Here is a 115343-nt window from a genome sequence, read left to right as displayed (position 1 = left end):
TCCTAAAATTTTTGACCCTTTTTTCACAACCAAACCCGTTGGTCAGGGAACCGGCCTCGGTCTTCATGTGGCCCATACCCTTGTGCAGAGCCATGGCGGTCACATCAGCGTTGCCACAGCATCCGGAAAGGGAAGCACCTTCACCATTCATCTGCCCCTGAAAGAACATTGATCAACATTCAGAGGCCATCCAGAACCCTGAATCAATCCGCACAGGAACCCTCATGACCTCAGATGAAAAATTACGGTATACCCATCATATACTTCTCGTAGATGATGAGCCTTCCATTCTCAAGGCACTGAGCCGTACCCTGCGCAAACTCCCCTGCACCCTGCACACGGCAACGGGCGGAGAAGAAGGACTCAAGGTTCTCGGGACAAGCAAAAATGCCTTTTCCCTCATTGTTTCAGACCAGCGTATGCCTGGAATGGACGGGGCTTCTTTTCTGGAAAAAAGCAGACAGATTTTTCCCTACGCCTCCCGCATTCTGCTTACGGGATATTCCGACATGGAGGCCCTTACCCGTGCCATTAATCTGGGGGGCATCCACCGCTTCATCTCCAAACCCTGGGAAGACGAAACACTGCTTCTCTGCCTCACGGAGACCTTGCAGCAATATGAACTTATTCTGGAAAACAAGCGCCTTCAGGTCCTTCTTTCCCGCCAGAACCAGGAACTTGAGGCAAAAATAAAAGAAAGAACCCAGGAAGTGGAAACCCGGAACCAGAACCTTGCCCGCACCAACCAGATGCTGGAGGATAGTTTTTTCAGCACGGTCCGCCTGCTGGCCTCCCTTGTGGACATGAGTGCACCGGATCTGGCCGGACATGGCCGCAGGGTCAGCGAAATGGCCGCCGCCATCGCAAGCAATATGGAGCTTGAAGCAGAAGAAATTCTTCATATTGAAGTGGCAGGGCTTCTGCACGACATTGGAAAAATCGGCGCCACACCCTCCGTACTCAAAGGCAATACCCAGGCCATGACCCGGGAAGATTTTGTACGCTACAGAAAGCATCCCGAAGAAGGGCAAAGCCTACTGCAGCTCATTCCCAGGCTGGATCACGCAGGTCTTCTCATTCGCTGTCATCATGAAGAATACGATGGACAGGGATTCCCCGATGGCCTTGCGGAGCACGAAATCCCCATAGGTGCACGCATCCTCTCCGTGGCAGACTCCTATGACCGCCACCTCCATGTTCCCGAGCTGTCTGCGGAAGCAATACGGCAGCTGGCCAGACAGGAAGACACCACTCTTGACCACATGAACAGGGAAACCCTCAAGCGTCAGGCGGCCGCGGCCAAAGTCAAACAAGGTGCCTTTTCCCGATATGATCCCGATGTGGTGAAAGCCCTTCTGGACGTTCTCAAGGGCCAGGGGATTTCTTCCAGGCGCGAAAAACTTCTGACACTGGAAAAGCTGGAATCGGGCATGCAGCTGGCCAAGCCGCTCCATACGGTTCGCGGTCGTTTCCTGCTTCCCTATAACACCATCATCAGCGCGGAAATTCTTCAACGCCTCAAACAGGTGCACAGAAATGAGGCTATACAGGAACCCATACAGATTCTCAACCGCTGAGGCACCATGAACCCTCCCGATAGCTACCTGACAGAGCTGATGGAGGCAGCAGAAAAACTGCCTTCACTGCCCGGCGTGGTACTGACTGTCAATTCCATGCTGCAGGATCCGGACACCCATACCCAGGATCTCAGTCGTATGATTGCAAAAGATATCGCCCTGGTCACACGTATCCTGAAACTGGTCAATTCCGCCTTCTTCGGACTCCGCTCCAGAGTCGGCAGTATCCCCGATGCCGTTTCCCTGCTGGGCTTTGATACCCTGCACCGCATTACCCTTGCCCTTTCCATCGTTGACATGCTGAAGCCTTCCCGCAAAAATCAGGGAGAATGGCTCTGGCAGCACTCTATTCGCACCGCCGTTTTTTCCGAGTACCTTGCAAACAAAACAAAAATTTGTAACGGCGACAATGCCTTTGTGGCAGGACTTCTGCACGACATGGGTCTCATCGTGCTGGCCCGCTGCATGCCCGGTCTTTTCCTGCGGCTGGAAAGGGAAGCAAAGAATCTGGACAAGCCGTTTTACATTATGGAGTCTTCTGTTATTCCGGGATTTTCCCATGCTTCCCTGGGTGCTGCCATGGCCAGAAAATGGCAGCTGCCGCCCGCACTCGCCGAAGCGATTTTCTATCATCACCGTTTCCCATCGGAAAAACCAGTCTCTGACATGACAATCATCGTCCACACGGCCAATGCTCTGGATACCCATAGCCAACGCATGCGCAATGAGTTTCCGGATGCCATCCTCCACCCCGCAGCCCTTACAAAATTCCGGCATATTCTGAAAGATCCGGACCAATGGTTTCCCGAGATCCATCAGAGGAGTATGGAAGCCTGCAAGCTTTTTCTGGGAGACAATCATGAGCCATGATGCCTGCATCCTTTGCGTAGATGATGAAATCGGAATTCTTCACTCCCTCAAGCGCCTGCTTCGCAAAGAAATCTACCGGGTTCTTACCGCATCCAGCGGGCAGGAAGCACTGACCATTCTTGAATCCGAACACGTTCACGTGATCATCAGCGATGAACGGATGCCCGATATGACAGGGACGGAGCTTTTTTCCGTAATTCTCAAAAAATGGCCGGACATCATCCGTATTATCCTCACAGGGTATGCCGATGTGGATACCATTAGCGACGCCATCAATAAGGGCCATATCTACAAATTTATTTTAAAGCCATGGAATGACCAGAATCTGCGTCTGGAAATCCGGCAGGCGCTGGATCAGTACGCTCTGACTCGGACCAACCGCAAATTGCAACAGACCATTCTGGAACAAAATCAAATTTTAAAAAACAGTAACGCCAATCTGGAAAGGGCTGTGAGGGAACGGACCCGTGAACTGAAACTTCAAAACCACGCACTCGAACTCTCGCGAACGGTTCTGGAAGCCCTCCCTCTTCCTGTCCTGGGTATCAGCAGTGAGGGAGTCGTTGCCGTAGCCAACGAAAACGCCATGGCTTTTTTCTCCGACGAACCGGAGTTTGCACCCGGCGCAGAGGCAAAACGCTTCCTTTCACCCCAAATTATTCAGGCCATTGCCCTTGCCATTCAGGAAAACGCCCCCCGGGTAATCCGCCCTTCACCGGAAAAACCCGCCATCAGCGTTACCCCCCTCAGGGGCCGATTTCTGGGAGCGGGTGCCGTTCTTCTGTTCACTCCGCCCATAAAGAACCTGTAAAGGAGCTTTTCATGCGCATTCTTATTGTTGAAGATGATCCCGTAAGCCGTATGGTTATGCAGAAAAACCTCAGCCGGTTCGGCCCCTGCGATTTCGCCGAAAACGGAAGACAGGCTCTGGAGGCCTTTGAGGAAGCCCTCTGCCAGAACCGACCCTATGATCTCATTACCCTGGATATCATGATGCCGGAACTGGATGGTCAGAGTGTTCTTGCAGAAATCCGGAAAATCGAAAACAGCAATGGTATTCTGGGCCTGTCAGGGGTCAAAATCATTATGACAACAGCCTTGAATGACAAAGAAAACATCATGAAAGCATTCCGATCCCAATGTGAAGGATACCTCACTAAACCCATACAGAGAGAAAAATTATTCCAGCTTATTGACGAATTCGGTCTTAGCTGAAATGCAAAGGCCCCTCTGCCGACCACACAGGGGCCTTCTTTCACAGATTGATTACCGTATCGGCAACGGCAAGCCCCGTAACAATATCCAGCATGTTCGTGCTGCTGCCAACGGCCCTTCTGTCTGTCACACCGTAATGTTCCATACAGGTACCACAAACAAGAATCTCGACCCCCCGACTCTCCAGCTGCCGCAGCGGATCCAGAGAAGGAGCCCCCTCCAGTGCCAGATGAACTCCCTCATTGAGACAGACAATACGCCAGAGGCTGTCTCCCATTTCATCAAGGGTAAGGATAAAATTGGTCATCAGACCTCTGCCCAGCACCCCATCCCCTCGCCCAATCCGGTCATTGGCCAGCACCACAAGTATTTTTCGAAGCCCCTCTCCTTCTTTCGGGACCAAGACTGTCCCCTTCTCTTTTTCCGGCCCTTCACCTCCAGAAGCACACACCGCAAACCCCCCTCCACGACTCTCCACCAAACAGGCCCGGCCCGAATTTTCCAGAAAACGCTTCACATTTTCCGCCGCAGCCCGATTATCGACCAGAACACAAAAATTTTCTGACGGATTTTCTTCCGCCAGAAAATTCCGGGTCATCAGTACGGGCTGCGGGCAGGCCCTTCCCCGGCAATCCAGTTCTCCCATGTCTTTTCCTCCTCATCGAACAATTCTCTTACTGCCATCATGAAAACTTCTTTTGCCAAAGACATCCTTTTGATACAAAATAGCAAATATTTACGGTAGAATTCACTTTATGTCACCTGCAGACACCCTTTTTCTGCATGTTCTGTCACCCAGATCAATTCAGGAGAAATGTCATGAAACCCGTTTTATTATTTTTCATGATTTGTGGTTTCCTTCTCAACCTCAACGCCTGTGGCGGCAGACAGGTGCCGCCGGATCCCCTCTGGGATGCACCCGCACACAGGGCCGCCCGCCTGGGGAATGAAGCCTATCATAAAGGCTGCTACATCCGGGCACAAAACCATTATCAGGCCGCCCTTGAAGGCTATGCAACCGCTGATAATGCAGAAGGAACCATCCTTGCCCTTAATAATATTGGGAATACCTACCGCATGCTTCAGAACCGTGAAGATGCCTTTGCCTGCTACGAAGAAGCCCTTTACCGTGCCCAACGGATCAACCACCCTGACCTTACGCAGCTGACTTCGGCCAACCTCATCTCTCTGCTCCTCGACGAAAACCGGGGTACGGAAGCACGCAGTGCCCTGAACCGCCTTGACAACAGAGCCGACATTCCCGGTATCAGCCGATCGGAAGCGCGGCTGCTGGATCTTGAAGGAAAAACCTTTGAGGCCATATCCTTTCTTGAAAACACAATTTCCCAAACAGAAGATGAGGAAAGGGCAGGTCTTTATTTTACCCTTGGCAATATCCTGATGCATCATGAAAAGACGGAAAAAGCACAAAAAGCTTTTACACAGGCCCTGAAACTCGATAAAAGTGCAGGGCGTTTCAGTGCCACGGCTTCCGATCTTATGGCACTGGCCCACTGCGACAACCTTCTTGGTAATCATGAGACAGCCTATGATTTTGCCAGGCGGGCCATGGAAATATGGGCCCTGATCGGTGCGGACCATGAGATCAACAACCAGAAACCCTTTTTCATGGAACTTGCCGAAAAAAGTGGTGCCGATACCCGGGTCCCCCTTTATTTTATCGACACATGGATACGGGGAAGGGCCGTTGCAGGTCCCTGTGACTGAAGCTGGACATATGCCTCCAACAAGAGGCACATGACTTTTCAGGGCTTTCTACCTGCATCACCATTGCTTTTGGTATGCGCATCCCCTGCCTGCTGATATCACCCACAACCCAGAACGACCGGAAAACTACCTTCATGAATGTTCAGGAACCCGCTTGCAAACTGCCGGAAAGTGACCATCTCACCATTCTCAGACATCAGGATAAAACCATCTATCTTTTGGGAACAGCCCATGTTTCCCGAAACAGTGCAGAAGAAACGGAAAACCTCATCCGGAGCTGCAGGCCGGATACCGTTTCCATTGAGCTGTGCGCTTCACGTCACGAATCCCTCACCTCCCGTGACCGCTGGGAAAACATGGATATTCTGCAGGTTATCCGTGAAAAAAAAGCCTTTCTTCTGCTTTCCAACCTCATGCTGGCCGCATTTCAGAAACGCATAGCCGACCGCATGGAAATCCGACCGGGTGAAGAGATGCAGCGGGCCATGGAAACCGCCGCAGAAACCGGAGCGGCCCTCCATCTGGCGGACAGAGAAGTCCGCATCACCCTCGCCCGGATCTGGGGTAAAATGGGCTTTATGGCTAAAGCCAAGCTTCTTTATCAATTACTCATATCAGGGCTGGAAGCCGATTCCATTCAGGAAGAAGAGATTGAAAGACTGAAGAATCAGGATGCCATGGCCTCCCTCATGAAAGAGCTGGCCGGCACCCATCCCGTTCTTCAGGATGTTCTGATAGATGAGAGAGACCGGTATCTTGCCGAAAAAATACGCACCGCTCCCGGAAATACTATTGTGGCCATTGTGGGAGCCGGTCATGTTCCGGGTATCATCCGGTACTGGGAAACGCCTGTGAATCTGGCTTCTCTGGAAACTACACCACCTCCGGCAAAAACCGGAAAAATTCTGAAATGGCTTCTCCCTGCCCTTATCCTGCTTCTCTTTGCAGCGGGCTTCTTTTTGGGTGGCAAAGATACGGGTATGGACATGATCACATTCTGGTTCATTGCCAACGGTGTCTTTGCCGGGATCGGAGCGGCCGCATCCCTCGCTCACCCCCTTACCATCCTGACAGCCATTGCCGCAGCGCCCCTCACATCCCTCAATCCCATGGTAGCGGCAGGGTGGGTCGCCGGACTTACGGAAGTTTTCCTGCGGAAACCCAGAGTGGGAGACATGCAGTCCCTAAGCCGTGACATCACCAGCATGAAAGGCTTCTGGAAAAACAAAGCCACAAGAATTCTTCTTGTGGTTGTTTTTACCAACCTGGGCAGTGCCGTGGGAACCTTTGTCGCCCTTCCCCTCATGCTCCGGGTTCTGGGTTAAGAGCAGACAACAACCCTGCGTATTTTTCCATCCCGGCCAGGGCGGCCTTCAAGGACAAGCCGCCCTTCCGCATACAGCTGGATACAGGCAGGATAAAGTGACCACTCCTGCTCCAATCCTTTCCGCCTCACCTCTTCCAGGCTGTCTTCAGGAAAGATGGAAAAAGCCGCCTGCCCCACAATGGGGCCGGAGTCTTCCCCGTAATCCACAAAATGAACGGTGCATCCACCTATCCTGCAACCATGCCGCCAGGTATCACCGTATCCATCCGGTCCGGGAAAGGACGGCAGGAGAGCCGGATGAATATTCATGATACGGGGAAACTGTTCTTCCCTCTGTATGCCATCAATAAAATAGGGTGAAAGGGTGCGCATGAATCCTGCCAGCACCAGCAGATCGATATCATAGGGCAGAAGTGCATCCAGCAGCAGACGCTCGGCCGCGGCCCTTCGGGTAAAAAAAGTCCGGACTTTTTCCATATCATGGCCCTTTGGAAAAAGACTCTGCTTCTTCAACACAGCCTCCACATCAAAATCACGGGGAACAGGAAACAGGGAAGCCGCGTCCGGATGTTCCAGTATCCCTTTGTAATCCACAACAAAATGATCCACGCCCATGGATGCAGCACGCTCCAGGCCCCCGGCCTCCATGCGGTCGGACCCGACAACACAAATCTCCGCCTGCAACCAACCCTCTTTACAGGCATCCATGATGGCCTGAGCATTGCTGCCCCCGCCGGACAGCAGGATAGCTACCGCCAGTTTCTTTTTCATCCTTCACCTTTCCACAATAGCCTCAGGAAGCTGATGACAAATACGAACACTACTGGTATATGCTTCCATTATAATGATATTTCAGATCCATCTCCGGCAAGGAGACAGAGTTTACCTCCCACAGAGCCCAAACCAGACAGAAAACCCAAAACGGCTCAGACTATTCTCCAGCAACCGGGCAGACCCAACGGTTTCCCACATGCAATCAATACGAATTCTGAGAACCTATACCCTGCAAAGCCACCGGATTCAAGGCGGTTTTCAGTAAAATACCGAAGGGGCAGCCCATGGAAACCTTTGTGGCCAGACAACCCATTTTCAATCAGAAAAAGCAGATTGTAGCCTTTGAACTGCTTTTCCGTAATGGAATGAACAACGCCATGCCAGAGATGGACGGTGATATCGCCTCTACACAGCTGCTGGCCAACAGTTTTCTTGATATCGGCATGGACACCCTCACAGAAGGGAAAAAAGCCTTTATCAACTTCACGGAAAATCTCCTGCTGCAGAAAATCCCCCTCATGCTGCCCAGCCAGAGCACGGTTATTGAAGTTCTTGAAACGGTAAAACCATCGGAACAGATCATCAGCGCCTGTCGGGAAATGGCGGATAAGGGCTACGTTCTTGCTCTGGACGACTTTGTTCATGCTCCGGAATGGGCAGATATGATGCAGCTTGCCCGCATCATCAAACTTGACTTTCCAACAAGCTCCGAAGATAAAATCCGTGAAATCATGGCGGTAAAAACCGCAAAACCCATTCTTTTTCTAGCTGAAAAAGTAGAAACCCATGAAGAATTCAGCAAAGCCCTTGCCATGGGCTTTTCCCTTTTTCAGGGATATTTTTTCTGCAGGCCGGAAATCATCCGTGGCAGAAAAATTGAGGGACAAACCCTCAACCTTCTTCAGATCAGCGCAGAAGCCGCTAACCCCGATATGGATTTTGACCGTATGGAAGCATTGATCCACAGAGATGTGGGCATTGCCTATACCCTGCTGCGATATATCAATTCTGCTTTTTTTAAGCGCATCCGTGAAATAACATCCATACGGCAGGCGCTTGTGCTGCTGGGTACCGATGAAATCCGCCGATTCATAACCATTATCACCTTTACCAAGGTAAGCACCGGCAAGCCGGAGGCTCTCCTCAAGGCCTCCTGCATCCGTGGAAAATTCTGTGAACGAATGGGAGCAGCAACCCAACAGCCGGGGCTGGCCAACAGCCTTTTTACCCTTGGCATGTTCTCCCTTCTTGATGCCATTCTCGATGAATCCATGGAAACCATCATCGCCCAGTTATCCCTTTCACGAGACATTGCCAGAGCCCTTCTTTACCGGGAAGGACCGCTGGCTCCCTTTCTGAATCTGGCCATAGCCTATGAGAAAGGCGACTGGGCCATGGTGCCTGCAGCCCTCTCCGATGTGAGTTTGCCGGAAACCCAAGTGCCGGGCATGTATCTGGAAGCCTGCGAATGGAGCAGAAACCTGCCAGGCCTCTGACAGCCATGCGCCCTGCCTTCTGCCGGGTTGCCATTTTTTTATGTAACCGAGAGGAATGAATTCCGCTCTTTGAAACCAGAAGGCCGCCTCCAGACGGAAGCAGCCACCAGGCACATTGACAAGGCCCGAGCTGACCCCTATAGTACGCATGAATGGATAAACGGCCCTGACTCTGGTCTCCGGCACACCCCTTTAACCTTACTCTAATCAGGAAAGGATACATCCCCATGGCGGAAGGTGTTCTTGAAATTGGCGATGCGGATTTTGAAAAAGAAGTGATTCAATCGGACAAACCTGTCCTCATCGATTTCTGGGCTCCCTGGTGTGGTCCATGCAGAGCCATGACACCCATCATTGAAGATCTTGCCAAAAAATTCGAAGGCAAAGCCAAAATTGCCAAATGTAATGTGGATGACAACCCCATTACTCCCGGAAAATTTGGTGTGAAAGCCATTCCTACACTGATTTTCTTCAAAGACGGCAATATGGTTGAGCAGGTCACAGGCATGATGGCCAAGCCTAAAATTGAAGAGCTTCTGAATCAGATGATCGGATAAACAATCCATGGATGCAACCCCATACGATCTCATCATCATCGGCGGTGGTCCTGCAGGACTGACAGCCGGTATTTACGCATGCAGGGCACGTATGAAAACCCTGCTCATTGAAAAAATGATGCCCGGTGGTCAAATCATGATCACGGACTGGGTAGAAAACTACCCCGGTTTCCCGGAGGGTATTGCCGGTGCGGAACTGGCAGAGCGCTTCTCCCGCCAGGCGGAGGCCTTTGGCCTTGAAACCGCCTATGAAGAGGTGGTGAGCATCCGTCCTGCAGGTGACATGAAAGAGGTGGTGCTGACCGACAAAAGCCTTTACGCAAAAACCCTGATCATCGCCACAGGAGCCTTTGCCAGAAAGCTTGGAATCCCCGGAGAAGATGCTTTTTATGGCAGAGGGGTCTCCTTCTGCGCCACATGTGACGCCCCCTTCTTCCGGGACAAAACCGTTGTGGCCATCGGAGGCGGTGACACCGCCGTGCAGGAATCTCTCTATCTTACCCGTTTTGTAGACAGAGTTTTTCTGGTTCACAGAAGAGACCAGCTCCGTGCCACACGGATTCTTCAGGAAAGAGCCCTTTCCAACCCGAAAATCACCATGGTCTGGGATTCAGTACCGGAAGCCATCCTTGGCGGGGAACAGGGTCTGGCCGCTGTAAAAGTACGAAATGTCAAAACCAACGAGACAAAGGATCTGGCTGCGGATGGATGTTTTATCTGGATTGGCATCACACCCCATACCGCGTTTATCAAAGACACGCTGGCTCTGGATGAACACGGCTTCATCATCGTGAATGAACGAATGGAAACATCTGTTCCAGGAGTCTTTGCATGCGGAGATGCCCGTAACACTCCGCTCAGACAGGTAGCCACCGCCGTAGGTGATGCGGCCATAGCTGCCGTAGCTGCGGAACACTACCTCACCATGTAGCAACCGGAAAACCAGCCGCCCTGTTTGCCAGGGCGGCCTTTGTACGTTTCCGGGCAGAACGGGATAGTCCTCCTGCCCGGTAATCCTGTTGCAACAGGCACCCCACAACGTTTTTTTTCAGGGACCCATGAAATCAAAAGCCCTTTCCATCCTTTTTCTTATTGCACTCTGTTCCCTCATGACAGGATGCGGTCTTCTGGGTAAACAACCCGAAAAAACTGCTCCGGAACTTCTCAGCGAAGGCAGGGAAGCCTTTACAAATGAGAAATACCGGAAATCCCTTGAAAGCTTTCAACGCCTGCGGGACTGGTATCCTTTCAGCGAGCACGCCACAGAAGCCACCCTGCGGATTGCAGACTCCCATTTTGCCCTGAAAGAGTATGCCGAAGCCGCCGTGGTTTACACAGAATTTGAGCGTCTGCACCCCACCCATCCGGAAACACCCAGAGCGGTGTTTCAGCTGGGTATGTGTCACTTTGAACGCATAGACTCCGTTGACAGGGATCAGACAGCGGCCCGGAATGCCCTTTACGTTTTCCTCCGGCTTCAGGAGGATTACCACGGCTCTGCCTATGCGGAACAGGCTGCAGACAAAACCGCGGCATGCCGTGAAAGTCTTGCGGGAGCGGAACTGTATGTAGCGAACTATTATTTCAGGACCAAAGCCTTTGTATCGGCCAAAAACCGGGTTGAAACCCTTTTGAGGGCCTATCCCGATACGCCTCAGGCTGAAGAAGCAGAAATTCTGCTCAAAAGGATCAACCGCCTCATTGAAGACAGTGATAAGGAATAGGCCAACAGGAATTCTTTGTCATACATCTTTACTTCCATCTTTCTTTAGTGTATTGGGTTATGGTTTTGGTAGGGTATCTGGAGTTATCGTAGGGTTACGTTCAGAACCGCACTCAGCAAACTTTTCAAGCACCCCGCCATGGACGCCCCCTTTGAGAGGCCGCAGGGTGTTTGCATTTTTCATCAGCAGGGAGAATTCATCATGTCCAGAGAATGTGCTATTTGTGGCAAAAAACCCATGGTCGGCAACAACATCAGCCATGCCCACAATGTCAACAAACGTCGTTTCAACCCCAACCTTCAGAGTGTGCGCGCCGTACAGAATGGTTCCCTCAAACGCATTAAGGTCTGCACACAGTGCATCAAATCAGGTCGTGTAGCCAAAAAGGGGTAAAAATCTGACTTGCCGGATTAACAATCTTATAAAAATCAAGGGGCCTGGGAAACAACCCGGAGCCCCTTTTTATCTCAACACGGCCCCCTAAGAACGCCGCTGTACCTTACCTGTGCATGACAGTGGCGTTCTCTTCAAGGGGCATAAAAACACCAGAAGACAGCCCCTCCTGCCGGTTACATGTCCAGCCTTCGCACATCCACCACATCCCTGGTCTGGCGTAAAGCGGAAAGGACCTTATCCAAAAGCTCTCTTCCCGTAACCCCCACCGTAAAGAATGTGGAAACCTCCATATCTTCTCCGGTCTCCGTATGGGCGTTGAGAATATTGGCACCAGTCCTCGTAATGGCCGAAGCCATATCCGCCAGCAGCCCAAGCCTGTCATGGGAATGAATCTGTATTTTTACCGGGTAATATTCTGAATTATCCCCCGCCCAGTCCACGTCCACATATCGGTCCGGATTGAGTCTGTTTACACTGGGACAGTTTTTATGATGGACACTGACCCCCTGCCCCTGGGTAATGTAACCAATAATCGCATCTCCGGGTACAGGCTGGCAGCACTTTCCAAAGCGTATCAATATATCGTCCAACCCCTTGACCACAACCCCTTCACCTCTCGGCTTACGGCGATTTCTGCCGCTGATCAGCTTTTGAATAAAAGAGGGCCCCTTACTCTCTGGTTCCGTTGACGGCGCATACCTGCGCAGCACCTGAAGGGGTGTTACCTTGCCATACCCTACATTGGCGAGAAGATCTTCCACTGTTTTAAAATTAAAAAACTGTGCAACTTCCAGCATGGCGTCCGTATTGACCAAAGAACTGAAGTTCAGCTTGCGCTTACGAAATGTTTTTTCACAAAGCTCACGACCCAAAGAAAGGGAGCGTTCCTTTTCCTGACTTTTCACCCACAGCCGGATACGGTTTTTGGCACGCACCGTCTTGACAAAATTCAACCAGTCCTTGCTGGGAGTATGGTCTTTGGCAGTAATGATCTCCACAATGTCGCCGTTACGCATTTCATGGCTGAGCGGCACCATGCGGCCATTGATCTTGGCACCGGCGCACTGCTCCCCAACTTCCGTATGGATCATATAGGCAAAATCCACAGGAGTCGCTCCCTTGGGGAGGTTTTTCACCTCGCCACGGGGGGTGAACACATACACCTCATCGGGAAAGAGATCAATTCGGACATTCTCCATAAATTCATGGGGGTCCCGGTAATCTTCCTGATTCTCCACGAGATTCTGGATCCACGCAAAAGCCCTGGCAATATTAGGATCTGCACTTTTTCCCTCTTTGTAGCTCCAGTGGGCGGCAATGCCGCTTTTAGCAACCCTGTCCATGTCCCAGGTGCGGATCTGTACCTCAATCCGCTCACCATAGGGACCAATTACTGTGGTATGCAGGCTCTGATACATATTGGGCTTGGGCATACCGATATAATCTTTAAACTTTTTAGGCAGTGGACGCCAAAGAGAATGAATAACGCCCAGCGCCTCATAACACTGGGGAACGGTTTTCAGGATGATTCTGAATGCCGTCAGGTCATAAATCTCAGAGAGACTCAGCTTCTGCTGCACCATCTTCTGGTAAATACTGGGGATCTGTTTATACCGGCCCGTTACGTCCGCAGGAAGCCCCGATTCATCCATCCGGGTCTGGATCAGGCTCTGCACCTCCCTGACATAATTTTCCCTTTCCTCACGGTCCTTGGCAATGCCTGCCTCGATCTCCGCATAGGCTTCGGGCTTCAGATGGCGGAACGCCAGGTCATCTAATTCATTTTTTAGCTGATACATCCCCAGACGGGCTGCAATGGGTGAATAAATATCCCAGGTTTCCTGGGATATTTTCATAACCTTTTCTTTTTTCTTATGGAAATACAGGGTACGCATATTATGCAGGCGGTCAGCCAGCTTAATCAGGATCACGCGGATATCATCCGCCATGGCAAGAATCATCTTCCGGATACTTTCCGCCTGCCTGTGTTCGGATGTCTGAAAAGGAAGCTTGCTGATTTTGGTAACACCCGCCACAATATGCCCCACCTCCGCACCGAACATCTGACGGATTTCTTCTTCGGTGGCATGGGTATCTTCCACAACATCGTGGAGAAGACCCGCCGCCACACTGATCGTATCCAGCCTCAAGTCTGCAAGGATACCCGTTACCTCCAGAGGATGGGTCAGGTAGGGTTCTCCCGAAAGACGAACCTGCCCGTCATGAACCCGGGCGGAATAAATATACGCCCTTTCCACAAGGTCAATATCCGCCTCAGGATCATATTCGAGAATCCTGTCAATGATATCATTAATGCGAATCATGGAGCCCCGCCTCTTTCTGTACCCTGTCCTGCCGCCCTGTAAAAGGGGGCACATGCGTTCTTCCGACCTGACCCCATTTTAATAGGCCTTGGCAAAAACCACCCGCCGCAGGCTCCGTTCTCCACAAAAAATACATTTTCCATCCTCTTCCATAGCGTTCAGAGGAACACAACGGATAGTCACGGAAAGATCCTGTTTGATTCCGGCTTCACAATCCGCACGGCCACACCAGTGTGCCATGGCAAAGCCGCCATGAATTTCCGGTTTGTCCGTGCTCTTCGATGTAAACCAGTCATAAAAAGACTCTTTATCATCCAGCAAAACCGTATGAGCATTCCGGAAAGCCAGCGCACGCTCATACAGATTGCTCTGAATGGCATCCAGAGTGTCCCTTATCACCTGTCCAAGGTTCTCCCGTTTCACGGAAAAACGCTCTCCCGTATCCCTTCGAAACAGAAACACCCCATCTTCCGCCATGTCCCTTGGCCCCATTTCCAGACGGATAGGGACACCTTTTTTGATCCATTCCCAGTTACGGCCCGCCATATCCCGGCTATCAATTTCCACGGAAAGGGGCCTGTTGCCATAACTCTCCCTGCGCAGACGATCCCCCGTTTCACGGGTATAGGCCAAAATGGCATCAGGATCCGCATCTTTGGGGAAAACTGGCAGCAGTACCACATGGGCCGGTGCCACCTTCGGAGGCATGATGACACCATCATCATCACCATGGGTCATGATCATACCACCGATCATGCGGGTAGAAGCTCCCCACGAGGTGGTCCATGCGTGGGTATCCGCACCGTCCGCACCCTGAAAACGAATATCCGAGGCCTTGGCAAAATTCTGCCCGAGAAAATGAGATGTTCCAGCCTGCAGGGCTTTTCTGTCCTGCATCATGGCCTCGATGCAGAATGTTTCCACAGCACCGGGGAAACGCTCCGAAGGAGTCTTCACTCCCCGGATCACAGGCATCGCCAGCCAGTTTTCCACAAAGTCTGCATAGATATCCAACATGATACGAGTCCGCTCCAGAGCCTCCGCTTCGCTGGCATGGGCCGTATGCCCCTCCTGCCAGAGAAATTCACTGGTGCGCAGAAAAGTCCGGGTACGCATCTCCCAGCGAACCACATTGGCCCATTGATTAATCAGAAGAGGGAGATCCCTGTAACTGGTCACCCATTTGGAAAAAGCATCACCAATGATGGTTTCCGATGTCGGACGAACAATCAGCGGTTCATTCAGGCGGCCGGCTGGTACCAGCCGGCCATCAGGACCGGCCTCCAGGCGATGATGGGTAACAACCGCACATTCTTTGGCAAAGCCTTCCACATGCTCCGCTTCCTTTTCAAGGAAACTCAAGGGAATAAACAGGGGGAAATAGGCATTTTTTACTCCGGTTTCTTTGAACATGGCATCCAGCACCGCCACCATACGCTCCCAGAGGGCATAACCCCATGGTTTGATGACCATACACCCCCTCACAGGAGAATTTTCCGCCATATCCGAAGCTTTGACCACCTGCTGGTACCATTCGGGATAATCTTCCATGCGTGTCGGCGTAATGGCCGTCTTCTTATTCTTCCCCATATTTCATCCTATTTTTCCGGTTGTACACCATTCTTCTTCAAGGATTGCCACCTCGGCCATCAGAACATCCACAAGTTCATCTTCTCGACACTTACGGACAACCTCGCCTTTTCGAAAGAGAATCCCCTTACCCATACCTCCTGCTATACCCACATCCGCTTCACGGGCTTCACCGGGACCATTCACAACACATCCCATAATAGCCACCCGAATTGGTGCTGTCACGCTGAGCAGACGTTTTTCCACCGCATCCAGAATGGAAAAAAGATCAATGCGGGTCCGGCCGCATGTGGGACAGGAAACAATATCCGGTCCCCGCTGGCGCAGTCCAAGACTCTTCAGAATCTCATACCCTACGCGAACCTCTTCCACAGGATCCCGGGTCAATGAAACCCGCAGTGTATCACCGATTCCTTCTGCCAGCAGCATGCCAATGCCAAGGGAACTTTTCACAACCCCCGGGAAAAGCCCACCCGCCTCCGTAACTCCCACATGCAGTGGATAGTCACAGCGATTCGACAAAAGCCGGTATGCGGCCACGGTCCTCGGCACATCCGAAGCCTTCAGGGAAATTTTGATATCCCCGAACCCAAGCTTCTCAAGGATGGCCACGTGCCCCAGAGCACTTTCCACCATAGCTTCCGGAGTAGCGCCCCCGTAACGGGCCATCAAATCCTTCTCAAGGGATCCACCGTTCACTCCGATACGTATGGGTAAACCCCGGTCCCTTGCTACGGCCACCACTTCACGGACATGAACCTCCGCCCCTATATTGCCCGGATTAATACGAAGCCCGTCACATCCGGAAGCTGCTGCCGCAAGGGCAAGGCGATAATCAAAATGAATATCCGCCACCAGAGGCAGGGTAGTCTGCCTCCTGATCTTTTCAATGGCTCCTGCCGCCTCCATCCCCGGAACCGCCACCCGCACAATCTCGCATCCCGCTGCTGCAAGGGCTGCAATCTGTGCCACCGTGGCTGCCACATCTTCCGTCAAAGTATTGGTCATGGACTGAACGGTAACCGGTGCTCCCCCTCCCACGGCAAGATCTGCGATATACAGACGGCGTGTCTGTCTGCGTTTCATGGGAATCCCCGGCACTCTGCATTCTTCTTTCTTTTCCAAAAAAAAGCTCCCTGAGGCCTTGTGTTTTTCACGTGCCCTGAAGACGGGCGCAAAAAAAGTCTTTGCATCACAGCGATTTCTGGTAATAACAGAGGCATCAGTGAAGTGCAAGAACCCTGCGGGCCTTGACAGCTGTCAGCATTGCCCTGTGGCCCCTTTCCGTATAAAATCGGAGAAGAAAAGGCTCTTTTCCGGACAGGCTGACTTTTTTCCGGGATTGGGTCCCGGCCCCCCTGATCAAAAGGGCTTTGAGCAAGGATCCATTCAATCCTGCAAGCTGCGGGTGGAACCGAGAAAGGAGACCAGTGCATCTGTTTTTGTTTACCACCCGCTGTATCATCGAATTCACCATCATCTGCTGTCTCTGCCTCGGTGTACGCCTGGCCATCCACCTTGCCGATCTGCCGAAAGACCCCGAGCTTCCCTTTCCCCTTATTCTGGAAAGAGGCGAACTCCCCATTGTAACGCGCAATGCACTGCACACATACTATTTCTATAATGAAGAACCCATGGGCTTTGAGTATGAGCTGGTCAAGACCCTCGCTGACAAGCTGGAGCTCACCCTCACGGTTACCATTGTAGAAGATCTGGCAAGCATGGAAGCCTACCTTGCTGAGGGCAAAGCTGCCATTGCCATTCCCGGATCACCTGCTGCCGAAAAAGCCCTGTCACGGGCAACGAACCCCTATATGCATATGGAATATACCATTATTGTACACCGCAGCAATCTCAGCATAAGGTCTCTGGCAGATATGGCGGGTATGAAAGTACATATCCCTGCGGGGTCCGATGCCCGCCACCTGTTGTGGGATCTTCAGGAAGACGGTTTCCCCATAGAAATTATCGAGCAAAATGAATGCGGGGAAGAACTTTTCCACAAGGTGGCCCTGAGAGAAATCGATATAACCATCATACCGGGACACATGGCCCGCCGCTACCAGCGCTATTACCCCCAGGCCGTACCCGCATTCTCTCTGGGAAAACCAGCCCCTTTCGCATGGCTTGTCCATCCCCAGGCCCACAAACTGCGGTACACCATCAATCTTTTTTTTGATCAGATACAAAAAGATGGCACCTTCGAAACCCTCTACGCTCACCACTATGGGGATCTGGACCTCTTTGACTACGTGGATCTCATGCGTTTTCACCGCAGACTGGAAAGCCGTCTTCCTCGCTATCAGGAGCTGTTCGAAACCTATGCGGAAAAGTACGGGTTCGACTGGCGCCTTATTGTTGCCCAGGCCTATCAGGAATCCCACCTTAATCCATGGGCCCGCAGCCATGCCGATGCCAGAGGCCTCATGCAGCTCATGGCACGGACAGCCCGCAGTCTCGGTGTCACCAACATCCACGATCCTGCCCAGAATATTGAAGCCGGCATCCGCTACCTGAAAAAACTGCACGATCTTTTCAGCCAGGCAGAAGAACCCCATCGAACCTACATTGCCCTCGGTGCCTACAACGTGGGCCAGGGCCATATGTTCGACGCCCGGAATCTTGCCAGGCAGTTCAATCTGGACCCGAACCGCTGGTACAACATGGAAAAAACCCTGCCCCTGCTGGAACAGAAAAAATACTACAAAGATGCAACCTATGGTTACAGCCGGGGGTCCGAGCCGGTCAAATATCTGCGTAAAATCCTTCTGTACTATGATATTCTCCGACACAAAAGCCTGCTGGAATCCCGGAATCTGCCTCCCGAATAAAAAAAGGACAGAGGAATTCCCCCGTCCTTTTTACTCGGCATTTTCTTTTATCTTTCAGACACCACCAGCAAAAGGATTGAACCGTTTTTCACTGCCTATGGTAGTATCCGGTCCATGTCCACAATACACGCGCACCGCATCGCCAAGGGGAAACAAGCGCTCACGTATACTCGCAATCAGGGTGTTGTAGCTACCGCCCGGCAAGTCCGTCCGGCCAATGGAACCGGCAAAAAGGGTGTCGCCCACAAAAACAAAACCATCACCGGCAAAGGAAAGCCCACCGGGTGAATGACCAGGGGTATGGATGACCTTCAGAACCTCTTCTCCGAACCGGATTTCCTCACCGCCTCTCAATGGAAGATCACAGGGAGGGGAGTTCTCCGCCCGCAGGCCAAAACTCATGGCCATGGAAGCCAGCTGACCCAGCATGGGAGCATCATCGGGGTGAATGCAGATCTCTGCACCCGTAACCTCTTTCAGCCTGCGGTTGGCCGCCACATGGTCAAAATGCCCATGTGTATTCAGAATATATTTCACCGTCAGTTTTTCTTCGGCCAAGGCCATGAGAATACGATCCCCTTCATCGCCGGGATCAATGACCACTGCCTCACGGGTTTTTTCACAGCCAGCAATAAAACAGTTGGCCATAATGGGTCCTACAGCCAGGGATCTGATAATCATACATTGCCTCCCTTTCATGTACATCAGCACGATGTCTGCTTCTTTGCCCAGCTGCCAAGCGGCCAACAGCCTGTACAAAGGATCACTTTATCACTCTCATTTCAGCGGTTCCCTTGCCGGAGCTGCAATGGACTGTACAGCAGCAGAAGCCATGGAGTAACAAAGCACGCGGGAAAAACGGCTACCGGGCAAACTCAGGAACCAGAGGGCAGAAGTTTCCCATGGGCTTTGAAAGGCTCCTGCCTCTTACCGCAGTGGAACGAATCATCATCCCTTGCCCGCCATGGGGAGTTTCTCCGCTAGGGTTCGGCAATCCGCAACGGATCTTCTCCCCCCTTGCTTTCTCTGTCCTTGCGAATACTGTCGAGAATCCCGTTAACAAAGGCTCCCGAATCACGGGTACCGAACTTTTTGGCCAGATCTATGGCCTCATTAATGGATACCTTATCCGGGATATCATCCATGTACAGCATCTCAAAGACTGCCATGCGCAGTACATTACGGTCCACCCGACCCATGCGGGGTATCCGCCAGTTACTGGAAAACTGTTCTATGGTCCGGTCCAGTACTTCTCTGTGTTCCAGAACCCCCTCCACAAGGGCCTCGAAGAGAAGGATTCTTTCGTCTTCAGGAATCAGTACACGGCAGAACATATTTTTCACCTGCTCTGAAAATTCTCCCCGAAGATCCATTGAGAACAGCAGCTGCAAGGCCTGTTCCCTCGCCCTACGCCGGTATCCCATCAGGCTTTATCCACCACATCCATAAGGTTTGCCATCTCAAGAGCCGTCACAGCCGCATCAAAACCCTTGTTGCCCGCTTTGGTTCCGGCCCGTTCAATGGCCTGCTCTATGGTGTCCGTTGTCAGCACGCCAAAAATAACAGGAACCCCCGTTTCCAGCATTACCTGAGCAATACCCTTGGCGGCTTCCCCGGCAACATAGTCAAAATGGGGAGTGGCACCACGAATAACAGCCCCCAGACAAATCACCGCATCGTATCGTCCCTTTGCCGCAACCTTCTTGGCCATGAGCGGCATCTCATAAGCTCCGGGAACCTTTACGATGTCAATGGCATCATCCGAAGCGCCATGACGAACCAGCGCATCCAAAGCACCGCCCACAAGACGCTCCGTGATAAAATCGTTGAACCTTGTGCACACAATGGCAAAACGTTTGCCATCGGCCCTTAAAGGGGCCTCCAGAATTCTTGGCATTTTTTTCTCCTCATAGAAAATTCAAAACCTTACGCTTCTTTATCCTCAAGAGTAAGCAGATGACCCATTTTCAGTTTCTTACACTCAAGGTAGCAGCGATTCACATCATTGGATTCAATCTCTATGGGTACCTGCTCCACAATGCGGAGGCCGTATCCTTCAAGACCCACCATTTTTTTGGGATTATTGGTGATCAGTTTCATCTCCCTGATTCCAAGATCCGCAAGAATCTGGGCACCGATTCCATAGTCCCGCATATCCGGCTTGAAACCCAGCCTGACATTGGCCTCCACCGTGTCCAACCCCTCATCCTGAAGATTGTAGGCCTTCAGCTTGTTGACAAGACCAATGCCCCGGCCTTCCTGCCGGATATACAGCAGCACACCGCAACCTTCTTCTTCCATCATCATCATGGCTTTACGCAGCTGATCTCCGCAGTCACAACGCAGGGAACCAAAAATATCTCCTGTGAGACATTCCGAATGAACCCGAACCAACACCGGTCGGGAAGGATCTATGTCTCCTTTAACAAAGGCAATATGCTGAAAATCATCGATGGCATTTTCATACACAACCGTACGGAATTCTCCTGCAAAGGAGGTAGGAATTCTGGCCTCCACCTGACGCTTAACAAAACTCTCCGTTCGCAGACGATAGGCAATGAGATCTGCCACCGTGCAGATGTTAATTCCATGCTCCTCACTAAAACGCTCCAGAGAAGGCATGCGGGCCATGGTTCCATCATCATCCATAATTTCACAGATGACACCCGCAGGTTTCAGACCTGCAAGGCGGGCAAGGTCAACGGAACCCTCGGTTTGCCCGGAACGAACAATTACACCGCCGTCTTTGGCACGCAAAGGAAAAATGTGACCAGGCCTGACAAGGTCCCTGGGTTTTGCCCCCTCTTTCACGGCGGCAAGAATCGTTGTTGCCCGATCAGCAGCAGAAATACCTGTGGTCACACCTTCTCTGGCTTCAATGGACACCGTAAAACCCGTTCCGAAGGGAGAGGTGTTGTTACCGACCATCATGGGAAGATCCAGAGCATCACATTTTTCTCCCGTCAAGGAAAGACAAATGAGCCCTCTTCCGTATTTAGCCATAAAATTGATGACTTCCGGCGTCACCTTCTCTGCAGCTATGGTGAGATCTCCTTCATTTTCCCTGTCTTCGTCATCGGCAAGGATAACCATTTTTCCGGCCCTGATATCTGCTATGGCCTCTTCAATACTTATCTTCGGCATGTAAAAATCTTTGCCTCCCCTTTTGATGCTTGCTGTAAGCCCTTGTAATAATTCCGGGTACCCATTCTACAGAAACCCGTTTTTAGCCAGAAATGAAAGGTCTATCCCGGAAGATACCGGCTTTTCTTTCTCCGCCCTTCCGGGCATAAGGAGGAAACGTTCGATATATTTACCAACAATATCTGTTTCTATATTGACACTTTCACCCGTCTCCCTCGTTCCAACGCTTGAAAGTCCTGCCGTATGAGGAATAATGGAAACAGTGAAACGATCCCGCTCACAAGTGTTTACCGTAAGACTGGTTCCATCCACAGCCACGGATCCCTTGGGAATCAGATAGCGGGCCAGAAAAGGGTCGACACCGATAGTAATGATCATGGCATTGCTGCGGGTTTCCCTGGAAAGAATCCGGCCTTCTCCATCCACATGCCCCGTCACAATATGACCATCCAGACGGGAGGCCAGGGTCAGGGCTCTTTCCAGATTCACACGCTCCCCCACCCGCGCGATCTTGAAACGTGAGCGAGCTACGGTTTCCGGAGCCACATCCACAGTAAAGCGTCTGCCCGCAAGAGAAACGGCTGTCAGGCAGGCTCCGTTGACGGCAATACTGTCGCCAATACGGGTGCCCGCAAGGTCAAAATCCGCCTCAACGGTCATACGTCGACCCTCTCCGGCTGCCGTAAGTTCCCGGATAGTACCCAACCCTTCAATGATTCCCGTAAACATGCCTGCTCCTCACAATAACAACTGCCGCCTACCCACAAAGCACCAAAATTCTTGAATACCCAAAATACTGGCAGGACACCATCTGCAGAAAAATCAATCTGTCTTTTGAATAAACCCGTCCCGTTTTTCCAGACTTCATGCCAAAGAAGGAACCAGGGGATATCCTTCCACACGGATATCACCGCCACAGGGGAAAACCGCCATATCAGCAAGGAACATGCACTGGTCCATACGCTCAGGGCCAGGCCCGTCCATCACAGGGATACCATCCCCTCCAAGAATTTTGGGAGCATAGAAGAAGACAGCCTTATCCACAATACCGCTTTTCAACGCCGATGCCGCAACACGACCGCCACCTTCAATAAGAAGACTCTGAATCCCCTGTTCCGCTAAAAGGGGCATCATAGCTTTAAAGTTAAGCCTGCCATCCTTATCCGAAGGAGTCTCCAGAACCCGGACCCCCATTTCAAGAAAGGGCTGCTTCCGGGATGCGGGGAGCCCTTCCGCACAAAGTAAAAAAGTAGCCGAGTCACTTTTCTGACACAACACCCGTGCTTTTGTATCCACATCCAGCTTCGATGCCAGTACAATGCGAACGGGGTCTCTACCGCTCCCTTCGGGAAGTCGGCAGGTCAGGCTGGGATCATCGGCCCGTACCGTAGCACTGCCCACAAGAATGGCATCCAGCCGCTGCCTAAGATGCCTGTGGCACCATTCCCTGGACTCTGCACCCGTTACCCACTTGGAGTCACCGCTTCGGGTAGCCACGCGGCCGTCAAGGGTCATGGCACACTTCAGGACCACCCATGGCAAACCCGTTTCCATTTTTTTGATAAAAGGAGCATTCAGCTTTCTGGCCTGATCCTCACAGATCCCCGTATCCACAATCACACCGGCTGAACGCAGGCGGTCCATGCCTCCGGCGGCTTTGGGGTTGGGATCTTTCATGGCAATCACCACACGCCCGACCTCAGCGTCCAGAATAGCCTGGGTGCAGGGTGGCGTCTTCCCAAAATGGTTGCAGGGCTCAAGGGTCACATAAATGGTTGCCCCTGCGGCAGCCGATCCGGCTTGCCGGAGGGCATGCACCTCAGCATGGGGCCCCCCATAAGCCGCATGCCAGCCTTCTCCCACAATGCGACCATCCCGGACAACCACGGCACCGACCAAAGGATTGGGAGAGGTACGCCCGCTTCCTTTCAACGCCAGATCCAGTGCCTTTTCCATGAAAAAAACATCCTTCATCATGCGTCTTTTTCCCGGACAAGAAGAGATTTCAGTTCTTCCACAAAATCATTGACATCCTTGAATTCCCGGTAAACAGAAGCAAAACGAACATAGGCAATGGCATCCAGATCATGGAGCCTGTGCATGACCCTCTCCCCCAGAATACGGGAAAAAACTTCCTTTTCTCCCGACTCTCGCAGATCACGTTCCAGCTCGTCAATAAAGCTTTCTATGGTGTGCATGCTCACATTCCGCTTTTCGCATGCCCGCAAAATACCACTCCGGAGCTTTTCCTTGCTGAATTTCTCCCTGCGACCGTCCTTTTTGACTATCATCATGGGGATTTCTTCTACCTGCTCATATGTGGTGAAACGACGGGTACAACTCAGGCACTCCCGCCGCCTGCGGATCATCGCACCGTCCTTACTCAAACGGGAATCAATAACCTTGTTATCCCCTTCCCCACAAAACGGACACTTCATAATGCCTCCCTGAATAAGGAATTCCGGCTCTCTCCGATTCTCTCCAGAGGAATCCCCGCTTCTGCCAGCATTTCCTCGCTTAAGGGATCCGCGTATCCTTCAAGGTAATAAATTTTTTCTATGCCGGCGTTAATCAGCATTCGCGCGCAGATGGAACAGGGCCGGGTGGTGCAGTACAAGGTAGCCCCCAGAATGGACACTCCGTGTCTTGCCGCCTGGATAATGGCGTTCTGTTCGGCATGGATTCCCCTGCAAAGCTCATGACGCTCTCCCGATGGTACCTGTCTCTGTTCCCGGAGACACCCTGTTTCACCACAGTGTCGTACACCGCTGGGAGCCCCGTTGTACCCTGTAGATAAAACACGTTTATCCTTTACAATGATTGCCCCCACAGCTCTGCGCAGACAGGTTGACCTTCGGGCCACCAGAGTGGTGATGTCCATAAAATACTCATCCCATGAAGGCCGGTCTTCTGTCATCACACCACCCCATATGAAATTTCAGCTGCCGCCACAGTATACCCGCCCCCTCGGAGCACATACCTGCCAATCCGGGACATACACCCTATGCCCCGGATCATACCAATCAATACTGAAACAAAGGAAAACGGGCCGTAAGGGTAGCCACTTCTTTACGGACAGCCTCCGCTTTTACGGCATCCGACGGATTTTTCACACACGCCGCTATCCATGAAGCAATCGTCTTCATTTCATTGACACCCATACCACGCGTGGTAAGGGCAGCTGTTCCAATCCGGATACCTGACGTGACAAAGGGACTCCGGGTTTCAAAAGGAATGGTATTTTTGTTAACCGTTATACCAGCCTGGCCCAGTACAGCCTCTGCCTCTTTGCCCGTTATTCCTGTGTTGGTCAAATCCACCAGCATCAGATGGTTATCCGTTCCTCCGGACACCAGATTCAACCCTTCATCCATCAATGCACCGGCCATGGCAACTGCATTTTCCACCACACGACCCTGATAAGCCGTAAAATCATCGGCAAGAGCCTCTTTGAAAGCCACGGCCTTGGCTGCTATCACATGCATCAGAGGCCCACCCTGAATACCGGGAAAAATCTGTTTGTTGAAAACGGCTGCCTTATCATCTCGCGCAAGGATCAATCCCCCACGAGGTCCCCGCAGGGTTTTATGAGTGGTACTCGTGACAACAGTAGCATGGGGAATGGGAGAAGGATGGAGGCCTGCAGCCACAAGACCGGCAATATGAGCCATATCCACCATCAGAAAAGCATCCACGGATGCGGCAATGGTGGCAAAACGCTCGAAATCCAGAATGCGTGGATAGGCACTGGCCCCGGCAACAATCATGCGGGGGCGAACTTCTTCTGCCTGCTTTTGCAGAGCATCATAGTCAATTCGCCCCGTTTCTCTGGCAACACCGTAATGGCTGAAATCATAAAGTCTGCCGGAAAAGTTCACAGGGGATCCGTGGGTGAGGTGTCCACCGTGGGAAAGGTCCATGCCCAGAATTCTATCTCCGGGTTCCAGAAGACCAAAATAGCAGGCCATATTTGCCTGGGATCCGGAATGGGGCTGCACGTTCGCGTACACAGCACCAAAGAGCTCCCTTGCCCTTGCAAGGGCAAGGTTTTCCGCCTCATCCACAAACTCGCAGCCACCGTAATACCGTTTGGCAGGATAGCCTTCGGCATACTTGTTGGTCATGATGCTGCCCTGAGCCGCCATAACCGCAGGGCTCACAATATTTTCAGAAGCAATCAGCTCCAGACTGCCCTGCTGACGGGCCAGCTCCCTGTCCATGGAATCAGCTATATCCGGATCCACCGCACGAATGATGTCCATATTCTTACCCATCTCCATCACTTAAAGGGATCACAGAATCCCTGGTTAAAATGATCCAGCCGCACCTGATGACGCCCCCCCTCAAAGGGTGTTTCCAGCCATGCGCTCACAATGGCACGGGCCAGCACATCACCCAGGACCCGTCCCCCCAAAACGAGAATATTGGCATCATTATGACGGCGGCTCATGCCTGCAGAAAAAAGATCATTGCAGAGCGCTGCCCGCACGCCGGGAAAACGGTTGGCCACCATGCTCATACCAATGCCCGTTCCGCAGAGAAGAATACCCCGTTCTGCACGCCCTTCAGAAATTGCCCGCGCCACCCGGATGCCATACTCGGTGTAATCCACGGAATCCCTACCATGGGTTCCCATATCTTCGACAGCCATTCCCCGGGAGCGCAGATGCTCTGCCACAACGGTCTTCAGGTCCACGGCAGCATGGTCACTGGCCAGCAAAATAACATTTTTATCTGTCATGAGATATCTCTTTCACGGCCAGACTCCACTGCCATCAACAGGGAGGCATTGGTTCCACCAAAGCCGAAGGCATTGGTCAGAGCCATCTTTACATCCTGACTCCTGGCCTGATTCGGGATATAATCAAGGTCGCATTCCGGATCCGGATGATTAAGGTTCCGCGTTGGAGGCAGAATACCATGATAAAGGGCCAGGGCACTCACACCCGCTGCAAACCCTCCGGCAGCTCCAAGGAGATGCCCTGTCATGCTTTTCAGAGCCGTTATGCAAAGCTTTTGCGCATGGCCTCCGAACACCTGCTTCACAGCTCTTGTCTCACAAACATCATTCAAAGGGGTGCCGGTGCCGTGGGCGTTCACCCACCCCACCTGATCAGGGCAAACGCCGCCATCCAGCAGGGCCGCCTGCATGCAGGCGGCCATTCCCTGTCCTTCGGGTTCCGGAGCCGTGATATGATAAGCATCGCATCCCGCACCATACCCATCTATGCAGGCATAAATCCGAGCCCCTCGCTCCCGGGCTTTCTCCAGATTCTCCAGCACAAGGAAACAGGCTCCTTCTCCCACCACAAACCCGTCCCTGTCTCTGTCAAAGGGGCGACTGGCACTCTCCGGGCTGTCATTGCGGGTGGAAAGCGCCTTCATAGCAGCAAACCCAGCCAGACAAAGTGGGCTGACAACAGCCTCGCTGCCACCGGCCAACATGACATCCGCATAGCCATCCCGGATTCGGCGGAAAGCCTCGCCCACAGCGTGGGCTCCGGCAGCACAGGCTGTCGCAAAGGTGAGATTCGGCCCCCTGAGCCCCATATGCATGGCCACCATGCCACCAGCCATATTGCCAATGAAGTGGGGAATCAGAAAAGGACTCACCCTGCCCGGGCCTCTGGACACAAGGGTACGGAAATTTTCTTCCATCACCTCAAGCCCGCCAATGCCACAGCCCGCATAGACCCCTGTACGGGCATCCCCGGTCCAGCCTTCGGGCATCCGCGCATCCTCCACGGCCATCTGTGCCGCAGCGACACCATATGCCATGAACAAAGGCGTACGCCTGGCTTCCTTCCGGGGGAGAAAGTCCTCTGCCCGAAACCCTTTGACTTCACCGGCAATGGTTACGCTCTGGCCTTCCGTATCAAATCGTGTAATCGGGCCAATACCGGAGCGCCCCTGGGTCAAGCCCTGCCAGGTTTCACCGGCACTGAGACCCAGAGGAGAAACCATGCCGATTCCCGTAACAGCTACCCTGCGAGGAGTACGGAGGCTTCCTGCTACCATCACAGAGCTTCCAGAAACTCAATCACGTCTTTGACGGTACGGAGTTTTTCCGCCTGCTCATCGGAAATATCCACATCAAAGACATCTTCCATACTCATCATCAGTTCCACAAGATCCAGTGAATCGGCTCCCAGGTCTTCCACCAGTGAGGCCCCTGGCACCACCTCATCAATATCCACATCCAGTTTTTCAGCAATGACTTTGCGAACCTTATCTTCAACGGACATGATATTTCCTTTCTTGGAATCAAAAAGGGGCAGGAAAACAGAGCCCCACTGAAGCTTCAGTAAAAAGCAAAAGGGGTCAAGCATCCCCCATTATGGGGAAAAACACTCCGGACCCCCTCCTTTCCCTGTCTTTCACCCGGGCATCCACCCCTGGGGATCAGACCTCCATATCTGCCAGAACCGTACGTCCTTTATAGGTACCGCAGCTTCTGCAGGCAGCATGGGATTGTTTTGCTTCGCCGCACTCAGGGCAGGCGGACACATTGACACCAGCCGTTTTCTTGTGTGTCCGGCCCTTGTCTCTTCTTGACTTGGATACTTTTCTCTTTGGTACAGCCATATCAATCTCCTGAAATAATTTATATTTTTCTAAACGCAGCCTGCACAACCCACAAAACCGCGACATGATAGCCGTTTTCCTATGAGAATTCAACGGATGCTGTCAAGTTTTTTCCCTTCCCCCCCTTGTCCGAAGAGGACAGCTTATGATAATCCTCTTTTTTTATGCGTCTCACGGCGCATACAGGCAACTCCAGTCGCAACCGAAAAACCGAGGTTTACAGTGACAGACACCATTATAACACGCTTTCCGCCAAGCCCTACGGGCTATCTGCATGTGGGAGGGGCCCGTACCGCCCTGTTCAACTGGCTTTACGCCCGGAAAACCGGGGGTAAATTCATCCTGCGCATTGAGGATACGGATACCCTCCGGTCAACCCAGGAATCCGTCGATGCCATCTTCCAGGGCCTTGAGTGGCTGGGTATCGACTGGGATGAAGGTCCATACTATCAGACCCGACGCTTTGATATCTACCAAAAATTTCTCGACCGTCTTGTTGCGGAAGAAAAAGCCTATTACTGCACCTGCTCCCCTGAAACAGTGGAAGCCATGAGAGAAAAGGCCAGAGCCGAGGGCCGCAATCCCATGTACGACGGTTCCTGCCGTCATAAAAACCGGCAGCCTCAGCCAGGAGCCGTCGTCCGCCTGCTGACTCCGGATACGGGCAGCACTCGCATCGACGATGTGGTGAAAGGCCCCATATCCATACCCAACACAGAAATAGATGATTTTATCATCTGCCGCAGCGACGGTGTGTATACCTATAACTTTGCCGTTGTCATTGATGACCTTACCATGAACATCACCCACGTGATCCGGGGTGACGATCACATCAGCAACACCCCCAAACAGATTCTCATTTACGAAGCCCTTGGAGCCAACATCCCAAAATTCGGGCATGTTCCCATGGTTCTTGGACCCGACCGGACCCGACTTTCCAAACGACATGGTGCCATGGGGGTCATGGAATACAAAAAAATGGGCTTTCTTCCCGAAGCCCTGCTGAACTATCTCGTACGCCTTGGCTGGTCCAGCGGAGATCAGGAGTTTTTCACCATAGAAGACATGAAACACCTCTTTACCCTTGAAGCCATCGGCCGATCTCCCGGTGTATTTGATATGGACAAGCTTACGGCCCTTAATGGAGAACACATACAAAAAAGTACACCCGAGAAACTGTTGCCCCCCCTTCTGGAGCAGATGACGGATCTTGCCATACCCCACGATCCAGACGATACCCGGCTTCCTGCCATTATCTCCCTGCTCCAGCCTAGAAGCAAGACCCTCCTTGAGATGGCCCAGCAGGCAGAACCTTTTTTTGTGGCACCCTCCACTTATTGCGAGGTGGCCATCAAAAAGAACTTCAAGACCGGCAGCCTGGAGGTTCTGAAAAAAATAGAAGAAAAACTCACAGAGAGCGAAGAGGAGTCGGAAACCGCCATGGAGGCCCTGCTTCACAGCGTCTGCGAAGAAATGAATCTCAAACTCGGCAAAGTGGGAGGCCCCCTGCGGGTAGCCCTTACCGGCAAAGGACAGAGCCCCGGCATGGGTGAAACTCTGGCCCTGCTTGGAAAAGAACGCAGTCTGCCCAGAATCAGGGCTGCCATTGCCTTTTTAGAAACTTTCTAGAAAAAAGTTCTGGCGCACCTAATTCTTTTTTCATTTTTTTCTTGACACCACCCCTCTTTTCTTCTAGTTTAACACCCGTTTGCAGAGGGGTCGTCTAATGGTAAGACTACGGACTCTGACTCCGTCTATCGGGGTTCGAATCCCTGCCCTTCTGCCACTTAAAAATTAAGGGCTTACAGCATAATGCTGTGAGCCCTTTTTTTATTGCTTTTAATTTATCCCAGTTCCCCAGCTGACTCAGAGGGAAAATATGAGAATACTTTTTGCCCCTCCGTGCTGCCACCGAATCATTATTCAGTACTCCCAAAAAGATTTCTGCTTTGTTTACAACCCTATCCCCCCTTCCCATTGCCTCCACCCCATAAAAAAGGCTTTTCCCTCAGGCCGTTAACCCTGCCAATCTGCTGATAAAAATGAAACAGAAACTGAAAGCCATAGATCCCCACCCCCGCATTGTAAATCAGGCCCGCCTGAAAACAGATCTGCCCTAGGATTCTTTGGACTGAAATAATAACCCATTAGCACAGAATCTCTCTGAACAATGGCCGTAACGTGGGCTGCTTTTTTCCACTTTCACTGAAAAGGCCAGACAAGGGAATCTGCCAAGGAGAAACACCATGCGTTTACAGTCCTACTTGAAATCGCGCAACCCCACAGGGATGTACTGGAAGGTACATTTCAGCAGTCCGAGTTTGCCGCAGATTTATCTTTGGTGGCTTCCGGTAAAGCGCCTGAAGAATACCAGAACCCTGAAAAGTTTTTCTCCCGAGCCTTCATCACAGAAGGGATGAGGCTTCTCCTCCTTTCTGTGGCAAAACGGCTTTCCGGCATGGGAGGCGATCCTGTCATCCAGATTCAGACCTCCTTTGGCGGCGGTAAAACCCACACCCTCATTGCCGTGTTTCATCTGGCCAAAAGCCTTGTACCCACAGACAGGCTTAAAGGGATTCCGCTCATTCTGGATGAGGCGGGAATCCTCACCCTTCCAAAGGCTAAAATTGCCGTGATCGACGGTATCAAATTTTCCCCAAGCAAGCCCCGCACCTACGAAGGGCAAAAGGTAGCCACCCTCTGGGGAGAGCTGGCCTGGCAGCTTTTAGGAAAAGAAGGCTATGCCATGGTTGCAGAAAGTGACGCAGAAGGCACGTCTCCGGGCAAGGAAAGCCTGACAAAGCTCTTTGAGGCCGCAGCCCCCTGCGTGGTTCTTCTCGATGAGCTGGCGGCCTTCATGCGCCAGATGGAGCTGGACAAGCACTATGCCGCAGGCACCTTCGACAGCAACCTAAGCTTCATTCAGGCCCTGACCGAAGCCATGAAAGCCGTTCCCAACGCCATCCTCCTGGCCTCCCTGCCGGAATCCGACCTTGAAATTGGCGGCAGCATGGGACAAAGGGCACTGAACTCCCTTGAAAAATACTTTGCAAGGGTTGAATCCGTATGGAAACCCGTGGCAGCCGAGGAAGCCTTTGAAATCGTAAGGCGCAGGCTCTTTGAAGACGCAGGGTCCGAGGAAAAAGTGAGGGAGGTGTGCAGGCACTTCTTTGATTTTTACCATGAGTATTCAGATAAATTCCCCCAGGAAACCCAGTCCGGCGAATACATGGAACGCCTCTGCCGCTCCTACCCCATCCATCCGGAGATTTTTGACCGCCTCTATGAAGACTGGTCCACCTTAGAAAAATTCCAGCGCACCCGTGGGGTTCTTCCGTTCATGGCCATTGTGATCCACCATCTATGGGTACAGGGAAACAGCGATGCCATGATCCTGCCCGGCTCCATTCCCCTGGAGATCAGCGCCGTGCGCACCAAGAGCATCCACTACCTGCCCCAGGGCTGGGAGCCCGTCATTGAAAAGGAGGTGGATGGCCCAAAATCCACACCCGCAGAGCTGGACAGCCGCAACACCCTTTTTGGCAGTGTACAGGCAGCCCGTAGAACGGCCCGAACCCTCTTTCTGGGCAGTGCCCTTCCGGCCGGGAACAGATGCTGAGGGGCCTTGAAAGCAACCGCATTCTTCTGGGGGCAGCCCAGCCCGGACAAAGCCCCGGCATTTTTGAGGATGTGCTGCAAAGGCTCAGGGACAGGCTACATTATCTCTATGGTGATAAAAACCGTTTCTGGCTGGACACAAGGCCCAATCTCCGCCGGGAAATGGAAAGCCGCATCAAAAACATTTCCGAAAACGAAGTCCTGCAACCCCTTCTGCCAAAAAGGCTGTCTTCCCTCTTTGGCCGCAGGCATCTTTTTTCCGGCATCCATGTGTTCACAGCCTCCGGTGATGTTCCCGATGATTACGGTGACGGCCCCCGCCTTGTGGTGCTGCCCACCTCTGCGGGATACAGCAGCAGCGCAAACAGTCCCGCCCGTGATGCCGCCGAGACCATTCTTCGCAAACGGGGAGATCAGCCAAGACAAAAGCAAAATCGCCTGATTTTTCTTGCACCGGATGCGGATACCCAGCTCCGGGTACGGGATGGGGGAAAAACCTACCTTGCCTGGGATTCCATCGTAAAAGACATTGAAGAGGGCAACCTGAATCAGGACATCGCCCACCTCAATCAGGCAAAAAGGAACCGGGACACCGCCGATAAAACCCTCAGTCTCATGATCCGGGAATGCTGGAAATGGCTGATGGCCCCCATGGAAGACTTCATCAAGGGAAAACCCGTCCTTACCTGGGAAGCCGTTTCCCTGCCCTCTTCCGGTCAGTCTCTGACCGAAGCCATTGAGTCCAGACTGAAAGAAGAAGAATGGCTGATTTCCGCATGGGCTCCCATTCATCTGAAAAACATGCTGGAAAAATGGTATTTCAAGGATGATGTCGAGGCCATAAGTGCCAAAAAAATCTTTCAGGACACCTGCCATTATCTGTACCTTCCCCGCCTGCTCAATGAGGGCGTTCTGCGATCCTGCATTGCCAAAGGCCTTGAAAGCGAAGATTATTTTGGCTTTGCCGCAGCAAAGGATGACAAGCGCTATGTGGGTTTCCGCTTCGGTAGAAGTCTTTCCATTGATATGCTGGACGATGCCTGCCTTCTCATTCAAAAAGATGCTGCCATCAGAATCCTTGAAGAAATGAGGGAACAGGAAAGAAAAGCATCTGAGGCCAATACCTCCCAACCGGAAACCACAGGCAGGGGAATGGAAGAAATCCCTTCCGGTATCCGTGAAAACAGCCCTGCCAGACCCTCAGATGAGGCCAGGACATCTACTCCTTCAAGATCAGAGGCAGGCCCGGCTTCCCTGAAAACCAGTTTCTTCGGAACCGTTTCCTTAGACCCCGTTCGGGCCAAGATGGATTTCAATGTTCTGATGGATGAGGTGGTGCAGCAGTTCACGGCAAGGCTTGGCGTGGATGTGGAAATCTCCGTTGAAATTCACGCTAAAAACAAGGATGGCTTTGACGAGAACATACAGCGCAGCATTCGGGAAAACTGCTCTGTTCTCAAATTTGATGCCGCAGAGTTTGATGAAAGCTGATTTTCATATTACCACTGATTTCCCATAGAATCCGTTACCCTGGCACATTGCGCATGCTTACGGATCAATCAGAACTAATCCATACATGATTCTGCACAGATACCGGAAAAACCGCCTGACCCATGGCCCTCCAGCCATTTTCGCCTCAGGACTTGCCCACTCCGGATATAAAAAACCCCTGAAAACAAACGGGGGTTACAACCTTACCCCGAACAAACGGGCCACCTGCCCAAAACACCGCATACCGTTTTCAATACAAAATAATGCCGTGCTCCTGATACGCCAGGCACGGCATCATCTGACCGGATGATAATTTTTACGACCGGGTCCGAAGAATCAATGGAGCTGTTTCAACATGCTGGTGAATTTCATCCTCAGCTCCTCATCGGCCCCGACCTGCTGAACGATGGCATTGTAACTCTGGGCATCCAGACCGGCTTCTTTCACCGCACTCAGCATTTTCTCATTCGCCTCCATTTGAAGACTCTGCCTTTCTCCAGCAGTCTCCACGCCCTGTAAGGCCTCCTGAAACCCCTGATTAATCTGGACTATTTCCACGTACGCTTCTGCCGCCTTCTTCAGATCCCCCCCGCTGACTTCCATTCCCTGATTCTGCATGGCCGGTTGCTGATAGGCATTCTGCGCCATAACCGGTAAACCCATTACTGTCAGAATCAACAATACTGGCGTAATGCATAAAACTGACCATCTGCTGAACATACCGTCCTCCTGTTAGGTTTTTTTCCTTTTCTTGTCTGCCAAGAAACAATCCATTTCCCAGAAGCAGGTTTCTGGACCAAACCTGCAACACTCTGCAAAGAATAAAATAGTTTCTCCCCTGCAGACCGAAGACTTTCGTTTGCACAGAACATACCAGTCATTGCCAAGCCATCATTTCAAAAAACATATAAGTATAAAACATAAACATATTCAACACATACCATTCCAACTGACAGCCCGGCACCACCCCTCTCCCTTGTAGCAAAATGACACATGTGCTAATTTTGTGAGCAGAGGAGGAACCATGAAACCCAGTCTTTTATCCAGACCTCCGGGTCTCCGTACGACCCTGCTGCTTTATATCCTGATTCCCCTGACCCTTGCTCTGGTCACCTTCGGTACCTTTGCCCTGACATCCATCGAAGGCAAAGTTGAGCAACAAATGAAAAAAGACCTGGAGCTTGTGGCACGGGCCATTCAGCTCCCCTTAAGCTATGCCCTGCAAAGGGACAGCATACCCCGTATGCAGCAGGCACTGGAGTCAGCCCTTGCCATCGGAAGAATTTACAGTGCCTATGTTTATGACCAGCAGGGTAAGGAGATCCTCCGGCTGGGCCTTGCGGATCCTGAACCCAAAACGGATCGCCTCTCTGAGCTGGCCGCAGACGGGGAAAATCTTGGCGAATACGGTCGCATTGCAGGCCACCATGTTTACTCTTATTTTGTCCCTCTCACGGATCAAGGCGGGCATATTCTCGGCCTCCTCCATCTTACCCGCAGGGGTAGTGAGTTCAATCAGCACACCCAGTCCATCCGACTGCGTGGCATCCTGTTTCTCGGGACACTGCTGGCAGTCCTATCCACCCTTGTGCTGTTCGGGCACCACAGAGCCCTGGGCAGGCACCTTGCAAGACTGACGGCCAGCATGGCAACCATTGCAGAGGGTAAACGCAGCCATCGTTTCCAGGAAACCGGCCCTATGGAAATCCTCCGCCTCGGCATCCATTTCAACCACATGCTCAACAGCATACAGAGTGCTGAAAAAGCCCTGCGCGAACAACAGGAAAAACAGGAGGAGCTGGAAAAAAAACTCCGCCACTCTGAAAAACTGGCTGCCCTTGGAAGGCTGGCGGCAGGCACAGCCCACGAACTGGGTTCACCGCTGAGTGTCATCAACGGCAAAGCCCAGCGAGCACTGCGGGACAAAAATATTTCCGGCACACAGAGACAAGCCCTTGCATCCATACGTGAACAGGTAAGCCGTATGGATGCCATCATACGACAACTTCTCAATTTCAGCCGACGCAATCCTCTGCGCTGCTCTCCTGCCGATCCAGCCCGCCTGGCAGCCACCGCTGCCGCTGCCCTGTCGGAAGAAGCCAGTTGCCGCCGCAGCGATGTCCTCCTTACTGGCCCCACAAACTCCCGACCTCTCCGGATGGATACCATGCGCGTGCAGCAGGCACTGATCAATCTTCTGCGCAACGCCATTCAGTGTGCGCCCTGCGGAAAGGTTCATTTTTCATGGCAGTATACAAGTAGCGGTATTCTTTTTTCCGTATGCGATGAAGGCCCCGGCATTGCCCCTGAAATTCAGTCAAAAATTTTTGAACCTTTTTTTACCACGAAACCGGTCGGTCAGGGCACAGGCCTCGGCCTGTCCGTGGTACACACCGTTGCCGAAGAGCATGGAGGCTTCGTGGAAATCGCGGCAAACAGAAAAAAAGGAAGCTGCTTTCACCTGTTTATCCCGGAGCAGAAGGCAGAAGGCGAAGGGAAACCATGACAGAAAAACACCATGCACAAATACTGATTATCGAGGACGACAAAGCACTGGGATCCCTGCTGACAGAAGAAATCCGGGATGCCGGTTTTCGAGCAGACCATGCCGTCAGTGCAGAAAAAGGGCTGACTATCATGCAAGCCAACTGGCCGGACCTTGTCATTTGCGACCTCAGCCTTCCCGGCATGGATGGCATGAGCTTTCTTACAACGGTTTTGGCCCTGCAACACCAGCCGCCACCTTGCTTTCTCATGATCACAGCCTTTGGCACCATAACGAAAGCGGTAGAGGCCCTGAAAATAGGAGCTGAGGATTTTTTAACCAAACCCCTGGATCTGGAACACTTCACCCTCACGGTCCGGCGTATTTTGGAAAGAAAAAATATCAGAGATACCCTGTGCCGGATGCGGGGCTTTCTTTCTTCCGAAGGATTCCATGGCATGCACGGCCAAAGTACGGCCATGCACCTTCTTTTCGATCAGATACGACAGGTGGCCAAGGCGCATGGACCGGTTCTCATTCTGGGAGAAAGCGGTTCCGGGAAAGAGCTTGTGGCAAAGGCCATTCACAAAGAAAGCAACCGGGCCAAAGGGCCTTTTCTTCCCGTCAACTGTGCTGGTATTCCAGAACACCTTATGGAAAGTGAATTCTTCGGTCATGCGGCCGGAGCCTTTACGGGTGCCAGCCAAAACCGCCATGGCCTTTTTGCCGAAGCCAGCGGCGGCTCCCTTCTTCTGGACGAAATATCCGAAATGCCCCTTTTTCTGCAGGCCAAACTCCTGCGCATTCTTCAGGATGGCAAAGTTCGAAAGGTTGGGGAAAACAGAGAAAGTCAGATGGATGTCCGCATTCTTGCAGCAACCCATCAGGACATGGAAAAGAGTGTCCAGCAGGAACATTTCAGGGAAGACCTTTTTTTCAGGCTGGAAACCTTCACCCTAAGGGTTCCTCCCTTACGAGAACGGGGAGAAGACATCGAGCTTCTTGCAGCCCGCTTCATGGATCAATTCGCTCTGTCCATGGATAAAACAATCAAAGGATTCTCGGCATCCACTCTGGATATGATTGCCCACTACCCCTTTCCCGGCAATGTGCGGGAACTTCGCAACGCCATGGAAAGGGCAGTAACCTTTGCAAGGGGTCATCACATCTTCCCGGAACATCTGCCTTCGCGCATACGGAACTATCTCCGCTCCCCCACTCCGCCACAGAACGCAAACTCTCCCTTTCTCCCCACCGACAGACTGATCTCCCTTGCAGATCTGGAAAACCGATACATCCAGCATGTCTTGAAAGAGACCGGCGGCAACAAACGGAGTGCGGCCACCATTCTGGGCATCGGCCGACGGACTCTCTACCGAAAACTCGGAGAAAAAGGATCTTCCTGAACAGACATGTTCCGGGATATACCTCAGAACAGGTCTGTTTCCGTAAAAGTTTCCGCGTTTTTCCCACGTGTACCTACCATTTTTTCATTCCGTACTTATAGTTTCTTGAGCTATAAAGAAACCGGACTACCAACCTGCCCAGACAAAGGGTGGACAACCATAGGAGAGCATCACGCATGTGGGATTACACAGATAAGGTTCGGGAACACTTTCTGAACCCCAAAAATGTCGGCGAAGTGGAAAACCCGGACGGCATAGGCGAAGTAGGCTCCATTGCCTGCGGAGACGCACTGAAACTTACTTTTCGCCTTGGTAAAGACAAGAAAATTGCAGAAGCAAGATTCAAGACCTTCGGCTGCGCAAGTGCCATAGCCTCTTCCTCCGTTCTTACGGAAATGATCATCGGAAAAACTCTGGAAGAAGTCGAAAAAATAAGCAACGATGACATTGCCATGGCACTGGGCGGTCTTCCCAAAGAAAAAATTCACTGTTCTGTTATGGGTCAGGAGGCACTGGAAAAAGCCATCGCCTATTACAAGGGTGAGCCCGAAAAAATCCTCGAAGGTGAAATTATCTGCCACTGTTTTAACGTTACGGATGTGGATATTCGTCGTGCGGTGCAGGAAAAAGGCCTGACATCTCTGGAAGATGTTACCGGCTATCTCAAAGCCGGCGGAGGCTGTGGCAACTGCCATGAAGAAATTCTTCAGATCATTCAGAAAAGTCAGGGAATGACCATACTGGAACCCAAAAAACCCGCTGCTGGCATGACCAACCTTCAAAAAATAAGAAAAATTGAAGAAACCCTTGAAAGCGAAATCAAACCGGCGCTCATACGGGACGGTGGCAATATTGAGCTTGTGGATGTGGACGGTAATCGTGTACTGGTACGTCTTCAGGGAGCCTGCGCCACCTGCTCCAGAAGCCGCATCACCCTGAAAGATCATGTTGAAGCCCGACTGCGGACCCTGGTTGCCCATGATCTTGTGGTGGAGGAGGCCTGATATGACCCCTGTATATCTTGACAACAACGCCACAACCAAAGTGGCCACGGAAGTAATGGAAGCCATGCTTCCCTACTTTACCGAACTCTATGGCAATCCTTCCTCCATGCATACCTTTGGTGGTCAGGTAGCCGCCTCCGTTCAGACAGCCCGTCAGGAGGTTGCCAGCCTTCTGGGAGCAGCCAGCACCGATGAAATTCTTTTCACCAGCTGTGGCACGGAATCGGACGCAACGGCTGTTCATGCCGCACTACGGGCCTTTCCGGATAAAAAACATCTCATCACTTCCACGGTAGAGCACCCTGCCATCAAGGCCCTGTTCGAAAAACTGGGAAAAGAAGGCTACCGGATTACCACCATTCCCGTTGACTCCCAGGGCAGACTCAACATGGAGCTTCTGACCCAAAGCCTTGATGAAGAAACGGCCATTGTGAGCATTATGTGGGCCAACAATGAAACGGGAACGCTCTTTCCCGTGGAAAAAATAGGCAGACTCTGCAGGGAAAAAGGGATTCTTTTCCACACAGATGCTGTTCAGGCTGTGGGCAAAATACCTATGGACCTCAAAAACATGCCCATCGACATGCTTTCGCTTTCAGGCCATAAGCTTCATGCACCCAAAGGGGTTGGTGCTCTTTTCATCAGAAAAGGTACGCCGTTTTCACCCTATATAGTGGGGGGCCATCAGGAACACGGGCGAAGGGCCGGAACAGAAAACGTGGCTTCCATCATTGGCCTTGGACGGGCCTGCAGGCTGGCGGAAGAAAAAATGGGAGAAGAAAACACACGGGTCAGGGCCATGCGTGACCGCCTTGAAAAAGAACTTCTCCGTCATATCCCCAAATGCTTCATTAATGGGGATCCCGATGCACGCCTCCCCAATACCTGCTCCATCAGCTTTGAGTATATTGAAGGTGAGGCCATTCTTCTGATGATGAACCAGCATGGCATCTGCGCCTCATCCGGATCGGCCTGCACTTCCGGCTCTCTGGAACCCTCCCATGTACTCAGAGCCATGGGCGTTCCCCACACGGCAGCCCATGGTACCATCCGTTTCAGCTTAAGCATTTACAATACAGAAGCCGAGATTGACACTGTCATTGAGCAGCTGCCCCCCATTGTTGCCCGTCTGCGGGAAATGTCGCCTTTCTGGTCTGAGGCCTGAACCAGAAAAAAACCATGGCCCGAATTCACCCTCTGGTGGGTTCGGGCTTTATGATATCCCTGTCCATATCTTCCATAAAACGGCGCAGGCGGACTCTGTCCGGCGGTACCATATATAAAAAAGCGCACCCCAGCCCCAGCATCTCCAGTCCTTCCAGAGCGGTTACCCATTTCACTTCCATAACGGCAGGCGCCGTCAATACGAGCATCTCCTTACCCTCCAGAGCTTTCAGCTGAAACCGGTCTCCTTTTTTAAAGGAAGTCCCGGGAACTGCTTTCAGGCTCAGAGCAAGGCCCCCCTCACTGACATTCAGTACCCGCGCAGAAAAAACCTGCTCTTTATGGATGAGAATTTCTCCTGCAACTGCGTCGTTTACAGAAAAATATACCCGTGGCCACTTCCGGTTCTCGTGTATCATGGATGCCGTCCTTATGCCTTCATTGCTTGATAAAAGTCTCTCGAAAAGTGTATAAATACATTCAATCCGATGGAGTCAGGGATCTATCTCTCATCATCTGTTTCTCAAACTTTTTAAAAATGGGGCAATGCCAACAATGATCACCAACAATATCGTCTGTATGAAATGGGGCGACAAGTACGATGCCACCTATGTGAACATCTTAGCAGCTATGGTAAAAAGAAACATTACAATTCCTTACCGGTTCATCTGTTTCACTGACAATGCCCATGGAATTGATGAGCATATTGATGTTTTTCCCATACCGGATTTTCCTGAACCAGCCCCTGAATATAAAAAATGTGAAGCCTGGAGAAAGCTCCTTCTTTTCCAAAACCCCCTCCATGACATTGAAGGTACCATTCTTTTCCTGGATCTTGACGTTGTCATACTCGATACCATTGACTGTTTTTTCACCTTTTCCAATAAAATGGCCATCATAGAAAACTGGTCACAGCCCAACCGCCTGATCGGCCAGGCGTCTGCCTTCTGTTTTCAAATGGGCCAGTATGAACATCTGCTGCAGACCTATCTGAAAAACCCGGATAAAACAGCCGCCACATACCGGACGGAACAGGTTTATATAACCCGGGCTCTGGGAAAGACCGGCTTTGATTTTTTCCCAAAGGAGTGGTGTAAAAGTTTCAAGTTCCACTGCATGCCGGGTGGAATCCTCAACAGCTTCATGGCGCCAACAGCAATACCCGAAGGGGCTAAAATCATAGTATTCCACGGCAATCCCAATCCTCCGGAAGCCATTCAGGGCATATGGGGAAAAAAGGTTCCGTGGTTTAAAAAGTTTTACAAAACCGTCAAACCTACCCCATGGCTTGCCGAACACTGGCGGATCTAGAAACTCACAGCCACATTCAGGCTGTCCGGCCGCACGGGCTTCAACGGCCCTGCGGCCTTCCTCTTTGCTGACCCCAGCAGAACAGCCCTCCTAATTAACTGGCCATACGGTAAAAAAAAGCGCCGTACTCACCAAATTCTGCTATAAGCGGCAAGGTTTTGTGCTGCTCCATCCAATCAGACAATGTCACAAGGCCTTTCTACCGGTACAAAACGAGTGCAGCCAAAGGTAACGAATCCTATCACCAGAAACAGCAAAGCAGGCACCATGCAGAATCCGTTGATCACACTCAATGAAGCTCTTCGTATAGGCAAGGGGGGAACGCGTATCTGCTACCTCCATCCAGACAATCCGGATATTATCATTAAGGTGGAAAAAGAAGGCACTCCTTCCCATTTCACACCCAATGACTGGGAATACCGCCATTATACGGATATCGTCCGTTTACATGGAAGGGTACCCGGCATTATCCCCATTCTCGGAACGGTTGATACGCAGTTCGGTAAAGGACTGATGGCGAAAGCCATACGGGATACGGACGGAGCCCTTTCTCCCACACTGTCCCATGCTGCCCTGCATCCGGACAGATGGGAGCCATCTGCCATATTCAGTGCTGTAAAGGACCTGACGGACCGCATCATTACCCTGGACATCCGCCTCTTTGATTTTAATCTAGACAATATTCTCCTGCAGACAACAGAAAAGAATCAACTTCAAGCAATTATCATCGACCTCAAAGGCCACTATGCGAACTGTGAATGGATTCCCGTATCCAGCTGGTTTGATTTTTTGGGCCGGAGGAAACGAAACAGGAGAGTGCGGCGGCTCATGGAAAGCCTGTCCTCTGTTTTCAACGACAAGACCGCTATGCCGGAGTAAGCGGACCAGACAGGCAATAGCAGGGCGGATACGTATTCAGGGAGGCAGTTGATTAGAATAACAATCCTTCTATAAGCCCGCCAGCCAGTTTTTTCCTACCATTTCGGGGTACGGAGTACGGGCCTGAAACGGCTGCAAGGCAGACCGCACCCCAACAGAAGCTACTTCAGGCAGTGCCGGATCAGAGCAGAGGCCACGATAGCAGCTGTTTCCGTTCGAAGAATACGGGGACCGAGGGTAACAGGCAGGGCACCGGCTCCCCGCAAAGCCCGGACTTCCTCCCGGTCCAGCCCCCCTTCTGGTCCCACAATAAGCACAACATCTCCCTGCCTGTAAGCAGACAGACCATCCATGAAAGAAAACTCTTTTTCACGCTCATCCAGTACAAGGCAGAGCCCCGCTTTTTCTGCCAGCAGCAGCACAGAAGCCCAGTCCGCCACCGGATAAAGAGCCGGAACATCCGCTCTGCGACACTGCCGTGATGCCCTTCGTACAAGATGGGGCCACCGGTGGGATTTTTTCTGACTTGCATCCCGCATGGCAAGAGTAGCAGAGCGCCTTGAAACAAAGGGGTGGATACCGTTAATCCCCAGCTCTACGGCCTTTTCCATCACCAGCTCAAAGCGTTCCTTTTCCGGAAGAGCCTGACAGAGATGAACGGAAACTTCCGCCGGGATTCTGCCCATATTTTCAAAACAAAGAACGCCATGGATAGCGCCCCTCTCCCCCAGTAAGCGACCCCGAAACAAGGTACCGTCCGGTGCGGTAACAGTCATCACCTCTCCCGGCCTTGCCTGCCAGATTTCCAGAGCCCGGAAGGCACCGGGTGTCAGCTCCACTGCCTCCCCGGTTTTTTCAGGATTTCTTGCAAGCTCAATGCGAGAATCCATGGGTGAGTGCACAAATTGTTCTTGTTCCAATCGTCCTCCATGGCAGAACCGGCCAACAAAGTCAAAGCGGCTTCCCAACCCCCTGCCAGCGCCGCGGACAGGATTTCCGCCCTCTCTCGGTGCTACAAAAAGCGATCCCTGTCCAGCACAAAGGCTTCCATTCTGGGGTCCTCCATATCCACAGGCACACCGGTCAGTGCCATGACTCTGTTTTCAATCTCCCTTGCGTCCACTGGTGCCACAATAACGGTATCCGCAGGCTCGTCGTGCATGGCAGAATGCCCCGATGGCAGATAGATCGCTCCAGTGGCAAAGTCAACGGCAAAGGCCACAAGCCCAGGAATGATAAAAAAAATCAGGCAGGCGGCATCCATAACAGCCACAGCAGGATCAATCTGCCTGCCGGCCGGATCCACCTGAAGTGCCTGATGCCTTCTTTCCGGATAAAGAAGAGTTCCACAGCCCACCGCCATGGGGATCATGCAAAAAAACAGAACCGCCCATGCTGTCATTTTTTGTAAAAATTTCATTTTACCTCCTGAATCCACAAAAAAACGGTCTTCTTCTGATACGAAACAAAGGCCTTTTCTTACCAAAAGACCTACCCATCCCCTCCAGAAAGTACAAGTTTTTACTCCTCGCAATCATTATTTACCACAAGATACTTGACACACCACAATCAAACAACCATATGTTGTGTTGGCAATACCTGCCTATCAGGCTACAACCCTTTGGCTGTGAGGTTTTATTATGATTTTCGGTGGTTTTCAGAAAAACTCCATGATCGATTTCCCAGGGAAAATAGCTGCCCTTGTTTTTACACAAGGATGCAACTTTCACTGTCCCTATTGTCATAACCCGGCACTCATTGCCATGAAAGGAAAACAAAACATCAGTGAGGAAGAAGTTCTGCTCTTTCTCAAAAAAAGAAAAGGGCTTATTGAAGGTCTTGCCATCACCGGCGGAGAACCGACCCTTCAGAAAAATCTTCCAGACTTCTGTGAAAAAGTAAAGGCTATGGGCTTCCCGATCAAACTGGACACCAACGGCTCCCGGCCCGAAGTTCTGCGGGGACTGTTGACGGCAGGCCTGCTGGACTGCATTGCCATGGACATCAAAACCCTGCCTTCAGAGTACGCCCCTCTTTTGTCCGACCACTCCATGGAGCATGCCCTTGAAACCAGCATCCGCCTGATCATTGAAAGCGGCATTGATCACGAATTCCGGACTACCTGTGTTTTTCCTTTTATCAGTGAAGAAAAGGCGAAAAGCCTGGTGCCCCTTATCCGGGGAGCGCGCCGCTTTGCCCTGCAGTCATTTTCTGATACCAGCCTATACAATCCTGATTTTTTTAACAAAAAAGGCCGAGGCCTTGACGACCATGAAATAAACAGGATCAAAACAGTGCTTTCTCCCCATACGGAAAGCTTCATCATCCGGTAGGCTATTGACATGCAGCCCCCCTTCTGAGTAGTGTTTCTCAAACTTCAACCACCGTTTACAAACCAAATCATAACCACACATCATGATACACTGGTATCACATAAACACCCATACGGAGTCAGAGCTCATACAGCATCCCTATATAGCAAACCCTGATGGAGGAAAAAGAGAATGGAAATTCAGGAAGTTGTTGCTGTCAGCGCCTGCCGTACCGCCATTGCCAGATTCATGGGCGGGCTCACGGATGTTTCTGCACGGGACCTGGCCATTACAGCCGGTCGCCAGGCCATTGAGCGGGCCGGTATGCCTGCGGACAGCATGGATGAAATCTGCATGGGCCAGGTTTTTCCCGGCATGCAGGGCTCCCTTCCTGCCCGGCAGGTTGCCATGCGCATCGGGCTTTCCCATGAAAGCAGTGCCGTATCCGTCAATCAGAACTGTGCCTCGGGTATGCGGGCGCTGGAAATTGCCGCCCATAACATTATGCTGGGTAAAACCCGCTCCGCTCTGATTGTGGGCACGGAAAGCATGACCCATGCCCCCTACATGCTACCGAAGGGGCGCATGGGGTATCGCATGGGACCGGGTCAGATTGAAGACCAGATGCTTCATGATGGCCTTGTGGATGAAATGGTTCCCGGCCACATGGGCCTCACGGCGGAAAATATTGCCGAACAATACGGCATCAGCCGCAAGGAATGCGATGAACTGGCCCTGATGAGTCACATGCGTGCCAAGGCAGCCATCGAAAAGGGCATTTTCAAAGAAGAAGTGATTCCTGTGGAAATCCTTTCCCGCAAAAAAAACCGTATCTTTGATACGGATGAACACCCCATCCTGGATGCCAGCCTTGAGTCCATGGCCCAGCTGCGCCCTGCTTTTAAAAAGGACGGTGTTGTCACGGCCGCCAATGCCTCCGGTCTCAACGACGGTGCTGCTGCCATGGTGCTGATGTCGAAAAAAGCAGCCATGGATATGGGAGTAAAACCTCTTATGAAACTGGTCAATGTCTGTGACATGGGCGTGGACCCCAAAATCATGGGTCTTGGTCCTGCTGTCTGCATCCCCAAATGCCTGAACCAGGCGGGGCTTTCTTTTGATGCCATCGACTACTGGGAAATCAACGAAGCCTTCGCCGCCCAGTGGCTCGGGGTCGGCCGCATGCTGGAAGGTAACTTCGGCATGAAACTGGATATGGATAAGGTCAATGCCAACGGTTCCGGCATTGCTCTGGGCCATCCCGTGGGCTGCACAGGCCTGCGCATTATTGTTTCTCTCTATTATGAAATGAAGCGCCGCGGTGTTTCATTGGGAGGAGCCTCTCTGTGCGTGGGTGGCGGACCTGCCGTAAGCTCCCTGTGGACCCTTGATGTCTGATCCAAGGGCTTTTTTATGATACCCGCAGAATTCAAAATCCCGGTGATCACGTTCACCGGGATTTTGCAACCAATCTCCTGCCATTCTTTTCCGGACCTGCTTGACAGTCTCGCCCCAAGGCCATAAGGAAGGAAGACGACTCTGGGAGGGGACGACAGAAATGGATGAACATCTTGTATGGGCTGAAATCAGCCTGGAAGCCATCGCCCACAATATTAGAACCTTACGGAAAGCCACATCGCCACAGGCATCCCTTATGGCTGTGGTCAAAGCAGACGGTTACGGCCATGGTGCGGCACAGGTGGCCCGTACAGCCCTGGCCTGTGGGGCCGCCAGTCTGGGAGTGGCCCGCATGGAAGAAGGTATAGCTCTCCGTACCGCTGGTTTTGCCGCTCCCATCCTTGTTTTCGGCCCATGTCTTTCCTCCCATATCAAAGACATGATCCGCTACCGGCTGACCCCTTCTGTTTACAGTACGGATGATGCGCTGCGGATTTCCGAAACAGCCATGACCACAGGCAAAGTTCTTCCTGTGCATATCAAAATGGATACGGGGATGGGGAGGCTCGGTTTTACGGGCCAGTCCCTTTCCGCCCCCGCCGCCACCCTGAGGAAGCTGGCGGCCCTTCCCGGACTGCGCATTCAGGGCATCTACACCCATCTTGCCACCGCCGACCAGCCGGATAAAGGCTTTGCCCTGACCCAGCTGCGCCTGTTCTCAAACCTGCTCCATCAGCTTGAAACCGAAGGTCTGCGCCCCCCCATTGCCCATGCCGCCAACAGTGCGGCCCTTATCTCTTTACCCGAAAGTCATTATGACATGGTCAGACCGGGTATTGCCATGTATGGGATCCAGCCTGCAAGCTCCATGGATAAAGAAGTCTTTCCCCTGAAGCCTGCCTTAAGTCTGAAAACAAAAATTGTTCAGATGAAAACCGTTCCCGCAGGCTTTTCCATCAGCTACGGCCGGACATGGACGGCCCGGAAGCCATCATCCATTGCCACCATTGCCTGCGGTTACGGAGACGGGTTTCCAAGGTTGCTTTCCAATACGGCGGAGGTGCTGGTGGCAGGCCACAGAGCCCCCTTACGGGGCCGAATCTGCATGGACCTTAGCATGATTGATGTAAGCGGCATCCCCCATGTTCGCCCGGGAGATACGGTCACCCTTATCGGCAGGGACGGCAGGGAGGAAATTCTGGCTGAAAACCTTGCCGATACCATGGGAACCATTGCCTACGAAATCGTTACGGGACTGATGCCCCGGGTACCCCGTGTCATTTTATAAACACGCGCCATAAAGCACGGTTTCCCACCAAATCAGACAGGAAGGCCATGAATCAGGAAGCGGAAACTGCCGCACTGCAACGTGAAAACCGGAGACTTCGCAGGCGCATTCAAAAACTCGAAGAACGCTACCGGATGACTCTGGGCAGCATATCCGAAATTTATTTTGAGACAGACACCAAAGGCCGACTCACCTTTTTCAATGCCAGCCTCTGTGCCATTACCGGTTTTTCCAAAAGTACTCTGCAAGGAAAAATAGCAAGGGATCTCTGCCCGAGGGAATCGGCACGCAAGCTGGAAGCCATGTTCCGCACGATACTGGAAATCGGAGAAAACAGGGAGCTCCTCCATATCGATATTCTTCATAAACAGGGACATAGCATTCCCCTGGAAATATCCCTTTCCGCCATAAGGGCACAGGGCAACCTGGATGGATTCCGGGGCATTGCCAGGGACATCCGCTCAAAACGGGCAATGGAAAAAGAAAAGGCCATGTTTCAGGAACAGCTGCAGCACGCACAGAAGCTGGAAGCCATCGGCACCCTTGCCGCAGGCCTTGCCCACGACTTCAACAACCTCCTCATGGGCATTCAGGGCAATGTATCACTGCTCCTCCTCCATACAGAACCCGAAAGTCCTTCATGGCAACGTCTCATGAAAATAGAAACACAGGTCCAGTACGGAGCGGATCTGACCCGAAAACTGCTGGGCTTTTCACGGGACCATGATTACAGCCCCGGTCCCTGTGACATCAACGCGCTGGTAGAAGATACCTGCCTTCTTTTCTCCCGGAGCCGTAAAAATCTGGAGGTACGGCAGACCCTTGCCCCCGGCCTTCCCCCGGTTATGGCAGACAGGGCCCAGATCAGTCAGGCCCTTCTCTATATCCTCATCAATGCCGCCACCCACGCAATGCCGGAAGGAGGCCGCCTTTTTGTGGAAACAGAAGCTATTTTTCTTGAAAGCAGCTTTGTACAGCCCTACAGGCTCTTTCCGGGAGATTACGTCCGGATCCTCATCAGGGACACGGGCAAAGGAATGGACGGCCCTACCCGCAAACGAATTTTCGAGCCTTTTTTCACCACCCTTGAAAAAGGCCAGGGAACAGGACTGGGGCTGACTTCCGCCTTTAGCATCATTAAAAATCATCAGGGCATTCTTAGCGTTGAAAGCCTTCCGGGACAGGGCTGCACCTTTCTGATCCATCTTCCCTCCATACGCCAGAACCGCAGGCAGCCGGGGCAACCCAACCACAGACTGACCGTCCTCCTCGTTGATGATGAAGCTGTCATTCGGGAAGTGGCCTCTGAACTCCTCCAGGAACTCGGACACACCTCCCTTACGGCTTCCGGCGGAAGGGAAGGTCTTGCCCTTTTTGACCAGCATGCCGATATCATTGACCTCGTGATTCTGGATATGGTGATGCCGGGTATGCATGGCAGTGAAGTGCTCTCTGCCCTGAGGACACGGGCACCGGGGCTGCCGGTTCTCATCTCCAGCGGCTATGAGCCAATAACCGCCGAAAACCCTGCCCACACCCGCCACTGTACCGGCTTTATTCAGAAACCCTTTACCCTGAAAAGTCTTGAGAAAACCCTTGCCATGCTCTGCAGCAACACAGGCACAGCTTGACACTCTCCGCCCCTTTCTCTATATTCTTCAGCAACTTTTGCGGTGTCTCTGAAACCTTTCCCCTGCAGCCCTGCCCGGCCTGCCATAGGCAAAGCCGGGCCAGAGAACCCCGATCCCTTTTCCCCTTACTTGCGGAAAGCGACCCAATCAGCTATGGACCAGTCGGTATCCTTAAAAGGCGTAGGAGATGGTCTTCGACTGCATATCGGCCTTCCCATGCCCAGAAACCAGCTGCTGTCTGAAATCAGGCCTCTCTTTGACCGTATCCGCCAGCTGGCTTCCGGTGCCCGTATAACGGTAGATGCCGCCGGTGAAGATCCGGAACTACTGCCTTTTCTCAAAGAATTTCTCACCCGTGAATATGAAGTGGCCGATGTGGTTCCCCTGAAAAACAATATTCTGCGGCAGAAGGAAATCCGGAAAAGACAGCGGGACATGGACAGGTCCTGGGAGAACCGGAAAAGCGATGTCCTCATGATGTGCGGCCGTGTCCGTTCCGGTCAGAAGATTCAGGCAAAGGGGCACCTTGTACTCATGGGTGATGTCAATCCGGGTGGAGAGGTCATCGCGGGAGGCGACATTCTTGTTCTGGGAAGCCTCAGCGGCATAGCCATGGCCGGGCACCCGGACAATCAGGAGGCTATCATCACAGCCCTGGATTTTCGCCCTACCCTGATCCGCATCGGAGCCGAAGTCAGCACCGGCCCCTTTGACACCACTGGCCGCAACGCTTTTTATGCACATCTGCAGGAAAATGAAATTCTTGTGACGGATTACCTGGGTAATCCGCCCTTTGGCCGTCTGCCATGGCCCGAAGCCCGGTAAGCGAAAAGGCCCGGGCAGTACTGAGCTCAGCCAACCATGCTCAGCGGTCTGGCATACAGCCGTCATCAACACCGCCATGACAACCACAAGAGGTGAATTTTGGAAGGAAAAATCATTGTCATCACATCCGGCAAAGGGGGAGTGGGCAAAACCACCGCTACCGCTGCTCTGGGTGCTGCCATTGCTCTGGAAGGCAAACGCGTGGCCGTGGTGGACATGGACATCGGCCTGCGAAACCTGGACGTGGTCATGGGACTTGAGAACCGTATCGTTTTCAATGTTGTGGATCTTGCCAAAGGACGCTGCAAAGTCAAACAGGCGTCCATTAAAGACCGGAGGATAGAAAACCTTTTTCTCATTCCTGCCTCACAGAGCGATAACAAGAACACCCTGAGTACCGATGATATGATCCGGCTGTGCAAAAAACTGCGCGAGGAATTTGACATCGTTCTGATTGACTGCCCGGCAGGCATTGAACAGGGCTTTGAAAACTCCGTCATCGGTGCGGACGAAGCCGTTGTCGTATGTACTCCCGAGGTTTCTGCCGTCCGCGATGCCGACCGCATCATCGGCCTGCTCTATGCGCGCTCCATAACGCCCAAGCTGGTTGTCAACCGCATTGTTCCAAGGCTTGTTGCCTCCGGTGACATGCTCAGCCACAAAGATGTGGTGGATGTTCTTTCCATTGAGCTGATCGGTCTTGTCTGCATGGACGATTTTGTCATCACCTCCACCAATACAGGCACACCCATTGTGCTGGACAGAGAATCACGGGCCGGACAGGCTTTCCGCCGTATTGCCATGCGGCTCCTCGGAAACACAGAAATACCCATCGTGGATCCCCTTGAAGACAGCAAGGGGTTCTGGAACCGTATCAGTTCCAAGATCGGTTTGCGCAAAGCCTGAATACCATGGAGCCCAAGGGATACCTACCCGTCAGAAAGGGGTTATTGATATGCTGAACAACTTTTTTTCCAAAATATTCGGGGAAAAAGAGCCACCTCCGGGGGAAGTTGCCAAAAAACGGCTTCAATTTGCCTTGGTCTATGACAAGCTGGAAGTTTCCGATGAAATGCTGCAGAACCTGCAGAACGATATTGTGGATGTCCTGTCCAAATACTTTGAAATAGACAGAGCATCCCTGCGCCTGGACATTACCCGGCAGGATGATCTTTCCGCACTGGTTCTGAACACACCCATTATTGCAGCCAAAAAACGCAGACCCGGAAAAAACAGGGACTCGGGATAATTTTCCAGCTCTATTCCCTGCCATATTTTTCCAGAATGGCAACATACAGCCTGGCGGCAATACCCATGCCGATATCAATAAATTCCGGACCGAACCGTCGGCCGATTTCACTACGGAAGGTTTCCCGTATACGGGCAATGCCCGCAATACCTTCCGGATAGCGTTGCACAAAAACAGAAAGAGGAACTCTGCCGGCCTCCAGCATGGCCCAGACCGTGTGGGTAAAATTATCCGGCCCCCACCGGAATTTATCGGCGTCATACAGGCAGGCCGCCAGAAGATCCGCTTCCGGGTTCAGGCTTTCGGCATATATTCGGAAAGCCTCATGCCTTCGGATCGCCTCACACACTGCCTGAACATCCCGGCGCGGCACCCCTTCTTCCTCAAGGAGTCTGCCCGCAGCAAAAGCCCCTTTTTCCGCATGGTCCTTTTCCTTCCGGCAGATATCATGCAGGAGTCCGCCATAATGGGCCAGGCGCACCATACGTTCCTGAGCAGCCCCACTTCCCAGACCCAGCTTTTTACCCTCCATCAGTATGAGAGCTCCTGCTTCCACAGCGACCTTGCGGCTATGCCCCATGCCATGACCCCAGTCTTCTGCCAGAAGCATACATACGGCATCATGAATTCTTACCACCCGTGGATCGTTTGCAAAAAAATCCATCGAGCGTTCCAGCACATCCCCGCATTCCCGGTAAAAGGAAGGCTCAGGAGATGTCCGGACGATGCCCCGGGCCATTTCCCGAATCTTTTGATATACTCCCCGCATGGGACCTCCAATCCATGGTTTCCATCCTGCATATCATGTTCCGCATCAGGCCCTCAAGAAGATTGCTCATGGAGGAGACCTGAAAAACTGAAAGCTGATTTTTCCCTTGACGCAGGCAGGGGAATCAGACTATGACCTAAGTATTGAGCATATGCTCATATCAGGAGAACGTATGGTTCGGCCCAAAAAAAATCGTATTGTCACAGCTCAGCCGGAAGTCAGCTATTTTAAACCCAGGGGTATTCCTCTGCGGGATCTGGATGAGGTGGTTCTGACCGTAGATGAGCGGGAAGCCCTCCGCCTGGCGGATCTGGAAGATCTGAGCCACGCAGAGGCAGGAGAACGCATGGCTGTCTCCCGCGCTACCTTCGGCCGAATTCTTCAGAAAGCCCGAAAAATCACGGCGGATGCCCTGGTCAACGGCAAGGCAATCCGTGTTGAGGGAGGGACCTACACCCTGAAACAGGTCCGGCATTTCCTCTGCCTTGCCTGCCAGAGAGCCTTTGAGCATCCTCAGGAAGAAGGCAGGCCTACCCACTGTCCCCGCTGCACCCATTCGGAGATCGAACACTCCGAATGAAATTGGCCCGGTGCGGGACAGGCCATTTTGTCAGGAAGAAGAGTCATGATACTTGCCATAGCCAGCGGTAAGGGCGGAACCGGTAAAACCACCCTTGCCGTAAACCTTGCTGCTTCCGCGCCCTGTCCCGTAACTCTACTGGACTGCGACGTGGAAGAACCCAATGCACACCTCTTCACCAGGCCTGAAAATGTCCTGCGCACACCGAAAGGGGTTTTCGTACCGCGCATCGATACAGACCGCTGCACGCTCTGCGGAAAATGCGAGTCTGTCTGCCGGTTTTCCGCACTGGTCATCATCGGCCGGAAGCTCATGACCTACCCGGAAATGTGCCACGCCTGCCGCGGGTGTCTGCGCATCTGCCCTGAAAATGCCATCGCCGAAGGAGAACGCATCCTGGGAGATGTACTCTCCGGTAACTTTGGCCCCCACAGGCTCATCTGGGGAGAAATGCGGGTGGGTGAAGCCATGAGCCCTCCCCTCATCGAAGCTGTGCGCCATATGGCACCTTCGGGCATGCCCGTTATTCTCGATGCGCCTCCGGGCACATCCTGCCCCATGATTGCTGCCATCAGGGACTGTGACTTTGTCCTCCTTGTCACCGAGCCCACCCCCTTCGGGCTCCATGATCTTGCCCTCGCAGCAGAAACCGCCAGACATCTCGGCATTCCCTGCGCCATCGTGGTGAACAGGGCAGAGGAAGGCAACACTCTCATTCAGGACTACGCCCGCAGAGAAAACCTTGCCATCTTCATGGAAATCCCCTTCCGCCGGTCCTATGCCGAGGCCTATGCCAGGGGAGACATACTCATAGACCGGGATCCTGAGCTCAAAAAAGCCTTTGTCCGCCTCTGGGAAACCATACAGAGACAAACCGGTATCGAAAAAAAAAGGGCCTCCGCATGAAAGAACTCATTATTCTCAGTGGAAAGGGAGGAACGGGGAAAACCAGTGTCACCGCCGCTTTTGCTCACCTCGCTCCTTCCCGTATTCTCGTGGATGCGGATGTGGATGCGGCCAATCTGCATCTGGTGGTTCCCCACAGACAATGGAGTTCAGAAACTTTCTCCGGAGGTATTCTTCCGGAAATCGTACCAGATCAGTGTACAGGCTGCGGTACCTGCGCTGCCATCTGTGCCTTTGGTGCCATCCGTGAAGGGTTCCCACCCGTAATAGATCCCATACACTGTGAAGGTTGCGGTATCTGCCATGATTTCTGCCCTTCCGGAGCCATCCGCCTGATACCCCGCATATCAGGCACCTGGTATATTTCAAGAAGTGCAGGAGGATCCATGCTCCATGCAAGGCTGGGTATCGCCGAAGAGAACTCCGGCAAGCTGGTTTCCCTGCTACGTAAAAAAGCAGGAGAACTGGCGGAAAAGGAAAAACGTCCCCTTATTCTGGTGGATGGCCCCCCCGGCATCGGCTGCCCGGTAATCGCCTCTTTAACCGGGGCCAGCCTTGTACTCATGGTCACAGAACCCACCCTGTCCGGCCGCCACGACATGCTGCGCCTTGCGGACCTGTGCTGGAAAATGCGGATCCCTGTCTGCCTGACCCTGAACAAATGGGACCTCAACCCCGATGTGGCCGATGCCATGACAGAAGAAGCCGAAAAACGAGGAATTTCTGTGCTATCCCCCATACCCTTTGATTCTGCCATGGCAAAAGCCCTGGCAGAAGGCAAAAACACCTCCACCGGACCTGCAGGCCAAGCCCTTACCCTGCTATGGCAGGAGGTTTCCGCCCTTCTGGACAAAACCGAACAATCATACGGGCATAACATAGTATCTATGAAATCTCTGAAACAGGAGACAGCATCATGAAAGTACTGGTTTCTTCACAAGGTCCGACACTGGACTCTCCCTTGGATCTCCGTTTTGGCAGGGCTGCCTGCTTTCTTCTTGTAGATACCCTGTCCCTGGATTTTTCCGTGGTGGAAAACTCCCAGAATCTGAATCTACCTCAGGGAGCCGGGATTCAGGCTGGCAAAATCGCCGTATCCACAGGGGCCGATGCCGTTATCACAGGCAACTGCGGACCCAAGGCCTTTGATGTATTAAAAACAGCGGGTCTGGAAGTGGTGGTCAATGCTTCCGGCAGGGTGATCGATGCCGTACAGAACTATAAAAACGGACAGCTTTCATCCACCGCAGCCCCCAACGTGGAAGGACACTGGGCATAAACTGCAACAGACCCAAAAACACTATAATGATGGCATTCAATGCCCCTTACCCCACCCTATGCAAGGAGTCGATTATGAAGGTTGCCATTCCCGTTGCCGAAGGAAAACTTGCGGTTCATTTCGGCCACGTTCAGGAATTTGCCCTGGTCTATGTAAATGACGGAAAAATTGAAAAAACCGAAAGCCATACTCCCCCTCCCCACGAACCCGGAGTATTGCCCCGTTGGGTGGAATCCCTTGGTGCAGACCTTGTGATCGCCGGAGGTATGGGCCATAAAGCCCAGCAGCTTTTTGCGGAAAAAGGTATCCGTGTCCTTACGGGTGCTCCCTCTGAAACACCGGAAACACTGGTTCTCAATTATCTGGAAAATACCCTCCAGACAGGCGTCAACCTCTGCGACCACTAAATCTCACCGGGAAGGGCGGCAGAAAACCATCAATGCCGCCCTTTTATAATAAACTCCTCTCGCTACCATGATCCACAGGAGCGGCCATGACCCGTATTACCCTTCTTGCCGAAAATACCACAGCAACCGGTGCGGCCCTTATGGGCGAACACGGACTTTCCTTTCTTATGGAAACACCGGAAACCTCCATCCTCTTTGACACGGGCCAGGGCATGGTTCTTGGTGCCAATGCCCGTACCCTGGGCAAAGACCTTTCCAGAGTGGAGACCATTGTCCTCAGCCATGGCCATTATGATCATACGGGCGGGCTTGTTTTTTTTGAGGCCGGAGAAAAGAACAAACGTCTGGTAGCTCATCCGGCAGCCTTTGCACCCAAATGGGCAGGACGGGGTCCCGGCCAGCTGATTCCCATCGGCTGTCCGTTTACGGAGGAAGAAATCCGAAACCGGGGCTTTCTGATCGAAACGTCAACCATATCCCTTCCTCTCTCGACGGGTATCCGCACCACTGGGGAAATCCCCATGGTGACAGACTGGGAAAGGGTTGAGTCTTACTTCTTTGCCGGTGAACCGGCTCAGCCCGACAGCATGCCCGACGACATGGGCCTTATTCTGGAAAGTGCCATGGGAACGGTGCTGATTCTGGGTTGCACCCACAGGGGAATCATCAACACCCTTACCCACGTGGCAGGCATCACCGGAAGCCGTCATTTTCATGCCATCCTCGGTGGTCTGCATCTGGGCCAGGCCGATGAAAAACGATTGAATCAGGTAAGTTCGGGGCTAAAAGACTTTTCTTTTGACCATATGATGATCGGTCACTGCACAGGCATCCATGCCTACGGACACCTCCGGCGGGTTTTCGGAGAAAGGGTTACCTCCCTTTCCGTTGGAAGCTCCTGGACCTTTCCCGGAAACTGAAAACAGACAAAAAGGCTTCAGTCTCCGGCATCTCCCTCCATTTTCTCTTTCAGGTAACGGAAAAGAGCCCTTCTGGCACCTCTGGGGCTGCCTTCTTTTTTTTCCCTCGTTGCCTGATCCACAAGAAAGAGAAAGTGATGACGATCCAGTTCCGGCCGTTCCGCAAAGCTGTGAGCCAGGTCCTCATCTCCTGCGGCCAGACGGTCCCTTACGGATTCCAGATACTGAATCCGGGAGCGCTCACGGCGCTGAACGGCCTCTCCGTCTTCAAGAAAACGGCTAATTTTCTCAACATGTTCCGGGTCTTCATGGCGCATCAGAGCACCAATTCTCTTTTCCTGACGTTTCCGGGCTCCATGGCTCCGTATTCCCGTATAGTCTTCAAAAGACCTGCGCAGCTCGGGGGAAAGAGGTACGGCTTTCCAGGCATCCTCCCCCATGCCGGCGAGTCGGATACCCAACGATTCAAGGACCCGTACTTCCTGCTTCTTTTGTGATCGACTTTTGGGAAGTTCGCTCTCATCTTCCCACTCCGCATTCCAGTCTTCCATACAAACTCCTTACAGGCTGAAGCTTCGGGAATTTTTCACTCCCAGAGCTTCGTAAATACGCAGGGTGGCAAGGGATCGGTTCAGTGTATAAAAATGAATACCCCGGACACCATGATCAATCAGATCCCGCACCTGCTCCGTGGCCCAGTGGACCCCCACATTTTCCACCCTATCATCGGAACCGGCCCGATAAACAGCCTTGAGGAGGGCCGCCGGTATGCGGGCTCCCGCAGCCAGTTCCGCCATGCGCTCCATCCCCCTGCGGGTAGTCACAGGCATAATGCCCGCAAGGATGGGAACACGGATACCGGCCAGTTCACAGCGCTCCTGAAAATCATAAAAATCCCTGTTGTCAAAAAAAAGCTGGGTTACAATATAATCAGCGCCCGCATCCACTTTGGCCTTGAGATAATCAATTTCCTGAAGCCGGTTAGGCGTGGCGGGATGTCCTTCGGGGAACCCTGCCACACCGATGCACATACCCGGAAAATGTTTTTTGATATAGGCTACAAGATCGGCAGCAAATAAAAAACCATCGGGATGGGGAACAAAGGATTCGCCCGCAGGAGGATCTCCCCTCAGGGCCAGAATGTTATGAACCCCCAGAGCATCATAGGTACTCAGAATCTCGTGGATCTCATCCCTGGAAGCCCCCACACAGGTGAGGTGGGAAACCGCCGTCAGCGGTGTTTCCCTGTGGATACGGCCGAGAAGCTGATGGGTTCTGTCCCGGGTGGAGCCACCGGCACCATAGGTGACACTCACATAGGCGGGATCAAGGGGCATCAGGTCGGCAATGGTATCAAAAAGAGTCTCCCAGCCCTTTTCCGTTGCCGGCGGAAAAAACTCAAAACTGAAGGTCATGGGATTTTCAGCAAAAATATCTCGCAGCAGCATATATGCATCTCCTCTTTGACAGAAAAGCGTGTCCTGTGCCATAGATGACCCAGAAACGGCAGGATACCCTTTCCCGGTATTTTACCCAACCCGAACAAACAAGCCTCCTCTTCTTCCTTTCGGAAGCTGAGCGCGGCATCCCATACAAGGGCAGACATCCATGACAGATATCGGCGATATTGTACTCATCTATTTTGAAGACCAGCCCACAAGCTATGCCCGTGTCGACAACATCGAAGCGGATGTGAAACGGGACTGGTATCAGCTTACCATGACCCTGCTCCAGCCCCCCTCTCCTCCGGAAAGCATCACATGGATCTTACGGGATACTTACATCAACGGAGATGAATTTACCATGCAGGGAAAACGCATCCGTCTGGAAAAACTGGAACCCTCTCCAGGCATTCTGGAAAGACAGAAAGAAAGGCTACATTCCGGGGAAAAAAATCCAGCGGAAAAACCTTCTCCAGGGCAGGTAATCTCCTTTTCCGACTTCAAAAAGCACTGAACAATCTGAATCCGCCGAAAGAAGACACCATGACCCGCCGCCGTATTCTGTCCGTATCCCGACGAACGGATATCCCGGCCTTTCACCTTGACTGGTTCCATGAAGGGCTTGCAAAGGGATACTGTGAACCCGTTAACCCCGTATCCCAAAAAACTTTCCGGGTGCCCACCGACCCGGATGCGGTGGCAGCCTTTGTTTTCTGGTCCAAAAACTACGGCCCTTTTCTCCAGAAACAGACCGCAAAAATCCTGAAAGAAAGGGGACAGAAATTTCACCTTCAGTTCACCATCAACAGCCCGATACCCCAGCTGGAACCCAGCCTCCCTCCCCTTGCCGCAAGGCTGGAACAGATGGCTGAACTTGCCCGGTGCTTTGGTCCGGAGAGGATTTCATGGAGATGGGATCCCATCTGCCACTGGATAGATATCCTGGGAAAAAGGCATCACAACCTCAACGATTTCATGACCATTGCCTCGGCCGCTGCCGAAGCCGGCATCACTTCCTGCACCACGGGCTTTCTGGATCTGTATGCCAAAGTAAACCAAAAGGGACAGCGCAGGGGAATAACCTTTTTTGACCCCGGCCAAAGCCGTAAAAAAGCTATTCTTGAACGAATGGCGGTAAGGCTGCGGTCCATGGGCATGAATCTTCTTCTCTGCTGTGAACCGGACATGCTGGCTCTCTGCAACGGGGATAATATTTTCCCCGCTCAGTGCGTAGTCCAGGCAGCGGATTTCCCGTCCCTGAACCTTCCCAAAGACAAAGGCCAGAGAGCTGCATGCAACTGCCGTCTTTCCACGGATATTGGCAGCTACCGCACCCAGCCCTGCAGCCATGGATGTCTCTACTGCTATGCCCAATGACCCACAGACTCAAGCGGAATTTTGTACCATGACAGAGGAAAACCCTTCTCCGGAAAACAAGCCCATCGGATTCAAACCCTTCACAATCGGAAATATCCAGATGGGCCAGCCCACTGTTCTTGCCCCCCTTGCGGGTGTTACGGATCTCCCCTTCCGCCGCATGGTGAAAGGGTTCGGCTGTGGCCTGGTCTGCTCGGAAATGGTCAGTGCCAATGGACTTGTCTACGGATCGGAAAAAACCCGACAGCTCATGGCATCCCATAGCGACGAAAGTCCCCTCTGCATTCAGATTTTCGGATCCGATCCGGCCATCATGGCCGAAGCGGCAGCCATGGCTCAGGATGCAGGTGCCCATATTCTGGACATCAATTTCGGCTGTTCCGTACGTAAGGTACTCAAGTCCGGTTCCGGATCGGCTCTCATGCAGGAACCAGAAAAAGCAGCCGCCATTCTTTCCAGGGTCCGCAGGGTACTGTCCATCCCCCTTACCATCAAAATGCGTTCCGGATGGACCGCCGATGCAAAAGATGCCCTCACCCTTGCCCGTATTGCCGAAGACTGCGGCGTGAACGCCCTTACCCTCCACCCCAGAACAGCCAGACAGGGATTCGGCGGGAGGGCAGACTGGTCCAGAATCAAAGAACTGAAACGCCTTGTGACCCTTCCAGTCATCGGCAACGGCGATATCCTTACCCCCGAAGATGCCCTTTTCATGCTGGTATCAACGGGCTGTGATGCTGTCATGATCGGCAGAGCCGCCCTGCACAGTCCCCATATTTTCCGGGACATTCATGCCATTTTAAGCGAACAGACTCCCGGGGGCAGAAACCCTGCCGAACACCTTGCCGCCATGGGCCACTATATTGAAGACACCCTCACTTTTTACGGAGAGGAAACGGGCTGCCGTATCCTCCGCAGCCGCCTGGGCTGGCTGGTCAAAGGGCTACCGGGGTCAACAAGGTTCCGCTCCCGGACCTCGTCCCTTTCCAGCCGCGAGGAAGCCCTTGCGCTGCTAGCCGACCTTCACAAACCCATCATCATGACAGAGCCTGATTCAGCCCCGGAAAAGCCATAAAACAGCCGGTACCAGCACAGCCAGAATCACCAGAACGCCCGGGGTTGTCATGTAGGCCCTGTAAAAGGGCTCTCCTGCCGTCTTGACCCGCTTCACTTCCGCCAGAAACCAATGCCCCAGCAGCATGGCCGATCCCAGTGCCGCCCCCATCTTAATAATTTCTAAAACCCATTCCACAGTCATTTCCTTTTTCAAGCTGACCCTGTACGCTTCTCCTTGTCCCCGCATTGCCTTCTGCCTCTTACCGGAACTCGTTCTTTCTGTCAAAAGCTTCCCTTCTTTCACCACGCCGTTCTGCCCTTCATTTCTCCCCTCGGTCCCATACCGGCTCCCCTTTATGTCCTTTCCACTACAGGTTCTACGTCATGACCGGCGTTCACATTTTTTACCGCCCTGCCAAGGCCTTATTTTGCAAAGGTTCACACAAAAAAATCATTTTCTCTGTTGACAAAGGTGTATGGAGAAATATAGAGAGACTTCATACAATGAACACTGATTCAGGATTCAAACTCAAGATCGAACACTGGTTTCACAATCAAACCATGTGAGAAACAGCATACTGACACAGGAATGGGGATCCGGTCAGTGCGGGCAGAAAGACAGATCCATGGCCCACAAGCAGTTTTCGCACAGGTATTCCAAACATTCGGGAAAAGGGTGGGAGAATCATCATGAAAAAATTGATTGGCATGTGTGCGGGTATCTTATTTCTCGGTTCTTCAGTCCAGGCGGCCCTTGTGCAGCCCTTTGGTATCGGGGCAAGAAATGCGGCGCTGGGAGAAGCGGTTTCAGCCTATACAACAGATGCCTTTGCTGTGTATTACAATCCTGCTGGGCTCAGCAATATCAAGACGCCTACACTTTCCGCAGGCATGGCTGTCTATGATGCGGAAGTCTACTACAAAGACTTCAAGATCACTGACAGCAACGGCAACGATATTACACCACAAGACATTCAAAACAGACGATGGAAAGGGGACAAAGACCCCCTGCTCAATCCCCACATGGGTTTTGCCATGCCCATCAATGAAAAATTCAGTTTTGGTGTAGCCGCCTATGCACCCTACGGTTTTCATCTGGACACACCCAAAGATCCTGCCCAAAAGCCCATGGCAATGAATTTCTGCGAGTCCTATTATACACGAGTCGTTGTGACCCCTGCCGTCTCATACAAGGTAAATGATCGTTTATCCCTTGGCTTTGGTGTAAGCATGGGCCGCTCTGAGTCCGGAGCCAGTCAGGCTACGCCATACGATCCGCTCATAGCCGCTGCAGCTAAAAAAGCAGGGAACTATAATCTCATCCAGATAGATTATAATAACCCGTATATTACAGAAATTGAAATGGATGACTCCATCAACTGGTCCTGGAATGCGGGTATTCAGTATCAGCCCACGGACAGACTCAGCCTCGGCCTTACCTATCGATCCCGTACTCCGGGGAACTTTTCCGGGACATGGAGCCAGAATGGTGAAAGAATCGGGCGGGTTTCCATGGACTTTGATCATCCGGAAGCCGTACAGGCAGGTGTCCGCTATGCCCTTACGGAACGCTTTGCCATGTCCTTTGACATGGTCTGGGCAAACTGGAGTATCAGTGATTATCAGACAGAAATCATGACTCTGGATACAATCCCGGAAAACACCTCCACCACCATAGACAATATAGCTCTTGCTCTTGCCCAAGGGAATCAGGCTCAAGCAGCGGTCATTGCCGGTAGTATTAAGGCTGGCCTCCTTCAGTCAAACGAAAAGAATTTGAGGCGCGACTGGAAAAATCAGATCCAGTACAAACTCGGCATGGAATATGTCTTCAATGATCGCTTTACCTTCCTCGCCGGTTATGTTTATGACCCCACCCCCGTTCCCGCCGACACCTTTGACAATATGTGGCCGGACAACGACCGGCACATAATGACCATAGGTACATCCGCCAAAGTAACCCAAAACTGGACCATCGATTTTGCCTTCCAGCACATCCGTACCTTTGACTGGGGCTACAGGGACGACATTAACGGCACATCAGAAAACCTCAATCAGACAGCCGAATATCTGCTGAGGCAAGAAGGCGCCCAGATGCATGTCAAAAACCAGGGGTACCTCTGGGGCTATAACCTCACAGCCAACTACAGATTCTGATCTTTCCCTCTGCCAGACAGGATCGCAGGAAGGAATATTTTTCTCCCTGCGATCCTGCCGCTCTCCTGACACGGCAGGTGCAGCCCTCCAAACCCGGCCGCCTCCTCCGGCGCCCTTCTTCACCACCCCCAGGCACAGCGGGTTCCGTAACCGCACCCTGCATACAAAAAAATCAGCCATACCCATTCGTTGCTATCCCTACGAAACCCTGCTTTTTATTTCGCATCCCGCTTCTCCCACCCATGATGGCGGAGGCACCGTGAGCCCAGGCCATCATGATAAAAAAAAATCCGTCTCAACAATACAAAACACTCAAACCCATACCCCTACCACACTCTGCCCGAAAATTCTCCCGCCCCGGCTCACCCAGCCATCAGAGATAAGCCCTCTGTCCTGCAAAACAAGAGATTGCACACAACAACGCCGCCTGCGCCCTCCATTCAGTTCCTCAGCCGCATCCCATATTCTCTTACCAGAATGTTTTTCTCTGTTGACAAATGCGTGCGGAGGGATATAGAGAAACTTCATACAATGAACGATGATTCAGTACTTGAACTTTTCATTCACTATAGTTTTCATAACCAAACAGTGCAAAGAACAGCCGCTTGGAACAGGAATGGGGCTCCTGACCGTGCGTGAGCAGAAAAAAACGCATAGTGCACAAGCATTTTTTGCACAAGTATTATGAACATCAGGGAAAAGGTGGGAGAGCCAACATGAAAAAACTGATGATGATGTGTGCAGGTCTTATTTTTCTGGGCAGTACCGCACAGGCTGCCCTTGTGCAGCCCTTTGGCATTGGTGCACGGAACGCAGCCCTCGGGGAAGCCGTCTCGGCCCACGCAACGGATGCCTTTGCCGTGTACTATAATCCTGCAGGGCTCAGTAATATTGACGCCCCCGTGCTCACAACCGGTCTTACGGTTTATGATGCGGAAGTGTACTATAAAAATTTTGCAATCATAGATTCACAGGGAAAGGACCGGACCCAGGACCTTGGCATCCAGAACACCCGGTGGAAGACGGACATGGATCCCCTCCTGAACCCCCACATGGGCTTTGCCATGCCCGTCAATGATAAAATCAGCTTTGGCATTGCTGCCTATGCACCCTATGGATTTCACATTGATACGGACAAGGATCCCTTCCAAAAACCCATGGGCTTCAATGCCTGGGAGTCCATGTATACCCGCATAGCCGTTACCCCCGCCTTTTCCTATAAAATCAACGACCGGCTTTCCTTTGGTCTGGGTCTCAGTCTGGGCCGGTCCTCCTGCAAGGCAGGGAAAACCAGTTACGAGGACCCCTTTCAGTCTGCCGTCATCAAACAGCTGAAGGCAGGTTTCACAGAGCAAGGATACAACGATGCGCAGGTTACGGCCCTGCTGAAAGATGTCAGTGCTGCCAGAAGTTCTTCGGGTGGGCCTTTCATTACCACAGAACTGGATATGGAAGACTCCTTCAACTGGTCATGGAATGCAGGAATTCAGTACCAGCCCACAGACAGGCTGAGCCTCGGACTTACCTACCGATCCAGAGCCAACGGAGATTTTAAGGGAGATTTTATCCACAACGGGCAGAAGGTGGGCAGCGTAAGCATGCCCTATGACCATCCGGATCAGGTTCAGGTGGGGCTCCGCTATGCCCTTACGGAGCGGCTGGCCATGTCCTTTGATATGGTATGGGCCAACTGGAGCATCAATGCCTTCCAGCATGAATATATCACCTCAAGCGTACTGCCCGACGGCGTTGTGGCCATCATCGATCAAACGGCAACCAACATGGCCAATGCGGCACTGCAGAATAATCAGATTACACAAGATCAGTATGCGGCATTTCAGGCGCAGCAAAAGGCCGGCCTCATCCATAAGGTGGGTCAGAGCACCCTCGGTCAGACCAGAGACATGGGTTACAACCGCGACTGGTCCAACGAAATTCAGTACAAGCTGGGTGTGGAATACGTATACAATGACCGTTTCACCTTCCTTGCCGGCTATGTCTATGACCCCACACCCGTTCCGGCCCATACCTTTGACAATGGCTGGCCGGACACGGACCGGCACCTCATGAATCTGGGTGCTTCCGTCAAGGTCAATGCCAACTGGACTGTGGATGTGGCCTTCCAGCACATCCGGACCTTTGACTGGGGGTACCGGGATGATGTCCGGGGAACCTCAGAAAACCTGAACAAAACCATAGGCGGACTAATCCCTGTGCTGGATGGTCCGGATGCGGAAAACGGCACGGTTCATGTGGATAATCAGGGCTACCTGTGGGCCTATTCCCTTACGGCCAACTACCGGTTCTGACACACTGCCACACAGACAATCTTCGTAAAAGCCTTCCGGCTTACTACCCGGAAGGCTTTTTTGTTTACAAGAGCAAAAAAAAAGTGCGCACATTCCGACCGCCCCCTTCAACCCTGCCCACCCCGCCCTTCCTGCCCATACACTTGCCAGCGCCAGCCTTCCCAGACAGGACTTTCTTCCTGACCCGGCCCATGGACTTCTTCATTTCCTTTCTCCTCCCGAATGGCGGAACAAGGCATAATAGGTGACGGGCACCACAAGCAAAGTAAAAAGGGTGGAGGCAAAAAGCCCGAAGATCAGAGCCCAGGCCAGACCGGAAAAAACCGGATCCAGTGTAATGGGAGAAGCGCCGATGGCCGTGGTCAAAGCCGTCAGTACAATGGGACGCAGACGGATGGCTCCACTCTGCAGAATAGCTTCGGAAAGCACCATTCCCTTTGCCACAGCCTCCTGAATGAACTCCACCAGCACAAGGGAGTTGCGTATCACAATACCTCCCAGAGCAATCATGCCGATCATGGAGGTAGCCGTAAAAAAGACGGGGTTAACATAGGGGCCCACGGAAGGAGCTGCCACAAGATTCAGCAGCCAGAAACCCGGCAGAATACCCAACAGGGTAAGGGGAATGGCCATCATAATCAGAAGGGGCAAACCAAAACTTCCCGACTGTATCACCAGAAGAAGATAAATTCCCAGCATGGCTCCGGCAAAGGCAAGCCCCATGTCCCGAAAAACCCTCTGTGTAATCTTCCACTCCCCCTCCCCTGCCCACTGCACACGGATACCCTCTGCGGGGGGATTCTCCCGCATGCGGGACATCAGATCAATCACCCCTTCGGCAGGAGATTTTCCCGCCATCTCACCCAGTACATAGACCACCCGTTCCATATTTTTATGATGAATGGTTCCTTCTTCCAGCACCCTTTTCACGCTGACAAGTTCGGACAGGGGAACCATGACACCTGCGGGTGTTGCCATGGGGATGGACCCAAGGCCTGCCATGGAACTGCGAACTTCTCTGGGAACCGTCACCCGCACAGGCAGGGGGGAGCGCTCCCCTTCCCGGTGAAGGGTGGCGGGTATGCTGCCGCCAACGGCCGTTTCCAACGTTGTCAGCAGGGCATGAACCGAAATACCGTGCAGGGCCGCTTTTTCTCTGTCCACCTCCAGCACCATACGCTCATGGGGGGATTCGGCCATGATATCCACATCCGTGACAAAGGGCTCTGCCAGCATGATATCCCGCACGTGGTCGGCGGCCCTGAGAAGATCGTCATAGGTCATATCCTCTCTTCCGTAAACTTCTGCAACCAGAGTGGCCAGCACCGGCGGACCCGGCGGCACCTCGACCAGCTGCATGCTGGCACCATGGCGGCAGGCAAGGGACTCCAGATCCGGACGCAGCCGGAGTACAAGGCCATGGCTCTGAGCATTCCGCTGACTCTTATGCACCAGATTAACCCGGATATCGGCAAGATGCGGCCCCTGCCTCAGGTAATATTTCCGCACCATTCCGTTAAAATCCATGGGAGAAGCCGTACCCGTAAAACTGATAATTTCCCGGACTTCGGGAACCGAACGCAGAAAATACTCGAATTCCCGCACCACAGCATCCGTGGCTTCCAGGGTGGTTCCCTCGGGCATATCCAGTACAATCTGAAATTCCGCTTTGTTATCAAAGGGAAGAAGCTTCAATGGAACCTGCCGCAGCAAAACCAGTGAAAGGCAGCCTCCAAACAGCAGCAGAATACCTCCCAGCAAGGCATAGCGATGCTGGCGGGAATGGAGGAAAGGGGTCATGATCTTCCGATACAATCGCTCAATGACAGGATGCACGCCAGTGGCTCCCCTTTGCCCTGTCCCACCATCCTTGCCTCCAATTCTTTTCAGCAGCAGCCATGAAAGCCATGGAACAATGGTAAGGGCCCAGAGGGTAGAAAAAATAACCGTAAGGGGAACGTTCACCGCCATGGGAGCCATGTAAGGCCCCATCATGCCCGTGATAAAAAAAAGGGGCACAAAACACAGAATAATGGCCACCGTGGACATCAGAACCGGGGACAGTACCTCCCTTACTCCCATCAGAGTGGCATCCTTCGGGTCCAGCTCACCTTTACGGATGTTTCGCTGAATATTGTCCACATTGGTAATGGGATCATCCACCACAAGACCAAGGGAAAGAATAAGGGCAAAAAGGGTAACCCGGTTAATGGTATAACCGGCAAGATAATTCACAAAAAGAGCCAGAGAAAAACTCAGGGGAACGGCCACTGCCACCACAAGGGCTTCCCGCCATCCAAGGGTCAGAGCGAGAAGCAGCACAACGGAAACAACAGCAAAAGCCAGAGAAAGCAGAAGATCGGATACTTTTTCTCGGGCGGTCTCTCCGTAATTTCGGGTGACAGACAGGGCAACTCCATGGGGCAACATTTCTTTCTGGAGTTTTTCCATGCGAGCCACCACCGCATCCGCCACCGTAACGGCATTGGTACCCCGTTTTTTGGCCACCCCCAGGGTAACGGCGGCACGGGGCAATCCTTCATCGGGAACTTCTCTTTGGTAACCAGGACCAAAACTCAGGCGGGAAAAACAACGGGCGTCTTCCGGCATCTCCTCAATCAGGGCGATATCCTTGAGGTAAACGGGCCGCCCCCCGTGTACCCCCACCACAAGGGAAGCCACATCGTCCAGATTTTTCAAAAAGGAATCACTACCCACCACAAAGCTTCGGTTGGCCTGACTGATACGGCCTGCACTCACAGAAACATCTGATAAGGCAAGACGGCTCAGAATGGAATTCACATCCACGCCCAACCCCATCATGCGCTCGGGCAACAGGGAAACCCTTACCTCATGCCTTCGCCCGCCCACCATTTCCGTGCGGGACACATTTTTCACCTCAGAAAGTCTGGCCAGAACCTCACCGGCCATACGGTGCAGGGCATGGTCGTCATAAACGGCGGAATGAAGGGTGAAATTCACTATGGGGACATCATCAATTTCCACAGGTCTGATCAGCCAGCCCCGCACAATGGACGGTACAAGGTCCTGATTCATCATGATCCTGTTATGGAGCCGTACCAGTGCAGCTTCCCTGTCTTCCCCCACATAGAATCGCACGGTCACCACGGCTCTGTCCCGGCGGGCCATGGAATACACGTATTCCACTCCGTCAATCTGCCAGAGCAGCCGTTCCAATGGGGTCGCCACCAGCTGTTCCACTTCCTTTGCGGAAGCTCCGGGCACATCCACAAAAATATCCGCAAGGGGAACCACAATCTGAGGTTCCTCCTCCTTGGGAGTCAGCCATACGGAAAAAAAACCAAGGGCAAGGGCTGCCACCATCACTATGGGCGACAACTTGGAAGACAGAAACTGACGCACAAGACTGATCACCACACCCGTCGGAGGGCCCTGACCTCTGTCACCCGAAATTTCATGGTTCATGGCCGTCTCTCCTCCGGCATCATCAACCCCACCCTTTCGCCTCCGGAAAGACCGGACAGGATCTCTACCATTCCCTTTTCAAGCCTCTCCCCTCTGGTCACAAACCGCCTTTCCCAGCGTCCATCCACTTCCACATACACAAGGTCCAGCTGCCCCATCCGGCGGATGCCATTTTCCGGTACCCACACGGCAGGCCTTGTTCCTATGGGAATACGAAGGGTTCCGAACATGCCCGGATACAGTCCTTCCGTAAAGGGGAGGGATGCTTTAACAAGAAAAGTACGGCTTCGGGAATCCGCATAGGGCACCACTTCCTCCACCTCCGCTTCCAGCTCGGCGTCCAGGGTCCGGATGACAACCCGTAAAACAGCACCCGGCGCCACCCGGGCAAAAAGACTTTCCGGCACATAGGCTTCCAGCCGCAAAAAACCACTGGTCTGCACAACGAGCAGGTGCCTTCCCGGCACAGCCATATCTCCTGGCTCCACCAGCCGTTTCAACACCTCCCCCGATTCCGGAGCACGGATCTCCGTATAACCATGGGCAATCTCTGTTTCCCGCAGTTTTTCTTCCGCCTGCCGGATAACCGCATCCGCACCGGTCAGGCCATCCCTGGTCTTCAGAGCATGGGCCTTTGCCTGATGAAAAACGGCCGTGGCCTGCTCCATGTCGCGCCGGGTGGCGGCACCTTCGGCCAGAAAACCCGTAATACGTTCATAATCCAGCCGGGCCGCTTCCAGCACTGCGTCCGCAGAAGCAATGGCCTGCAGCACCTCCCTCCTCGCGGCCGTGGCCTGTGAAACAGCCCCCTTTGCCTGTTCCATACGGGCTCGAACCTCGCCATCATCCAGAAGAATCAGCAGATCCCCCCGACTCACCGAGCTACCCGGATGTACACGAATTTCCTTAATCTGGGCAGCCAGCCTGGACTCCAGGCTGGACTCCGTACGGGGCCGAACCGTTCCAACGGCATCCAGCCATTCCATCCTTTCTCCCGCAACGGCCATAGCCGTATGCAAAGGTTCCGAGAGGGAAGAAACCGCCACCGGGCTTTCCTGCTCACTGCTACCGCAAGCGACCAGCAAAACGACAAAAAACCCGGAACAGAAAAACCGGAGCCCCCATCCCTTCATTCCTCTGTATGCAGCATGCATCATTAAAACCCCTCCCCGCCCAGAAGTCCCAGCGCCCTTGCCAGATCGGCACGTGCCCTTTCACGGTCATACAGTGCAGCTGTTTTCCGGACCTGAGCGCGGTTATGATCCAGCTCCGCCTGCAGGTAGCGGGTCACCGTTGCCGCTCCCCCTCCGTACTGCCTGCGCACCAGCTCCAGCGACTCTTTAGCCATAATGACTCCTCTGGCGGCCACTTCATAACGGGTATCCGAACCGACCACATCGGAAAGAGCCTCTTCCACATCCTGGCGGATATACAGAAGCAGGTTTCTGGCCTTTGCCGCTTCACCCGCCTCACGGGCTTCGGCTCCCTGCCTGCCCGCTCGTCTGGAAAAACCGTCAAAAAACTCCCAGTTGGCCCTGAGCGAAAGATCCCAGTTCTCCCTGTTCCTGTCAAAATCCCAATCCCTGTCATCATGCCAATAGCGAGCCTGAAGATCCAGGGTGGGAAGAATCCGCAGCTGCTCCGCCCTTACTGCCCTGCGGGAACGCTCCATGGAAAGGGCCACAGCTTTCAGCTCCGCACGGTGCTTCATCGCAAGAGCCATGGCATTTTCACCATCTGTGGGCAACAGGGGAAGACGAAAATCCGCATCTCCAATCCGCACTCCCTCGCCGGGACAAAAACCCATGAGGGCTGCCAGAGCGGCCCGGGCAACCCGAAGCCTGCTCCCGCTCATCACCTTTTCTTCCATCACCTCCGCCAGCCTCACTTCCATCGAAAGCAGATCCGACTTCAGCACGCTGCCCCCCTCATACCGTACTGTCATCACCTCCAGCTGGCGGGCAACCGAAGCCAGAGCTTCTTCTGCAATCAGAAGAAAATCTTCCATTGCCTTTACCCGATAGAATCCATCGATCACAGCAGCAACAAGATGATTTTCCACATTATCCCTGGCATGGGAAGCTTCTCTGCTGCCCAAGGCAGCCATTTCCCTGAACAACCTCGTACGTCCGCCATTAAACAGCCGCATTTCTCCCCAGAGCATGGCTTCGGTATTCCGAAAGGAGCCAGGTTCATTAAAATTTACATTCTGGGGCAGGCGGCGCTGATCAATGGTTGAAAAAAGGTAAGAGCTGGGGGCATCTCCCCCTGTCCAGGTCAAAGAAAGGCCCATACGGGGCCATAATCCGGCACCGGCTTCCATGAAGACTGCCTCCGACTCCCTGATTCTGGCCTGTGCCGCCACCATATCCGGATTTCCCTCCTTTGCCATGGCAACGGCATCTCTCAAAGAGAAAACCCGATCCGGAACCGGCAGAGGGACCGGGGCCGGAAAGACGTCAGATAATCCATCTCCGGCCCCTGCGTTCACGGCCATGCAAGCCACAACCAAAGGCAGCCAGAACCATGTTTTCATTACCTCTCCTCCTATGGATTTCCAGACTGAAACCGGGCATGGTCCACTATCTGCCGATACACGGCTGGAGACCTCTCTCCCACGGCAACAAGAACGTCCCCTTGCTTCATTACAAAGCCTTTGCGGCAAGCTCTGCAATGACAACAGACACAAAACGGCCTTCCCGGTAGAGGGAAAACCGTCTTTCATCACTGAGAAGTCTGGTAAGGCTTTCTTTATGGGCAGGATCATTCAGCATGCCCGCCAGCAAAAGAGCGGGAGCTACAATGGCAGGATCTTCCGATGAAAGATAGTGGTCAAGAAAACCGTTCAGATCGCGGACAAAAAAGGGAGAGGCTTCCCCCAGACGGGCAAGGCCCCAGAGAGCCCCTCTCTGCAGCAGGGGATTCTCCAGAAAATTACCATCCGGGTCCATGTAGGAACAAAGAATTCTGTGATACTCATGGGCCATCTTCGGTATGCGGGCCATAATCTCTCCCATGGCCTCACCACAGCCCCATCCCATGCCACCGGACTCATCATTCAGCATCCAGATAAGCCTGCGCATGATCCATCGAACCCCTTCAGAGTCCGAATCAAAAAGCCCTTCAGCCACAGCCCCCAGGCCCCTTACCGCTGCCCAGAATACACGGGACTCCCTGTGACATAACGCCCCGATCAAAGGCCCTGCCGCCCTTCGACCCGACAGGGCGGCCAACCGTACTTCCATGGCAGCACCGTCCTCCATCTCAAGACAGGCAAGGACATGGGCCTTCAACGCCTTTCGGTCCATGGATCAGGCTCCCTTCATCAGAAAGTCAGCAGAGTATACCCTCCGTCCCGGAAGGCCGTCATGGACGGATGACCGGCCATGTCATCCAAAAGGCTGAGCCCGGCCTTTTCCGCTGCCTGCAGAGCTTTCATTTTACTACAGCAGGCTCTGCAGGCTCCGGCTACAATCTCTGCGTCCAGGGCTTTTCTCCATAAAGCATGAAGGGGATGAGCTTCTTTTTCCAGCTCAGGGATCAGGGCCGTGGATGAACCTTCCAGAACCAGTGCCACCTCATCCCCCCTTTCATGCATGTCCAGTCCGTTAAGCAGTACATGGATGAAACACATGGGATCCCCGTTAAAAACAAAAAGGGCTGTTTTCTGCATGATGCCTCCATTGAATGTTCTGAAACTAGCGAGCTCGGATGCAGTCCGCAGGACAGTTTCTGATGGCTTCCTCCAGGCAATCGGGTATCACACCGCTTTCCCGCACCACCACAAAACTGCCTGTGGCACTCCACCCGAAGACCTCCGGGCAGAGTTCCACGCAGATACCACAGCGAATGCAGGTAACAAGATCCACTTCCGCTGCATAGTCTCCCATCAGGCCTCCTTGCCCAGGATCTTCAGCCCAATGCGCCTTCCCAGTCCGTGACAGAGGGTGAGCTGATCATGCTCCGGGACATACTGCACACGGATACCTTCTTCGGGAAGCTCAAAGCCCATGGACGCAAGCTCCGCATTCAAAAGCTTCACAGCCTCTCCGCTCCAGCCGTAGGAGCCGAAAGCCGCGGCAATTTTACCCTGAGGTTTTAAGCCCTTCATATAGGTCAGCACATCCATGAGTGCGGGGAAAATCTGGTTGTTCAGGGTTGGCGAACCCACAAGGACAGCCTTTGCATCCATAATCTCTGTCATAATATCCGAACGGTGAGATTTGCGTACGCTGATGGGACGCACCTGGGTAACACCGGCCTCCACCAGTCCGCTCACAATGGCATCGGCCATCATTTCCGTGGAATGCCACATGGTGTCGTAGATCACCACAGCCTTGTCCAATGTTTCCTGACGGCTCCACCGTTCATAGGCCTCAAGAATCACCGCAGGATCTTTACGCCAGAGAATACCATGATCCGGGCAGACCATGTTGAGCCGAAGTCCCATGTCTCCAACAGACTTCAGTAATTTTGTGATAAGGGACGAAAAGGGCAAAAGAATATTGGCATAATATTTTTTTGCATGAAAAAGCAGCTCGGAAATATCCATCTGGTCGTCAAAAACCTCGCTGCCCGCATAGTGCTGGCCAAAGGCATCGCTGGAAAACAGAATGCCTTCTTCCTTCAGATAGGTGAACATGGAATCCGGCCAGTGCAGCATGCGGGTTTCCAAAAACATCAGCGTACGCCCGGAGCCGATGGCAAGCTCTTCTCCGGAACCGACCTCTTTCAGGTTCCACTTCTGATGGAAATGGCGGGCCAGATTCTTAGCTCCCATTTTGGAACAGTAAAGGGGCTTGTCCTCACCCACCACGGACATGACGCGGGGAAGACCACCTGAATGATCCATTTCCGTATGATTACTGACCACAATATCAATATCCTTAGGGTCCATAACCGCTCGGATATTGGCCAGAAGCTCTTCGGTGAACTCTGCTTTCACCGTATCAATGAGCACATTGGTTTCTCCACGGATAAGAAAGGCATTGTAGGTGGTGCCTGCCGGTGTGGAATAACCATGAAAATCTCTTATGTTCCAATCCCTTACGCCAACCTCAAAAATATTAGGTGCAATTTCAACGGGTCGCATATTGTTTCCTTATCATGAATCAGAAGGAGAGAAAAACGGAAGAAATGACCGGGCTTTTCAGGACGAAAAACCCGGTTTCTTGGTAGACAGCGGAGGAAAGCAACTATTCTGCCCCCCCCTGCAACAATCCACTCTTCAGATCGGCCACACACGGAAGCCAGCAAGAACACTGAACCGGCCAGTGCAGGCGGTTTCACAGGGCAAAAAGCGGAGTAATACGCCCTGTAACAAACAGAACCGGCCTTTGCTTCGGTCCTGACTCCACGATATCATGCGGCGGGAACTGAAAAAGGGTTCTATCCGTTGCATTCAAGCAGCAGAAAACTGATCCTTGCCCGCTCCACAGACAGGACAGACCCAGTCTTCCGGAAGATCGGCAAAAACCGTTCCCGGCGCAATGCCGCCTTCGCTGTCACCTTCTGCAGGGTCATATTCCCACCCGCATACATCACATACATACTTCATGACATACTCCTTTTTTTAATTATGATTGTCTTCACTGCGGACAAGAGGCCCCGTTCCTTCCCCTGAATCCCCACAGACAGACCTTCATCTCTTTTCAATAGGTGAAATCTTCCTTTTCCACCTTGAAGCGGAAAGTATAGTAAGCCCAAGCCTGATAGGCAATAACAAGCGGAATCAGGCAGACCACAACCCAAAGCATGATGGTCAGAGTCAGAGGGCTGGAAGCCGAATTCATGGCATTCAGGCTATAAGCCGGATCCAGACTTGAAGGGAACAGATTGGGAAAAAGGCCAATGATACCAAAAAAGGTTGTGGCCACAATACCCGCCGCGCTCATACCCCATGCCGGAAAATAACGGCCTTTTCCCAGAAAAATCCGGGCACCGATAAAGGCAGCCACCGCCAGAACGGGAACCGTAAAGAGCAGGGGCATAGCCAGATAGTTGGCATACAGATCCGTATAAAACCAGCTGGCAATCACAAAAACCGCCAGCACGGAAAGTGCCACGGGCCAGAGCATGCGGGCCGTTTGAATGGCCTTTTGCTGCAGCCCTTCTTCCGTCCGGATACAGAGCCACAAGGCCCCGTGCTGCATAAAAAGCAGAACAAACAGCACTCCACCCATGATGCCGTAAGGGTTCAGAAGGGTGAAGAGGTTACCATGCAGAATACCCTCGCCATCGATGGGAAGCCCCATGAAGATATTGGCAAAGGCGACCCCAAAAAGAAGGGCCGGAACAAAGCTGCCCACAAAAATACAGGTATCCCAGGTCTTTTTCCACAGCGCACTGTCGGAAAGCCCACGGAATTCAAAACTCACTCCCCGGATGATCAGCCCGAAAAGAATGAACATCAGAGGTGTGTACAGACTGGAAAACATGGTGGCGTAAACGAGAGGAAAGGCAGCAAAAGTTACCCCGCCGGCCGTGATCAGCCACACTTCATTGCCATCCCACAACGGGCCGATGGCATTGATCATTTTTCTTTTGTCCGTTTCATCACTTCCCAGAAAGGGATAAAGGGTTCCCACCCCCAGATCAAAACCGTCTGTCATGAAAAAGGCGGCCCAGAGCAAGCCCCATATAAAAAACCAAATGACCTGCAGTTCCATAGATGATGTCCTCCCAGTCCGCATCCGCGGCGTTGTTATCAGGCCTTTGTTTCCGTTGCTTCCGGCAGATCGGGACCCTTCATCGCTTTTTTAGCGATCATGGTAAACCCGGCAAGGCCCAGAAGACCATATACCACGATAAAAGCCACAAGACTGGTAGCCACCTGCCCGGTGGATATCGGCGACACCGCATCGGATGTTTTCATCAATCCGTAAACAATCCATGGCTGCCGCCCCACTTCCGTAACCAGCCATCCGGCTTGGGTGGCAATATAGGGAAGGGGAATGGACCAGAGCATCATCTTCAGATACCAGGTTTTCTCCTGCAGGCGTTTTCTGAAAAACCACCCGATACTGCAGGCAATGATGAAATAGGCACCGAGCCCCACCATAACACGAAAGGCCATGCCGACAAGGGCAATGGGCGGCCGTTCATCCTTTGGAATATCTTTTAAACCTGTCACAGGAGTGGAAAAATCATGATGGATGAGGAAACTCAGCATGCCCGGAATTTTACCAATTTCTATACTGTTTTTTTCTGCCTCGGGATCCGGCCATGCAAACAGATAGCTGGGTGCATTCGGCTGGGTTTCCCAGTGAAACTCCATGGCTGCCATTTTGGCTGGCTGGGTGTGGGCCACATCCACGGCATGAAAATCGCCCTGTATGGCCACAAAAAGAGAAAAAATCAAACCCGGCACCAGAGCCATGCGGAAAGACCGGGTAAACACCTCCTCATGCTGCTTTCGTAAAAGATGCCATGCACTGATACCCATAACAAAAAAACAGGCCAGCACAATGCTGGCGGCAATGGTATGCATAATGGTCAGCCACGCAAACTTCTGAGTGATTACCGCCATGAAATCTGTAATTTCAGCTCTTTGACCACCAAAGGATTCACGAAGAGTGTATCCTACGGGATGCTGCATCCAGGCATTGGCGATAAGAATCCATATGGCCGACGCATTGCCGGCTATGGCCACCATCCACATGACCCCTGCATGCGCCTTAGCGGAGAGCCGCTTCCATCCGAAAATCCAGATCCCGATAAAGGTGGATTCCAGAAAAAAAGCTGCTGTGGCCTCTATGGCCAGAAGTGATCCGAAAATATCCCCCACATAAGCGGAATACTGGGACCAGTTAGTGCCAAACTGAAATTCAAGGGTGATGCCTGTTACCACCCCTACGGCAAAGTTGATGAGAAAAAGCTTCCCCCAGAACTTAGTCATGCGGAGATAGACTTCATCTCCTGTACGAGCATAACGGGTTTCCATCCATGCGACCAGAATGGAAAGCCCCAGTGTGAGGGGAACAAAAAGAAAATGAAACATGGTGGTTGCTGCAAACTGCAACCGTGAAAGCAGGACCACATCCATGGAGTCTCCTCCTTACAGAGACAGGCCGGAACCTGTATGGCCCCGGCTCTTGTTAGAGCTCCGGCATCCCGGAGCTCCGTCCATTAGCGAATTCTATCATCCTTACCGGCACCCTCACAATCCGGTGTATAGCAGGTATTATCGAGGAATTCGCAGGTTTTCTTACAGGAAGGACACTCATTGGGAGGCGTTTCAGCTTCCATCTGATAGCCACAGACGCTGCATTTCCACTGGGTCATAGCAGGGATCCTTTCTTTTTTTAAAGAGATTGTCCGCGATTTCAGTAAAACGGATGCAGCCATGAAACCGTTACGCATGATTCATCGTAAAAGCAACATTCAGCCGTCAGCTTTCCATACGCCATGGAGGTTGCAGTATTCACGAACGACAAATCTTTCCGCTTCCATCATGAAAACAGCCTCCGGCTTTTCGCCGGGTTGAAGGTCCTTACGATAAACCCGGTTGTCCGCGATAACCTCAATCCATTCAATATAATGCTTCTCCACCATGGGATGCTCAACACTGCCAACCACAACCCTTACACCTCCCGGAATCCGCTCAATCACCGGTACATGTTTTTCCTTGGCCGCATCCACCGTATTCTCCGTCAGATGCACCATGAGCTGACCGCAGCATACAAGATCTCCCTTACCGCCATGCATAACTTCTACCACATTCCCACAAACCTCACATCTGTAAACATCAAGCCTTGCAACCATGCATACACTCCTTTTCCGATTCCGTTGTTATTACTATTTACTGTGTGATGCCATAAAAAACAAGTATCCATCCCCTCAGTCCGGCCAGCTTCCCTTGAACATATGGGATGCTTTTTCCTTTTCCGCAAGCTGCTTCAGCCTGTAGCCCGTGTCTCTGAGTATACCATAGAGTACACCACAGCCGACATCTTCGCGTTCCTCATCTCCCTTATCCGCAAGGGCCAGCATCTGATCAGCCAGTACAAGGGTTTTTTCTATGTTTTCATTACAGGCTTTCACCATTGGTCTCCAAGCGCCGCTCTGGGGCTGACTGTATTGGAATACTGTAACACGCCTCTGCCGACTTGCAACATCCAGTCAGTACTTTTTGTTTTTTCACCTATTCATGATTCATGCCACAGCAATGTCTCTTACCAGCCACAAGGGTGATGGGGCTTCTTCTCTGCGGAAGCCATCCTTTTCTCACTGTTTTTTTCTCACCGACCATCTGTGACGCGCAGAGTGAATAAATGCTCTTATCAGGAGTTTGCTTTTGAAATAACAAGAAAAAAGCACTGTATCAAGATACCATATGATACAGTGTTGTCCGCGGCACACTTTTATGGGCAATAAATCGGGAGCTCAAAAAGCATTTCAAGACAAAAACCTGTAAAATCAATAAAAACAGAGACGCCTCAAGCTCTGGCACTGAATATGCATTATGATTAAACGCAGACAGAAGACGAAACAAGCTCACCCCGAAAGGAGGGAATGCTTATGCTGGCCATAGAAGAACTGAAAAACAATTTACATCTTCTCAATGAAATAGACTGGGAACTCACCCCCGAAGATGCCGTAAACCTCTATCTGGAGTGGGGTGGCATATGGAAGCCGGGAGGCCTGCGCTATTCCGTACGGGGCAAACACGATAAATCCTTTTATTTTACGGTCAATACCTGGGAAGATACACCGGTGATTTATCTCATACGAAGAAACTCGGAAGAAGCCGTTGAACTTGCCAGAATCCCCCTGCCTCCGGGACTGAAAGAAACCTTTCTTGAATCCATAGGCCACAACAGAGGAGTCTATGCACTGGAAGGTGAAGTTAAAGACTGGCTTCAGAAAAAGCTGTATCACTGAAACAGTTGCCGTTGATTACCATGACCTTTACACATTTTATAATGCTATCCCACAGCACCTCCTGCTCAATCCGCTTCTTTCCTCCCGTCACCTGAGAGACCGGAGACTCCTCGTCCGGTCCCCCTCCTGAACCAACTCCGGCAGTCCTGAAACTGCCGGAGTCTCATTTTTTAATTCTGATGATTCATGGTTCAAAAGCCCTCTCTTCAGCCATGATTACCGCACATGACTATCCAAACGAACCTTCTCCTTCTTTCTTTTTTACCGGTAATATGGGGCTGGGCGTAAGGCTCTCCCTTGACTTTTTATGCCGACTGTAGAAGAAAACCTGAAGCCGGGATTGCCCTGTCTCTTGCAAACGTACCCGACGGAAACCCCTTACAGCCCCGCTCCGCATACCCCCTGCTGCGGATGTCCCCTGCTTCCGGAGATTCTATGACACCAGCCTTCTTTTCCGTTATTTCCCTTGATGAAGCCCTGAGGCTTATCTCCCTCTTCCCTACCATGGAGACCGAGAAGCAGCCCGTATCCGAAGCTCTGCATCGCATTCTTGCCGAAAGTGCGGTGGCCGGAGAAGATGTTCCCGGCTTTGACCGCTCCACACGGGACGGCTTTGCCCTCCGCGCAAAAGATACGTTTGGTGCCTCGGAAAGTGCCTCCCCTCTCTTCACCCTTGTAGGACGCATTAAAACAGGCGACCACCCACCCTTTTCCATAGGACCGGGGCAGGCAGCGGCCATCGCCACAGGAGCCATGCTTCCCCAGGGCGCAGACAGCGTAGTCATGATTGAAGATACCACCCCCATTGACGACAGCCTTGCGGAAATTCACAAATCCGTTGCACCGGGTACCCACGTCATCCGTAAAGGAGACGATGCCCGTCCGGGGCAGCTGCTCCTTGCACAGGGAAAACGGCTGCGACCCCAGGACCTGGGATTTCTGGCAGGATCTGGTTTCACCGCGGTCAGGGTTTTTAAAAAACCCGTGATAGCCATCCTTTCTACGGGCGATGAGGTCCGCCCTCCCGAGAGCAGACTCAATCCGGGTGAAATACGGGATATCAATACCCGAACCCTTGCGGCCATGGTTAGCGAACAGGGAGCTGTCCCCCTTGAACTCCCCATCGCAAAGGATGATGAAGCAACACTCCTACAGGCACTGCAGCAGGCACTGGATGCCTCCGACGTCGTTCTTGTTTCCGGGGGATCTTCCGTGGGCACCCTTGACTTTGCCCCCAGAGCCATTGCGGCTCTTCCCGACACCACCATACTGGCCCATGGCCTGGCCATCCGACCCGGTAAACCCACCCTCATAGCCAGAGCGGGAAACAAGCCTCTGATCGGACTGCCCGGGCATGCGGCTTCCGCAGCCATCATCTTTCAGGTTCTGGTCAAACCCCTCATCCGTCGTATCACAGGAGAAAAGGGTATCCGACCCGAAGAAAGACCCTTTACAGCCCGGCTTTCACGCAATATTGCCTCCGTGATGGGCAGGGCAGATTATGTACGGGTTGCCATTCAGGACGAAGAAAATCCTCCGCTGGCCGTACCCATGCTCGGAGAAGCCGGACTGATCCGCACGCTGGTGGAAGCTCAAGGGCTTGTCTGTGTTCCCAGGGATACGGAAGGCCTTCTGCAAGACAGCTCTGTCACTGTCTATCCACTCTAACCACGCACCAAGGAGCCGGTATGTCCCAGCGCAATGTTTACCTCTCCATGATCCCCCTTGAGCAGGCCAGAGAAATCACCCTCCGGGAATTTGGCTCTGTCACCAGCAAAAAGGAAGAGATTCCATCTTCTCAGGCTGTGGGCAGAGTCCTTGCCGAAGCCGTTATGGCGGCGGCCTCCTCTCCTCCCCATCATGTGGCTGCCATGGACGGTTATGCCATCAGGGCAAAAGAAACCTTTCATGCATCGGAAAGCCATCCTGTTTTTCTGAAGGAAATGGAAAATGCCTTTCCTGTAAACACAGGACAAGTGCTGCCCGGAGACAGCGATGCTGTGGTCATGATTGAAAAAGTCACTCAGGAGGAAAAGGGACTGCGGCTGGAAGCGCCGGTTTTTCCATGGCAGCACGTACGCAAAATCGGAGAGGACATCGTGGCCACGGAAATGCTCTTTCCAGCCACCCATGAAATCACGCCCTACTGCATAGGAGCTCTGCTTTCCGGCGGAGTACGGTCTGTTCCCGTCTTCATGCAGCCCGGAGTTCTCATCCTTCCCACAGGCTCCGAACTGGTATCGGCGGAAAGGGATCCGGCCCTTCTCAGACCGGGAGAAGTCATCGAATCCAACAGCCATGTACTGGGAAGACTGGCAGAATCCTGCGGGGGTCGCTGGACAGCGGCTCCACCCATACGGGATGAAGTGGATCTGCTGGCCAGCCAGCTTGAAGAAGCTGCCCTGAGAGAAGATGTGGACATTATCCTCACCGTAGGCGGCTCCTCCGCGGGTTCCCATGATTTCACCCGCACCGCACTGGAAAAAACCGGCAACGTGCTTTTCCATGGCATCACCATGATGCCGGGCAAACCCGTCGTCCTTGGGAAAGTCTGCAGTAAACCGGTGTTCGGAATTCCAGGCTACCCCGTTTCCGCCATCCTTGCCTTTGAAGAGCTGGTCCGCCCTCTGATACGCAGCATGCTCGGCCGTCCGGTTATCCATAGAAAAAAATGTACGGTTTTTCTATCCAGAGCCATTCCCTCCCGACTCGGGCTGGAGGAGTTTGTCCGGATAAGACTGGCAGAGATTGCCGGACGCACCATTGCCGCTCCCCTGCCCCGTGGTGCGGGTTGTATTACATCCATTACGGAAGCGGACGCCATTCTCCGCATTCCTGCCAACAGCGAAGGGCTGGCAACAGGGGCGGAAACCACGGCCGAGCTGCTGCGACCCATAGAGGAAATTCACAATACCCTTCTTGTGGTGGGCAGCCATGACAATGCCCTTGACCTGCTGGCCAACCATCTCAAACCCATGGGCATCCGCCTATCATCCGCCCACGTGGGAAGCATGGGGGGCCTGCTGGCCATCCGCAGTCAGAGCTGCCACATGGCGGGATCCCACCTCCTCGACCCCAGTGACGGCAGTTACAATAAAAATGCCATTGCCCGTATTCTGCCCGAGACCCCCGTATACCGGCTGCATCTGGCTGTCAGAATACAGGGGTTCATTGTCCGCAAAGGGAACCCCATGAATATCCGCCGCACGGCAGACCTTCTACGGCCGGGCCTGCGCTTCATTAATCGCCAGCCGGGTTCCGGCACCCGCATTCTGATGGATTATGAGCTGCAGAAAAATACCATATTCCCCGGAGACATTGAGGGATATGACAATGAGGAAACCACCCACATGGCTGTGGCTGCGGCCGTTCTCAGCGGGTCTGCGGATGCGGGTCTCGGCATTGCCGCCGCAGCCCGCGCTCTGGATCTTGACTTTGTACCTCTGACACCGGAAACCTATGAGCTGATTTTTCCTGCAGAACTTATGCAGACACCCCAGATTCAGGCCGTCATACGGATTCTTTCCACAAAAACCTTCCGGGAATCCCTGAAGGCTCTCGGAGGTTACACCATAGAGAATACGGGAAAACTCACTGGTCCGGAAAGGACACCACCGGAAAAGACTTGATTTTTCATCCCGAAAGACGCAAAAAAAAGCATATTTGAAAAAAAGCATATCATAACCGAAATGCGGCACCGTCCTGCTCAACCCTCTGGCTGAATCAGGGGAACAGGTCATCCGCAAGACGGTTATTTCTGGAAAACAGAAAAATTCCGACCAGATACACCTGTGCGTAGCTGTTAGCTGACAGCCGGGACGCTGCTATCTCGGAGTAAAATCATTATCATCACCAGCCAGACCTCAACGTTTCAGGCCCTTACCGCCTGACTTCACCCTTGCCCCAAACAAAGGAGCCAGCATGAACCCGGGAATTTTCAGGGAATACGATATAAGAGGCATAGCAGGCAAAGACTTTGATGCAGACGATGTAACCCTTATCGGCAAAGCCATGGGTACCCACATGAGGGCCAGTGGCTGCCGGACCATTGCCGTTGGACGGGACTGCCGCAGCACCTCGGAAGCCTACCAGCAGGCCCTGATGCAAGGGCTGCTCTCCACAGGCATGGATGTAATCGAAATTGGTATCTGCCCCACACCCGTTCTCTATTTTGCCACCCATCACCTCGGAACCGATGCGGGCATCATTGTGACGGCCAGCCATAATCCTCCGGAATACAATGGTTTTAAAACCACCATGGCGGGTGCTTCCCTCTTTGGCGAAGAACTGCAGGTCATACGGAAAATAGCCATGGAAAAACGCTTTTCCGAAACAGAACAGGCTGGTAAAATATCTGTGCAGAACCCTGTACCCGCCTATCTGGACTGGATTCAAAACGATATCCGCATCCAAAAACCCATGAAGGTGGTTGTGGATGCGGGCAACGGCACGGGAGGCGTGGTGGCCCTGCCCCTTCTCGAAGCCCTTGGATGCGAAGTCATCCCCCTTTTCTGCGATATGGACGGAACCTTTCCCAACCATGAGGCAGACCCCACCATTGCGGCCAACCTCCAGGATCTCATCCGTACCGTCAAGGAAACGGGAGCGCATGTGGGCATCGGCTATGACGGAGATGCGGACCGTATCGGTGTAGTGGGCCCTGACGGACGGATCTTCCACGGAGACCAGCTCATGATTCTCTTTTCAAGGGAAATTCTTGCAAGCCATCCAGGGGCCACCTTTATATCGGAAGTCAAATGCTCCCAAACCCTGTATGATGACATTGCTGCCAGAGGCGGTAAGCCCATCATGTGGCGTACGGGACACTCCCTCATCAAGCAAAAAATGAAGGAAAGCGGTGCCGTTCTTGCCGGAGAAATGAGCGGCCACATGTTCTTCGCAGATCGTTACTTCGGGTACGACGATGCGATTTACGCCACCTGCCGACTGCTGGAAATTCTTTCCACCACGGAAAAAAGTCTGAATCAACTTCTGGCCGATGTTCCCGAAACCTTCAACACTCCTGAAATCCGCGTTGACTGTGACGATGAGAAAAAATTTGCCATCGTACGGGCCATCACCGACCATTATCAGAAAACCCACAAGGTAATTGATATTGATGGAGCCAGGGTACTGTTCGATGAGGGATGGGGCCTTGTACGTGCTTCCAACACCCAACCTGCCCTTGTGCTGCGGTTTGAAGGGACAAGCCCGGAGGCCAGAGATACCATACGGAAGGAAATGGAAGAAAGAGTTACCTTTTTTTCCATTTCCTGATCTTTGCCATCAGAACGGGGCAGCCATAACCGGCGCCCCGGAACCCGTGATGAAAAAAATTTAAAAAAAAAGAGAACCCGCACTTGCACTTCTGGTGCATTGCATGATATTAATTTCGCCATAAGTATCAAAGAATCTGAACAAGGAGTCCCTATTCTTTTTGGTTCCTGCACAAAAAAACTTTTTCATCCGCAGCCTGTTTATATAAGCGGATACAATGCCCAGGAAGATTCTTTTTCTTCAGAGCAGTTGATGGCCTTCCGTTTGAACCTTTTTTTCCATACTAGCTGAACGCCACAGGCCTCCTTTCCATGCGGCATTTATAAAAAACGGAACGTCCCGGGACGAACCGATAAAAAGGCGACAGACAATATACTACCGTATTTTCTGTCACAATCGTGCGTAAAGGAGGAAGCGTTTTGGAAAAGACTGAAGGTACCGTAAAATGGTTCAGCGACAAAAAAGGTTATGGTTTTATTGAAAAAGACTCCGGTGGCGATATTTTTGTGCACCATTCTTCCATCGACATGCAGGGTTTTCGAACCTTGGCCGAAGGCGAACGCGTTGGCTTTGAAATAGAGCAGAATGACCGGGGGGCTGCCGCTAAAAATGTTGCCCGGATCTGAATCATAGCAGGCAGCCGGAATACCTGCCAGCCATGAGGTTACCCCTTTACCTGAAATCAGCGGGGAAGGCTCTTTATTCTGAAGGAGCCTTCCCCGCTTTTTCATCCCATCCGGATATAATCCATCGGCAGTTCCCTCCACTGGCGGCACACACCCAAAAAGGCACTTCGTTACCGCAGGCATCCCTGAGTCCTCACCGGGACAGCCCCCATCGGCTTCATGGCAGCCGTTTCAACGAAACTTCCCTGCCACACACACGTTTTCACCTCTGTACCGCAAACTTTGTCCGCACAGAGAGAAAGGTAGTACGATCTTTTCCAAAAGCATATCCATTCTTCTGGCAGTCATCACCATCAACGGGGTCCGCATGGGGATTGAAACCTTTATCAAAGCAGGTTAATAAGGCAGGTGCAGGAAAACTGCGAGGCCAACATGAGGAAATCCATGCAAAGAAACTCCTTTTTCCGGACTCCGGTTCCGGTCATTTTATCCGGCATTCTCAAAGCCCTTTCAGCCCTGATCTGGATACTGAAAATCCTTATCCCTGTAGGGCTGGGTACCTTTATGCTGGTACAGCTCGGTATCATGCCCCATCTCGAGATTCTCCTTCGCCCCCTGATGCAGCCCATGGGCCTGCCACCAGCCGCCGCCCTGCCCCTCATCATCGGCATGCTCACGAATATTTACGGGGCCATTGCCGTAATGGTCACCCTGCCCCTTGATACCCATACCCTTACCCTCATTGCCATATTTCTTCTCATAGCTCACAATCTCATACAGGAAGGAGCCGTCCAGCATGCCACAGGCATAAATGGCTGGCTGATTACCTTGATCCGCATACTCGCCGCCACCCTTACGGTGATGACTGTAGCCATATGGCTGCCTCCCGAGACAACGGCCAATGAAACTTCCACTGCCATCTTGTCCCGCCCCCCCTTCACCGAAGCCTTTATGGCATGGGCATGGCAGACATTTGTTCTCAGTGCTCAGATACTGGGCATCCTGCTCGTACTCATGCCCTGCCTTGAAATCTGCAAAGCCATGGGTATCACATCGGCCCTTGCACGCATAACGAGGCCGGTCTCCATCCTCATGGGAATTCCCCGGTCCACCACCATTCTCTGGCTGACAGCCATCCTCTTCGGCCTCAGCTACGGGGCCGCTGTCATTATGGAAGAAGTGAAGGGATCGGACATTGCTGGACCGGACCTGGAAAAACTGCAGGTTTCCATTGCCATCAATCATTCCATGGTGGAAGACCCGGCCCTTTTTCTGCCACTGGGCCTTCCGGCTTTCTGGCTCTGGGTGCCCCGCATTATTACGGCGCTGCTTTTTGTCCAGCTTCTCAGACTCTGGCAGTATTTTCATTCACACACTCCCCCTCACCCTTCTTCCACGGTATAAAGGAAAAACCTATGCTCAGCGAACTTGCCATCCGCAATTTTGCCATCATCGATGACCTGACAATACGGTTTTCCAACGGCATGACCGTGATGAGCGGCGAGACCGGTGCCGGTAAATCCATCATCATACAGGCCGTCAACCTGCTTCTGGGAAGTCGTGCCGATGGTCGTATGATTCGTCAGGGCCATGAAGCCGCCGAAGTAGAGGCTCTTTTCCTCCCTCCAGCCCAAAGCCCTGCCGCCCTTGCCATGGCAGCTAACGACCTACCGCCCCAGGAGGGACTGCACATACGCAGGGTTCTCTCCGCCACAGGCCCCCACAGAATTTACATCAATGGACGCATGGCCACCGCACAGCTCCTGGGAGAACTCACGGACCAACTGGCCAGCATTGCCGGCCAGCATGCCCATCAGCGCCTGCTGGATGAAAATCTTCACCTTGACATGCTGGATCATTATGCAGGACTTGAACATGATAAAAACCTCTATCAGCAAAGCTTTACGGCCCTGACCCGGACCCTCAGAGAGCTGGAAGGGTTGCGGCAAAAAAGCCTTAAGGCCGAAGAAGAAGCCGATTTTATCGCCTTCCAGATCAACGAAATCCAAAATGCAGACCCCCGGGACCATGAGGATACAGAGCTGGAAACCCTGAGAAAACGACTGCGTCACGCCCATACTCTGGCCCAGACCCTGAGCCTTGTGGTGGACCAGCTCTACGAGGGGGAAGAGGCCATTGCCGGACGTCTCAGCGTGTTGCACCGGGAAATCGAAAAGGCCGCATCCCTGGATGCGACCCTCATCAATGCGGCATCCGATGCGGAAAGCCTTGCCCTTCGTTGCGAAGATCTGGCCGGTCACCTGCGCCAGTACCTCGATGGAATGGACATGGATCCTGCCATGCTGGATCAGGTGGAAGCCCGCCTCCATCTTCTGTCCCGGCTGAAGAAAAAATACGGAGGCAGCCTGGCTGCCGTACTCGCCCACAGAGAAGGGCTGGAAAAACGACACAAAGAAACGGGTTCTATGGAAGAGAGGATGGAGGCTCTTACCAGACATCTTGAGGCCCACCACAGGGAAACCGCACGGCTGGGACGAATACTATCGGAAAAACGGGCCGAATCCGCTGAAAAACTGGCCCGGGCCGTGGAACAGGAACTTTCCGATCTCTGTATGACCGGCACCCGCTTCCGCGTGGCCCTGCTTCCCCTGGAAGAATCCAGAAACCCGTGGCTAAAGGATGGCGAGCAGGCCTCTCTTGGAGAAAACGGCAGAGAAACCGCCCAGTTTCGCATTGCCCCCAATGTGGGCGAAACGGAAAATCCCTTAAGCAAAGTCGCCTCCGGGGGAGAACTTTCCCGCACGGTACTGGCCCTCAAAACCATACTGGCCCGCAATGAAGCCGTAAGTACCATTATTTTTGATGAGGCCGATGCGGGAATCGGAGGCTCCGTAGCCGAGGCCGTAGGCCGTAAAATGCAGTCCCTGGCCCTTACCCATCAGGTTATCTGTATCACCCACCTTCCCCAGATTGCCAAATTCGGACACCACCATTTCCGCATAGCCAAAACCGTGGAAAAGGGGAGAACACGCACGGCCATCCACCTCCTCGCCCCGGAAGAACGGCCCAGGGAACTGGCCCGTATGCTGGGTGGGGCCGCCATTTCTGAAACAACACTGGCCCACGCCAGGGAGCTGCTTCAGGAAGCCCATACTTGACAAAATCACCTGCAACCCTTACCTTTTTTATTTTTTCAGCAAGGAGTATGATCATGCCTATTTATGAGTTCAAATGTCTTGAGTGCGAGGATCTTTTTGAAATTCTTACCCTCAAATCCAGTGATGAGGAAGAAATCAAATGTCCCCACTGTGGTGCCCAGCACTTTGAACGGGTCATGAGTGCCACCAGTTACGCCATGGCTCCATCCGGGGGAACGGGCAAGGGAGGAGGCATCAGCAAACAGGAGCGGACCTGTTCCGCAGGCTCCTGCTCAACCTATACCATTCCCGGCATGAACTGAATCAGACAAAAAAGGCGGGATTGCTCCCGCCCTTTCATCATGGCCTTCCCGAAGGGTGGAAAAAAAGCGGCATACCGCCGTTTCCATGGGAACGCCCAAACCTGCCAGACCTCTCCGACAGAAAATGCCGCCCGCTTTTAAGCGGACAGAAGAACCGCAATACATGCATGGAAGCTTCATCATCCCCAGGTTCGCATCCGTTCAGAAAACAAACCTTTCGCTTAAAACTTCAGGCCAAGCTCCAGAAAAGGCCCGGAAAAGGTGGTATCAATCCGAACGCCTGATTCATCGATATCAATCAGTTCATGACGCCAGCCCCCAGCCACAAAAAGAGAGGTCAGCATGGGAATACCCAGCACATTATAGCGGACACGCCCCAGGGCGGAAACAATCTGGTTGTCACCAATGGCAAGCCCCCGCAGCTCCGCCTCCAGCCCCAGGGCATCCATGGGTTCAAACCGGGCCGCAAGATAGGCCATGGGAATGGGGACATTGACACTTTTCTTACCATGGGTTGCTCCCTGGGTCATGGAAGCTTCCAGCTGGTACAGGCGTACGTTGATACCGAAATCAACACCGAGAGTACCCAGAGAAGCCAGACCGAGAAAGGGAACACCATAATACAGGGCCACATCCAGCTGGTCCATCTTCAATTCGGAACTGTAAGGCAGCCCCGCATCGAAGGTTTTCCCTGCAAAATGAAAAGTCTGCTGGAAGCTCCCCTCCCCCTCAAACTTCATGGGTGTGGCCATTACGGAAATATTGGGAATAAGAAGGGGCATATCAATTTTAAAACGACCCGCCGGGCGATACTCATTGTCATAGCCAAGGTCCCTTTCAAGATCCAGCCGGGTTCCGGCCAGACCGCTCAGTGTCACCCCCATGTCACCGGAAGGCCGCTGCATCCAGCCACCTGCGGCAATTTCCGCATTGATGAGAGGCAGTGCAAAAGTAGAAACAGGCAGTGCCAGAGCAAAGGCCAGTAGAGCCAGCATCAGACTTTGTCGCATTAGGGAATACCTCCTTTTTTGATTTTTTTTCAACAATACCAACACCTCAACAAATCACCCTTGAAACCCATCAATTCCTGCATAAGGGGAACTGCTGGCCCTGAGACCGCCTCCGTCAGGGCCTGTAATCCGAAAAAGCCTCCAGAAGAGCCGTCCATACCTCCCTGCCCTCATAATCCCCCTTCCGGTCCCCCCGGTACAGGGATTCCACCATTTCTTCAGACGTTTTATCTCCTCTGATCAGTGGCCCTTTACACAGAAAAATCCGAAAATGGGATCGGCAGAAAGCCGTCAGATTTTCCACCCGTATCTTCGCGCCTTCCTTTTCCTGCCTGCCGCAGGCAAACCACCCATGCTTACGCCATGAATCAGGCAGCAAAGAGAAGCTCAGCAGCTCCGAAAACAGAGTCATGGCAGTCTCCACGCCCTTGGCGTCCCTCGTCTCCATAGCCTGCCATCCTTCATCGGCAATGGCGGCAATATCTTTTCGGGTCCAGTTGAGATTCAGCCGATCAATACAGTGCCGGTGCAGAAAATCCAGGGTTTTTTCCCGGCGACTTACCAGCACATCACTGTCAGACAAAATTTTTCTGGCATTGGTGAAACTGATCATCTCCTTAACTGTGGGGCTTTTACGTAAGGCCACATCATCCAGCGTAGTCCGGTACCTGCCGAGACCATTGTCCAGCACCACGATATCAGGAAGCTCTCCTTCCTCCTCACGGATATACACGTCAAGATCCCTTGTGGTACTGGGTTCATAGGCACTTTCTGCCAGAAGCATGGCCAGATTTTTCCTGTCCGGCCGATCCGTTTCAGCCGTCATTGAAGAACGAATGCGCTGAACCAACCCGTCAAGGGCTATTTTTTTTACAAGTGCATCACGGAATGTCACCACGAGCCTCCATTTCAGACCAGGTTTTCCCATGTCATGAAAAGAATTCAAAAATAATCTTTGCAGGCGCAGGAAGTTTCCGACATAATAGAATAAAATAGAGGTTCTGAAAACCCCCCGTGAAAAAAACAACGACAGGAGTCCCCCTCCCTTCTCTCTTCGCCATTCTTGACCCCGCATGTCCGAGGACGTATATTAGCCAGTTTAAAACCAGGGCTTTTTCAGGTCTTTGCCATACACAACGGCGCGCACAACCGCATCTAAAGGAATCCATATGACAGAAACCGTTACGCTCATCATTGAAGGCAGGGAATACAAGCTCCCTGTCATTGTGGGAACCGAAGGTGAAAAAGCCTTTGACATCAGCTCACTGCGCCATAAAACCGGTTATACTACTTATGACCCCGGATTTGGTAATACGGCCAGCTGTGCTTCCGCCATCACCTTCATGGACGGAGAAAAAGGCATTCTTCGCTACAGGGGTATTCCCATTGAAGATCTTGCGGAAAACGCCACTTTCATCGAAACGGCCTATCTGCTTATCAACGGCCACCTCCCCTCACCGGAAGAACTTAACCGTACCCGGGTCCTTCTCAATGATTTTTCCATGGTTCATGAAAGCATGCAGATTTTTTTTCAAAACTTCCCTCAGGGCTCCCATCCCATGGGCATTCTTTCCGGCATGATCATGGCCTTACGGAGCTTTTATCCGGACATGGGGACGGAGGAAGATATGAACACCCACTTTCTTTATCTTCTTTCCAAGGTTCGCACCATGGCGGCCATGTCCTACCGCTTGTCCAGAGGAGAAAAGGTTGTCTATCCCAGACACGACCTCTCCTATTGTGCCAATTTCCTTAACATGATGTTTGACAGCCCGGTCCATCCCTACATTGTGGAAGAAGATCTGGTAAGAGCCCTCAACGTTTTCCTCATCCTCCATGCAGACCATGAGCAGAACTGTTCTACCTCCGCCGTCCGGGTTGTGGGTTCCAGCAAAGCACCCCTCTATGCTTCCATTGCCGCAGGTGTATCCGCCCTCTGGGGTCCTCTCCATGGCGGAGCCAATCAGGCCGTTATCGAAATGCTGGAAAAAATCCACAAAGAGGGTGCCACCATAGACGAGGTGATCCGCAGGGCCAAAGACAGAAAGGATCCCTTCCGGCTCATGGGTTTTGGTCACAGAGTCTATAAAACCTATGATCCCAGGGCAAAAATCATTAAAAAAATGTGCGATCGGATCCTTGGTAAACTCAAAAAAGAAGACCCTTTACTGGACATCGCCAAAAAACTGGAAGAGGTGGCCCTCACAGATCCCTATTTCGTGGATCACAATCTCTATCCCAATGTGGATTTTTATTCCGGCATTGTTTTAAGGGCCATGCGCATTCCAACCAACATGTTCCCGGTTATGTTCGCCATCGGACGACTCCCCGGCTGGATTGCCCAATGGAAAGAAAGCATGGAGGATCCTTCCCAGCGTATCAGTCGGCCCAGACAGATTTATACGGGACTACCGGAAACCCGTTACCATGATATCATGGACAGGAAATAAAAAAGGCATGTTCCTGTGGAGCCAGCCAGCACCACCGGAACATGCCCTTCCCACCCCTTCTTCTGCTTCCCTGAAAACAGCACAGAGAAAAGGGGACATAATACCTGCCCCCTTTTTTTACCCCACCTATCTTGCTCTGGGCAGAAAAAGGTTCAGCACAATTCCCAGAATAGCGGCAAGACCGATGCCCTCAAGGGAAAACTGTCCTGCGGAAAAACTCATCCCTCCGATACCAAAAACCAGGATCAGTGCCACAATGGCCAGGTTGCGGTTCTGCATCAGATCAATGCCCGAACGCACCAGACTGTTCAGGCCCACCACCATGATGGCACCGAAAAGAAGCAGCATGATCCCACCCATCACCACAGCAGGAATGGTGGACAGAAGAGCCCCCAGCTTACCCACAAAGGCAAGGACAATGGCGGATATGGCCGCCCAGGTCATTACCCCCGCATTGTTAACCCCCGTAAGAGCCACGGCTCCGGTTACTTCCGAATAGGTGGTATTGGGAGGTCCGCCAAGAAAAGAAGCAAAACTTGTGGCCAGTCCGTCTCCCAGCATGGTGTTTTCAATACCCGGGTCTTCCAGATAGTCTTTACCGGTAATGGCACCAATGGCCAGCACATCGCCAAAATGCTCTATGGCCGGAGCAATGGCAACGGGAATAATAAAAAGAATGGCCGCCAAATGAAATTCCGGAGCGGTAAAGGAGGGGATGGCAAACCACGGGGCTTCCTTTACGGGCGTAAAATCCACCAGCCCATGGAACATGGCCAGCCCATACCCCACACTAATACCACACACAATGGGTATCAGCCGGAACATACCCCGACCCAGAAGAGAAACCAGAACAGTGGTGCCAAGGGCAGCCATGGAAACGCTAAGCGCTGTTCCCCTTGGAACCACATCATCGGGGTTGGCAAGCCCTGTGGCCATAGTAACGGCTATGGGAGCGAGAATCAGACCAATAACCATGATCACAGGCCCTGTCACCACAGGAGGCAGAACACGGTGGACAATGGCAACACCCTGCCAGCGAATGAGAAAACTGAAAAGAACATACACACCGCCCGCAGCCACAAGGCCACCCATGGTGGCTGCAATCCCCCACTGAGCCACACCGATGGAGATCGGGGCAATAAAGGCAAAGGAAGATGCCAGAAAAACCGGAACTTTACCCCGGGTCACCAGCTGAAAGATCAGGGTACCGGCACCCGCCGTAAAAAGGGCCACATTGGGATCCAGGCCCGTTAGAAGCGGCACCAGCACAAGGGCACCAAAGGCCACAAAAAGCATCTGCCCTCCGAGAAGGGCGTCTTTTCCACGGAAACGGTAGGCCGTGGGGTCATGCTGATCCTGCATAGAGACTCCTTATGGTAAATTATCGGGTGCCGAAAATTTTATCACCCGCATCTCCCAGGCCCGGGAGAATATATCCTTTTTCATTCAACCGCTCATCCACGGCAGCCACATAGACGTCCACATCCGGGTGAACTTTTTCAAGACGAAGAAGCCCCTCCGGTGCTGCCACAAGGAAAATTCCCCGTATCTGTGTACAACCGGCTTCCTTTAAAAGATGAATGGTTTCAATCAGGGTACCACCTGTGGCCAGCATGGGATCCAGTATCAGAGCCATACGCTTATCCATGTCCGAGGCCAGCTTCACATAGTAACGCACAGGCTCCAGAGTCTCTTCATTACGGTACAGACCCACCACACTGACCTTGGCAGACGGAATCATGTCCAGCACACCATCCATCATACCCAGACCCGCACGAAGAATGGGAACCACGGTAATTTTTTTCCCCTTGATCTGCTCCACGTCAACGGGACCGGCCCAGCCTTCCACGGTCACGGATTCCGTTTCAAAGTCTTTGGTGGCCTCATAGGTTAAAAGTCTTGCCACCTCATTGGCAATGGCCCGAAAATTCTTGGTTGCCAGGTCCTTATCGCGCAACAGTCCCAGTTTATGCCGAATCAGCGGATGATCCGCCACATGAACAGCCATACAAAACCTCCTTGTGGGGAAGAGTGATCATAAGCAGGAAACGGTTCCGGATCAGAGGTCTTACGACGGATCCGTCAGAGCCGGTCAGAGCGCAAAGCCTCCCATCCACCCCGCGCCTCCTCCGGCCATATCTCTTCCGGAAATAACAATTTCAGGAAAAGACACACAGGGCATTCACTACTGAAATAATTGAATTTTATTGCTTTTTAAAGCAGTGAATCCGCACTACATTAAAGGAAGGTCTCCCATCGGTCAAGTCCAAAGCATGCGCCTTGTCTGTCCCGACACAAGGTGCTACATATACAAATTTATCCACAGGATTTCTTTTTTATGGACACTTCCATGCCCTCCCAGGCCCTTCTAATCAGCGTAGCTGTGGATGCTCCCCTCATGACCCCTTTTACCTATGGCGTTCCGGACAAGCTGCGGACCTCTGTAACACCGGGAATCCGGGTGCTGGTCCCTCTAGGAAAGCGGACCGTGACAGGCTATGTTCTCCGGATAACGGCTTCCCCCCCAGACGGTATCCGCATTGTGGATATTCTCGATGTTCTGGACACCTCTCCCCTCGTACCACCGGAGCATCTGCCATTTTACCAGCGCATGGCCGCCTACTACCACCATCCTCTGGGAGAAACTCTGGCCACGGCCCTCCCCTCAGGCCTCAACCTTTCCGACCGCAGTATGGTTGTACTGACAGACAAAGGGCAACATGCCGGACCGGAACACCCATTCAACTGCTTTCTGGATAAGCTGGCCCGAAAACCCATCCCACTGCAGAAACTACAGGGAATGGAAAAAAAACAGGTAACACAGCTCCTTGAAGAGGGGTTGGTAGCCATTGAACGCATTTTTTCCCCCAAAAAAGCCAGCCCCAGAACCCGTAAAACCTACGCGGTGACAGACGGCATGCAGCCCCCCCTCTCCACCAGCCCTGCCCGCCTTTCTCTCTGGGAATGGCTGAAAGAAAACGGCCCTGCGGATACAGGCCGGATACAACAGGTTATGCCCAGCCCAACGGCTTCCTTACGCTGGCTGAGGGAAAAGGGACTTATCGCTGAAGGAGAGGTTCGTATTTTCAGAGATCCTCTGGGTGACACGGTGGAGCAGGACAGCCCTCCCCGGCTGAATGACGAACAGAAAAGTGCTGTTCAGACCATCCTTGACCACATGAACAGGGGCTTTCACCGGTTTCTCCTCCATGGGGTTACGGGATCGGGTAAAACAGAAGTCTATCTGCATCTGGTGGAAGCCTGCCTTGAAAGGGGAAAAACAGCCATTGTTCTGGTACCGGAAATTGCCCTCATCTCCCAGATTGCCGGTCGTTTTCGTGCCCGGTTCGGAGAAAAGGTAGCCGTCCTGCACAGCGGACTTTCCAAGGGAGAAAGACTGGATCAGTGGGAAAAAATTCTTTCCGGAGAACTGCCTCTTGTGATCGGAGCACGATCGGCAATTTTTGCTCCCGTGCTGAAACCCGGAATCATCATAGTGGATGAGGAACATGACCCTTCCTACAAACAGGATACGGGCCTGCGTTACAACGGGCGGGATATGTCCATCCTCAGGGCACAGCTTGAAAACTGTACCGTTGTACTGGGGTCAGCCACCCCTTCGGTTCAGAGCTTTGAAAATGCCCGAAACGGCAGATTTTCCCTGCTCAAGCTCACAAGGAGAGTCAACCAGCGCCCCCTGCCGGAAGTCAGTCTCGTGGATCTGAGGGAAATGAAACAGGCTTCCGGCGTGGAACGCTACATCTCCCGCCCGCTGTACGGTGCCATGAAAACAGCCCTTGAAAAGGGAGAACAGGTTCTCTTGTTTTTAAACCGAAGGGGGTATGCGGGTTTTCCCGTATGCGGTGCCTGCGGTGAAATTGTCCGGTGTCGCCACTGCGACATCTCCCTCACCCTGCATAGAAAGGCCAATGCCTTTCTATGCCATTTCTGCGGATTTTCCATGGCATCCGGCCCTCTCTGCCCGTCATGCCGGGCACCGGAGGTCCGGGTTCTGGGGATGGGTACGGAAAAAGTGGAGGCAGCAGCCCACTATCTTTTCCCTGATGCCCGTATTCTCCGCATGGATCAGGATACCACCGGTAAAAAAGGTCAGCTCATCCGCATGCTGCGTCAGATTCGCAACCGTGAAGTAGACATTCTGGTGGGAACCCAGATGGTGGCCAAAGGACACGATTTTCCCGGCATCACCGTTGTAGGTATTCTCAATGCGGATCTTGGCTTAAGTTTTCCCGATTTCCGGGCTGGGGAACGTAACTTCCAGACGCTTGCCCAGGTGGCGGGCCGGGCCGGGCGGGGTGAGCTTTCCGGCAGGGTGATTCTTCAGACCTACAACCCGGATCATTACAGTATTCGAACGGCCTGCTCCCAGGACAGTGAAGCCTTTTTCAAGGAGGAAATCACCACCCGCCGAATGCTGGGATATCCACCCTTCTCCCGGATGATTCAGATTCGCATTTCTGGTGAAAAAGAGGAAAGGGTTCAGGAAACCGCCCGGATGGCGGCGGAGGCGGCAAAATCCGCTTCATCAGGGAAGGTAAGAATTCTGGGACCGGCAGAGGCCCCCATTGCCCGCATGGCGGGCCAGTTCCGGCATCAGATTCTTCTCATGGGAACGGATATTGCCTGTCTCAATGAAAGTGCCATGGCTGCTGTGGATATCCGGGTTTCCGGTGTCCGCCTGCTCATGGATGTGGACCCATACTCAATGCTATAAATAAGATTTATTTGAAAAGCCCAAAAACGTGCCAACCTGTAGACATCAGAAAGGGAGGTTTCCAGAACGGCTTTTCCTACCGCTTAAGAGCTTATCCAAAAATTATTTTTAGCCGCCAGCAGTACACCCCGTAACCAGTTGCAACCGGCTCAACACCACACAATATATTGCGTATCAAAAGGTTTTCGGAGAGACTCTTACACCGGAATAAAAGCTCCTCTCAAGGATCCACCCAGACCCACACAGGGTTGGAAATAGCCACTCTGCCCATCATATCCCAGGCCATAAAGCTGTACCAGGTACTCTTATCCGGCTTCACGGTGAAGGAAAGGGTTTCTCGCCGCACACTGCCATGCAAGATGCGCCTGTCCAAAGGATCTCCCATGCCCTTGCCTTCGGTATACATTTCGACCTTTGCCAGTCCACCTACAGCAAAGGCATCAAGATCCAGCACAAGATCCTCTCCGGTCTTTACAATGCAGAGATCGCCAAAATGAATTCGGCTCGTAAAAAAAAGCGGCCCCGTGGAAACATAGGATCGCCCCCGTCCAAGAGCCTCCATGAAACCCGCAGGTGAGACAGCCCCCTCCACCCGGGCATAGGTTCGCATCTCACCCACCAGAGCCGGATCAGAAGAACCGGATCCTCCTGCAAAATAATAGGCCCTGTTTTTCTCTTCCGTATAGCCGTTCCACAGGTGCATGGTATCTTCCAGAATTTTTGCCCCTCTGCCATCAGCTTTGGAAAAACCCATCTCCGGCACCAGACCAAGAAGATCCGCCTTAGCATGGAACGGGCTACCCTCCTCTTCCTCCCGACTGTGGCTGCCATTATCCTTCCAAACAGGCAGAACCATAGAAAGTCCCCGGCTGCCAAAAGCCCGATCGGGAAAAACAGCATCTGCGGGAACAATCTCCCGTACTGGCCCCTCCACAGTACTGTCCTCAGGCTTCCGGCCTGCATCCACGGCAAGGCAAAAAAGCAGGCCCACCATTCTTGCATCGGAAAACTGCCGGACCTCGGTATGGCCTTCTCCTTTTCCACTATCCACCACAAAGTCCAGACGGGCACCCAGTTGGGACATGACCAGATCCTCCGCGGAAACCCCACCCCTGCCGGTTTCCATCCGGTGGCAAAGATCCGCACTGAACCAGCCCTCCTCTTCCGGAGCCATATGGGTTTCAATGGCAGCGGAACGGTACTGCTTCTCTCCAGACACCACCCAGGTACTCACTTCTTCAGAAAGACTGGTAAAACCATACCCGGACAAAACCCTGAAAGAAGCACCCCCCTCCTTGAGAGCCATGGATACACGGCCAATACTCTCCAGATCCGTCATCCGGGTCCGGGGACGGAGATATTTCACCGGCGGAACGGGTCCATCCACCAGAATCACCGCATCCACAGGATTACCCGTATGTCTGTCCGTCACATAGAGCTCCACATGCCCTCCCCGCCCCACGGCATGGGTATCGCTGAAAGCAAGAAAAAGATCTTCGCCTCCCCTCACGGAAACCTTCTTGCCCTTCCCGGCTTTGTACCCCATGCCCATGGGCACGATATGATAGTCTCCTTCGGGAAGGACAAAGGCAAAGGAGCCATCCTTCTTGCCCACATGCCAGATAAAAGGCTGCATGCCCGCATGCCTCTCTCCGGAAGGGGGATAAGCGGAATCCTGCAGAAAGCCCGTGAATCGGCACTCCTTTTTCACCAGGAGTACGGGATCAGCCACAGGCCTTCCGTCATCCACCTTCACCACCCCCCTGATGCTGGCGGAAGACAGACCTTTTTGGGTTACCACTCTCTCCAGAAAAGAGGAGGTCTGGCCCCTCACATCAAGTTGAAGCTCTGCCCTGAATACACGGGTTTCAGCCGGAGCCAGATCATATTGATGGTACAGACTTTTAGTTTCATGCCCGCCCCTGTAGCTTTCCGCTTCATCCACCAGAAGACTGACAGCATAGTCCTCACCATAGCTCACAACAAAATTTCCGAAAGGTTCTTCCACCTTTCGGCCCACGGGGATACCCTCTGCGGGCGCATCCGGTTCCGGCACACCGAAGGGACCCGACATGAAACCACCACGACCTTTCATGGTAAACCCGCTCGTAAGCCCTCTCCGGATTCCTTCACCGGAATGGATAAGCCGACTTTCAATCTTCAGGACAGAAGCCCCCTTTTCCAGGGCGTAACGAACCCGGACCTCAAGACTTCCTTTGCCCTCACAGGTCATCTCCACACAGGACATTTCTACTGCAGCCTCTCCACCACGGCCCCGGATCACATCGAAGCCCTCACATGCAAACGCAAGGGGATTATGCTCTCCCTCTACCCAGAAAGACAGATCCGTGAGCAGATTCAAACCGAAACTGTCCGGTCCTTCCATAAAAGCCAGACCGGCAATACCTCCAACGGCCCCACCTTTCCCGGCTGATTCTCCCCGGGACAGGGTCACCGCAAACACATCGTTACGGAGGGTCAGCACATCACCTTCTTTGGCCGGACTGCTCCGGATGGGTGACGGGCCGAACACCATCCAGACGCCATCCCACTCCTCTTCCACACCCGTAACCTGAGGCACCCTTGCACAGGCTGTCATACAGACGATCAGCCAGACAACCGCAAATACCCATTGTGCTGCTTTCGTAAGTCCTTCCGGCTGCTTCATGGTAATCTCCTAACCCCGCGTCCGGAATTATGCCGTCAGCTGGGGCAACACCGGAGGCACAGGAACATGCAGACAGGCACAGATCGTCCGCAAAAGCTCCGCCTCCTCAAGGGAAAGCCTGCCATCATGGGAAGCCGTTATCACAAGAGCCTGAATTAACTCACCCTTTGTTGTCATATCCAGTACTTCCAATACGGGCAGGGCTCTGTCCATGTCTCCGGTCCAGTCCAGAGGGACTCCATAGGGCGGCACATCCATGGGAAGTATCCGGCTGATACCCGCCATAAAAGCCCTGCGCGCCAGAATCTCAGACTCATGGCCCTGCCAGGCCAGAACGGAAAAAATACGTACCAGCGCATCCCGGCACTGCCCCCTTCCGTATCGCTTCCTTTCTGTTCCGCCGGTCCTCTCCATCCCTTCCATACGGTGTTTCAAAAGACGCACAAGACAATATTCAAACACCGTCATCTTACCGTCCAACATAACCATGGCATCCATCAGTTTAACAAGGATCCGTTTTTCTTCCCTATCTACCTGACGCAATGAAGAAAAAGCCAAATCTGACAGGGGAAGGCTCAGAAGAGGATGCAGTTTCCGGGCTTGCGGCAGCAGCCCTTCCACCTGCCGGAGCCTCGCCTCGCCCATGACGGAGGCAACCTTTTCCAGCTGCTCTGCCATCATATCCCTCTCCCTTGCCAGAAAAAGGGCCGGGAAAAGGGCAGAAACACCCTTCACACTCCGGGCGGCATGAAGAAGGGGATCGGGTATGGCCGTCATGGCGGAAACGGCATGAGTCAGCCGATCAGGAGGAGGAGCCTCCACATCCTGCAGCACCGCTTCACTGAACGAAGAGGCCGCTACCGTCTCCCTTTTTCCCGTCAGGAAAGCCCATGGATCATCGGAGGACCGAAAGGCAGAGCGGCCTCGCCCCTCTCCTGCTCCCGCCGTACCCGGAGCAACCCCGACCTTCATTTCTTCCGGCCGGAAAAGGGGATCAATGGCTTTGATTCTTTCTTCAACGGGAGGATGGGTTGCCAGCATGGATATCCAGAAGGACTGGCCGCTGGCAAACAGCATGTGACTGACCTCTTCCCTGTCCGCAGCCTTCAGGTGGGAGCCCGCAGAAAGACCAGCAATTTTTTTCAGGGCACCCCCGATGCCATCGGGATTTCTTGTGAACTGCACCGCAGAGGCATCCGCCAGAAACTCTCTCTGGCGGGAAACGCCTGCTTTGATCAGGCGACCCAAAATAACTCCTATGTATCCGACAAGGAGAAGAGCCAGACCGAGGATATGACCACCTCCGCCCTCCTTACGGCTGCTGATGACACTCCTTCTCCGCCCACCGCTATACAAAAGCCCACGCCCGATCACACTGATGGCAAGAATACCGTATAGCAGTCCCATCATACGGATATTCATCCGCATGTCTCCGTTCAGTATATGGGTGAACTCATGGGCGATCACACCCTGCAGCTCATCCCGGCTCAATGACTCCAGTGCACCCCGGCTTACGGCAACGGCAGCATCTTCCGGCATATATCCAGCAGCAAAGGCATTAATCCCCTTTTCCGATTCCAGCACATAAATATGGGGCGTGGGCAGACCGGAGGCTATGGACATTTCTTCCACCACATTGCACAAACGCCGAAGCAGAGGATCATCGCTGTCCGGGTCCACCCAGGTACCGCCCATACCCGTTGCCACCATATCTCCGCCACTGCGCAGCCGACTCATGCGATACCAGCTGGCACCGCCAATGATCAGCAGGGTCAGCAGGCTGACCGTTCCGTGGGCTTTTACCGATGCATTCAGTCCCTGAAAACCGCTTTCAAAAAAACTAAAAAGAAAAACGCCCACTGCCAGATTCACCGCCAGTACAATCAGCAGCACAGCAAGGAGAAACAGTAACACAAGCCTGCGCGTATTACGGCGCGCTCTGTCCTGATGTTCAAAAAAATTCATTGCCCCGGCCTTTCATCCTTCAGGAAAAAGAAACCCTGGGCACTTCGCGTTTCGCCTGGTCATCTATTTCCAGAAGAGCAGCACCCTTGAACCCAAAGCGGGAGGCAACAATATTTGACGGAAATTGTTCACAACTGACATTATACGTCATTACGGCATCATTATATGCCTGACGGGCAAAGGCAACACGGTTTTCCGTGCTGCTCAGTTCCTCGGAAAGCTGTTTCATATTATCACTGGCTTTCAGGTCCGGATAAGACTCGGAAAGGGCCATAAACCTGCCCAGCATCCCCCCCAACCCCTGCTCCGCAACATTCAGTGCCTTCATGGCCTCAGGGTTTCCCGGATCAGCCGCTGCCCTGCGCAGACCGGAAGACGCCTGATTTCTTGCTGCGATAACCGCCTCAAGAGTTTCTCTCTCATGGCTCATGTAGGCTTTAGCGGTTTCTACTAGGTTGGGGATAAGATCGTAACGTCGGGTCAACTGCACATCAATCTGGGCAAAGGCATTCTGAAAACGATTTTTGAGGGTCACCAGCTTGTTATAAATAATAATAGTGAAAATCACCGCAAGGCCGACAACAACACCCAGTCCGACAATCCATTCCATATGCAACTATCCTTTCCGTTAAAGTAATGGGGACAGAACAATCAAAAAATCATCACAAACCTTAAAGGCGCGGCCGCCTGTCTGCCCATGGAGCCGCTCTTTCCAGCTGCCCTGCAAGGGAAAACAGGGTGGCATCCCTACCCATTGCCGCCGTAAAAAGCATACCAAGGGGCAACCCTTCATCTGTCCAGTGCAGAGGAAGAGAAATCCCGGGCTGACCTGTTATATTACCGCATATGGTAAACGCCATACGACTCAGGGTTGGAGCAGCAAAGAACCTTGCCAGACCACTCTGCAGCAGAACCCGGCTTCCCGGAAGCCAGGATCCTGCTACCAGAAGAGCTTCTTCCACTGCAGAAGGCGGAATCACTCCGTGACGGGCGGGCGGGCCAATGAGTGAGGGAGTAAGCAGCACATCCCATTTTTCAAAAAAGCGCCCCATTTCCAGTTGTACGGAATGCCACCCCTCCTTGGCCCGGACAAAATCCATGGCTGAAAGACTTCTGCCCAGTGCAGCCATATTGCGGGTAGCCGGTTCCAGTTTTCTTACCGCAACCATACCGCCTTTCTGCTTCACCCGGTAAACAAGGGCTGCGGTATGACCGCAGACCACCGTAAGGTAGTCTTTCCAAAAACGGCTTCGGTCAACGGCGGGATCAGCCTCATCCACACAGTGGCCCATAGACTGCAAAAGATGTACCGTTTTACTCAGCCCCTTACGGGCTTCCTCGTCCACCCCTGTCTTCACCATGGGACGTGAGGAAACGGCAATGCGCAAAGAGCCGGGGACTTCTTCACAGGCCGCAAGACAGGACCGGTCAAGCCGGGACACCCTGTAGGCAGCCCCGGTTTCAGGACCGGAAACCGCATCCAGCATAGCCGCACTGTCCCGTACGGAACGGGTGATCACATGACCGGAAACCGCTCCTTCCCAGGGCTCACCGAATTCCGGTCCTACGGGAGTCAGCCCCCGTGACGGCTTGAAGCCAACAACACCGCAACAGGCGGCAGGAAAACGGATGGAACCTCCCCCATCATTGGCTGAAGCCATGGGTACAATACCCGCTGCCACCGCCGCTGCCGAACCACCGGAAGATCCACCCGTACTGAAACCTTCCTTCCATGGATTATGCGCCGGACCAAAGGCTTTGGGCTCCGTGGTTATGGTCAGACCAAATTCCGGTGTGCTGGTCTTGCCGAAAGGAATCACACCCGTGGCAAGATAACGGCTTACCAGTTCGCTGTGGTCTGCCGGTATCTCACGAACAGCTCTGCTACCCATGGAAATGGGCTCTCCCGCAAAGTTATCCATCAGATCCTTCAGCAGAAAAGGAACCCCGCTAAAAGGGCCATTGTGTGGACCTTCCTGTACCATCTGCCGCGCACGCTCCTTAAACATGTGCACAATAACATTCAGTCTCGGATTCAAACGCTCCGCCCGGGCCAATGCGGCCTCCAGCACCTCTGCCCGAGAAACATCTCCCTTTCGGATCAGATCCGCCAGCCCCATGCCGTCATACGCTGCATATTCTTTCATCTAAAATTTTCGCTCCTCTCATCCAAGGCAGAACACAAACATTGATTTAACGTATAAAAAATGAAACCAATCTGGGACAGACAATCTCTCGACGACAACACTGCCCAACCAATGCTTTCGGATCCGGCCTCCTCCACACTCCAGCTGTGCAGACACTCTTTCATGAAGTAAAGGCCGCCATCCGGCCACCGGCCCCAGTATCTTTAGCCCCCCACAGGAACTCCCGGACGCAGGGATCGTGAGACATCCGGTACGACCCTGATAAGAGATTACATATCCGACAACACGTATCACATCCGGAAAACCAGGCCGCTTCACCAAAGCCCCAGATAATGCTTGCCTCGTAATTTCTGACTGTAATTACTGTCAATCTACCAGCACCAATACCAGTTTGCCCATACCTGCACTGTAACAGAAAAGATAAAAACCCATAAGAAGCTGACAAAAAATATGCATAATGATAAAAAACCAAACATGAAATGATATAAAAAACACCTTGCATCAAAAATATCTTTCGGCAACCTACGGTACCTGTGATATCTGCTTAAGCAGAATCCGTCGGTCGACAGAATGCAGATGCTTTCAATGCCGGAAACAAACAACAGGCGTAAAAATCCGGTTTTATAAACGGATCACACTGCCATCGGCCATTGACGTATCCCGCCGGAGAGACCTGCGGAAAGACAAGCAAAAAGATTCACGTGTCTTGCTGCTATTTATAATTTTTTTTACATTAAGGATCTGTAATGAAACAAAACAAAGCACCCATCATCGTACTCCTGCTTTCCCTTGTTCTCTGCCTCACAATTGGCGGGGGCATCTGGTTCTACATGTCTCTGGACCGAAACCTGTCCAAAGGGGTAGCAAAAGACTCCACAACCCTTGTCATTGCCAATGGAGAATGGATTCCCTATCAAGGAGAAACCCTAAGGGAAGGCGGGCCCATGACCCGAATTGTCACCGAAGCCTTCAAGCGCCAGGGATGGGAAGTTGAATACCTTTATCTCCCATGGGCCCAGGGACTCTCCATGACAGAGAAAGTCAACGCAGATGCCACCATGCTTTACAGTTATAATGAACAGCGCGGCACAAAATTTTTTTACAGCGACCCCGTCCTTCAACTTGACACGGTTGTGTTCTACAACCTGAACAAGCCTCTTCAATGGGAAAATCCAGCCGATCTCAAAGGCCTCACCCTTGGTGGGGTGGAAAAATATGACTATGGTTTTGTCCGGGAAGAAGACGGCTACAGAATAAGGCGCAGCGCCTCATCAGAAAGCAATCACCGCAGGCTGGCAGACGGACGTCTTGACGGTACCATGGACGAAGTTCTTGTGGGAATGAAAATACTCCGGGAAAATAACCTTCAGCATCGTATTTCTTTCCATCCGACACCCATCAAAAGAACGGATTATCATCTGATCGTCTCCAAAGAGCATCCCAGAGCCACCATCATTCTGGAAACATTCAACAAGGGGCTGGCATCCCTCAAGGAAGACGGAACCTTCAAAGCGTTTCTTCATTATGAATAACGGAATCCAGGTAACCCGCAGCCAATGGCAGGCTGCGGGAACTGGCAATCTTACGCAGAAGTTCTCTTATCGGACAGCAAGAGAACATTCCATGGAAAAAAAGGAAGGTCAGATTCCTGCGCATACACGCATTGTTTCATCGGTGCTGCGACAGGAATCACCGGAGCCGTAACTCTCAACGCATGGAAAATGCTGTGGCAGCTAAGGAACGGACAGGCGATATGGTAGCGAAGGGGCAGGCGAAGTGAATAAAATGAAACGTAAACTTCCGTAACGCATCAACCGCCTTGCTCTGTAATCCGTTGTTACCCGGATCCACCACCGGTTAACCGACAACCATAAAGCCCAGAGGCACTATGCCAGACGAGGAGCCCCTATGAAAATCCTGACAAAACTATTCTTTCTACTCTTTTTCATAACCGCCCTTACGGTACATGCAGATACAGAAAAACCGCTTTTAGGAGCTACCCTCAACTGGGAACCCTATATCGGCGTCAGTCTTCCGGAAGAAGGATATGTTGCCCAAATTGTACGGGAAGCATTCGCTGCCGGTGGAGGGTATACTCTGGACATTGAATTCATGGCCTGGACATGGGTCGTGGCCCTTGCCGGTTCAGGACGCTATGATTTTTATTTTCCTGAATACTATGATGCCAAACTGGAAGAAAACTTTCTTCTTTCCGATCCCATACCCGGAGGCCCTCTCGCCTTTTTTAAAAGAGCCACAGACCACATCGCCTATAAAAATCTGCAGGACCTGAAACCTTACAAAATCGGTGTTGTCCGCGGCTATGTCAACACCCCGGAGTTTGATGCTGCCCATTATCTGACCAAAGTAGAATCCATGAGAGACATCGACAATATTCAAAAGCTGCTCTCTGGAAGCGTAGACCTCATTGTTACAGACCAGTATGTGGGCCTCTACATTCTCCGTACCCAGATGCCAGAACGGATGAAAGACGTGACGGTTATCACCCCCCCGCTGGAAATCAAGGATCTCTATGTCTGCATTCCCAAAAACGCCCGCAATGCAAACGAGCGTATGCAGGCTTTCAATCTCGGGCTCCAGCAGCTGAAAGACTCCGGGCGAATCCGGGAAATCATTGCCAGCCATGGATTCTGATACAAAACGGCAAAGAGCCTGCCGCTATCCTGCTTCATTGAATACTGTTTTTTCACAAGTCTTGCGGGCCCCATAAACCATGGCAGTGCATGATTGGTCATGCGCGTTTCTCCACCCCGATGTATGAGGCCACGGAAGCAATGGAAGACATGCCAAGCAGCTCTCTGGCATGCTCTTCCGCTTCCCGCAGATCCATGGTCTGAATCTGCTGCTGCACGGCTGGCATGAACTGTGGATCCAGACTCAAGGTACGGATTCCTACCCCCAGCAGGAAAGGAATCAGCGCCGGTTCATGTGCCATCTCCCCGCATACGGAAACATCCACACCTGCCGCCCTGCCAGCTTTTCCTATACGGGCCAAAGCCCTCAGCACCGAAGGATGCCAGGGCTGATAATAATGAGCCACCCTGGGATTACTCCGGTCTACGGCCAGCATATACTGAACAAGGTCATTGGTACCAATGGAGAAGAAATCCGCTTCTTCTGCAAAATCCTCAATCAGCTCGAGAGCAGCTGGAAGCTCCACCATCATTCCAATCTGAGGTGCTGAATGGTAAGATATACCCTCTTTTTCCAGGGCTGTCATGCAATCATAAACAATGGAGCGGGCTTCCCGGAATTCATCCAGACTGGAAATCATGGGAAACATAATCCTTGGACATACGGAACCTTCTGCTGCCCTCAGAATGGCCCGGATCTGAGCCTCAAAGACATCCCTGTGCAAAAGAGAAAAACGAATGGACCGAAGCCCCAGCTCAGGGTTACTCTCTCCCGCACTGTCCACATGGGAAAGCACCTTTTCTCCACCGGCATCCAGTGTCCTTATGGTGACCACACGGTCCGGCATTGCCGCAAAAAGCCTTCGGTAAACCTGATACTGCTCCGTCTCCGTAGGAAAGGCCGAACGTATGAGAAAAGGAAACTCACTGCGATAAAGGCCAATTCCCTCCGCCCTGCTACGGATCGCCAGGGGAACTTCGGACAGGAGATTGATATTGGCAAAAAGCCGGACCCTGCCACCATCCCTGGACCATGTGCTCTCACTCATGGTTCCGGTGAAAGACTCCGCAGCTGACCAGGCTGCCTGAGTCCGGACAAAGGGTTCCCGTATGCTGTCATCCGGCCGCACATACAGGTTACCTGCGGCACCATCCACCAGGAGAGGCGTTCCTTCCGGAATCCGCAGTACGCCAGATTCCTCTACTATCACCAGAGGAATCTGCAGTGACCTGCACAGAATTGCCACATGGGAGGTCAGGCCGCCGGAGACAAGAACTATACCGGTCACATCCTCACTCACAAGCTTCAGTACATCCGAAGGGAACAGTTCGCCTGCCAGGGCAATCCCCCCATTTTTCACCCCTTCGGCATCTTTCCCTTCACCGGGTTTCAGGTTTCTCAGAAGCCTGCAGGCAAGATCCTCTATATCCGAAACCTTCTCCCGTATATAGGCATGGGACGACGACGCAAAAATGGCGATGTAATGCCCGGCTGCCGCTCTGACAGCGGCCATGGGAGACAGGCCAAGATTGATCTTTTCTTCAATCCGCCGCCGGAAGGAAGGATCTTTCAGCATCATGAAATGCGCCGTGAAAATCAGCGAAGCACTTTCCGGAAGTCTGCGGGCAAAACGCTCCTGCAACGCATTGAGCTCTGCCAGAGTTTTATCAAGGGCTGCATGAAAACAAGCCATTCCTCCGGATCTTTCCGGCTCTGCCTCATCCCGTAGAATATCACAGCGATGCATACCCAGGATCAGCGCAGGCCCCATGGCACAGCCCGGTGAGGCGGCCTTCCCTCGCACCAGGGAAAGGGAAGGCGTACGGGCCTGGAACAAGCCAGCAGATCCCTCAGCCCCGCCCCCAAGGGACAGCAAAAGACGCGCATTCTCAAGGGCACTGCCCAGCTGAGAAGCTGTCGCACGAAGGGCCCGCACATCCATATCCCCAAAGCTGTCCGCCTGTTCATGCTGTACAACAAGCACACCGATACGCACGGCCCCCCTGTGAATGGGTACGGCCAGAAAAGAGAGAAGCTGATCTTCTCCAGCTTCTGAAAAATACAAATAATCCGGATGGATACGACATTCACCCGTACAGAGGGGTTGCAATGAATCAAAAACCCTGCCCACAAGCCCCTCTCCCGCAGCCATGGAAACCACACCAACAGCTTCCGCCCTAAGCCCCATGGTTGCACGAAGAACCAGGCGCTCTGCGGATTCATCGTAGAGATAAATGGAACAGACCTGCGCTTTCAGATGGCGGGCAACCAGTGCCACCGTCTGATCAAGGAACATATGGATATCGTCAGAATCCCTCAGGACACTGATCAGCTCACCCATATCACACAAAAGATTCAGATGATCCGCATACCCTGTCTGCATACAATCCGCATCCTTTACAAAAAAGTTACCAAAAGGAGCATTCTGCGTAAAAAATTTCTCCCGTCTTCCAAAAAATACAAAACTTTTTATTCTTTTAAAAGTATGCTTAAAATAACTATACGTCCATGATGTTTCCAAAAATTTCCGTTTCCGGGAGGCCTTTCATGCAACAGCCATCCACAGAAGCCGCCAAATTACAGGAAATTGCCCATCTGCACCGGGATCTTGCCTATCCGGTTATGGGTAAACTTGCTGTGGAAAATGACCTCATCTCAAAAGAAGTTCTCCAGCAGGCCATCGCGGAAATGCAGCAGCGGAATCACTCCGCCCCCACTCCTGTCACCCTTGAAGAAATTCTGCTGGAACGGGGATATATTTCCCCCGCTTCCATGGAAAAACTTCTGGCCAGCACCCTGCGCTTTCTGGACCGCCAGTTCTGCAACACGGCACACAAAGAAGGCCTTCTGGATCAAAACACCTGTGAAATGGTACTGACTGCCCAGGCTGATGCCTACAAAGACGGCAACCTCGTTCCGGTAAGTGATATTCTCATACAGCAGAATATGCTCACCGCAGAAAAAAGAGACAGGATCCTTTCCCGGATGCGGGCCGTTGCCCCCCCACTCTCCGCCCTCACCCATGAAGAAAAAGCACGACCTTCCCTTGCTCAGGCCTGGAATGATCAGGATAGAAAACGTGAAATCACGGCGGGTTCCAGAAAAATTCCACCGGAGGAAATGGCCATTGCCCGCATGGCCCTGCAGTATCGCTTTATCACTACCGACCAGCTACAGGCGGCCATTGCCCAATGGTCTGCGGACCAGAAGCACCCCCAGCCCCGCAATCTCAGCCAAATTCTCACGGATCTTGAGTTCATCAACCGCAAAGAGATCAGCCTGCTTCATGCCACACGACTTTTCCATGAAACCCGGCAGATGGACCAGATATTCGGACGCCTCTGCCAGATTCACAGCTTTTGTTCCGAAGCCGACATTGTCAGAGCTCTGGACACCCAGCTGGCAAAATTCAAACGAAACCGGACCATCAAACTGTTAGGCAACATTCTCGTCGAAAACAGCATCCTTACCCACGAACAGATGGTGTATATCCTGCGGGAACAGAAACGCGTGCCACCAACATTGGAGCCTGCACTCCAGTCCGCTCAGAAAAAATCAGCCGCTGCACCCAAGGAAACAGAAATTGCCGTCTCCATCAGCGAAGACGAACTCAGCGCCCATATCCTCCCTGCTCCAGAAATCAGGGAAACGCTCACACTCCGTGATCTAAAGGAAGCACTTATGAATGCAGGGGTTGTGTTTGGCCTCCGGCCGGACAACGAGCTGCGAAGCTGGCTGGAAACCCCCCACCTTCGGACAGAACCTTTTGAAGCGGCCAAAGGACACCCTCCGAAAGAACCCATTGACGGTCACATCCGCTACGGCTTTGACCCGGACTATCTGAAAGCCGGTAAGATTGATGAGGAAGGCAACATCGACTATTTTGACCGGGGCGAAGTTCCTTTTGTCCAAAAGGGAAGCCACCTCGGCCAAAGAATACCACCGGTAAACGGCAAACCCGGTGTCAAGGTCACGGGAGAGGAGGCTCCCCCGCGGGAGCCCACAGACGTGGAAATCAGGGCGGGGAATGGTGTGGAGCTCAGCCTTGACGGCCAGAGCACCCATGCCCTTATCGATGGTCAGCCCCATAGCACTCTGGGAGGCAAGATTTCCGTTTTCCCGGAAATGTCCATTGACGGAGACGTGGACCTCAAAACCGGCCATGTTTCCTTTAACGGAGCCATCCGTATCAAAGGAAGTGTTCAGCCGGGCTTTCAGGTGAAGGCTTCATCAGCCTCCGCTACCGGAATCAACGATGCAGATGTGCAAGTGGAAGGCGACCTCGTGATCAATGGAGGCATTATTGGCTCCAGAATCAGGGCTGGCGGCATGGTGCAGGCCAAATTTGTGGTGGACTCAGAAATTATAGCTTTTGGTGATATCCTTGTGGAAAAAGAAATCATAACCTCCGTTGTCCGCAGTAGTAGCCGGGTGGTCCTTCCCAAGGGCAAGCTTATCGCCAGTGAAGCAGCCGCCAGGGGAGGGATAGAGATTTATGAAGTAGGCACAGAAGTAGCGGCGCCTTCCCATATTTTTATTGGTGTTGATTTTTATGTGCAAAGCGAAATCACAAGACTCCGGTCCAGAACTGAAGAGCTGAAAAAAGATCTCGAAAAAACGCAGAAAACCATACAGGGAGAGAAAAAACGTCAGGAAGACCTTCACCGTCATATTGCGGAAAAAGCACAGATAGTGGACAAAAACCAGAACCTCATTCAGAAACTGTCCGCCGCCCTTCCCCATGCCGGGGACAAGGCGGCGTCCATTTCCCAGCACCTCCTTCATATCCGACAGGCCATTGAAGAGGCAGAAACACAGACAAGTCAGCTTTTTGCCCAGCAGGACCAGACCCTGGACACCATACTCAAGGCACAGCGGAATGCGGAACTACTGGTTGGCGAGATAGAGGAAGTCCGGAATGAATATAAAGCACTGCTCCAATGGAGCAAGACCAACCGGCCCAAACCCATACTGAAAGTAAAGGGCAACATCTCCTCAGGCACCCGTATCACAGGCGGAAAATCTCAGATGACTCTTAAAGAAAAAGCCCGCAATATGATTTTCACGGAAATACAGACCACCGATTATGAAGGAGAACCCAGCTGGAGTATCCGCATGCAGAACGCATAAGCAGGATAAAACACCCGTCTCATTAAAATTTTCTTGCGCCTTTCACCATTTTAAGGCTTGACAAAAAAGCCAAACCCGAAGATGGTAGATATGGTTGATGATACTTACCCTGAAAAAGGGAATTTCTCAACGGCTACTTCATACGTCACCCGAATTCTCCAGGATACCAGGGCCAACAGCGTCCGCGTCGAAATCCAAGCCCAGGAATATATTATGTCTGAATCTGAAAAGTTAAGCGCAAGTCTTGAAGATTACCTTGAAACCATCTTTCATGTGGTTGCGGAAAAACAGGCGGCACGCGCAAAAGATATTGCCCAGCGCTTGAATGTCAACAACTCATCTGTTACCGGTGCCCTTCGTTCCCTTTCGGAAAAAGGCTACATCAATTATGCACCCTACGATCTCATTACCCTTACCGCCAAAGGTGCAGAGCTGGCCAGGGACGTTGTGCGCAGGCATGAGGCTCTCAAAGACTTTTTTACAAAAATCCTGCTTATTCCCATAGACGAAGCCGAAGATGCTGCCTGCAAAATGGAGCATGCCATTTCTCCCAATATTTTGGACCGGCTGATTCAATTTGTGGAGTTTGTGGATATTTGTCCCCGTGGAGGAGCAGACTGGATCAAAGGTTTCAGCCGCCACTGTGAAAGGCTGGAAGCCGGTGGATGTGAGACCTGCCTTTCCAACTGCGTCAATGAGTTAAAAGAAAAAAAGGACTTTATTCAGGATTCCGAAAAAAATCTCATCCCTCTCTCAAGACTTAAGATCGGTGAGAAAGGTGTTCTCTCCAGCCTTGAAGGACGGCCTTCCGCACTCCGCCATCTGAATGACATTGAAGCCGGTCCTGGCAACGTGGTGGAAGTGGAGAACATCGAAAAGGAAAGCGAAAATCTTACCATAAAAATTAAAGGATATCACCTTATCCTCAGAATTGAAGATGCGGAAAAAATACTTGTGGTTCCTTTCTGACGGGCCACACAGCTCCTGACCTGCCACCGAAAACGCCCCTTTCCGGGGCGTTCGGCTCTACCCGTCCACCCTCCGTGTGATGGACCACTAACCACAGAGTCCTGCAAAGTTCCCATGGAAATCCCCTCTATGCATAATTGTTGAGACAGACGCAGCCAGAAAAAAACCAGGAAAGTTTCTTTATTAAAAAATGCATCAATGATGGTACGAGAGTTCTCCATTGAGCCAACCGCCTGATGCATTTCCCCTTGGCATTATCCCACAACCGCTGCTATACCATTGAAATGAGAAAGATCGTTCCCCCTTTCAGAAAATCTCACCTGCGGTTTCTTTTTTATCTGGCTGGCATCCTCCTTCTATTTCAGGTATGGACAGCTCCTGCAGACATCCTTGTCCATGGCATAACCAATACCCTGCGTGAAATTCTTACGCGAAACCACATTCAGGAAATTGCCTTTGCACTGGAAAAACACTACCTCCAGACAGGTCTTTACCCGCCTCCTGAAGAACTGGGTTCATGGCTTACCAGAGAATTTCCCCACAACATGCAGAAGCAAATGCCCATAGACCGATGGGGAAATGGGCTCTCCTACATAAGAACCCCGGACGGGAGAGGCTTTCAGCTTATCTGCCATGGGGCCGACGGAATCCTCAACACCGGTGATGATTTCGGGATCAGCATCTTTTATCCGGGTCCCCGACCAATTGAAACAACCATAACCCCTTGAAAAAATAAGATAGCACAAACACCCTGACGTCTTACTACCCCCGATCCTCCAATCCGTAAGCTATAAAACAACGGATGTCACGGACATCTACGCCCGATGTTTTTATTGATATTTATTTTTTTAGTTGACACAAACTTTATTGCCCATGTAAAATACACTAAAAACTCTCACAGGAGTCCCCATGACACCGATGCCGCCCAACTTTTCCCGCGCTGCCCTTGAAACTTTCATCCCCGCAGAGAACTGGACCTCCAAAGGAGCGCACTTTGCCTCCCTCTGGGAAATACCCCAGTCCATGAAATGCCCTCTGGTTGGGACATGCCTTTCCATTGATGACCATCATCATCTTCTGAAAAAAGCCGGATTCAATGTTCGCCGCATTTGTCCCGCATCCCTTCATGCCGCAGTGATGGAAAATATTGACGCACCAACACGGGTAGCCCGCAGGATTGACACTTTTCTCAAGAAAAAATATCTCACCAGCGCAACCGAATGGCTGCACAGCCCCGAATCTGCGATACGAAAGCTTTGGGAAACAGGAATTCAGACCGGTGAACTGGAACTTCCCCTTTATATCATTGCCTGCCGGTCCAATATATCCCAGTCTCTGCAGGCGGAAGTCTTCGGAACCCTGCACATGCTCGGCCACACCGCAAAACGTGACCTGCTGGAATCAAGACGCATGATTGTACGACTGGAAAAACTCCTTGCGGAAGAAAAAGAACTTTCCCGCCGTATCCAAAAAAATCTGAAAGAAAAAACCGACACCCTGATGGCAAAAACGGCAGAACTCGAAAAGTGGCAGCGTCTTGAAACGAACACAAGCACCTCAAGCCCAAGAGAAGAGACAGCAAAGGAATCTCTGGAAAATCTTTCAGAAAGGCTTCAGCGCCTTCAGGATAAAAACCAGGCACTGAACCAGCGGGTCAAAAAACTGGAAACGGAAAGGGCAGAATGGCGCAAAGCCCCCCAGATTTCCGGTTCAGAACCAGCAGAAACACCCATTCAGCAGACCAAGCCCCATGCACTCCGCCCTTTCCCGCCCAAGGCTGAAGTGCCCGACCTCGGATACAAACGCGTTCTCGTCGTTGGCGGGAGACCTTGCATGCGGCCCCTTTACAGAAATGCCGTTGAAACAACAGGGGGGCAATTTGAGTATCATGACGGCTGTATCCATGGGGGCAAGCAGACACTGGAAGCCCGTGTAAGACGGTCCGATATCATTTTATGCCCTGTCAACTGCAACAGCCACGGAGCCTGCGGGCTTGTAAAGGAAATCTGCCGGAAACACGGCAAGTGCCTGCGCATGCTGGATTCATCCAGCCGGTCTGCCATAACCGCAGCATTGGAAAAAACAGCGCTGCAGGAGGAAGAAAGTCCTTCCGTTTCCAATCCGCTGATTGCTGGGAACAGGTTCTCAAAGGCAGCAGAAGAAAAATAAAGCTCTTTTTTAGCCGCAGCTAAAAAAACTATTGACACAAAACTCTTCTTTCGGTAGTTTTTGTCTCGACTAAAAAAATACGACAACCATACACCAATAAGGACAAGCTAATGACCACTGCTCTTATCGTTTACGGCTCCACCACAGGTAACACAGAAACCCTCTCTTCCATGATAGAAAAGCAGCTTGTTTCTAAAGGGCTGAAAATCACATGTAAAAATGTGACAGACACCCAAGCGGATGAACTGAAGAATTATGACATTATCCTGCTCGGCTGCTCTACATGGGGCGAGGAAGAAATTGAACTCCAGGACGATTTTATTCCCTTCTATGACAGTCTCACGAATGCACCCATCAAAGGAAAAAAAATCGGCGTCTTCGGCTGCGGAGACAGTTCCTATACCTATTTCTGTGGTGCAGTTGATGCCATTGAGGACCGAGTGAAAGAGACAGGAGGTATTCTGATTGCGGATGGCCTCAAAGTAGACGGGGATCCGGATGATGCCCGCAAAGAGGTCCTCTCTTGGGCCGATGAAATCGCCGACGCAGCCTGATTCTGCAAAAATTCCGGCCCCATGCCGTCAGACAAAAGGAGAAAACTGATGACCAAAAAACAGTCTAAGGTGATGCGAAGTTTCCAGATCCGCATGATCACCCAGCTGGCCCAAGGGAGTTTTTCCTCCATTGACCTCAAAAACGAAATCTTTGTCAAGTGGCTGGTAGGTTACATGGCTGCCCATCAGATCCCCTTTCAGCTGGTACCCATGGGAGCAGGAGTTACAAGAATCGTTCTTTCCGGCTGTCTCTGCTCCCACTGCCAGGGGAAAGGCTTTGTACCAGACAGTGAAGAAAACGGCCTTCAGCGACCCCATCTTCTGGAAGCACTTGAAGAAGAAAATGAGGATCAGGTAATTTCATGCTGCGGCGATAGCTGCAACTGTGAGAACGGATGCGGCAGCGGCGGCACCTGCTGCAGTGAACGGCGCAACGCGGCCTGACGGCCCTCCCATGCACAGCCCGCTCTCCCCGTAAGGCTGTGCATGCCTCTCCACCTGCAAACACGTATGGATCGCCTTCCTATGTGCCAGCTGGTGTTTCTCCACCCCTTCCCTCCTGCTCCGGAGGTGTCCTTCCCCGGGATACCTCCGGAATCTTTTTCCGGGGGACCTGCTTGACAAGGCCTCTTCCTTTCGGATACTTCCCAGCAGAAAATACGGCTGCACCGATTCCCCGAAACAGGCAGCCCATAAATCATCCTGTCTGGGAGCAAGCCATGGAGAAAAGCCCTGAGGCCTGTCTGCACCGCTACCTTGAAGCAGAAAGCCTGCTACATCATTTCTATACATATTTTGACTATTGTACGGCCGTCTGTATTCCCCGCCTCCTCTCTCTTACGCCAGGGCTGCCCGTGGCAGCCTGCTGCAGGGACAGGTATCATACGATCTACGACCTGGACCATCCCTCCTTTGATCTGCTCCGATCCAGACGCCACGAGCTTTATGGCAAACCGGAAAATCAGCCAGAAAATTCCGGCGTCAGTCCCTGTGAATACCACGGCAGCACAGGCTGTCGGCTGAAGGATCATAAGAGTCCCGTATGCCTGGGCTTCATGTGTCGGCCGGCCATCGATTATCTGCGGAAAAAACACGCCATTTTCACTTATGATTATCTTGGCTTCCACTATGCCCTTGAATGGATCCTCACAGGCGACATGCCTCCTGCAGACTGGGATATTTTCAGAAAAAGCCTTGAGACCATGATCCGAACCATCAAAAAAGACTGAAACACCCCCTCCTGCCGGGGCTTCAGGCATAAGCCTGAAGCCCCGGCAGGACAGCTTCAAAGGGCAAAGCCTTCTCCGGTAAAGCGCCCTCTGATGGAACGGCCAACCATGTAAGAAAAGCCTTCAGGTCTTCCTTCCCCAGAACAATAGGATCCACCGCAGGCAATCGGACCCGACCCATGCGACAATGCTCTCCGAACTGCATTTCTTTGGCCCCAAGGGGTGCCTCTTCCATGTTCATCAAACGAACTCCGGAATACAGCAACCTGCCTGTACAGGGTCCGGGCCGGACAATACCGGCCAGCTCCGAGCTGATCCGTAACCCGTCCTTTCGTGCAGTCAAACGGTACAGCCCGGGATCTGCGCCAATTTTTCCAAGCCGGGCAGCCTCTTCTTCCAGATACAGCACTGGCCCTTCCAGTGTGAGCTGACGGAGATAACCGTTTTCCGTCAGCCCTTCATCGGAAAAGGCCGCCATCGGCGATGTTTTCCTGCGCAAAGCAGCCTGCTGAAATCTGTGCTTAAAGGCAAAGCTGCAGTAATTAACCCCCAGTGGGAGATCCATATCCCTTGCCATAGCCAAAAGACGAAGGGCTGTAATCTCAGATTCCATGACCGTAAGATGTGCATCTCGGATATAGGTATACCTTCTGCTGGCCATACGCTTAAAATTATGAGGTGTAAGACGCAACTGATGCAGGTTCAGGTAACGGATACCCACAGCTGCCATTTCCGGTATCTTCACCATCAGCCGGGCTTCTTCTTCCGGAACGGCCGGAATTTCAACGGTCACCACGGGCAAAAAATCCGCAGCCATGGCCGCCCTGTCAAGACGGTAATCCATGGCACCTATGTCAAAACGGATTTCGTCAAGGCCAGCCCGTGCCAGTGCTTTCAGGTTTTCACGGCTCACCAGAATACCATTGGTATACATCCACAGATGTATGCCCAGCCCCATCCGGTCCCTGACAGCCCGAATGTAATCAAGGGTTCTGCCAAGGGTCAGAAGGGGTTCTCCACCGGAAAACCCCACCCCCCGAAATCCAAGACCAGCCACATAGTCTGCGTAGGCATCGGGCAAAAGAAAATTCAGACCCTGGGAAGCGGGAACACTTTCCTCATTCTGGGGCGCAGGACAGTAAAAACAGGATCCATTACACTTCCCATTAATAAAAAGGCAGGACCATTCTCCCGCTGCACACAAAGCACACCCTGGTGATAACCTTGACATATCCGGCTTGGTACCCTTACACCCGTCCACCACTTTTCCTGCTAGGGAGGTAAGAATACGCCGTCTTTCATCCATTCCCTTTCTGGCCTTCTCACCTTCTGCATAGCAAAGCCTCTGAACTCCCTCTCCATATTCTTTAAAATTTTCTTCTTCAAAACAAGGATATTCCTGAACAAGAGCCATGACCACCTCACCGAAGGAACAGCAATGGCATCCCCGCCATGAAACAGCTCACCTGTCACCGGACAGCACTTTTCCTGCAGGCTCCCGCGCACATTGCTGAAAAAAACTGCAGACCTCTGATTCATTAAAAGGGAAACAATGCTAAGCAGTTTTCTTTACAGCTGCAGCCCCTCCTTTGGCAACAAAAAAGGAGA

109 protein-coding genes and 1 tRNA gene (1 of these 110 only partly in view) are annotated in these 115343 nt (G+C 52.5%); 61 read left to right on the top strand and 49 right to left on the bottom strand.

Annotated features, from left to right (window positions below; all coding sequences use genetic code 11):
* The 5 genes in view from OOT00_RS04505 to OOT00_RS04485 are tightly spaced (at most 52 nt apart) and all read left to right on the top strand, a layout consistent with a single transcriptional unit that may run on beyond the window.
* Positions 1-172 carry the 3' end of a sensor histidine kinase gene (locus OOT00_RS04505; protein ID WP_265424102.1) on the top strand. It extends 1016 nt beyond the left edge of the window, so 172 of the gene's 1188 nt are visible here — the last part of the coding sequence; the start codon falls outside the window, past its left edge; its stop codon occupies positions 170-172.
* A 52-nt stretch (positions 173-224) separates the two neighbouring features.
* Positions 225-1577 carry a response regulator c-di-GMP phosphodiesterase, NosR family gene (gene nosR / locus OOT00_RS04500; protein ID WP_265424101.1) on the top strand — a complete coding sequence of 451 codons (1353 nt, stop codon included), beginning with the start codon at positions 225-227 and terminating at the stop codon, positions 1575-1577.
* Positions 1578-1583: 6 nt separating this feature from the next.
* Positions 1584-2447, top strand: coding sequence for an HDOD domain-containing protein (locus OOT00_RS04495; protein WP_265424100.1), 864 nt, complete (start codon positions 1584-1586; stop codon positions 2445-2447).
* Positions 2437-3258 carry a response regulator gene (locus OOT00_RS04490; protein WP_265424099.1) on the top strand — a complete coding sequence of 274 codons (822 nt, stop codon included), beginning with the start codon at positions 2437-2439 and terminating at the stop codon, positions 3256-3258. The genes OOT00_RS04495 and OOT00_RS04490 overlap by 11 nt, the downstream gene beginning before the upstream one ends.
* 11 nt (positions 3259-3269) lie before the next feature.
* On the top strand, positions 3270-3662 hold the full coding sequence (locus tag OOT00_RS04485) for a response regulator (RefSeq protein WP_265424098.1): 393 nt from the start codon (positions 3270-3272) through the stop codon (positions 3660-3662).
* A gap of 40 nt (positions 3663-3702) precedes the next feature.
* Here OOT00_RS04485 and yedF read toward each other — a convergent pair whose 3' ends face one another.
* On the bottom strand, positions 3703-4308 hold the full coding sequence (yedF, locus tag OOT00_RS04480; protein ID WP_265424097.1) for a sulfurtransferase-like selenium metabolism protein YedF: 606 nt from the start codon (positions 4306-4308) through the stop codon (positions 3703-3705).
* Between the two features lie 173 nt (positions 4309-4481).
* On the opposite strand from yedF, the gene OOT00_RS04475 reads away from it, so the two are divergent.
* A complete protein-coding gene (locus OOT00_RS04475) occupies positions 4482-5390 on the top strand; it encodes a tetratricopeptide repeat protein (protein WP_265424096.1) in 909 nt (302 codons plus the stop codon).
* Between the two features lie 134 nt (positions 5391-5524).
* A complete protein-coding gene (locus OOT00_RS04470) occupies positions 5525-6715 on the top strand; it encodes a TraB/GumN family protein (protein ID WP_265424095.1) in 1191 nt (396 codons plus the stop codon).
* On the opposite strand, the gene purN is transcribed toward OOT00_RS04470, so the two are convergent.
* Positions 6712-7488, bottom strand: a complete 777-nt coding sequence (gene purN, locus OOT00_RS04465) for a phosphoribosylglycinamide formyltransferase (protein ID WP_265424094.1) — start codon at positions 7486-7488, stop codon at positions 6712-6714. The genes OOT00_RS04470 and purN overlap by 4 nt on opposite strands.
* Positions 7489-7775: 287 nt before the next feature.
* Here purN and OOT00_RS04460 point away from each other — a divergent pair, with 287 nt between their 5' ends.
* The 5 genes from OOT00_RS04460 to rpmB all read left to right on the top strand — a co-directional run bounded on the left by OOT00_RS04460 (position 7776) and on the right by rpmB (position 11661).
* Entirely contained in the window at positions 7776-8987 is a 1212-nt protein-coding gene (locus OOT00_RS04460; RefSeq protein ID WP_265424093.1) for an EAL and HDOD domain-containing protein, read from the top strand.
* A 227-nt stretch (positions 8988-9214) separates the two neighbouring features.
* A complete protein-coding gene (gene trxA / locus OOT00_RS04455; protein WP_265424092.1) occupies positions 9215-9544 on the top strand; it encodes a thioredoxin in 330 nt (109 codons plus the stop codon).
* A gap of 7 nt (positions 9545-9551) precedes the next feature.
* Positions 9552-10475 carry a thioredoxin-disulfide reductase gene (gene trxB / locus OOT00_RS04450; protein WP_265424091.1) on the top strand — a complete coding sequence of 308 codons (924 nt, stop codon included), beginning with the start codon at positions 9552-9554 and terminating at the stop codon, positions 10473-10475.
* A gap of 127 nt (positions 10476-10602) precedes the next feature.
* On the top strand, positions 10603-11268 hold the full coding sequence (locus OOT00_RS04445; RefSeq protein WP_265424090.1) for an outer membrane protein assembly factor BamD: 666 nt from the start codon (positions 10603-10605) through the stop codon (positions 11266-11268).
* A gap of 201 nt (positions 11269-11469) precedes the next feature.
* The gene (gene rpmB, locus OOT00_RS04440; protein WP_265424089.1) at positions 11470-11661 is read left to right on the top strand and encodes a 50S ribosomal protein L28; all 192 of its coding nucleotides are present in this window, start codon (positions 11470-11472) and stop codon (positions 11659-11661) included.
* A 176-nt stretch (positions 11662-11837) separates the two neighbouring features.
* Here the strand turns inward: rpmB and OOT00_RS04435 are convergent, their stop codons facing one another.
* From OOT00_RS04435 to ispG, 3 genes are all read right to left on the bottom strand, one after another.
* On the bottom strand, positions 11838-13988 hold the full coding sequence (locus OOT00_RS04435) for a RelA/SpoT family protein (protein WP_265424087.1): 2151 nt from the start codon (positions 13986-13988) through the stop codon (positions 11838-11840).
* Positions 13989-14066: 78 nt separating this feature from the next.
* The gene (gene proS / locus OOT00_RS04430) at positions 14067-15578 is read right to left on the bottom strand and encodes a proline--tRNA ligase (protein WP_265424086.1); all 1512 of its coding nucleotides are present in this window, start codon (positions 15576-15578) and stop codon (positions 14067-14069) included.
* Positions 15579-15581: 3 nt separating this feature from the next.
* Positions 15582-16703 carry a flavodoxin-dependent (E)-4-hydroxy-3-methylbut-2-enyl-diphosphate synthase gene (ispG, locus tag OOT00_RS04425; protein ID WP_368407574.1) on the bottom strand — a complete coding sequence of 374 codons (1122 nt, stop codon included), beginning with the start codon at positions 16701-16703 and terminating at the stop codon, positions 15582-15584.
* A 305-nt stretch (positions 16704-17008) separates the two neighbouring features.
* Between ispG and mltF the strand changes: the two genes are divergently transcribed.
* Positions 17009-18409 (top strand): membrane-bound lytic murein transglycosylase MltF, encoded by a 1401-nt coding sequence (gene mltF / locus OOT00_RS04420; protein ID WP_265424085.1) that lies wholly within the window; start codon positions 17009-17011, stop codon positions 18407-18409.
* Between the two features lie 54 nt (positions 18410-18463).
* Here mltF and OOT00_RS04415 read toward each other — a convergent pair whose 3' ends face one another.
* The 13 genes from OOT00_RS04415 to rpmF all read right to left on the bottom strand — a co-directional run bounded on the left by OOT00_RS04415 (position 18464) and on the right by rpmF (position 28138).
* The gene (locus OOT00_RS04415; protein WP_265424084.1) at positions 18464-19090 is read right to left on the bottom strand and encodes an MBL fold metallo-hydrolase; all 627 of its coding nucleotides are present in this window, start codon (positions 19088-19090) and stop codon (positions 18464-18466) included.
* Between the two features lie 299 nt (positions 19091-19389).
* Positions 19390-19833: a transcription antitermination factor NusB gene (nusB, locus tag OOT00_RS04410; protein ID WP_265424083.1), complete on the bottom strand. Its 444-nt coding sequence runs from the start codon at positions 19831-19833 to the stop codon at positions 19390-19392.
* Positions 19833-20306, bottom strand: a complete 474-nt coding sequence (gene ribH / locus OOT00_RS04405; RefSeq protein WP_265424082.1) for a 6,7-dimethyl-8-ribityllumazine synthase — start codon at positions 20304-20306, stop codon at positions 19833-19835. Before ribH ends, nusB begins: the two co-directional genes overlap by 1 nt.
* 29 nt (positions 20307-20335) lie before the next feature.
* Positions 20336-21553: a bifunctional 3,4-dihydroxy-2-butanone-4-phosphate synthase/GTP cyclohydrolase II gene (locus OOT00_RS04400; RefSeq protein ID WP_265424081.1), complete on the bottom strand. Its 1218-nt coding sequence runs from the start codon at positions 21551-21553 to the stop codon at positions 20336-20338.
* Positions 21554-21619: 66 nt separating this feature from the next.
* Positions 21620-22282, bottom strand: a complete 663-nt coding sequence (locus OOT00_RS04395) for a riboflavin synthase (protein WP_265424080.1) — start codon at positions 22280-22282, stop codon at positions 21620-21622.
* Between the two features lie 135 nt (positions 22283-22417).
* On the bottom strand, positions 22418-23530 hold the full coding sequence (gene ribD, locus OOT00_RS04390; RefSeq protein ID WP_265424079.1) for a bifunctional diaminohydroxyphosphoribosylaminopyrimidine deaminase/5-amino-6-(5-phosphoribosylamino)uracil reductase RibD: 1113 nt from the start codon (positions 23528-23530) through the stop codon (positions 22418-22420).
* The gene (gene nrdR / locus OOT00_RS04385; protein ID WP_265424078.1) at positions 23527-23991 is read right to left on the bottom strand and encodes a transcriptional regulator NrdR; all 465 of its coding nucleotides are present in this window, start codon (positions 23989-23991) and stop codon (positions 23527-23529) included. Before nrdR ends, ribD begins: the two co-directional genes overlap by 4 nt.
* The gene (locus OOT00_RS04380; RefSeq protein WP_265424077.1) at positions 23988-24470 is read right to left on the bottom strand and encodes a deoxycytidylate deaminase; all 483 of its coding nucleotides are present in this window, start codon (positions 24468-24470) and stop codon (positions 23988-23990) included. Before OOT00_RS04380 ends, nrdR begins: the two co-directional genes overlap by 4 nt.
* Positions 24471-24576: 106 nt before the next feature.
* Entirely contained in the window at positions 24577-25815 is a 1239-nt protein-coding gene (gene glyA / locus OOT00_RS04375) for a serine hydroxymethyltransferase (RefSeq protein WP_265424075.1), read from the bottom strand.
* 17 nt (positions 25816-25832) lie between these two features.
* Complete coding sequence (rpiB, locus tag OOT00_RS04370) at positions 25833-26294, bottom strand: ribose 5-phosphate isomerase B (protein ID WP_265424074.1); 462 nt, start codon at positions 26292-26294, stop codon at positions 25833-25835.
* Entirely contained in the window at positions 26291-27571 is a 1281-nt protein-coding gene (gene fabF / locus OOT00_RS04365) for a beta-ketoacyl-ACP synthase II (RefSeq protein WP_265424073.1), read from the bottom strand. Before fabF ends, rpiB begins: the two co-directional genes overlap by 4 nt.
* The gene (gene acpP, locus OOT00_RS04360) at positions 27571-27798 is read right to left on the bottom strand and encodes an acyl carrier protein (RefSeq protein ID WP_303649845.1); all 228 of its coding nucleotides are present in this window, start codon (positions 27796-27798) and stop codon (positions 27571-27573) included. Before acpP ends, fabF begins: the two co-directional genes overlap by 1 nt.
* A gap of 157 nt (positions 27799-27955) precedes the next feature.
* Complete coding sequence (gene rpmF, locus OOT00_RS04355) at positions 27956-28138, bottom strand: 50S ribosomal protein L32 (protein ID WP_265424072.1); 183 nt, start codon at positions 28136-28138, stop codon at positions 27956-27958.
* Between the two features lie 222 nt (positions 28139-28360).
* Here rpmF and gltX point away from each other — a divergent pair, with 222 nt between their 5' ends.
* The 4 genes from gltX (at position 28361) to OOT00_RS04335 (ending at position 33247) form a co-directional block, all read left to right on the top strand.
* Positions 28361-29767: a glutamate--tRNA ligase gene (gene gltX, locus OOT00_RS04350; RefSeq protein WP_265424071.1), complete on the top strand. Its 1407-nt coding sequence runs from the start codon at positions 28361-28363 to the stop codon at positions 29765-29767.
* 83 nt (positions 29768-29850) lie between these two features.
* A tRNA-Gln gene (locus OOT00_RS04345) sits at positions 29851-29924 on the top strand.
* Between the two features lie 483 nt (positions 29925-30407).
* Entirely contained in the window at positions 30408-31757 is a 1350-nt protein-coding gene (locus tag OOT00_RS04340; RefSeq protein ID WP_497007256.1) for an ATP-binding protein, read from the top strand.
* A complete protein-coding gene (locus OOT00_RS04335) occupies positions 31751-33247 on the top strand; it encodes a hypothetical protein (protein ID WP_265424069.1) in 1497 nt (498 codons plus the stop codon). The genes OOT00_RS04340 and OOT00_RS04335 overlap by 7 nt, the downstream gene beginning before the upstream one ends.
* Before the next feature lie 336 nt (positions 33248-33583).
* On the opposite strand, the gene OOT00_RS04330 is transcribed toward OOT00_RS04335, so the two are convergent.
* Positions 33584-33967, bottom strand: coding sequence for a DUF4168 domain-containing protein (locus OOT00_RS04330; protein WP_265424068.1), 384 nt, complete (start codon positions 33965-33967; stop codon positions 33584-33586).
* A gap of 304 nt (positions 33968-34271) precedes the next feature.
* Between OOT00_RS04330 and OOT00_RS04325 the strand changes: the two genes are divergently transcribed.
* From OOT00_RS04325 to nifS, 4 genes are all read left to right on the top strand, one after another.
* Positions 34272-35753, top strand: a complete 1482-nt coding sequence (locus tag OOT00_RS04325) for a sensor histidine kinase (RefSeq protein ID WP_265424067.1) — start codon at positions 34272-34274, stop codon at positions 35751-35753.
* Positions 35750-37138, top strand: a complete 1389-nt coding sequence (locus tag OOT00_RS04320; RefSeq protein ID WP_265424066.1) for a sigma-54-dependent transcriptional regulator — start codon at positions 35750-35752, stop codon at positions 37136-37138. The genes OOT00_RS04325 and OOT00_RS04320 overlap by 4 nt, the downstream gene beginning before the upstream one ends.
* Before the next feature lie 176 nt (positions 37139-37314).
* Positions 37315-38142, top strand: a complete 828-nt coding sequence (nifU, locus tag OOT00_RS04315; protein ID WP_265424065.1) for a Fe-S cluster assembly protein NifU — start codon at positions 37315-37317, stop codon at positions 38140-38142.
* A 1-nt stretch (position 38143) separates the two neighbouring features.
* A complete protein-coding gene (gene nifS / locus OOT00_RS04310) occupies positions 38144-39307 on the top strand; it encodes a cysteine desulfurase NifS (RefSeq protein ID WP_265424064.1) in 1164 nt (387 codons plus the stop codon).
* A gap of 25 nt (positions 39308-39332) precedes the next feature.
* On the opposite strand, the gene OOT00_RS04305 is transcribed toward nifS, so the two are convergent.
* Complete coding sequence (locus OOT00_RS04305) at positions 39333-39725, bottom strand: PilZ domain-containing protein (protein ID WP_265424063.1); 393 nt, start codon at positions 39723-39725, stop codon at positions 39333-39335.
* A 136-nt stretch (positions 39726-39861) separates the two neighbouring features.
* Here OOT00_RS04305 and OOT00_RS04300 point away from each other — a divergent pair, with 136 nt between their 5' ends.
* Positions 39862-40617, top strand: a complete 756-nt coding sequence (locus OOT00_RS04300) for a hypothetical protein (protein ID WP_265424062.1) — start codon at positions 39862-39864, stop codon at positions 40615-40617.
* 267 nt (positions 40618-40884) lie between these two features.
* The gene (locus OOT00_RS04295; protein ID WP_265424061.1) at positions 40885-41496 is read left to right on the top strand and encodes a YrbL family protein; all 612 of its coding nucleotides are present in this window, start codon (positions 40885-40887) and stop codon (positions 41494-41496) included.
* Between the two features lie 161 nt (positions 41497-41657).
* Here the strand turns inward: OOT00_RS04295 and OOT00_RS04290 are convergent, their stop codons facing one another.
* A complete protein-coding gene (locus OOT00_RS04290) occupies positions 41658-42416 on the bottom strand; it encodes an RsmE family RNA methyltransferase (RefSeq protein ID WP_265424060.1) in 759 nt (252 codons plus the stop codon).
* Between the two features lie 92 nt (positions 42417-42508).
* Positions 42509-42916 carry a hypothetical protein gene (locus OOT00_RS04285; RefSeq protein WP_265424059.1) on the bottom strand — a complete coding sequence of 136 codons (408 nt, stop codon included), beginning with the start codon at positions 42914-42916 and terminating at the stop codon, positions 42509-42511.
* Between the two features lie 220 nt (positions 42917-43136).
* On the opposite strand from OOT00_RS04285, the gene OOT00_RS04280 reads away from it, so the two are divergent.
* The 7 genes from OOT00_RS04280 (at position 43137) to minE (ending at position 50199) form a co-directional block, all read left to right on the top strand.
* Positions 43137-43829, top strand: a complete 693-nt coding sequence (locus OOT00_RS04280; protein ID WP_265424058.1) for an anaerobic ribonucleoside-triphosphate reductase activating protein — start codon at positions 43137-43139, stop codon at positions 43827-43829.
* A 171-nt stretch (positions 43830-44000) separates the two neighbouring features.
* Positions 44001-45206 (top strand): thiolase family protein, encoded by a 1206-nt coding sequence (locus tag OOT00_RS04275; protein ID WP_265424057.1) that lies wholly within the window; start codon positions 44001-44003, stop codon positions 45204-45206.
* Positions 45207-45366: 160 nt separating this feature from the next.
* Positions 45367-46494, top strand: coding sequence for an alanine racemase (gene alr, locus OOT00_RS04270; RefSeq protein ID WP_265424056.1), 1128 nt, complete (start codon positions 45367-45369; stop codon positions 46492-46494).
* A gap of 47 nt (positions 46495-46541) precedes the next feature.
* Positions 46542-48125, top strand: coding sequence for a hybrid sensor histidine kinase/response regulator (locus OOT00_RS04265; protein WP_265424055.1), 1584 nt, complete (start codon positions 46542-46544; stop codon positions 48123-48125).
* A 153-nt stretch (positions 48126-48278) separates the two neighbouring features.
* Positions 48279-48950, top strand: coding sequence for a septum site-determining protein MinC (locus OOT00_RS04260; RefSeq protein WP_265424054.1), 672 nt, complete (start codon positions 48279-48281; stop codon positions 48948-48950).
* A gap of 99 nt (positions 48951-49049) precedes the next feature.
* Entirely contained in the window at positions 49050-49856 is an 807-nt protein-coding gene (minD, locus tag OOT00_RS04255; protein ID WP_265424053.1) for a septum site-determining protein MinD, read from the top strand.
* A 49-nt stretch (positions 49857-49905) separates the two neighbouring features.
* The gene (gene minE / locus OOT00_RS04250) at positions 49906-50199 is read left to right on the top strand and encodes a cell division topological specificity factor MinE (RefSeq protein ID WP_265424052.1); all 294 of its coding nucleotides are present in this window, start codon (positions 49906-49908) and stop codon (positions 50197-50199) included.
* Between the two features lie 10 nt (positions 50200-50209).
* Here minE and OOT00_RS04245 read toward each other — a convergent pair whose 3' ends face one another.
* Positions 50210-50968, bottom strand: a complete 759-nt coding sequence (locus OOT00_RS04245; RefSeq protein WP_265424051.1) for an HD domain-containing protein — start codon at positions 50966-50968, stop codon at positions 50210-50212.
* A 172-nt stretch (positions 50969-51140) separates the two neighbouring features.
* Between OOT00_RS04245 and OOT00_RS04240 the strand changes: the two genes are divergently transcribed.
* From OOT00_RS04240 to OOT00_RS04215, 6 genes are all read left to right on the top strand, one after another.
* Positions 51141-51548: a DUF134 domain-containing protein gene (locus OOT00_RS04240; protein ID WP_265424050.1), complete on the top strand. Its 408-nt coding sequence runs from the start codon at positions 51141-51143 to the stop codon at positions 51546-51548.
* A 45-nt stretch (positions 51549-51593) separates the two neighbouring features.
* Entirely contained in the window at positions 51594-52454 is an 861-nt protein-coding gene (locus tag OOT00_RS04235) for a nucleotide-binding protein (RefSeq protein WP_265424049.1), read from the top strand.
* The gene (locus OOT00_RS04230) at positions 52451-53374 is read left to right on the top strand and encodes an ATP-binding protein (protein WP_265424048.1); all 924 of its coding nucleotides are present in this window, start codon (positions 52451-52453) and stop codon (positions 53372-53374) included. The genes OOT00_RS04235 and OOT00_RS04230 overlap by 4 nt, the downstream gene beginning before the upstream one ends.
* Positions 53371-53733, top strand: a complete 363-nt coding sequence (locus OOT00_RS04225) for a NifB/NifX family molybdenum-iron cluster-binding protein (RefSeq protein WP_265424047.1) — start codon at positions 53371-53373, stop codon at positions 53731-53733. The genes OOT00_RS04230 and OOT00_RS04225 overlap by 4 nt, the downstream gene beginning before the upstream one ends.
* A gap of 74 nt (positions 53734-53807) precedes the next feature.
* Positions 53808-54140, top strand: coding sequence for a NifB/NifX family molybdenum-iron cluster-binding protein (locus OOT00_RS04220; protein ID WP_265424046.1), 333 nt, complete (start codon positions 53808-53810; stop codon positions 54138-54140).
* 86 nt (positions 54141-54226) lie between these two features.
* Positions 54227-55060 (top strand): MBL fold metallo-hydrolase, encoded by an 834-nt coding sequence (locus tag OOT00_RS04215; protein ID WP_265424045.1) that lies wholly within the window; start codon positions 54227-54229, stop codon positions 55058-55060.
* A gap of 17 nt (positions 55061-55077) precedes the next feature.
* Here the strand turns inward: OOT00_RS04215 and yjgA are convergent, their stop codons facing one another.
* Both yjgA and metF read right to left on the bottom strand, forming a co-directional pair.
* Positions 55078-55611, bottom strand: a complete 534-nt coding sequence (gene yjgA / locus OOT00_RS04210; RefSeq protein ID WP_265424044.1) for a ribosome biogenesis factor YjgA — start codon at positions 55609-55611, stop codon at positions 55078-55080.
* Between the two features lie 9 nt (positions 55612-55620).
* A complete protein-coding gene (gene metF / locus OOT00_RS04205; RefSeq protein WP_265424043.1) occupies positions 55621-56508 on the bottom strand; it encodes a methylenetetrahydrofolate reductase [NAD(P)H] in 888 nt (295 codons plus the stop codon).
* Positions 56509-56668: 160 nt separating this feature from the next.
* Between metF and OOT00_RS04200 the strand changes: the two genes are divergently transcribed.
* From OOT00_RS04200 to dusB, 3 genes are read left to right on the top strand one after another with little or no spacing between them, the layout of a single operon-like run.
* Complete coding sequence (locus tag OOT00_RS04200) at positions 56669-57016, top strand: hypothetical protein (protein ID WP_265424042.1); 348 nt, start codon at positions 56669-56671, stop codon at positions 57014-57016.
* Between the two features lie 29 nt (positions 57017-57045).
* The gene (locus OOT00_RS04195) at positions 57046-57879 is read left to right on the top strand and encodes a DUF1848 family protein (protein ID WP_265424041.1); all 834 of its coding nucleotides are present in this window, start codon (positions 57046-57048) and stop codon (positions 57877-57879) included.
* A gap of 28 nt (positions 57880-57907) precedes the next feature.
* Entirely contained in the window at positions 57908-58954 is a 1047-nt protein-coding gene (gene dusB, locus OOT00_RS04190; protein ID WP_265424040.1) for a tRNA dihydrouridine synthase DusB, read from the top strand.
* Here the strand turns inward: dusB and OOT00_RS04185 are convergent.
* Positions 58934-59131 carry a hypothetical protein gene (locus tag OOT00_RS04185; protein WP_265424039.1) on the bottom strand — a complete coding sequence of 66 codons (198 nt, stop codon included), beginning with the start codon at positions 59129-59131 and terminating at the stop codon, positions 58934-58936. The genes dusB and OOT00_RS04185 overlap by 21 nt on opposite strands.
* 494 nt (positions 59132-59625) lie before the next feature.
* Here OOT00_RS04185 and OOT00_RS04180 point away from each other — a divergent pair, with 494 nt between their 5' ends.
* Entirely contained in the window at positions 59626-61092 is a 1467-nt protein-coding gene (locus OOT00_RS04180; RefSeq protein ID WP_265424038.1) for an OmpP1/FadL family transporter, read from the top strand.
* Positions 61093-61808: 716 nt separating this feature from the next.
* Positions 61809-63401: an OmpP1/FadL family transporter gene (locus OOT00_RS04175; protein ID WP_265424037.1), complete on the top strand. Its 1593-nt coding sequence runs from the start codon at positions 61809-61811 to the stop codon at positions 63399-63401.
* A 201-nt stretch (positions 63402-63602) separates the two neighbouring features.
* Here OOT00_RS04175 and OOT00_RS04170 read toward each other — a convergent pair whose 3' ends face one another.
* The 13 genes from OOT00_RS04170 to OOT00_RS04110 all read right to left on the bottom strand — a co-directional run bounded on the left by OOT00_RS04170 (position 63603) and on the right by OOT00_RS04110 (position 75893).
* Positions 63603-66848 (bottom strand): efflux RND transporter permease subunit, encoded by a 3246-nt coding sequence (locus tag OOT00_RS04170; RefSeq protein ID WP_265424036.1) that lies wholly within the window; start codon positions 66846-66848, stop codon positions 63603-63605.
* A complete protein-coding gene (locus tag OOT00_RS04165; RefSeq protein ID WP_265424035.1) occupies positions 66845-68005 on the bottom strand; it encodes an efflux RND transporter periplasmic adaptor subunit in 1161 nt (386 codons plus the stop codon). Before OOT00_RS04165 ends, OOT00_RS04170 begins: the two co-directional genes overlap by 4 nt.
* The gene (locus tag OOT00_RS04160; protein WP_265424034.1) at positions 68005-69384 is read right to left on the bottom strand and encodes a TolC family protein; all 1380 of its coding nucleotides are present in this window, start codon (positions 69382-69384) and stop codon (positions 68005-68007) included. Before OOT00_RS04160 ends, OOT00_RS04165 begins: the two co-directional genes overlap by 1 nt.
* Before the next feature lie 109 nt (positions 69385-69493).
* Complete coding sequence (locus OOT00_RS04155; protein WP_265424033.1) at positions 69494-70156, bottom strand: DVU0298 family protein; 663 nt, start codon at positions 70154-70156, stop codon at positions 69494-69496.
* 17 nt (positions 70157-70173) lie between these two features.
* Positions 70174-70521: a cytoplasmic protein gene (locus OOT00_RS04150; protein ID WP_265424032.1), complete on the bottom strand. Its 348-nt coding sequence runs from the start codon at positions 70519-70521 to the stop codon at positions 70174-70176.
* Between the two features lie 25 nt (positions 70522-70546).
* Positions 70547-70738, bottom strand: coding sequence for a ferredoxin (locus OOT00_RS04145; protein WP_265424031.1), 192 nt, complete (start codon positions 70736-70738; stop codon positions 70547-70549).
* Positions 70738-71940, bottom strand: a complete 1203-nt coding sequence (locus OOT00_RS04140; protein WP_265424030.1) for an FprA family A-type flavoprotein — start codon at positions 71938-71940, stop codon at positions 70738-70740. The genes OOT00_RS04145 and OOT00_RS04140 overlap by 1 nt, the downstream gene beginning before the upstream one ends.
* A gap of 309 nt (positions 71941-72249) precedes the next feature.
* A complete protein-coding gene (gene rd / locus OOT00_RS04135) occupies positions 72250-72405 on the bottom strand; it encodes a rubredoxin (RefSeq protein WP_265424029.1) in 156 nt (51 codons plus the stop codon).
* A gap of 94 nt (positions 72406-72499) precedes the next feature.
* Positions 72500-73516: a cytochrome d ubiquinol oxidase subunit II gene (cydB, locus tag OOT00_RS04130; protein WP_265424028.1), complete on the bottom strand. Its 1017-nt coding sequence runs from the start codon at positions 73514-73516 to the stop codon at positions 72500-72502.
* Between the two features lie 38 nt (positions 73517-73554).
* Positions 73555-74892 carry a cytochrome ubiquinol oxidase subunit I gene (locus OOT00_RS04125; RefSeq protein ID WP_265424027.1) on the bottom strand — a complete coding sequence of 446 codons (1338 nt, stop codon included), beginning with the start codon at positions 74890-74892 and terminating at the stop codon, positions 73555-73557.
* Positions 74893-74975: 83 nt separating this feature from the next.
* Positions 74976-75131 (bottom strand): rubredoxin-like domain-containing protein, encoded by a 156-nt coding sequence (locus tag OOT00_RS04120; protein WP_265424026.1) that lies wholly within the window; start codon positions 75129-75131, stop codon positions 74976-74978.
* 99 nt (positions 75132-75230) lie between these two features.
* Positions 75231-75611, bottom strand: coding sequence for a desulfoferrodoxin (locus tag OOT00_RS04115; protein WP_265424025.1), 381 nt, complete (start codon positions 75609-75611; stop codon positions 75231-75233).
* 75 nt (positions 75612-75686) lie between these two features.
* A complete protein-coding gene (locus OOT00_RS04110; RefSeq protein WP_265424024.1) occupies positions 75687-75893 on the bottom strand; it encodes a hypothetical protein in 207 nt (68 codons plus the stop codon).
* Positions 75894-76367: 474 nt separating this feature from the next.
* Between OOT00_RS04110 and OOT00_RS04105 the strand changes: the two genes are divergently transcribed.
* From OOT00_RS04105 to OOT00_RS04070, 8 genes are all read left to right on the top strand, one after another.
* The gene (locus OOT00_RS04105; protein ID WP_265424023.1) at positions 76368-76730 is read left to right on the top strand and encodes a DVU0772 family protein; all 363 of its coding nucleotides are present in this window, start codon (positions 76368-76370) and stop codon (positions 76728-76730) included.
* A 435-nt stretch (positions 76731-77165) separates the two neighbouring features.
* Positions 77166-78398, top strand: coding sequence for a molybdopterin molybdotransferase MoeA (locus OOT00_RS04100; RefSeq protein WP_265424022.1), 1233 nt, complete (start codon positions 77166-77168; stop codon positions 78396-78398).
* Positions 78399-78418: 20 nt separating this feature from the next.
* Positions 78419-80359 carry a molybdopterin biosynthesis protein gene (locus OOT00_RS04095; RefSeq protein WP_265424021.1) on the top strand — a complete coding sequence of 647 codons (1941 nt, stop codon included), beginning with the start codon at positions 78419-78421 and terminating at the stop codon, positions 80357-80359.
* Positions 80360-80651: 292 nt separating this feature from the next.
* Positions 80652-82007 carry a phosphomannomutase/phosphoglucomutase gene (locus OOT00_RS04090; protein ID WP_265424020.1) on the top strand — a complete coding sequence of 452 codons (1356 nt, stop codon included), beginning with the start codon at positions 80652-80654 and terminating at the stop codon, positions 82005-82007.
* 419 nt (positions 82008-82426) lie between these two features.
* A complete protein-coding gene (locus OOT00_RS04085; protein ID WP_265424019.1) occupies positions 82427-82633 on the top strand; it encodes a cold-shock protein in 207 nt (68 codons plus the stop codon).
* 444 nt (positions 82634-83077) lie between these two features.
* A complete protein-coding gene (locus OOT00_RS04080; protein WP_265424018.1) occupies positions 83078-84037 on the top strand; it encodes a nucleoside recognition domain-containing protein in 960 nt (319 codons plus the stop codon).
* 11 nt (positions 84038-84048) lie between these two features.
* A complete protein-coding gene (recN, locus tag OOT00_RS04075; protein ID WP_265424017.1) occupies positions 84049-85752 on the top strand; it encodes a DNA repair protein RecN in 1704 nt (567 codons plus the stop codon).
* Between the two features lie 53 nt (positions 85753-85805).
* The gene (locus tag OOT00_RS04070; protein ID WP_265424016.1) at positions 85806-86054 is read left to right on the top strand and encodes an FmdB family zinc ribbon protein; all 249 of its coding nucleotides are present in this window, start codon (positions 85806-85808) and stop codon (positions 86052-86054) included.
* A 221-nt stretch (positions 86055-86275) separates the two neighbouring features.
* On the opposite strand, the gene OOT00_RS04065 is transcribed toward OOT00_RS04070, so the two are convergent.
* On the bottom strand, positions 86276-87064 hold the full coding sequence (locus OOT00_RS04065; protein ID WP_265424015.1) for a TIGR04219 family outer membrane beta-barrel protein: 789 nt from the start codon (positions 87062-87064) through the stop codon (positions 86276-86278).
* Positions 87065-87179: 115 nt separating this feature from the next.
* Positions 87180-87959, bottom strand: a complete 780-nt coding sequence (locus tag OOT00_RS04060; RefSeq protein ID WP_265424014.1) for a hypothetical protein — start codon at positions 87957-87959, stop codon at positions 87180-87182.
* 274 nt (positions 87960-88233) lie between these two features.
* Here OOT00_RS04060 and OOT00_RS04055 point away from each other — a divergent pair, with 274 nt between their 5' ends.
* A complete protein-coding gene (locus tag OOT00_RS04055) occupies positions 88234-89514 on the top strand; it encodes a citrate synthase (RefSeq protein WP_265424013.1) in 1281 nt (426 codons plus the stop codon).
* A 126-nt stretch (positions 89515-89640) separates the two neighbouring features.
* Here OOT00_RS04055 and OOT00_RS04050 read toward each other — a convergent pair whose 3' ends face one another.
* Positions 89641-90876 (bottom strand): uracil-xanthine permease family protein, encoded by a 1236-nt coding sequence (locus OOT00_RS04050; RefSeq protein ID WP_265424012.1) that lies wholly within the window; start codon positions 90874-90876, stop codon positions 89641-89643.
* 19 nt (positions 90877-90895) lie between these two features.
* On the bottom strand, positions 90896-91522 hold the full coding sequence (gene upp, locus OOT00_RS04045) for a uracil phosphoribosyltransferase (protein WP_265424011.1): 627 nt from the start codon (positions 91520-91522) through the stop codon (positions 90896-90898).
* Between the two features lie 330 nt (positions 91523-91852).
* Here upp and priA point away from each other — a divergent pair, with 330 nt between their 5' ends.
* Positions 91853-94249 (top strand): replication restart helicase PriA, encoded by a 2397-nt coding sequence (gene priA / locus OOT00_RS04040; protein WP_265424010.1) that lies wholly within the window; start codon positions 91853-91855, stop codon positions 94247-94249.
* 220 nt (positions 94250-94469) lie between these two features.
* Here priA and OOT00_RS04035 read toward each other — a convergent pair whose 3' ends face one another.
* From OOT00_RS04035 to OOT00_RS04020, 4 genes are all read right to left on the bottom strand, one after another.
* A complete protein-coding gene (locus tag OOT00_RS04035) occupies positions 94470-96917 on the bottom strand; it encodes a CehA/McbA family metallohydrolase domain-containing protein (protein ID WP_265424009.1) in 2448 nt (815 codons plus the stop codon).
* A gap of 27 nt (positions 96918-96944) precedes the next feature.
* Entirely contained in the window at positions 96945-98882 is a 1938-nt protein-coding gene (locus OOT00_RS04030; protein WP_265424008.1) for a M48 family metallopeptidase, read from the bottom strand.
* 19 nt (positions 98883-98901) lie between these two features.
* Positions 98902-99492, bottom strand: a complete 591-nt coding sequence (locus OOT00_RS04025; protein ID WP_265424007.1) for a LemA family protein — start codon at positions 99490-99492, stop codon at positions 98902-98904.
* A gap of 61 nt (positions 99493-99553) precedes the next feature.
* Positions 99554-101029 carry an amidase gene (locus tag OOT00_RS04020; RefSeq protein WP_265424006.1) on the bottom strand — a complete coding sequence of 492 codons (1476 nt, stop codon included), beginning with the start codon at positions 101027-101029 and terminating at the stop codon, positions 99554-99556.
* A 746-nt stretch (positions 101030-101775) separates the two neighbouring features.
* On the opposite strand from OOT00_RS04020, the gene OOT00_RS04015 reads away from it, so the two are divergent.
* The 3 genes from OOT00_RS04015 (at position 101776) to OOT00_RS04005 (ending at position 103684) form a co-directional block, all read left to right on the top strand.
* Positions 101776-102561: a substrate-binding periplasmic protein gene (locus OOT00_RS04015; protein WP_265424005.1), complete on the top strand. Its 786-nt coding sequence runs from the start codon at positions 101776-101778 to the stop codon at positions 102559-102561.
* The gene (locus tag OOT00_RS04010; RefSeq protein WP_265424004.1) at positions 102554-102733 is read left to right on the top strand and encodes a hypothetical protein; all 180 of its coding nucleotides are present in this window, start codon (positions 102554-102556) and stop codon (positions 102731-102733) included. The genes OOT00_RS04015 and OOT00_RS04010 overlap by 8 nt, the downstream gene beginning before the upstream one ends.
* A gap of 204 nt (positions 102734-102937) precedes the next feature.
* Positions 102938-103684, top strand: a complete 747-nt coding sequence (locus OOT00_RS04005) for a substrate-binding periplasmic protein (protein WP_265424003.1) — start codon at positions 102938-102940, stop codon at positions 103682-103684.
* 97 nt (positions 103685-103781) lie between these two features.
* On the opposite strand, the gene ptsP is transcribed toward OOT00_RS04005, so the two are convergent.
* Positions 103782-106067, bottom strand: coding sequence for a phosphoenolpyruvate--protein phosphotransferase (ptsP, locus tag OOT00_RS04000; protein WP_265424002.1), 2286 nt, complete (start codon positions 106065-106067; stop codon positions 103782-103784).
* Positions 106068-106231: 164 nt separating this feature from the next.
* Between ptsP and OOT00_RS03995 the strand changes: the two genes are divergently transcribed.
* From OOT00_RS03995 to OOT00_RS03965, 7 genes are all read left to right on the top strand, one after another.
* Positions 106232-108814 carry a flagellar assembly protein A gene (locus OOT00_RS03995; protein ID WP_265424001.1) on the top strand — a complete coding sequence of 861 codons (2583 nt, stop codon included), beginning with the start codon at positions 106232-106234 and terminating at the stop codon, positions 108812-108814.
* Between the two features lie 213 nt (positions 108815-109027).
* Positions 109028-109783 (top strand): metal-dependent transcriptional regulator, encoded by a 756-nt coding sequence (locus OOT00_RS03990; protein WP_265424000.1) that lies wholly within the window; start codon positions 109028-109030, stop codon positions 109781-109783.
* A 248-nt stretch (positions 109784-110031) separates the two neighbouring features.
* The gene (locus tag OOT00_RS03985; RefSeq protein ID WP_265423999.1) at positions 110032-110511 is read left to right on the top strand and encodes a type II secretion system protein GspG; all 480 of its coding nucleotides are present in this window, start codon (positions 110032-110034) and stop codon (positions 110509-110511) included.
* 181 nt (positions 110512-110692) lie between these two features.
* Positions 110693-111952, top strand: a complete 1260-nt coding sequence (locus tag OOT00_RS03980) for a DUF2325 domain-containing protein (protein ID WP_265423998.1) — start codon at positions 110693-110695, stop codon at positions 111950-111952.
* Positions 111953-112062: 110 nt separating this feature from the next.
* A complete protein-coding gene (locus OOT00_RS03975) occupies positions 112063-112506 on the top strand; it encodes a flavodoxin (protein ID WP_265423997.1) in 444 nt (147 codons plus the stop codon).
* 48 nt (positions 112507-112554) lie between these two features.
* Entirely contained in the window at positions 112555-112950 is a 396-nt protein-coding gene (locus OOT00_RS03970) for a hypothetical protein (protein WP_265423996.1), read from the top strand.
* Positions 112951-113225: 275 nt separating this feature from the next.
* Positions 113226-113735, top strand: a complete 510-nt coding sequence (locus OOT00_RS03965) for a hypothetical protein (protein WP_265423995.1) — start codon at positions 113226-113228, stop codon at positions 113733-113735.
* A gap of 22 nt (positions 113736-113757) precedes the next feature.
* Here OOT00_RS03965 and OOT00_RS03960 read toward each other — a convergent pair whose 3' ends face one another.
* Complete coding sequence (locus tag OOT00_RS03960) at positions 113758-115149, bottom strand: radical SAM protein (RefSeq protein ID WP_265423994.1); 1392 nt, start codon at positions 115147-115149, stop codon at positions 113758-113760.
* Between the last annotated feature and the right edge of the window lie 194 nt (positions 115150-115343).

Origin of the sequence: Desulfobotulus pelophilus (genome assembly GCF_026155325.1) — a bacterium.
GTDB classification, from domain to species: Bacteria; Desulfobacterota; Desulfobacteria; order Desulfobacterales; family ASO4-4; genus Desulfobotulus; species Desulfobotulus pelophilus.
This window is presented reverse-complemented; position numbering and strand designations above follow the sequence as displayed.

Excerpts from the sequence above, each read along its gene's own strand:
- nosR (WP_265424101.1), top strand. The coding sequence starts at position 225 with ATGACCTCAGATGAAAAATTACGGTATACCCATCATATACTTCTCGTA.
- OOT00_RS04495 (WP_265424100.1), top strand. The coding sequence starts at position 1,584 with ATGAACCCTCCCGATAGCTACCTGACAGAGCTGATGGAGGCAGCAGAA.
- OOT00_RS04490 (WP_265424099.1), top strand. The coding sequence starts at position 2,437 with ATGAGCCATGATGCCTGCATCCTTTGCGTAGATGATGAAATCGGAATT.
- OOT00_RS04485 (WP_265424098.1), top strand. The coding sequence starts at position 3,270 with ATGCGCATTCTTATTGTTGAAGATGATCCCGTAAGCCGTATGGTTATG.
- yedF (WP_265424097.1), bottom strand. The coding sequence starts at position 4,308 with ATGGGAGAACTGGATTGCCGGGGAAGGGCCTGCCCGCAGCCCGTACTG.
- OOT00_RS04475 (WP_265424096.1), top strand. The coding sequence starts at position 4,482 with ATGAAACCCGTTTTATTATTTTTCATGATTTGTGGTTTCCTTCTCAAC.
- OOT00_RS04470 (WP_265424095.1), top strand. The coding sequence starts at position 5,525 with ATGAATGTTCAGGAACCCGCTTGCAAACTGCCGGAAAGTGACCATCTC.
- purN (WP_265424094.1), bottom strand. The coding sequence starts at position 7,488 with ATGAAAAAGAAACTGGCGGTAGCTATCCTGCTGTCCGGCGGGGGCAGC.
- OOT00_RS04460 (WP_265424093.1), top strand. The coding sequence starts at position 7,776 with ATGGAAACCTTTGTGGCCAGACAACCCATTTTCAATCAGAAAAAGCAG.
- trxA (WP_265424092.1), top strand. The coding sequence starts at position 9,215 with ATGGCGGAAGGTGTTCTTGAAATTGGCGATGCGGATTTTGAAAAAGAA.
- trxB (WP_265424091.1), top strand. The coding sequence starts at position 9,552 with ATGGATGCAACCCCATACGATCTCATCATCATCGGCGGTGGTCCTGCA.
- OOT00_RS04445 (WP_265424090.1), top strand. The coding sequence starts at position 10,603 with ATGAAATCAAAAGCCCTTTCCATCCTTTTTCTTATTGCACTCTGTTCC.
- rpmB (WP_265424089.1), top strand. The coding sequence starts at position 11,470 with ATGTCCAGAGAATGTGCTATTTGTGGCAAAAAACCCATGGTCGGCAAC.
- OOT00_RS04435 (WP_265424087.1), bottom strand. The coding sequence starts at position 13,988 with ATGATTCGCATTAATGATATCATTGACAGGATTCTCGAATATGATCCT.
- proS (WP_265424086.1), bottom strand. The coding sequence starts at position 15,578 with ATGGGGAAGAATAAGAAGACGGCCATTACGCCGACACGCATGGAAGAT.
- OOT00_RS04415 (WP_265424084.1), bottom strand. The coding sequence starts at position 19,090 with ATGATTATCAGATCCCTGGCTGTAGGACCCATTATGGCCAACTGTTTT.
- nusB (WP_265424083.1), bottom strand. The coding sequence starts at position 19,833 with ATGGGATACCGGCGTAGGGCGAGGGAACAGGCCTTGCAGCTGCTGTTC.
- ribH (WP_265424082.1), bottom strand. The coding sequence starts at position 20,306 with ATGCCAAGAATTCTGGAGGCCCCTTTAAGGGCCGATGGCAAACGTTTT.
- OOT00_RS04400 (WP_265424081.1), bottom strand. The coding sequence starts at position 21,553 with ATGCCGAAGATAAGTATTGAAGAGGCCATAGCAGATATCAGGGCCGGA.
- OOT00_RS04395 (WP_265424080.1), bottom strand. The coding sequence starts at position 22,282 with ATGTTTACGGGAATCATTGAAGGGTTGGGTACTATCCGGGAACTTACG.
- ribD (WP_265424079.1), bottom strand. The coding sequence starts at position 23,530 with ATGATGAAGGATGTTTTTTTCATGGAAAAGGCACTGGATCTGGCGTTG.
- nrdR (WP_265424078.1), bottom strand. The coding sequence starts at position 23,991 with ATGAAGTGTCCGTTTTGTGGGGAAGGGGATAACAAGGTTATTGATTCC.
- OOT00_RS04380 (WP_265424077.1), bottom strand. The coding sequence starts at position 24,470 with ATGACAGAAGACCGGCCTTCATGGGATGAGTATTTTATGGACATCACC.
- glyA (WP_265424075.1), bottom strand. The coding sequence starts at position 25,815 with ATGGACATCATTCGTGCGGTGGATCCGGATATAGCTGATTCCATGGAC.
- rpiB (WP_265424074.1), bottom strand. The coding sequence starts at position 26,294 with ATGACAGATAAAAATGTTATTTTGCTGGCCAGTGACCATGCTGCCGTG.
- fabF (WP_265424073.1), bottom strand. The coding sequence starts at position 27,571 with ATGGTAGCAGGAAGCCTCCGTACTCCTCGCAGGGTAGCTGTTACGGGA.
- acpP (WP_303649845.1), bottom strand. The coding sequence starts at position 27,798 with ATGTCCGTTGAAGATAAGGTTCGCAAAGTCATTGCTGAAAAACTGGAT.
- rpmF (WP_265424072.1), bottom strand. The coding sequence starts at position 28,138 with ATGGCTGTACCAAAGAGAAAAGTATCCAAGTCAAGAAGAGACAAGGGC.
- OOT00_RS04335 (WP_265424069.1), top strand. The coding sequence starts at position 31,751 with ATGCTGAGGGGCCTTGAAAGCAACCGCATTCTTCTGGGGGCAGCCCAG.
- OOT00_RS04330 (WP_265424068.1), bottom strand. The coding sequence starts at position 33,967 with ATGTTCAGCAGATGGTCAGTTTTATGCATTACGCCAGTATTGTTGATT.
- OOT00_RS04325 (WP_265424067.1), top strand. The coding sequence starts at position 34,272 with ATGAAACCCAGTCTTTTATCCAGACCTCCGGGTCTCCGTACGACCCTG.
- OOT00_RS04320 (WP_265424066.1), top strand. The coding sequence starts at position 35,750 with ATGACAGAAAAACACCATGCACAAATACTGATTATCGAGGACGACAAA.
- nifU (WP_265424065.1), top strand. The coding sequence starts at position 37,315 with ATGTGGGATTACACAGATAAGGTTCGGGAACACTTTCTGAACCCCAAA.
- nifS (WP_265424064.1), top strand. The coding sequence starts at position 38,144 with ATGACCCCTGTATATCTTGACAACAACGCCACAACCAAAGTGGCCACG.
- OOT00_RS04305 (WP_265424063.1), bottom strand. The coding sequence starts at position 39,725 with ATGATACACGAGAACCGGAAGTGGCCACGGGTATATTTTTCTGTAAAC.
- OOT00_RS04300 (WP_265424062.1), top strand. The coding sequence starts at position 39,862 with ATGATCACCAACAATATCGTCTGTATGAAATGGGGCGACAAGTACGAT.
- OOT00_RS04295 (WP_265424061.1), top strand. The coding sequence starts at position 40,885 with ATGCAGAATCCGTTGATCACACTCAATGAAGCTCTTCGTATAGGCAAG.
- OOT00_RS04285 (WP_265424059.1), bottom strand. The coding sequence starts at position 42,916 with ATGAAATTTTTACAAAAAATGACAGCATGGGCGGTTCTGTTTTTTTGC.
- OOT00_RS04280 (WP_265424058.1), top strand. The coding sequence starts at position 43,137 with ATGATTTTCGGTGGTTTTCAGAAAAACTCCATGATCGATTTCCCAGGG.
- OOT00_RS04275 (WP_265424057.1), top strand. The coding sequence starts at position 44,001 with ATGGAAATTCAGGAAGTTGTTGCTGTCAGCGCCTGCCGTACCGCCATT.
- alr (WP_265424056.1), top strand. The coding sequence starts at position 45,367 with ATGGATGAACATCTTGTATGGGCTGAAATCAGCCTGGAAGCCATCGCC.
- OOT00_RS04265 (WP_265424055.1), top strand. The coding sequence starts at position 46,542 with ATGAATCAGGAAGCGGAAACTGCCGCACTGCAACGTGAAAACCGGAGA.
- OOT00_RS04260 (WP_265424054.1), top strand. The coding sequence starts at position 48,279 with ATGGACCAGTCGGTATCCTTAAAAGGCGTAGGAGATGGTCTTCGACTG.
- minE (WP_265424052.1), top strand. The coding sequence starts at position 49,906 with ATGCTGAACAACTTTTTTTCCAAAATATTCGGGGAAAAAGAGCCACCT.
- OOT00_RS04245 (WP_265424051.1), bottom strand. The coding sequence starts at position 50,968 with ATGCGGGGAGTATATCAAAAGATTCGGGAAATGGCCCGGGGCATCGTC.
- OOT00_RS04240 (WP_265424050.1), top strand. The coding sequence starts at position 51,141 with ATGGTTCGGCCCAAAAAAAATCGTATTGTCACAGCTCAGCCGGAAGTC.
- OOT00_RS04235 (WP_265424049.1), top strand. The coding sequence starts at position 51,594 with ATGATACTTGCCATAGCCAGCGGTAAGGGCGGAACCGGTAAAACCACC.
- OOT00_RS04230 (WP_265424048.1), top strand. The coding sequence starts at position 52,451 with ATGAAAGAACTCATTATTCTCAGTGGAAAGGGAGGAACGGGGAAAACC.
- OOT00_RS04225 (WP_265424047.1), top strand. The coding sequence starts at position 53,371 with ATGAAAGTACTGGTTTCTTCACAAGGTCCGACACTGGACTCTCCCTTG.
- OOT00_RS04220 (WP_265424046.1), top strand. The coding sequence starts at position 53,808 with ATGAAGGTTGCCATTCCCGTTGCCGAAGGAAAACTTGCGGTTCATTTC.
- OOT00_RS04215 (WP_265424045.1), top strand. The coding sequence starts at position 54,227 with ATGACCCGTATTACCCTTCTTGCCGAAAATACCACAGCAACCGGTGCG.
- yjgA (WP_265424044.1), bottom strand. The coding sequence starts at position 55,611 with ATGGAAGACTGGAATGCGGAGTGGGAAGATGAGAGCGAACTTCCCAAA.
- metF (WP_265424043.1), bottom strand. The coding sequence starts at position 56,508 with ATGCTGCTGCGAGATATTTTTGCTGAAAATCCCATGACCTTCAGTTTT.
- OOT00_RS04200 (WP_265424042.1), top strand. The coding sequence starts at position 56,669 with ATGACAGATATCGGCGATATTGTACTCATCTATTTTGAAGACCAGCCC.
- OOT00_RS04195 (WP_265424041.1), top strand. The coding sequence starts at position 57,046 with ATGACCCGCCGCCGTATTCTGTCCGTATCCCGACGAACGGATATCCCG.
- dusB (WP_265424040.1), top strand. The coding sequence starts at position 57,908 with ATGACAGAGGAAAACCCTTCTCCGGAAAACAAGCCCATCGGATTCAAA.
- OOT00_RS04180 (WP_265424038.1), top strand. The coding sequence starts at position 59,626 with ATGAAAAAATTGATTGGCATGTGTGCGGGTATCTTATTTCTCGGTTCT.
- OOT00_RS04175 (WP_265424037.1), top strand. The coding sequence starts at position 61,809 with ATGAAAAAACTGATGATGATGTGTGCAGGTCTTATTTTTCTGGGCAGT.
- OOT00_RS04170 (WP_265424036.1), bottom strand. The coding sequence starts at position 66,848 with ATGAACCATGAAATTTCGGGTGACAGAGGTCAGGGCCCTCCGACGGGT.
- OOT00_RS04165 (WP_265424035.1), bottom strand. The coding sequence starts at position 68,005 with ATGATGCATGCTGCATACAGAGGAATGAAGGGATGGGGGCTCCGGTTT.
- OOT00_RS04160 (WP_265424034.1), bottom strand. The coding sequence starts at position 69,384 with ATGAAAACATGGTTCTGGCTGCCTTTGGTTGTGGCTTGCATGGCCGTG.
- OOT00_RS04155 (WP_265424033.1), bottom strand. The coding sequence starts at position 70,156 with ATGGACCGAAAGGCGTTGAAGGCCCATGTCCTTGCCTGTCTTGAGATG.
- OOT00_RS04150 (WP_265424032.1), bottom strand. The coding sequence starts at position 70,521 with ATGCAGAAAACAGCCCTTTTTGTTTTTAACGGGGATCCCATGTGTTTC.
- OOT00_RS04145 (WP_265424031.1), bottom strand. The coding sequence starts at position 70,738 with ATGGGAGACTATGCAGCGGAAGTGGATCTTGTTACCTGCATTCGCTGT.
- OOT00_RS04140 (WP_265424030.1), bottom strand. The coding sequence starts at position 71,940 with ATGCGACCCGTTGAAATTGCACCTAATATTTTTGAGGTTGGCGTAAGG.
- rd (WP_265424029.1), bottom strand. The coding sequence starts at position 72,405 with ATGAAGTATGTATGTGATGTATGCGGGTGGGAATATGACCCTGCAGAA.
- cydB (WP_265424028.1), bottom strand. The coding sequence starts at position 73,516 with ATGGAACTGCAGGTCATTTGGTTTTTTATATGGGGCTTGCTCTGGGCC.
- OOT00_RS04125 (WP_265424027.1), bottom strand. The coding sequence starts at position 74,892 with ATGGATGTGGTCCTGCTTTCACGGTTGCAGTTTGCAGCAACCACCATG.
- OOT00_RS04120 (WP_265424026.1), bottom strand. The coding sequence starts at position 75,131 with ATGACCCAGTGGAAATGCAGCGTCTGTGGCTATCAGATGGAAGCTGAA.
- OOT00_RS04115 (WP_265424025.1), bottom strand. The coding sequence starts at position 75,611 with ATGGTTGCAAGGCTTGATGTTTACAGATGTGAGGTTTGTGGGAATGTG.
- OOT00_RS04110 (WP_265424024.1), bottom strand. The coding sequence starts at position 75,893 with ATGGTGAAAGCCTGTAATGAAAACATAGAAAAAACCCTTGTACTGGCT.
- OOT00_RS04105 (WP_265424023.1), top strand. The coding sequence starts at position 76,368 with ATGCTGGCCATAGAAGAACTGAAAAACAATTTACATCTTCTCAATGAA.
- OOT00_RS04100 (WP_265424022.1), top strand. The coding sequence starts at position 77,166 with ATGACACCAGCCTTCTTTTCCGTTATTTCCCTTGATGAAGCCCTGAGG.
- OOT00_RS04095 (WP_265424021.1), top strand. The coding sequence starts at position 78,419 with ATGTCCCAGCGCAATGTTTACCTCTCCATGATCCCCCTTGAGCAGGCC.
- OOT00_RS04090 (WP_265424020.1), top strand. The coding sequence starts at position 80,652 with ATGAACCCGGGAATTTTCAGGGAATACGATATAAGAGGCATAGCAGGC.
- OOT00_RS04080 (WP_265424018.1), top strand. The coding sequence starts at position 83,078 with ATGCAAAGAAACTCCTTTTTCCGGACTCCGGTTCCGGTCATTTTATCC.
- recN (WP_265424017.1), top strand. The coding sequence starts at position 84,049 with ATGCTCAGCGAACTTGCCATCCGCAATTTTGCCATCATCGATGACCTG.
- OOT00_RS04070 (WP_265424016.1), top strand. The coding sequence starts at position 85,806 with ATGCCTATTTATGAGTTCAAATGTCTTGAGTGCGAGGATCTTTTTGAA.
- OOT00_RS04065 (WP_265424015.1), bottom strand. The coding sequence starts at position 87,064 with ATGCGACAAAGTCTGATGCTGGCTCTACTGGCCTTTGCTCTGGCACTG.
- OOT00_RS04055 (WP_265424013.1), top strand. The coding sequence starts at position 88,234 with ATGACAGAAACCGTTACGCTCATCATTGAAGGCAGGGAATACAAGCTC.
- OOT00_RS04050 (WP_265424012.1), bottom strand. The coding sequence starts at position 90,876 with ATGCAGGATCAGCATGACCCCACGGCCTACCGTTTCCGTGGAAAAGAC.
- upp (WP_265424011.1), bottom strand. The coding sequence starts at position 91,522 with ATGGCTGTTCATGTGGCGGATCATCCGCTGATTCGGCATAAACTGGGA.
- priA (WP_265424010.1), top strand. The coding sequence starts at position 91,853 with ATGGACACTTCCATGCCCTCCCAGGCCCTTCTAATCAGCGTAGCTGTG.
- OOT00_RS04035 (WP_265424009.1), bottom strand. The coding sequence starts at position 96,917 with ATGAAGCAGCCGGAAGGACTTACGAAAGCAGCACAATGGGTATTTGCG.
- OOT00_RS04030 (WP_265424008.1), bottom strand. The coding sequence starts at position 98,882 with ATGAATTTTTTTGAACATCAGGACAGAGCGCGCCGTAATACGCGCAGG.
- OOT00_RS04025 (WP_265424007.1), bottom strand. The coding sequence starts at position 99,492 with ATGGAATGGATTGTCGGACTGGGTGTTGTTGTCGGCCTTGCGGTGATT.
- OOT00_RS04020 (WP_265424006.1), bottom strand. The coding sequence starts at position 101,029 with ATGAAAGAATATGCAGCGTATGACGGCATGGGGCTGGCGGATCTGATC.
- OOT00_RS04015 (WP_265424005.1), top strand. The coding sequence starts at position 101,776 with ATGAAACAAAACAAAGCACCCATCATCGTACTCCTGCTTTCCCTTGTT.
- OOT00_RS04010 (WP_265424004.1), top strand. The coding sequence starts at position 102,554 with ATGAATAACGGAATCCAGGTAACCCGCAGCCAATGGCAGGCTGCGGGA.
- OOT00_RS04005 (WP_265424003.1), top strand. The coding sequence starts at position 102,938 with ATGAAAATCCTGACAAAACTATTCTTTCTACTCTTTTTCATAACCGCC.
- ptsP (WP_265424002.1), bottom strand. The coding sequence starts at position 106,067 with ATGCAGACAGGGTATGCGGATCATCTGAATCTTTTGTGTGATATGGGT.
- OOT00_RS03995 (WP_265424001.1), top strand. The coding sequence starts at position 106,232 with ATGCAACAGCCATCCACAGAAGCCGCCAAATTACAGGAAATTGCCCAT.
- OOT00_RS03990 (WP_265424000.1), top strand. The coding sequence starts at position 109,028 with ATGTCTGAATCTGAAAAGTTAAGCGCAAGTCTTGAAGATTACCTTGAA.
- OOT00_RS03980 (WP_265423998.1), top strand. The coding sequence starts at position 110,693 with ATGACACCGATGCCGCCCAACTTTTCCCGCGCTGCCCTTGAAACTTTC.
- OOT00_RS03975 (WP_265423997.1), top strand. The coding sequence starts at position 112,063 with ATGACCACTGCTCTTATCGTTTACGGCTCCACCACAGGTAACACAGAA.
- OOT00_RS03970 (WP_265423996.1), top strand. The coding sequence starts at position 112,555 with ATGACCAAAAAACAGTCTAAGGTGATGCGAAGTTTCCAGATCCGCATG.
- OOT00_RS03965 (WP_265423995.1), top strand. The coding sequence starts at position 113,226 with ATGGAGAAAAGCCCTGAGGCCTGTCTGCACCGCTACCTTGAAGCAGAA.
- OOT00_RS03960 (WP_265423994.1), bottom strand. The coding sequence starts at position 115,149 with ATGGCTCTTGTTCAGGAATATCCTTGTTTTGAAGAAGAAAATTTTAAA.